This is a genomic window from Streptomyces sp. NPDC002324, assembly GCF_053593335.1.
In genome coordinates, this window is record NZ_JBSFCF010000025.1 from 2,335 (window position 1) to 117,677 (window position 115,343).

At 70.3% G+C, this 115,343-nt stretch carries 84 protein-coding genes and 1 tRNA gene (1 of these 85 running past the window's edge); 51 read left to right on the forward strand and 34 right to left on the reverse strand.

Annotation, left to right across the window (positions count from 1 at the left end; translation table 11 throughout):
- The coding region (locus tag ACWCRJ_RS28245) for a tetratricopeptide repeat protein (RefSeq protein ID WP_450941948.1) at positions 1-700 on the forward strand (700 nt) is incomplete at its 5' end.
- A 12-nt stretch (positions 701-712) separates the two neighbouring features.
- Here the strand turns inward: ACWCRJ_RS28245 and ACWCRJ_RS28250 are convergent.
- Both ACWCRJ_RS28250 and ACWCRJ_RS28255 read right to left on the reverse strand, forming a co-directional pair.
- Positions 713-1,504, reverse strand: a complete 792-nt coding sequence (locus ACWCRJ_RS28250; protein ID WP_450941949.1) for an EamA family transporter — start codon at positions 1,502-1,504, stop codon at positions 713-715.
- Entirely contained in the window at positions 1,501-2,013 is a 513-nt protein-coding gene (locus ACWCRJ_RS28255; RefSeq protein WP_450941950.1) for a YbaK/EbsC family protein, read from the reverse strand. Before ACWCRJ_RS28255 ends, ACWCRJ_RS28250 begins: the two co-directional genes overlap by 4 nt.
- Positions 2,014-2,509: 496 nt before the next feature.
- Between ACWCRJ_RS28255 and ACWCRJ_RS28260 the strand changes: the two genes are divergently transcribed.
- The gene (locus ACWCRJ_RS28260; RefSeq protein ID WP_450941951.1) at positions 2,510-3,142 is read left to right on the forward strand and encodes an RBBP9/YdeN family alpha/beta hydrolase; all 633 of its coding nucleotides are present in this window, start codon (positions 2,510-2,512) and stop codon (positions 3,140-3,142) included.
- Positions 3,143-3,158: 16 nt separating this feature from the next.
- Here the strand turns inward: ACWCRJ_RS28260 and ACWCRJ_RS28265 are convergent, their stop codons facing one another.
- The 3 genes from ACWCRJ_RS28265 to ACWCRJ_RS28275 form a co-directional block, all read right to left on the reverse strand.
- Positions 3,159-4,919, reverse strand: a complete 1,761-nt coding sequence (locus tag ACWCRJ_RS28265) for a penicillin-binding transpeptidase domain-containing protein (protein ID WP_450941952.1) — start codon at positions 4,917-4,919, stop codon at positions 3,159-3,161.
- A 165-nt stretch (positions 4,920-5,084) separates the two neighbouring features.
- A complete protein-coding gene (locus tag ACWCRJ_RS28270) occupies positions 5,085-6,722 on the reverse strand; it encodes a penicillin-binding transpeptidase domain-containing protein (protein WP_450941953.1) in 1,638 nt (545 codons plus the stop codon).
- 142 nt (positions 6,723-6,864) lie between these two features.
- A complete protein-coding gene (locus ACWCRJ_RS28275; RefSeq protein ID WP_450941954.1) occupies positions 6,865-8,604 on the reverse strand; it encodes a dolichyl-phosphate-mannose--protein mannosyltransferase in 1,740 nt (579 codons plus the stop codon).
- 114 nt (positions 8,605-8,718) lie between these two features.
- Between ACWCRJ_RS28275 and rsmI the strand changes: the two genes are divergently transcribed.
- The 12 genes from rsmI (at position 8,719) to ACWCRJ_RS28335 (ending at position 24,777) form a co-directional block, all read left to right on the forward strand.
- A complete protein-coding gene (gene rsmI, locus ACWCRJ_RS28280; protein WP_050398353.1) occupies positions 8,719-9,567 on the forward strand; it encodes a 16S rRNA (cytidine(1402)-2'-O)-methyltransferase in 849 nt (282 codons plus the stop codon).
- A gap of 402 nt (positions 9,568-9,969) precedes the next feature.
- On the forward strand, positions 9,970-10,395 hold the full coding sequence (locus tag ACWCRJ_RS28285; RefSeq protein WP_450941955.1) for a hypothetical protein: 426 nt from the start codon (positions 9,970-9,972) through the stop codon (positions 10,393-10,395).
- A gap of 68 nt (positions 10,396-10,463) precedes the next feature.
- Entirely contained in the window at positions 10,464-11,366 is a 903-nt protein-coding gene (locus ACWCRJ_RS28290) for a TatD family hydrolase (protein ID WP_450941956.1), read from the forward strand.
- A 155-nt stretch (positions 11,367-11,521) separates the two neighbouring features.
- Positions 11,522-12,967 carry a ubiquitin-like domain-containing protein gene (locus ACWCRJ_RS28295; RefSeq protein WP_450941957.1) on the forward strand — a complete coding sequence of 482 codons (1,446 nt, stop codon included), beginning with the start codon at positions 11,522-11,524 and terminating at the stop codon, positions 12,965-12,967.
- A gap of 47 nt (positions 12,968-13,014) precedes the next feature.
- A complete protein-coding gene (gene rsmA / locus ACWCRJ_RS28300) occupies positions 13,015-13,962 on the forward strand; it encodes a 16S rRNA (adenine(1518)-N(6)/adenine(1519)-N(6))-dimethyltransferase RsmA (protein WP_450941958.1) in 948 nt (315 codons plus the stop codon).
- On the forward strand, positions 13,959-14,873 hold the full coding sequence (locus ACWCRJ_RS28305) for a 4-(cytidine 5'-diphospho)-2-C-methyl-D-erythritol kinase (RefSeq protein WP_450941959.1): 915 nt from the start codon (positions 13,959-13,961) through the stop codon (positions 14,871-14,873). The genes rsmA and ACWCRJ_RS28305 overlap by 4 nt, the downstream gene beginning before the upstream one ends.
- 67 nt (positions 14,874-14,940) lie before the next feature.
- Complete coding sequence (locus ACWCRJ_RS28310; RefSeq protein WP_450941960.1) at positions 14,941-16,338, forward strand: acyltransferase family protein; 1,398 nt, start codon at positions 14,941-14,943, stop codon at positions 16,336-16,338.
- 623 nt (positions 16,339-16,961) lie between these two features.
- Positions 16,962-17,486: a DUF2269 domain-containing protein gene (locus tag ACWCRJ_RS28315; RefSeq protein WP_450941961.1), complete on the forward strand. Its 525-nt coding sequence runs from the start codon at positions 16,962-16,964 to the stop codon at positions 17,484-17,486.
- Positions 17,487-17,568: 82 nt separating this feature from the next.
- Positions 17,569-19,380 carry an ABC-F family ATP-binding cassette domain-containing protein gene (locus tag ACWCRJ_RS28320; RefSeq protein ID WP_450941962.1) on the forward strand — a complete coding sequence of 604 codons (1,812 nt, stop codon included), beginning with the start codon at positions 17,569-17,571 and terminating at the stop codon, positions 19,378-19,380.
- A gap of 363 nt (positions 19,381-19,743) precedes the next feature.
- Entirely contained in the window at positions 19,744-21,540 is a 1,797-nt protein-coding gene (locus tag ACWCRJ_RS28325) for an outer membrane protein assembly factor BamB family protein (RefSeq protein WP_450941963.1), read from the forward strand.
- A 210-nt stretch (positions 21,541-21,750) separates the two neighbouring features.
- Positions 21,751-23,814 carry an outer membrane protein assembly factor BamB family protein gene (locus tag ACWCRJ_RS28330; protein ID WP_450941964.1) on the forward strand — a complete coding sequence of 688 codons (2,064 nt, stop codon included), beginning with the start codon at positions 21,751-21,753 and terminating at the stop codon, positions 23,812-23,814.
- Positions 23,815-24,087: 273 nt separating this feature from the next.
- The gene (locus ACWCRJ_RS28335; RefSeq protein ID WP_450941965.1) at positions 24,088-24,777 is read left to right on the forward strand and encodes a helix-turn-helix transcriptional regulator; all 690 of its coding nucleotides are present in this window, start codon (positions 24,088-24,090) and stop codon (positions 24,775-24,777) included.
- A 102-nt stretch (positions 24,778-24,879) separates the two neighbouring features.
- On the opposite strand, the gene ACWCRJ_RS28340 is transcribed toward ACWCRJ_RS28335, so the two are convergent.
- From ACWCRJ_RS28340 to ACWCRJ_RS28350, 3 genes are all read right to left on the reverse strand, one after another.
- Positions 24,880-25,854 carry an SGNH/GDSL hydrolase family protein gene (locus ACWCRJ_RS28340; protein ID WP_450941966.1) on the reverse strand — a complete coding sequence of 325 codons (975 nt, stop codon included), beginning with the start codon at positions 25,852-25,854 and terminating at the stop codon, positions 24,880-24,882.
- A gap of 292 nt (positions 25,855-26,146) precedes the next feature.
- Positions 26,147-26,353 (reverse strand): DUF397 domain-containing protein, encoded by a 207-nt coding sequence (locus tag ACWCRJ_RS28345; protein ID WP_450941967.1) that lies wholly within the window; start codon positions 26,351-26,353, stop codon positions 26,147-26,149.
- 5 nt (positions 26,354-26,358) lie between these two features.
- Complete coding sequence (locus ACWCRJ_RS28350; RefSeq protein WP_450941968.1) at positions 26,359-27,210, reverse strand: helix-turn-helix domain-containing protein; 852 nt, start codon at positions 27,208-27,210, stop codon at positions 26,359-26,361.
- A 210-nt stretch (positions 27,211-27,420) separates the two neighbouring features.
- On the opposite strand from ACWCRJ_RS28350, the gene ACWCRJ_RS28355 reads away from it, so the two are divergent.
- The 9 genes from ACWCRJ_RS28355 to galK all read left to right on the forward strand — a co-directional run bounded on the left by ACWCRJ_RS28355 (position 27,421) and on the right by galK (position 38,716).
- The gene (locus ACWCRJ_RS28355; RefSeq protein WP_450941969.1) at positions 27,421-27,837 is read left to right on the forward strand and encodes an ATP-binding protein; all 417 of its coding nucleotides are present in this window, start codon (positions 27,421-27,423) and stop codon (positions 27,835-27,837) included.
- Between the two features lie 32 nt (positions 27,838-27,869).
- Entirely contained in the window at positions 27,870-28,760 is an 891-nt protein-coding gene (locus ACWCRJ_RS28360) for a hypothetical protein (protein WP_450941970.1), read from the forward strand.
- A gap of 544 nt (positions 28,761-29,304) precedes the next feature.
- Positions 29,305-29,724 carry a GntR family transcriptional regulator gene (locus ACWCRJ_RS28365; protein WP_450941971.1) on the forward strand — a complete coding sequence of 140 codons (420 nt, stop codon included), beginning with the start codon at positions 29,305-29,307 and terminating at the stop codon, positions 29,722-29,724.
- Positions 29,725-29,762: 38 nt separating this feature from the next.
- Positions 29,763-30,710: an ABC transporter ATP-binding protein gene (locus tag ACWCRJ_RS28370; RefSeq protein ID WP_450941972.1), complete on the forward strand. Its 948-nt coding sequence runs from the start codon at positions 29,763-29,765 to the stop codon at positions 30,708-30,710.
- A complete protein-coding gene (locus ACWCRJ_RS28375; protein WP_450941973.1) occupies positions 30,707-31,717 on the forward strand; it encodes an ABC transporter permease subunit in 1,011 nt (336 codons plus the stop codon). The genes ACWCRJ_RS28370 and ACWCRJ_RS28375 overlap by 4 nt, the downstream gene beginning before the upstream one ends.
- Before the next feature lie 93 nt (positions 31,718-31,810).
- Positions 31,811-35,191, forward strand: a complete 3,381-nt coding sequence (locus tag ACWCRJ_RS28380) for a S8 family peptidase (RefSeq protein ID WP_450941974.1) — start codon at positions 31,811-31,813, stop codon at positions 35,189-35,191.
- Positions 35,192-35,433: 242 nt separating this feature from the next.
- Positions 35,434-36,495, forward strand: coding sequence for a galactose-1-phosphate uridylyltransferase (galT, locus tag ACWCRJ_RS28385; protein WP_450941975.1), 1,062 nt, complete (start codon positions 35,434-35,436; stop codon positions 36,493-36,495).
- Positions 36,492-37,454 carry a UDP-glucose 4-epimerase GalE gene (galE, locus tag ACWCRJ_RS28390; protein WP_450941976.1) on the forward strand — a complete coding sequence of 321 codons (963 nt, stop codon included), beginning with the start codon at positions 36,492-36,494 and terminating at the stop codon, positions 37,452-37,454. Before galT ends, galE begins: the two co-directional genes overlap by 4 nt.
- 101 nt (positions 37,455-37,555) lie before the next feature.
- Positions 37,556-38,716: a galactokinase gene (galK, locus tag ACWCRJ_RS28395; protein ID WP_450941977.1), complete on the forward strand. Its 1,161-nt coding sequence runs from the start codon at positions 37,556-37,558 to the stop codon at positions 38,714-38,716.
- Positions 38,717-38,760: 44 nt separating this feature from the next.
- Here the strand turns inward: galK and ACWCRJ_RS28400 are convergent, their stop codons facing one another.
- Entirely contained in the window at positions 38,761-39,204 is a 444-nt protein-coding gene (locus tag ACWCRJ_RS28400) for a GNAT family N-acetyltransferase (RefSeq protein WP_450941978.1), read from the reverse strand.
- A gap of 261 nt (positions 39,205-39,465) precedes the next feature.
- On the opposite strand from ACWCRJ_RS28400, the gene ACWCRJ_RS28405 reads away from it, so the two are divergent.
- Entirely contained in the window at positions 39,466-40,248 is a 783-nt protein-coding gene (locus tag ACWCRJ_RS28405) for a LuxR C-terminal-related transcriptional regulator (RefSeq protein ID WP_450941979.1), read from the forward strand.
- On the opposite strand, the gene ACWCRJ_RS28410 is transcribed toward ACWCRJ_RS28405, so the two are convergent.
- Entirely contained in the window at positions 40,207-40,704 is a 498-nt protein-coding gene (locus tag ACWCRJ_RS28410; protein ID WP_037705601.1) for a MarR family winged helix-turn-helix transcriptional regulator, read from the reverse strand. The two genes, ACWCRJ_RS28405 and ACWCRJ_RS28410, sit on opposite strands and share 42 nt — an antisense overlap.
- 129 nt (positions 40,705-40,833) lie before the next feature.
- Here ACWCRJ_RS28410 and ACWCRJ_RS28415 point away from each other — a divergent pair, with 129 nt between their 5' ends.
- From ACWCRJ_RS28415 to ACWCRJ_RS28430, 4 genes are all read left to right on the forward strand, one after another.
- The gene (locus ACWCRJ_RS28415; RefSeq protein ID WP_450941980.1) at positions 40,834-41,667 is read left to right on the forward strand and encodes a trans-aconitate 2-methyltransferase; all 834 of its coding nucleotides are present in this window, start codon (positions 40,834-40,836) and stop codon (positions 41,665-41,667) included.
- A gap of 145 nt (positions 41,668-41,812) precedes the next feature.
- The gene (locus ACWCRJ_RS28420; RefSeq protein ID WP_450941981.1) at positions 41,813-43,183 is read left to right on the forward strand and encodes an MFS transporter; all 1,371 of its coding nucleotides are present in this window, start codon (positions 41,813-41,815) and stop codon (positions 43,181-43,183) included.
- Positions 43,184-43,300: 117 nt separating this feature from the next.
- Positions 43,301-44,164, forward strand: coding sequence for a PaaX family transcriptional regulator (locus ACWCRJ_RS28425; protein WP_450941982.1), 864 nt, complete (start codon positions 43,301-43,303; stop codon positions 44,162-44,164).
- A 521-nt stretch (positions 44,165-44,685) separates the two neighbouring features.
- Positions 44,686-46,776 carry a glycosyltransferase family 4 protein gene (locus tag ACWCRJ_RS28430; protein WP_450941983.1) on the forward strand — a complete coding sequence of 697 codons (2,091 nt, stop codon included), beginning with the start codon at positions 44,686-44,688 and terminating at the stop codon, positions 46,774-46,776.
- Positions 46,777-47,162: 386 nt separating this feature from the next.
- Here the strand turns inward: ACWCRJ_RS28430 and ACWCRJ_RS28435 are convergent, their stop codons facing one another.
- Positions 47,163-47,840 carry a TetR/AcrR family transcriptional regulator gene (locus ACWCRJ_RS28435; RefSeq protein ID WP_037724988.1) on the reverse strand — a complete coding sequence of 226 codons (678 nt, stop codon included), beginning with the start codon at positions 47,838-47,840 and terminating at the stop codon, positions 47,163-47,165.
- On the reverse strand, positions 47,837-48,871 hold the full coding sequence (locus tag ACWCRJ_RS28440; RefSeq protein ID WP_450941984.1) for an acyl-CoA desaturase: 1,035 nt from the start codon (positions 48,869-48,871) through the stop codon (positions 47,837-47,839). Before ACWCRJ_RS28440 ends, ACWCRJ_RS28435 begins: the two co-directional genes overlap by 4 nt.
- Positions 48,872-49,252: 381 nt before the next feature.
- Here ACWCRJ_RS28440 and ppc point away from each other — a divergent pair, with 381 nt between their 5' ends.
- Positions 49,253-51,994 carry a phosphoenolpyruvate carboxylase gene (gene ppc / locus ACWCRJ_RS28445; RefSeq protein WP_450941985.1) on the forward strand — a complete coding sequence of 914 codons (2,742 nt, stop codon included), beginning with the start codon at positions 49,253-49,255 and terminating at the stop codon, positions 51,992-51,994.
- A 208-nt stretch (positions 51,995-52,202) separates the two neighbouring features.
- On the opposite strand, the gene ACWCRJ_RS28450 is transcribed toward ppc, so the two are convergent.
- The 3 genes from ACWCRJ_RS28450 to ACWCRJ_RS28460 form a co-directional block, all read right to left on the reverse strand.
- The gene (locus tag ACWCRJ_RS28450; protein WP_450941986.1) at positions 52,203-52,724 is read right to left on the reverse strand and encodes a hypothetical protein; all 522 of its coding nucleotides are present in this window, start codon (positions 52,722-52,724) and stop codon (positions 52,203-52,205) included.
- Between the two features lie 100 nt (positions 52,725-52,824).
- Positions 52,825-53,499 carry a DUF4276 family protein gene (locus tag ACWCRJ_RS28455; RefSeq protein WP_450941987.1) on the reverse strand — a complete coding sequence of 225 codons (675 nt, stop codon included), beginning with the start codon at positions 53,497-53,499 and terminating at the stop codon, positions 52,825-52,827.
- Positions 53,496-54,620, reverse strand: a complete 1,125-nt coding sequence (locus ACWCRJ_RS28460) for an AAA family ATPase (protein WP_450941988.1) — start codon at positions 54,618-54,620, stop codon at positions 53,496-53,498. The genes ACWCRJ_RS28455 and ACWCRJ_RS28460 overlap by 4 nt, the downstream gene beginning before the upstream one ends.
- 245 nt (positions 54,621-54,865) lie before the next feature.
- On the opposite strand from ACWCRJ_RS28460, the gene pglW reads away from it, so the two are divergent.
- Positions 54,866-59,539, forward strand: a complete 4,674-nt coding sequence (gene pglW, locus ACWCRJ_RS28465) for a BREX system serine/threonine kinase PglW (RefSeq protein ID WP_450941989.1) — start codon at positions 54,866-54,868, stop codon at positions 59,537-59,539.
- A 43-nt stretch (positions 59,540-59,582) separates the two neighbouring features.
- Here the strand turns inward: pglW and ACWCRJ_RS28470 are convergent, their stop codons facing one another.
- Together ACWCRJ_RS28470 and ACWCRJ_RS28475 are read right to left on the reverse strand one after the other, a co-directional pair.
- Positions 59,583-59,909, reverse strand: a complete 327-nt coding sequence (locus tag ACWCRJ_RS28470) for a hypothetical protein (protein ID WP_450941990.1) — start codon at positions 59,907-59,909, stop codon at positions 59,583-59,585.
- Positions 59,906-60,145 carry a hypothetical protein gene (locus ACWCRJ_RS28475; protein ID WP_450941991.1) on the reverse strand — a complete coding sequence of 80 codons (240 nt, stop codon included), beginning with the start codon at positions 60,143-60,145 and terminating at the stop codon, positions 59,906-59,908. Before ACWCRJ_RS28475 ends, ACWCRJ_RS28470 begins: the two co-directional genes overlap by 4 nt.
- A gap of 154 nt (positions 60,146-60,299) precedes the next feature.
- Here ACWCRJ_RS28475 and ACWCRJ_RS28480 point away from each other — a divergent pair, with 154 nt between their 5' ends.
- The 4 genes from ACWCRJ_RS28480 (at position 60,300) to ACWCRJ_RS28495 (ending at position 65,813) form a co-directional block, all read left to right on the forward strand.
- Entirely contained in the window at positions 60,300-61,175 is an 876-nt protein-coding gene (locus ACWCRJ_RS28480) for a helix-turn-helix domain-containing protein (RefSeq protein ID WP_450941992.1), read from the forward strand.
- Positions 61,172-61,387, forward strand: a complete 216-nt coding sequence (locus tag ACWCRJ_RS28485; RefSeq protein WP_450941993.1) for a DUF397 domain-containing protein — start codon at positions 61,172-61,174, stop codon at positions 61,385-61,387. The genes ACWCRJ_RS28480 and ACWCRJ_RS28485 overlap by 4 nt, the downstream gene beginning before the upstream one ends.
- A gap of 134 nt (positions 61,388-61,521) precedes the next feature.
- On the forward strand, positions 61,522-65,187 hold the full coding sequence (gene pglX / locus ACWCRJ_RS28490; protein ID WP_450941994.1) for a BREX-2 system adenine-specific DNA-methyltransferase PglX: 3,666 nt from the start codon (positions 61,522-61,524) through the stop codon (positions 65,185-65,187).
- A gap of 176 nt (positions 65,188-65,363) precedes the next feature.
- Positions 65,364-65,813, forward strand: coding sequence for a hypothetical protein (locus ACWCRJ_RS28495; protein WP_450941995.1), 450 nt, complete (start codon positions 65,364-65,366; stop codon positions 65,811-65,813).
- Positions 65,814-66,816: 1,003 nt separating this feature from the next.
- Here ACWCRJ_RS28495 and ACWCRJ_RS28500 read toward each other — a convergent pair.
- The 3 genes from ACWCRJ_RS28500 to ACWCRJ_RS28510 form a co-directional block, all read right to left on the reverse strand.
- Positions 66,817-68,016 (reverse strand): hypothetical protein, encoded by a 1,200-nt coding sequence (locus ACWCRJ_RS28500; RefSeq protein ID WP_450941996.1) that lies wholly within the window; start codon positions 68,014-68,016, stop codon positions 66,817-66,819.
- Positions 68,017-68,069: 53 nt separating this feature from the next.
- Positions 68,070-68,798: an ATP-binding cassette domain-containing protein gene (locus ACWCRJ_RS28505; RefSeq protein WP_450941997.1), complete on the reverse strand. Its 729-nt coding sequence runs from the start codon at positions 68,796-68,798 to the stop codon at positions 68,070-68,072.
- Positions 68,799-68,884: 86 nt separating this feature from the next.
- A complete protein-coding gene (locus ACWCRJ_RS28510) occupies positions 68,885-69,358 on the reverse strand; it encodes a hypothetical protein (RefSeq protein WP_450941998.1) in 474 nt (157 codons plus the stop codon).
- Between the two features lie 467 nt (positions 69,359-69,825).
- Between ACWCRJ_RS28510 and ACWCRJ_RS28515 the strand changes: the two genes are divergently transcribed.
- The 4 genes from ACWCRJ_RS28515 to ACWCRJ_RS28530 are packed head-to-tail and all read left to right on the forward strand — an operon-like array spanning position 69,826 to position 80,148.
- A complete protein-coding gene (locus ACWCRJ_RS28515; RefSeq protein ID WP_450941999.1) occupies positions 69,826-73,728 on the forward strand; it encodes a DUF6079 family protein in 3,903 nt (1,300 codons plus the stop codon).
- Positions 73,725-76,682 (forward strand): BREX-2 system phosphatase PglZ, encoded by a 2,958-nt coding sequence (gene pglZ, locus ACWCRJ_RS28520; protein ID WP_450942000.1) that lies wholly within the window; start codon positions 73,725-73,727, stop codon positions 76,680-76,682. The genes ACWCRJ_RS28515 and pglZ overlap by 4 nt, the downstream gene beginning before the upstream one ends.
- A complete protein-coding gene (gene brxD, locus ACWCRJ_RS28525; protein ID WP_450942001.1) occupies positions 76,679-78,004 on the forward strand; it encodes a BREX system ATP-binding protein BrxD in 1,326 nt (441 codons plus the stop codon). The genes pglZ and brxD overlap by 4 nt, the downstream gene beginning before the upstream one ends.
- Positions 78,001-80,148, forward strand: coding sequence for a DEAD/DEAH box helicase (locus ACWCRJ_RS28530; RefSeq protein WP_450942002.1), 2,148 nt, complete (start codon positions 78,001-78,003; stop codon positions 80,146-80,148). Before brxD ends, ACWCRJ_RS28530 begins: the two co-directional genes overlap by 4 nt.
- A gap of 27 nt (positions 80,149-80,175) precedes the next feature.
- Here ACWCRJ_RS28530 and pth read toward each other — a convergent pair whose 3' ends face one another.
- The 6 genes from pth to ACWCRJ_RS28560 all read right to left on the reverse strand — a co-directional run bounded on the left by pth (position 80,176) and on the right by ACWCRJ_RS28560 (position 85,232).
- Entirely contained in the window at positions 80,176-80,778 is a 603-nt protein-coding gene (gene pth / locus ACWCRJ_RS28535) for an aminoacyl-tRNA hydrolase (RefSeq protein ID WP_450942003.1), read from the reverse strand.
- Between the two features lie 73 nt (positions 80,779-80,851).
- Complete coding sequence (locus ACWCRJ_RS28540; protein ID WP_450942004.1) at positions 80,852-81,442, reverse strand: 50S ribosomal protein L25/general stress protein Ctc; 591 nt, start codon at positions 81,440-81,442, stop codon at positions 80,852-80,854.
- A gap of 174 nt (positions 81,443-81,616) precedes the next feature.
- Positions 81,617-82,591 carry a ribose-phosphate diphosphokinase gene (locus tag ACWCRJ_RS28545; RefSeq protein ID WP_005485805.1) on the reverse strand — a complete coding sequence of 325 codons (975 nt, stop codon included), beginning with the start codon at positions 82,589-82,591 and terminating at the stop codon, positions 81,617-81,619.
- Positions 82,592-82,701: 110 nt separating this feature from the next.
- Positions 82,702-84,150, reverse strand: a complete 1,449-nt coding sequence (glmU, locus tag ACWCRJ_RS28550; RefSeq protein WP_450942005.1) for a bifunctional UDP-N-acetylglucosamine diphosphorylase/glucosamine-1-phosphate N-acetyltransferase GlmU — start codon at positions 84,148-84,150, stop codon at positions 82,702-82,704.
- 122 nt (positions 84,151-84,272) lie between these two features.
- A tRNA-Gln gene (locus ACWCRJ_RS28555) sits at positions 84,273-84,347 on the reverse strand.
- A gap of 12 nt (positions 84,348-84,359) precedes the next feature.
- Positions 84,360-85,232, reverse strand: a complete 873-nt coding sequence (locus ACWCRJ_RS28560; protein ID WP_450942006.1) for a hypothetical protein — start codon at positions 85,230-85,232, stop codon at positions 84,360-84,362.
- A gap of 167 nt (positions 85,233-85,399) precedes the next feature.
- On the opposite strand from ACWCRJ_RS28560, the gene ACWCRJ_RS28565 reads away from it, so the two are divergent.
- On the forward strand, positions 85,400-86,743 hold the full coding sequence (locus tag ACWCRJ_RS28565) for a sensor histidine kinase (RefSeq protein WP_450942007.1): 1,344 nt from the start codon (positions 85,400-85,402) through the stop codon (positions 86,741-86,743).
- Positions 86,744-87,020: 277 nt separating this feature from the next.
- Here ACWCRJ_RS28565 and ACWCRJ_RS28570 read toward each other — a convergent pair whose 3' ends face one another.
- On the reverse strand, positions 87,021-87,515 hold the full coding sequence (locus ACWCRJ_RS28570) for an SUKH-3 domain-containing protein (RefSeq protein ID WP_450942008.1): 495 nt from the start codon (positions 87,513-87,515) through the stop codon (positions 87,021-87,023).
- 214 nt (positions 87,516-87,729) lie between these two features.
- A complete protein-coding gene (locus tag ACWCRJ_RS28575) occupies positions 87,730-88,230 on the reverse strand; it encodes a YwqJ-related putative deaminase (protein WP_046917031.1) in 501 nt (166 codons plus the stop codon).
- Between the two features lie 322 nt (positions 88,231-88,552).
- On the opposite strand from ACWCRJ_RS28575, the gene ACWCRJ_RS28580 reads away from it, so the two are divergent.
- The 3 genes from ACWCRJ_RS28580 (at position 88,553) to ACWCRJ_RS28590 (ending at position 93,402) form a co-directional block, all read left to right on the forward strand.
- Complete coding sequence (locus tag ACWCRJ_RS28580) at positions 88,553-89,563, forward strand: SMI1/KNR4 family protein (protein WP_450942009.1); 1,011 nt, start codon at positions 88,553-88,555, stop codon at positions 89,561-89,563.
- A gap of 7 nt (positions 89,564-89,570) precedes the next feature.
- Complete coding sequence (locus ACWCRJ_RS28585; RefSeq protein ID WP_450942010.1) at positions 89,571-92,303, forward strand: SUKH-4 family immunity protein; 2,733 nt, start codon at positions 89,571-89,573, stop codon at positions 92,301-92,303.
- A gap of 223 nt (positions 92,304-92,526) precedes the next feature.
- On the forward strand, positions 92,527-93,402 hold the full coding sequence (locus ACWCRJ_RS28590; protein ID WP_450942011.1) for a cellulose-binding protein: 876 nt from the start codon (positions 92,527-92,529) through the stop codon (positions 93,400-93,402).
- 267 nt (positions 93,403-93,669) lie between these two features.
- On the opposite strand, the gene ACWCRJ_RS28595 is transcribed toward ACWCRJ_RS28590, so the two are convergent.
- The 3 genes from ACWCRJ_RS28595 to ACWCRJ_RS28605 all read right to left on the reverse strand — a co-directional run bounded on the left by ACWCRJ_RS28595 (position 93,670) and on the right by ACWCRJ_RS28605 (position 97,480).
- On the reverse strand, positions 93,670-95,328 hold the full coding sequence (locus ACWCRJ_RS28595; protein WP_450942012.1) for a sodium/solute symporter: 1,659 nt from the start codon (positions 95,326-95,328) through the stop codon (positions 93,670-93,672).
- On the reverse strand, positions 95,325-95,807 hold the full coding sequence (locus ACWCRJ_RS28600; protein ID WP_450942013.1) for a DUF485 domain-containing protein: 483 nt from the start codon (positions 95,805-95,807) through the stop codon (positions 95,325-95,327). Before ACWCRJ_RS28600 ends, ACWCRJ_RS28595 begins: the two co-directional genes overlap by 4 nt.
- Before the next feature lie 170 nt (positions 95,808-95,977).
- Positions 95,978-97,480, reverse strand: coding sequence for an MFS transporter (locus ACWCRJ_RS28605; RefSeq protein WP_450942037.1), 1,503 nt, complete (start codon positions 97,478-97,480; stop codon positions 95,978-95,980).
- Between the two features lie 788 nt (positions 97,481-98,268).
- On the opposite strand from ACWCRJ_RS28605, the gene ACWCRJ_RS28610 reads away from it, so the two are divergent.
- Together ACWCRJ_RS28610 and ACWCRJ_RS28615 are read left to right on the forward strand one after the other, a co-directional pair.
- Positions 98,269-99,057 (forward strand): ABC transporter ATP-binding protein, encoded by a 789-nt coding sequence (locus ACWCRJ_RS28610; protein ID WP_450942014.1) that lies wholly within the window; start codon positions 98,269-98,271, stop codon positions 99,055-99,057.
- A complete protein-coding gene (locus tag ACWCRJ_RS28615; protein WP_450942015.1) occupies positions 99,054-101,633 on the forward strand; it encodes an ABC transporter permease in 2,580 nt (859 codons plus the stop codon). Before ACWCRJ_RS28610 ends, ACWCRJ_RS28615 begins: the two co-directional genes overlap by 4 nt.
- Positions 101,634-101,757: 124 nt before the next feature.
- Here the strand turns inward: ACWCRJ_RS28615 and ACWCRJ_RS28620 are convergent, their stop codons facing one another.
- Positions 101,758-103,218 (reverse strand): DUF2079 domain-containing protein, encoded by a 1,461-nt coding sequence (locus ACWCRJ_RS28620; RefSeq protein WP_450942016.1) that lies wholly within the window; start codon positions 103,216-103,218, stop codon positions 101,758-101,760.
- Between the two features lie 317 nt (positions 103,219-103,535).
- On the opposite strand from ACWCRJ_RS28620, the gene mfd reads away from it, so the two are divergent.
- Complete coding sequence (gene mfd / locus ACWCRJ_RS28625; RefSeq protein ID WP_450942017.1) at positions 103,536-107,069, forward strand: transcription-repair coupling factor; 3,534 nt, start codon at positions 103,536-103,538, stop codon at positions 107,067-107,069.
- Between the two features lie 192 nt (positions 107,070-107,261).
- Positions 107,262-107,984 carry an HNH endonuclease family protein gene (locus tag ACWCRJ_RS28630; RefSeq protein WP_450942018.1) on the forward strand — a complete coding sequence of 241 codons (723 nt, stop codon included), beginning with the start codon at positions 107,262-107,264 and terminating at the stop codon, positions 107,982-107,984.
- A gap of 33 nt (positions 107,985-108,017) precedes the next feature.
- Here ACWCRJ_RS28630 and ACWCRJ_RS28635 read toward each other — a convergent pair whose 3' ends face one another.
- Positions 108,018-108,752, reverse strand: coding sequence for a lipoprotein (locus ACWCRJ_RS28635; RefSeq protein ID WP_005485778.1), 735 nt, complete (start codon positions 108,750-108,752; stop codon positions 108,018-108,020).
- Positions 108,753-108,847: 95 nt separating this feature from the next.
- Positions 108,848-108,994 carry a hypothetical protein gene (locus ACWCRJ_RS28640; protein WP_450942019.1) on the reverse strand — a complete coding sequence of 49 codons (147 nt, stop codon included), beginning with the start codon at positions 108,992-108,994 and terminating at the stop codon, positions 108,848-108,850.
- A 211-nt stretch (positions 108,995-109,205) separates the two neighbouring features.
- On the opposite strand from ACWCRJ_RS28640, the gene ACWCRJ_RS28645 reads away from it, so the two are divergent.
- The 5 genes from ACWCRJ_RS28645 to ACWCRJ_RS28665 form a co-directional block, all read left to right on the forward strand.
- Positions 109,206-111,233: an N-6 DNA methylase gene (locus ACWCRJ_RS28645; protein WP_450942020.1), complete on the forward strand. Its 2,028-nt coding sequence runs from the start codon at positions 109,206-109,208 to the stop codon at positions 111,231-111,233.
- A gap of 219 nt (positions 111,234-111,452) precedes the next feature.
- The gene (locus ACWCRJ_RS28650; protein ID WP_450942021.1) at positions 111,453-112,058 is read left to right on the forward strand and encodes a hypothetical protein; all 606 of its coding nucleotides are present in this window, start codon (positions 111,453-111,455) and stop codon (positions 112,056-112,058) included.
- 44 nt (positions 112,059-112,102) lie between these two features.
- On the forward strand, positions 112,103-113,596 hold the full coding sequence (locus ACWCRJ_RS28655; RefSeq protein ID WP_450942038.1) for a protein kinase domain-containing protein: 1,494 nt from the start codon (positions 112,103-112,105) through the stop codon (positions 113,594-113,596).
- Between the two features lie 142 nt (positions 113,597-113,738).
- On the forward strand, positions 113,739-114,605 hold the full coding sequence (locus ACWCRJ_RS28660; RefSeq protein ID WP_450942022.1) for a glycoside hydrolase domain-containing protein: 867 nt from the start codon (positions 113,739-113,741) through the stop codon (positions 114,603-114,605).
- Between the two features lie 193 nt (positions 114,606-114,798).
- Positions 114,799-115,343 carry the 5' portion of a SurA N-terminal domain-containing protein gene (locus ACWCRJ_RS28665; protein ID WP_450942023.1) on the forward strand. 133 nt of this gene lie beyond the right edge of the window, so 545 of the gene's 678 nt are visible here — the first part of the coding sequence; its start codon is at positions 114,799-114,801; the stop codon falls past the right edge of the window.

Below are 115,343 nucleotides of genomic sequence, written 5' to 3' on the forward strand. Positions count from 1 at the left end.
GGGCGAGGACCACCCCGACACGCTCACCTCCCGTAACAACCTCGCGTACGCCTATGGATCGGCGGGGGATCTCGGCCGGGCGATTCCGCTGTACGAACGAAACCTTGCCGACCGGGTGCGGGTCCTGGGCGAGGACCACCCCGACACGCTCACCTCCCGTAACAACCTCGCGTACGCCTATGGATCGGCGGGGGATCTCGGCCGGGCGATTCCGCTGTACGAGCAGAACCTTGCCGATTCGGTGCGGGTCCTGGGCGAGGACCACCCCGACACGCTCACCTCCCGTAACAACCTCGCGGGCGCCTTTGAGTCGGCGGGGGATCTCGGCCGGGCGATTCCGCTGTACGAGCAGACCCTTGCCGATTCGGTGCGGGTCCTGGGCGAGGACCATCCCAACACGCTCACCTCCCGTAACAACCTCGCGTACGCCTATGAGTCGGCGGGGGATCTCGGCCGGGCGATTCCGCTGTACGAACGAAACCTTGCCGACCGGGTGCGGGTCCTGGGCGAGGACCATCCCAACACGCTTGTCTCCCGTAACAACCTTGCGGGCGCCTATGGGTCGGCGGGGGATCTTGGCCGGGCAATTCCGCTGTACGAGCAGACCCTCACCGCCTGTCTACGGGTGTTGGGTGAAGACCATCCCACCACCCGCGTTGTCAGAGCCAACCTCACACACGCGAAGTCAACCAACACCTGATCCATCCCGCATCTACGAGGTGACCTCACCAAACCGCTGAAGAGCCCATTTATTGCTGCATGAATCCGACTTGACTGACGACTCCCGCAGGGCCGCTATGGGTGCCAGTTCCGCCTTCGTCTGGGCCCACAGGACCAGGCCGTAGGCCGCCACGGACAGCGCGGCGCCGAGCAGGCCCACGGCGGCGAACGGCCGGAGCAGGGCGACCGTTTCGCCGCGCCGGCGCCAGACCGCGTAGGCGGGGATCGCCAGACCCTCCAGGGCCATCAGCCAGGCGATGTAGCCCAGGGCGGACCCGGAGGCCCGTACGCCGAGGCCGTCCACGACCGTGTAGGAGGCGATCGACACGCCCGTGGCCAGCGCGGCACCGATCGCCGCCCAGTGGGGGCGGTCGCCGCGCAGGCCCCACAGCGCGACCCCGGTCAGCCCGGCGCAGCTCAGCAGGATGCCGGCCGCCGCCCAGCCGTCCGGCACCTCGTGCGCGAAGACGGCGGCGAGCACGGTGACGACGAGGGGCGCGGAGCCGCGGGCGATGGGGTAGGCCTGGCCGAAGTCGCCCAGGCGGAAGGACGTCATCAGCAGCACGTAGTACACGAGGTGCACGACCGTCGAGGCGATCAGATACGGCCACGCGCCGGCGTCCGGGAGCGGCACGAACGGCACCATCGCGAACCCGATCAGCGCCCCGCCTCCGGCTATCAGCGTGAACCCGACCAGCTTGTCCGTGATCTTGTGGGCGATCGCGTTCCAGCTGGCGTGGGTGACCGCGGCGAGCAGCACCGCCGCGGTGACGAGGGGCGTCACGCGCTGTGTTCGCGGACGTCCACCAGGGTGGCGCCCGCGTGGGTGATCAGCGTCTTGGGGGCCATGGGGAAGACGGTGTACGGGGTGCCGGCGGCCGCCCACACCGTCGCGTGGTCCAGGAGCGAGCGGTCCGCGAGGACGCGGGTCCTGGTGCGGTGCCCGAAGGGCGGGACGCCGCCGATCGCGTAGCCGGTCGTCTCCCGTACGACGTCGGCGCGGGCCCGGGTGACCTTCGTGGCGCCGAGTTCCCGCCGGACCAGCTCCAGGTCGACCCTCGACGCGCCGTCCATGAGCACCAGCACGGGGACGCCGTCCGCGGCGAAGATCAGCGACTTGCAGATCTCGCTCAACTCGCAGCCGAGGGCTGCCGCCGCCTCCGCCGCGGTCCTCGTGGCCTCCGGGAACCTGCGGATACGGGCGTGCAGTTCGCCCAGGCCCAGGGTGGTGAGTGCCTCGGCGAAACGGGGGTGGGCGGCGGAGCCGTCGGTGTCCTGCGCGGGGTTGGTCATGCGGGCACGCTAGCGGTGCGTGTACGGGCCATGCGAGGGGGTTTGTCGGGGTGGTGCGGCGGGTGCGGTGCGGTGCGTGGGGGCTGGTCGCGCAGTTCCCCGCGCCCCTGAAAACCGGGGCTGCGCCCCGCGCTTGTCGGGGCGGTTCGTCGGGTGCGGCCCGGTGGGGCTTCTCGCGCAGTTCCCCGCGCCCCTAAAAGCCCAGGCCCCCCGGGCCCGAAAGCCCCAGGCCCCCGGGCCCGAAAGCCCCAGGCCCCCGGGCCCGAAAGTCCCAGCCTCCGGGCCCGAAAGCCCCAGCCCCCGGGCCCGAAAGTCCCGCGGCTCCTGCAGCCCGGGAAGCGGCGGTCCTGCGGGCCTGAAAAGCTTGGGGCGTAGTCCCTGCTTTTCAGGGGCGCGGGGAACTGCGCGACCAGCCCCCACCGGGCCGCACCCGGCGATCCATCCAGCCACAGAGACGGCACTGGACCGCCAGGGCCGCTTCGCTGACGATCTGGGGATGACAGAGATCCCGCCCGCCGACGGCACCCGCGCCTTCCTGATCCTGCACGGGTGGCAGAACCACCGCCCGCCCGCCCACTGGCAGCACTGGCTGGCCGACCGCCTCACCGACCTCGGCCACGAGGTGGCGTACCCGCAGCTGCCGGAGCCGGACGACCCGGACCTGGAGCGGTGGCTGGCGGAACTGGACGCCCTGCTGGCGGAGTTGGCGGATCGGCGGATCACGGTGGTCTGCCATAGCCTGGCCTGTCTGCTGTGGCTGCACGCGGTCGCGCGGGACGACGTCCTGTCCGGCCCCGTCGACCGAGTCCTGCTCGTCGCCCCGCCCGCCCCCGACGTCGCCCTGGAGCACCCGGAGATAGCCGAGTTCGCCCCGCCGCGGCCGGACCCCGCACGGCTGGCCGCAGCCGCCTCGTACACCCGGTTCGTCGGCGGTGACGACGACCCGTACTGCCCCGGCGGCGCGGCCACGGTCTACGCCGACCCCCTGGGCCTGCCCGTCGACGTCCTGCCGGGCCAGGCCCACCTGGACCTGGACGCGGGCTACGGCCCCTGGCCGTCGGTCTTCGACTGGTGCCTGGCCCAGTCGCCCGAGTCGTACGAGAAGACCCCCGTCCACGGCCGTACATGACCGTCGACGCCGGGGCTCAGCCCCCGCTGCCCGCCTTCAGCAGCGCCGCCACGATCGGCCCCGCCGACTCGCTGCCGTGGCCGCCCTCCTGGACCACCCCGGCGGAGGCCAGGTCGCCCTTCCAGGCGGTGAACCAGCCGTTGGGCTCCTTCTGGCCGTCGACCTCGGCGGAGCCGGTCTTGGCACCGTAGTCCGGGCCGAGGCCCGACATCGCCTCGGCCGCCGTACCGGCCGCGGCGGTGTACCGGAGGAGTTCGCGCAGCTGTGTACGGGCCGTGGCGGACAGCGGCCGGGAGGCGGTCGCGAGGGTGCGGCCGTCGACGGACGGGGCGACCAGGTACGGCTGTTTGAAGACGCCCGTCTTGGCGGTCGACACCACCGACGCCATGTTCAACGGGTTCATCCGCACACCGCCCTGGCCGATCAGCGAGGCCGCCATCGGGGCGGCGCTCTGCACCGGCACCGCCCCGTCGAAGCTGGACACGCCGATGGCCCAGTTGTTCAGGCCGAGCCCGAAGACCTGCTGGGCCTCCTGGGTCAGGGAGTCGTCGTCCAGCTTCTTCGCCTGGGAGATGAAGGCGGTGTTGCAGGAGCGCGCGAAGCTCGCCTTGAACGTGCCGTTCTTGATCTCGAACTTGTCGTCGTTCTGGAACTTCCAGCCGCCGTACGACGAGAACTTGGGGCACGGGTGGACCTTGTCCGCCGAGGCCAGGCCCTTGTCGATGAGCAGCGCCGACGACACGATCTTCATCGTGGAGCCGGGGGCCAGGGAGCCCTGGAACGCCACGTTGAAGGCGCTGGAGTTGGCCGCCGCGAGGATCTCGCCGGTCGAGGGGCGCATCACGACCACCGACGCGCGTTTCGTGGCCGCCACCTTCGACTCGGCGACGGCCTGCAGCGCCGGGCTGAGAGTCGTTCTCAGCTCCCCGGGAGTGCCTTTGCTCAGCTCCAGCAGCGTCTTGTCGGCGGCCTTCTCCTTCGTGGACTTCGTGGACTCGGTGGACTTGGTGGACTTGGTGGAGTTGGCGGACTTGGTGGAGGACGTGCCGTCCGGCCCGCCCTTCTCCGGGTCCGCGCGGACGATCCGCAGCTCGACTCCCGCCTTGCCGCCCGCCTTCTTGCCGTACTTCTCCCGCAGACCGTCCAGCACCGAGCCCAGCGACGGGTACTTCTTCGTCGTCAGCTCACCGCCGTCCCGGTCGAGGGCCTTCACCGGAGGTGTGCCCGCCTCACCGGTCACCAGCCGGTCACCCTCGTCGAGGTCGGGGTGGACGACGGACGGCTGCCACTCGACGACGGGTTCGCCGTCCTTCTTCGCCCGTACGACGGTGAGGGCGGACTCGTAGGTGAGCGGCTTGGCCGTGCCCTTGTAGGAGACCGTGCCCTTCACCGTGAACGGCACCTTGTCGCCCGCGCGTTTGCCGCGGGTGAGGGTGACGTCCTTGACGTGGGCGTCCTTGGTGAAGCCGGTCAGCGCGGTCTTCGCGGCCGCCGAGTCGTCCGTGGCGGCGGCGGCCTTGGTGACGGTGCCCTTCTGCCAGGCCGTCAGGAACGCGGTCGCGGCGGAGCGGACCTCGACGGCGGACAGGGGCCCGCTCTTCACGGCCTTGGCGTCGGCCGAACGGTCGTCGGCCGACGCGCCGGCGCCGAACACCGTGTACACGGCGACCGCGCCACCACCGAGGGCCGCGACGGCCACTCCGCCCAGGACGAGGTGCCGCCGCGACCTCCCCGACTTCGCGGCCTTCCGCTCGTCGACACGCCTTCTCTTACCCACGCTCCGACCTTCCGCTGCCCCCGGCTGCCTCTCGTCCCACAACGAGAACCACCACCCTAGAGTCCCGCGGGTCACTCCGTGGGTGGGGCCGCGTTTGTCCTCAGGGGCGCGGGGAACTGCGCGAGAAGCCCCACCGGGCTCGCACCCCGCGACGAGCCGTATCCCCTACGGAGAGGCCCGCAGCACATCCACCACGATCGGACCGGCCGCCTCGCCGCCCCGGCCACCACCCTCCGACATCGCCGCCGCGGCCACGTCCCCGCGGAACCCGGTGAACCAACTGTCCGCCACCGCCTGCCCGTCGATCTCCGCGGACCCGGTCTTCGCGCCGATGTCGCCGCTGAGCCCGGACATGACGGTCGCGGCCGTCCCCTGGGTCGCGGTCAGCCTCATCATCTGCTTCAACTGCGAGGACGTACTGGCCGGCAGCCCCTTCGCCGTCGCCAGCTCCCGGCCGTCCAGCTTCGGTGACACCAGATACGGCTGCCGGAACGTCCCCGTGATCGCCGTGGACGTCACCGACGCCATGTTGAGCGGGTTCATCAGGACGTCACCCTGACCGATGGCGTTGGCGGCCCGGTTCGGCCCGCCGGAGGGCGGCACCTTGCCGTCCATGGAGACGATGCCCGTCTTCCAGTCGTCCCGGCCGATCCCGAACCGTTCCTGCGCCTCCTCGGTCAACGACTCGTCGGACAGCGGCTTCTCGTCGATCAGCTTGATGAAGGCCGTGTTGCAGGACCGCTCGAAGCTGTTGGCGAGCGTCGCGTTCGGCGTCTCGTCCGGCTTCAGACCGGGCAGGTTCTTGAAGGTCTGGCTCATCCAGGTGGCCGTGGCGGGGCAGGGCGCGGGGCCGTTCATGGAGGTCACGCCGTTGTCGATGAGCATCGCGGCGGTGACGATCTTCATCGTGGAGCCGGGCGGGAGTTCACCCTGGAAGGCCGCGTTGAAGTTGTCGTCGCGGTGGTTGGCGACGGCCAGCACCTGCCCGGTGCTGGGCTGCACGGCGACCACGGACGACTCGGGGTGCTTGGTGACGGCCTGCTCGGCCGCCGCCTGCGTCCGTGCGCCGATCGTGGTCCGCAGCTTGCCCGCCCTGCCCTTGGTGAGGGTCAGCAGGGTGGTGTCGCCGGCCTCGGCGGCGGCGTGGTGGATGCCCAGCTCGATGCCGGGGGTGCCGCCCGCGTCGGCGCCGTACCGCTCGCGCAGGGTGTCGAGGATCGGCCCCAGGGAGGGGTACTTCTCCTTCGTCAGCACCTTGCCGTCGCGGTCCACGGCCTCGATGGGAGGCGCCGCCGCCTCCCCGGTGAACAGCGTGTCCCCCTTCTTCAGCTCGGGGTGCACGACGGAGGGCCGCCAGTCGACCAGGGCCCGCCCGGTCGTCTTCCCGCGCACGACGGTCAGCCGGCTCTTGTACGCGAGTTCCTTGCTCTTGCCCTTGTACGACACGGTCGCCCTGACGGAGAACGGGACGGTCCGGTCGCCGCTCCCGGTGGGCTTGGCCGGCTCGATCCTCACGTCGTCGATCCGCGCGACGCCGGTGAAGCTGCCGAAGACCTTCCCCGCGTCCACCGCGTCGTTCGTGTACGACGACGCCGTGGCCGAGTCGCCCTTCTCCCAGGCGGCGAAGAACTTCTCCGTCGTCTCCCGGACCTCGTCCCCGCTCGGCGGCCCGGTCCGCTGCTGCGACGAACCCCCGCCGTCCCCGTTGAGCGCCGTCACGAAGTTGTACCCGCCGTACCCGGCACCGCCCACCATCGCCGCGAACACCCCGCCGACTATGGCGACCTTGACCCCCTTGCGCATGACGCGACTCCCCCTTTGAACGCGTTCAGAAACCGCTTGCCGAGGCTCACTGTAAGCACGCCGGGGTAACGCGTGGGGAAAATGACTCCTGTGCGTGCCCTGATTGTTAGCCCGGCAGAGCCCGGCGAACGGGGTTCGGCCATCACACCCAGGTATCCAGCCACATCCGCGACCGCCACGAGTCGATCGGGATGGGCTGCCCGGTGTACAGGGGCCAGAAGTAGATGAAGTTCCAGGCGATCAGGAGGACCAGGACGCCCGCGCCCGCCGCGCCGGCCACGCGGCGGCGTTCCGGGGCGCCGGGGGGACCGAGGATGGCGCCGATCATCATCGTCACGGCGAGGCAGAGGAACGGCAGGAAGACGACGGCGTAGAAGAAGAAGATCGTGCGCTCCTGGTACAGGAACCAGGGGAGATAACCGGCGGCGATGCCGCAGGCGATCGCGCCGGCGCGCCAGTCGCGGCGGAAGAACCAGCGCCACAGGACGTAGAGGACCGCGAAGGCGGCCGCCCACCACAGCAGTGGCGTGCCGATGGCGAGGACCTCGCGGGCGCACTTGTCGGCGGTGTCGACCGCGCAGCCGTCGTTGCCGGGGGACGGGGACTCGTAGAAGTACGAGACCGGGCGGCCCAGGACGATCCAGCTCCACGGGTTCGACTGGTACGTGTGCGGGGACGACAGCCCGATGTGGAACTCGTACACCGCGTGCTCGTAGTGCCACAGGCTGCGCAGCCAGTCCGGGAGCCAGGCGAACCAGCCGCCCTTGCCCTCGGTCGCGGCCCAGTTGCGGTAGTAGCCGCCGGTGCCGTCGTCGGGGGAGAGGATCCAGCCCGTCCAGGAGACCAGATACGTGGCGATCATGACCGGGACCGTGGACAGGAACGCGAGGCCGAGGTCGCGCTGGAGCGTCGCGATCAGCGGCTGACGGGCGCCGGCGACCTTGCGGGCCGCGTAGTCCCAGAGCACCGTCATGATCCCGAAGAACACCAGGAAGTACAGGGCGTTCCACTTGGTGCCGAGGGCCAGGCCCAGGCAGATACCGGCCAGCCAGCGGTACGGGCGCCATCCCAGGCGGGTCGTCTCGGCGATGAGGACGTCGGGGCGTACGACCCCGTCGCCGTCCCGGGGGAGGGCGGCGGCCAGGCGTTGCCGAGCCTTGTCGCGGTCGACGACCAGGCAGCCGAACGCGGCCAGCACGAAGAACATCAGCACCTGGTCCAGCAGCGCGGTGCGGCTCATCACGAAGTGCAGGCCGTCCACCGCCATCAGCGCGCCGGCGAGGCAGCCGAGGAACGTCGAGCGGAAGATCCGGCGGCCGATCCGGCACAGCATCAGCACGGAGAGCGTGCCGAGCAGGGCCGTCATGAACCGCCAGCCGAACGGGTCGAACCCGAACATCAGCTCGCCCAGACCGATCACGTACTTGCCGACCGGGGGGTGGACCACATAGGCCGCCTCCGTCGGGATGGGTACGTTCCCGTTGTTCTGGAGGATCAGCTCGTTGGCGTTCTTCGCCCAGTTGACCTCGTACCCGCGATGGACGAGCGCCCACGCGTCCTTCGCGTAGTACGTCTCGTCGAATATCACCGCCTTGGGGCTGCCCAGGTTGTGGAACCGCAGCAGCCCCGCGAGCAGCGTCACCAGCAGCGGACCGCCCCACGCCGACCACCGGACCAGGCGCGCGGCGCCACTCTCGCGCAGCCCGAGCGCGGCCCACACCCGTGGGCCCGGCCGGGTGTACGGGGGCACCAGCCGGGTGCGGACGTCGCCTCTCGGGGGCGCCGCGTAGCCGAATCGGCGCAGGCGGTGCTGCCACGACGGCCGCTGCGCTTCGGTGGCCTGGTCCTGCCGGGTGTCCGTGGAGGACGGGGTACTGGTCACCGCGCCATCGTAGGGAACACGGCTGTGGGAGTCCCGTGGGACGGGAATGTGGGCCGGGGCGTCCGAGGCGGTCCCGCGCCCTGCCGACGGCGTTCCCCCTGGGAGGATGGGGGTGTGACAGGAATCCTTGTGTTGGCAGGTACCCCCATCGGTGATGTCGCGGACGCGCCGCCCCGGCTCGCCCAGGAGCTGGCCGGTGCGGACGTGGTCGCCGCCGAGGACACCCGGCGGCTGCGGCGGCTCACCCAGGCGCTCGGCGTGCAGCCGGGCGGGCGGATCGTCTCGTACTTCGAGGGCAACGAGGCCGCGCGTACGCCGGAACTCGTCGAGGCGCTGGTGGGCGGGGCGCGGGTGCTGCTGGTCACCGACGCGGGGATGCCGTCGGTCTCCGACCCCGGGTACCGGCTCGTCGCCGCGGCCGTGGAGAAGGACATCCGGGTCACCGCCGTACCGGGGCCGTCCGCCGTGCTCACCGCGCTCGCGCTGTCGGGGCTGCCCGTCGACCGGTTCTGCTTCGAGGGGTTCCTGCCGCGCAAGGCCGGGGAGCGGCTGGGGCGGCTGCGCGAGGTCGCCGAGGAGCGCCGCACGCTCGTGTACTTCGAGGCCCCCCACCGCCTGGACGCGACGCTCGCGGCGATGGCCGAGGCCTTCGGCGCGCAGCGGCGGGCCGCCGTGTGCCGCGAGCTGACCAAGACGTACGAGGAGGTCAAGCGGGGCCCTCTCGGGGAGCTGGCCGAGTGGGCGGCGGCCGGGGTGCGCGGCGAGATCACCGTCGTGGTCGAGGGGGCACCGGAAAAGGGGCCGGAGGAGCTGGACGCGGCGGAGCTGGTGCGCCGGGTCCGGGTGCGGGAGGAGGCGGGGGAGCGCCGCAAGGAGGCGATCGCCGCGGTGGCCGTGGAGGCGGGGCTGCCCAAGCGGGAGGTCTTCGACGCGGTGGTCGCGGCGAAGAGGGCTGCGCCGTAGGGGGACGCGGGGTGGGGTGGCGTGGGGTGCGTTGTCGGGTGTGGGTGTGGGTGCGGGTGAGTGGGGGCGGGCCGCGCAGTTCCCCGCGCCCCTGAAAGACCAGGCCCTGCGGGCCGGAAAAGCTCGGGGCGCGGCCCCGGCTTTTCAGGGGCGCGGGGAACTGCGCGAGAAGCCCCACCGGCGTGCGCCTGCCGACGTACCTGACCCCACATTCCCGACCGCGCCCCATGCCTCGGCAAAGCCGAGCAAAGCACAGCCCTCGTGCGGACGGCCTTCCCACAAGGGCGGGCCAAAACGGCTTCAACAGTCGGCAGGTGGGGTGCACTTCGGGTCTGCGGAGGAGTCCTATGGGTGGTGAGGACTTACCCGTCCTCAGCGTCCAGCGGACCAGAGGAGCTGGCAATGACCGAGATCGCAGAGCGGGCCGTCCTGCGGGACACCGCCACCGCCGTCGTTCACGAGTCGTATTCGTTCGCCTGCATGCGCTGCGGGCACGGCTGGGAGCAGTCGTACGAGATCGAGCACCACAATGACGCCCAGGGGCGCGACTTCGTGATGTACGTGGCCGACGGCGAGGTCGTGCCGTCCCCGCTCTCCCGGCCGGCGTGCCAGAACTGCGACGGTCATGTCGTACGGATCATGCGAGCGGGCCAGGTGTCGTCGGTCCGGGACGCCGAGCACCGGCGCCACGTGCCGAAGCCGCGCCCGGCGGCGGTCGACGCGACGGACACGGCGGACGCGGCGGCGACCGACGCGGCGGAGCACGGGGAGCACCACCACTGGCACCTCTCCGACCTGCTGCACCCGTTCCACCGCAAGGCGAGCTGATCCTCCCCTTCAGTGAGCCTGTGAGGCATGCCCCGATCGTGCGGTTCCGCGATTCGTAGGATCGGGGCATGCCTTCGAACGACTCCGGCGACGCGTCCGGCAAGAACGACAGGAACGCCGCGCCCTCGCTCCCCGCACCCCTCCGGGTGCCGGTCGCGGATTCGCACACACATCTGGACATGCAGTCCGGCACGGTCGAGGAGGGCCTCGCGAAGGCCGCCGCCGTGGGGGTGACCACGGTCGTCCAGGTCGGCTGCGACCTCAAGGGCTCCCGCTGGGCCGCCGAGACGGCCGCACGGTACGAGGCCGTGCACGCGACGGTCGCCCTGCACCCCAACGAGGCGCCTCGGATCGTGCACGGCGACCCCGACGGCTGGTCCCGCCAGGGCGCGCGGACCCCCGGCGGTGACACGGCACTCGACGACGCGCTCGCCGAGATCGACCGGCTCGCGGCGCTGCCGCAGGTCAAGGGGGTCGGGGAGACGGGGCTCGACTACTTCCGGACCGGGCCGGAGGGCAAGGCCGCCCAGGAACGGTCCTTCCGCGCGCACATCGAGATCGCCAAGCGGCACGGCAAGGCCCTGGTCATCCACGACCGCGACGCCCACGACGACGTGTTGCGGGTCCTGAAGGAGGAGGGCGCGCCCGAGCGGACCGTCTTCCACTGCTACTCCGGCGACGCCGCCATGGCCGCCGAGTGCGCGGAGCACGGCTACTTCATGTCCTTCGCCGGGAACATGACCTTCAAGAACGCCCAGCCACTGCGCGACGCGCTCGCCGTCGCCCCCCTCGAACTCGTCCTCGTCGAGACCGACGCGCCCTTCCTGACGCCCGCCCCGTACCGCGGACGGCCCAACGCGCCGTATCTCGTTCCGGTCACGGTCCGGGCGATGGCCGCGGTGCGGGGCATCGGCGAGGACGCGCTGGCGACGGCGATCGCGGCGAACACGGCGAGGGCGTTCGATTACTGACGGATCACGCTCCCTGGGCCGTCCGGGGGACCCGAAAAGATGATCAGTGGCCCGTGTCGCGACACTGCGTGACCACGTTGCTTTGGAGGGTGACCGAAGTCCGCTAGGTTCACGTCGCCCGACCCGGACCCGGATCCCCTCTGGAGCGTGTCGTCGTGAGCAACGTGCAGTCGTCGTCGTACGAGACCTACGAGAGCCATGGCCCGGACGGTACGAGCCGGCCGCCGACGGTGCGTGACGCCGCGACGTCGGCGTACGGGGCCGGGACGCTGCCTTACGGGGCCGAGGTCCCGCCGCCGTACGGCGCCGCTGCGGGGACGCCGCCGTACGAGGCCGAGACGCTGCCGTACGGGGTCTACGTGGACACGTATCGCCCCGCCTACGCGGACCGGAGCCGCCGTGACGTGCCCCCGGAGCCGGAGGGGCCGGTTCCCGGGGCCGGCGCACCCGTCGAGGGCGGCCGGGGCGCATCCCGGCGGGCGCCCCGGCGCAGACGGGCCGCCGACCGGCCCGGTTCGCTGCGCAGGCTGGTCCCGCAGGCGCTGGTGGTGGCGTTCCTCGCGGGCGGGACCTCCGCGTTCGTGGCGAAGGACAAGGCGATCGAGCTGACCGTCGACGGGCGGCCGCGCACGCTGCACACCTTCGCCGACGACGTCTCCGAACTGCTCGCCGACGAGGGGGTCCCCGTCGGCCCCCACGATGTCATCGCGCCCGCTGCCGGTACCGCGCTGAGCAGCGGCGACGAGGTGGCCGTGCACTACGGGCGGCCCGTCGCCCTCACCCTGGACGGCCATCGGCGCAAGGTCTGGACGACCGCCCACACGGTGGACGGGGCGCTCCGGCAGCTCGGGGTGCGTGCGGAGGGGGCGTACGTCTCGACCTCGCGCTCCCAGCGCATCGGGCGGCAGGGGCTGGAACTGGACGTCCGGACCGAGCGCACCGTCACGATCATGGCGGACGGGCGGACGCGGACGATCCGCACGAACGCGGCGACCGTGGGGGAGGCCGTGGAGCAGGCCGGGGTCACCCTGCGCGGTGAGGACACCACCTCGGTCGAGGCGTCCAGCTTCCCCCGGGACGGACAGACGGTGACCGTGCTGCGGGTGACCGGGTCCACGGAGGTGCGGGAGGTGCCCATCCCGTTCCGGGTGCGCCGTGCCGAGGACCCGTCCCTGTTCCGGGGCACGGAGGTCGTCGAGCGGGCCGGGTACCCGGGCACCCGCCGGGTCACGTACGCGCTCCGGTCGGTCAACGGGGTGCGGCAGCGGCCGCGGCTGCTCCGTACGGAGGTCGTGCGGGAGCCCAGGGACCAGATCGTGAAGGTCGGGACGAAGGCGATGCCGACGTCCGTGGCGGGGGCGGAGGGGTTGAACTGGTCGGGGCTGGCGGCGTGTGAGTCCGGGGGACGGCCGAACGCGGTCGATCCTTCCGGGACGTACGGGGGCCTGTACCAGTTCGACACGCGGACCTGGCAGAGCCTCGGGGGCAGTGGCCGCCCCCAGGACGCGCCCGCGGGCGAACAGACCCTCCGCGCGAAGAAGCTGTATGCGCAGCGGGGGGCGAGTCCTTGGCCCCACTGCGGGGCGCGGCTGCGGGGGTGAGGGGGCGGCAACCCCCCACCCCACCCCCCGCCCCGTACCCTGGTGCCGTGAGCAGCCCCTCCAGCCCCCCCGACGCCCTTCTGGGCCCCGCCGACGTCCGTGAGCTCGCGGCAGCGCTCGGCGTGCGCCCCACCAAACAGCGCGGCCAGAACTTCGTGATCGACGCCAACACGGTCCGCAGGATCGTGCGGACCGCGGACGTCCGCCCGCAGGACACGGTCGTCGAGGTGGGCCCGGGTCTCGGCTCGCTCACCCTCGCCCTGCTGGAGGTGGCGGACCGGGTCACGGCCGTCGAGATCGACGACGTCCTCGCCGCCGCGCTGCCCGCCACCATCACCGCCCGCATGCCCGCCCGCGCCGACCGCTTCGCCCTCGTCCACTCGGACGCGATGCAGGTGACCGAGCTGCCCGGCCCCGCACCCACCGCCCTCGTCGCGAACCTCCCGTACAACGTCGCCGTCCCCGTGCTGCTGCACATGCTGGAGACCTTCCCCACCATCGAGCGCACCCTCGTGATGGTCCAGGCGGAGGTGGCCGACCGCCTCGCCGCCGGGCCGGGCTCGAAGGTGTACGGCGTGCCGTCGGTGAAGGCGAACTGGTACGCGGAGGTCAAGCGCGCCGGGTCGATCGGGCGGAACGTCTTCTGGCCGGCGCCGAACGTCGACAGCGGCCTCGTCTCGCTCGTCCGCCGGACCGAGCCGGTCAGGACCACCGCCGCCAGACGGGAGGTGTTCGCGGTCGTCGACGCGGCGTTCGCCCAGCGGCGCAAGACGCTGCGGGCCGCCCTCGCCGGATGGGCCGGCAGCGCGCCCGCCGCCGAGGCCGCCCTCGTCGCCGCCGGAGTCTCCCCGCAGGCCCGCGGCGAGTCCCTGACCGTCGAGGAGTTCGCCGCCATCGCCGAGCACCGCGTCACCGAGGACACCACCGCCACCGCAACCTCCGCAGCCACCGCCGCCGCCGACCAGTCACCCACCGAGGAGCCCCGCCAGTCGTGAGCGTCACCGTTCGCGTCCCCGCCAAGGTCAACGTGCAGCTCGCGGTCGGCGGCCCCCGGCCCGACGGCTTCCACGACCTGGCCAACGTCTTCCTCGCCGTCGGGCTGTACGACGAGGTCACCGCGACCCCCGCCGACGAGCTGACCGTCACCTGCGAGGGCCCCGGCGCCGACCAGGTCCCCCTGGACCGTACGAACCTCGCCGCACGGGCCGCGCTCGCGCTGGCCGAACGCCACGGCGTCGAGCCGGCCGTCCATCTGCACATCGCCAAGGACATCCCGGTCGCCGGAGGTATGGCCGGCGGCAGCGCGGACGCGGCCGGCGCGCTCCTCGCCTGCGACACGCTGTGGGGGACCGCCGCCTCGCGCGAGGAACTCCTCGCCATCTGCGCGGAGTTGGGCAGCGACGTCCCGTTCAGCCTGGTGGGCGGGGCGGCACTCGGCACCGGGCGGGGCGAGCGGCTCCGGCCCCTCGACGTCGGCGGCACGTTCCACTGGGTGTTCGCCGTCGCCGACGGCGGGCTCTCCACGCCCGCCGTCTACCGCGAGTTCGACCGGCTCCACGCGCACGACGCCGTCCCCGAGCCCGTCGCCTCCCAGGTGCTGCTGGACGCCCTCGCCAAGGGGGACGCCGACGCGCTCGCGGCCTTCCTGCCGGGCTCCAACGGCCTCCAGCCCGCGGCGCTCTCGCTCTTTCCGAAGCTGGCCGACACCCTCACGGAGGGCCGCGCCGCCGGCGCGCTCGCCGCGCTCGTCTCCGGCTCGGGCCCGACCACGGCCTTCCTCGCCCGGGACGCCGACGCGGCCCGCACCGTCGCCGAAGGCCTCCTCGCGTCCGGCACGTGCGCGGCGGCGAGGGTGGCCGTCTCCCCCGCGCCGGGGGCGACCGTCGTCCGGAGCGCCCAGGCCTAGGTACTCAGACGGGAGTTGAGTACGGGAGCGCTGACGCCCGACCCGGCGCCGGCGCGACCGTACTCCCATGAGTGCAACCGTGAGCGTGCGTGCCGGAGCGAGTGCGAGCGAACTCGCCGCCGCCACCCCCTCCACCCGTGACCGGTACGTCGATCTCCTCCGCGTCGCCTCCCTCGGCACGGTCGTCCTCGGCCACTGGCTGATGGCGGCGGTCACGAACGGCGGCGGGGCGGACGGCGATGTCGAGGTGGGGAACCTCCTCGCCGTCGAGCCGGGGCTCCAGATCCTGACCTGGGCCCTGCAGATCATGCCGGTGTTCTTCTTCGTCGGTGGCTTCTCGCACGCCCTCTCCTACCGCTCGCTCAGCAGGCGGCACCCGGACGGCGACTCCGTATACCCCGCGTTCCTCCGCGCCCGCCTCCAGCGGCTCCTGCGGCCCACCATGGTGTTCATCGGGGTGTGGGGCGCCGCCGCCGTCCTGCTCCAACTCGCGGGCCAGGGCGGCGGACTGCTCGACGTGGCGCTGCGGCTGGTCGCGCAGCCGCTGTGGTTCATCGGCATCTACCTCGCGATGGTCGCCTTCACCCCGCCGCTGCTGAAGATGCACGAGCGGTTCGGGTGGGGCGCGTTCGGGGCGCTGGTCGCGGCGGCGGGCGCCGTCGACGTGCTGCGCTTCGCCTTCGACGTGCCGTTCGTCGAGTTCCTCAACTTCGCCTTCGTGTGGCTCGCGATCCACCAGCTCGGGTTCCTGCGCGCCGACGGGCGGTTGACCCGGCCGTATCTGCTCGCCGGGGCCGGGCTCGCGGCGGCGGTGCTGCTGGTCGCGTACGGGCCGTATCCGTTGTCGATGGTCGGGATGCCGGGCGAGAAGGTGTCCAACATGGCGCCGCCGACCTTCGCGCTGCTGTGCCACGGGCTGTGGCTGGTCGGCGCGGTGGAGTGGCTGCGCGGGCCGGCCGGACGGTGGCTGGAGCGGCCGAAGGTGTGGCGGGCGGTCGTGGCGGCCAACGGCGTCTCGATGACCGCGTTCCTGTGGCACCTGTCGGCCATGCTCGGGGTCTACGGCGTGCTGCTCGCGCTGGATGTGCCGCTGCCCGCGCCCGCGACGGGTGCCTGGTGGGCCCAGCTGCCCCCGCGCATTGCTGCCGCCGCCGTTCTGACGGCGGTGCTGGTCGCGGCCTTCCGGAGCTTCGAGCGGCCCGCGGCCCGGTCCACCGTCCCGCGCCCGCGCCCGCGAGGGAGTGCACGCGGCTCCACGGCGTACTCCGGGCCCGCCGCCGCCCTCGGCGTCGTGCTCTGCCTCTTCGGGGTGCTGGGGCTGTCCATGGTCGGCTTCGGCGGGCTGTTCGAGGGGCGTACGGCCCTGCTGATCGCCGTGCCGGTGAGCGCGCCTGCGGCGGTGGCGATGACCCTCGTGGGCCGTCTGCTGGTGGAGCGGGCGGGGCGTGGGGCCCAGGTCGAGTGATCGGCACGTGTGAGCCGGCGCGGAGGAATCGCGCCGGCCGGCCGACGCGGGCGCCGTCCCGGCCGTCTTCATCGCCGAGACCGCGACCCGCGACGACATGACGCCCTGCCCGAGCACGTCGGCGCCGCCCCGGGTCTCGCGCGAACGCCGTGCGCCCCGGGTGGAGACGCCCCCGAGGCGCACGGCCTCCTCCTCGCGCCCCTGAAACCCAGCCCCTGAGGGGCGACGGCGGTCGTGCGGCCCGAAAGCACGGGGCGCGGCCCCTGCTTTTCAGGGGCGCGGGGAACTGCGCGAGAAGCCCCACCGGCCCTGCGGCCTCGCGGGACCGGTCTTCGTCGGCCCTGTGGTTTCGCGGGACCGGTCTTCGTCGGCCCTGTGGTTTCGCGGGACCGGTCTTCGTCGGCCCTGTGGTTTCGCGGGACTGGCCTTCGTCGGCCCTGTGGTTTCGCGGGACCGGTCTTCGTCGGCCCTGTGGTTTCGCGGGACTGGTCTTCGTCGGCCCCGAGGCCTCGCGCGACCGCCCGCACCGGCCCAGCGGCCTCCCTCCGTACGCCCAGCCCAGTACCCCCGGATACTCCCGCGAGGGGACGACCCCGGCGCCCCGGCCCGGCACCGTGGCGGACATGAAGACAAGCCGTCCCGTACGCCGCACCCTCCTCGTCGTCCACGTGGCCGCCTCCGCCGCCTGGCTCGGGCTCACGCTCGGGCTGCTGGCGCTCGGGGTCACCGCCGGCACCACCGGGTCGGCGGTGACGGTGGAGGCGTCCGTGCGGGCCATGAAGCTGTTCGCGGACTGGCTCCTGGTCCCCGTCGCCCTCCTCACCTTCGGCAGCGGCCTGGCCCTGTCCCTCGGCACCCCGTGGGGGCTGGCCCGCCACCACTGGGTCCAGGTGAAGTTCTGGCTGACCCTGGCCACGCTCACCGCCACGGTCCTCGCCCTGCGCCCCGGCGTGAACGCGGCGGTCACCGCCGTCGCCGCGGGCGGGCCGCTGCCGGACGCGGGGGACGTCCTCTTCGGCCCGGCCGTCTCGCTGTCCGCGTACGTCTTCATGACCGTGATCTCGGTCCTGAAGCCCTGGGGGCTCACCCGGCGAGGCCGCCGCCGGCGCACCGCCACCCGCCGCGAGGGCGTCGCCCTGTCCCGCTGAGGCCCCCGCCCGGGCGCCCGTCACGCCCCCTCCACCCCGCCGACTACCCTGGAGGGTCGATCGTCCCCGTGGCAGGAGAGTAATGGCCGTCAATCTGGTCAATGTCGAGAACGTCAGCAAGGTGTACGGCACCCGCGCCCTGCTCGACGGGGTCTCGCTCGGCGTCTCCGAAGGGGACCGGATCGGCGTCGTGGGGCGGAACGGGGACGGCAAGACGACCCTGATCCGGATGCTCGCCAAGCTGGAGGAGGCCGACACGGGCCGGATCACCCACTCCGGTGGCCTGCACGCCGGCGTCCTCACCCAGCACGACTCCCTCGACCCCGCCGCCACCGTCCGGCACGAGGTCATCCGGGACATGGCCGACCACGAGTGGGCGGGCAACGCCAAGATCCGGGACGTCCTCACCGGACTGTTCGGCGGGCTCGACCTGCCCGGCTTCCCGCAGGGTCTCGACACCGTCATCGGCCCCCTCTCCGGCGGTGAGCGGCGGCGCATCGCGCTCGCCAAGCTGCTCATCGAGGAGCAGGACCTGATCGTCCTCGACGAGCCCACCAACCACCTGGACGTCGAGGGCATCTCCTGGCTCGCGGGCCACCTGCGGGAGCGCCGGTCCGCGCTCGTCTGCGTCACCCACGACCGGTGGTTCCTGGACCAGGTCTGCACCCGCATGTGGGACGTGCAGAAGGGCTCGGTCTACGAGTACGAGGGCGGCTACTCCGACTACGTCTTCGCCCGCGCCGAGCGCGAGCGGATCGCCGCCACCGAGGAGACCAAGCGGCAGAACCTGGTCCGCAAGGAGCTGGCGTGGCTGCGGCGCGGGGCCCCGGCCCGTACGTCGAAGCCCCGGTTCCGGGTCGAGGCGGCGAACGAGCTGATCGCGGACGTGCCGCCGCCGCGTGACACGAGCGAGCTGATGAAGTTCGCCTCGTCCCGGCTCGGCAAGACCGTCTTCGACCTGGAGAACGTCACCGTGCAGGCCGGCCCGAAGGTGCTGCTGAAGCACCTGACGTGGCAGCTCGGGCCGGGCGACCGCATCGGCCTCGTCGGCGTCAACGGCGCCGGCAAGACCTCCCTGCTGCGGGCCATGGCCGAGGCCGCGCGGAGCGAGGGGGAGAAGCAGCCGGCCGCCGGCCGGGTCGTCACCGGCAAGACGGTCAAGCTCGCCTACCTCTCCCAGGAGGTCGCCGAGCTGGACCCGAACCTGCGGGTGCTCCAGGCCGTGCAGCAGGTCCGCGACCGCGTCGACCTCGGCAAGGGGCGCGAGATGACCGCGGGGCAGCTCTGCGAGACCTTCGGGTTCAACAAGGAGAAGCAGTGGACGCCGGTGGGCGACCTCAGCGGTGGTGAGCGGCGGCGGCTGCAGATTCTGCGGCTGCTGATGGACGAGCCCAACGTCCTCTTCCTCGACGAGCCGACGAACGACCTCGACATCGAGACCCTGACACAGCTGGAGGACCTGCTCGACGGGTGGCCCGGCTCGATGATCGTCATCTCCCACGACCGGTTCTTCGTCGAGCGCACGACCGACCGGGTGTTCGCGCTGCTCGGCGACGCGGCGCTGCGGATGCTGCCGCGCGGGATCGACGAGTACATCGAGCGACGGCACGCGATGGAGGAGGCCGCCGCGGCCTCCGCCGGGATCGCGGCGAAGCCCGCCGCCGAGGCCGCGCAGCGCAACGCCGCCGACGCGCGCGCCGCGAAGAAGGAACTGCAGAAGATCGAGCGCCAGTTGGACAAGGTCTCCGAGAAGGAGGCGAAGTTGCACACGCGGATCGCCGAGAACGCGACGGACTTCGCGAAGGTGGGGGAGCTGGACGCCGAGTTGCGGGCGTTGGGCGCGGAGAAGGAGGAGCTGGAGATGCGGTGGCTTGAACTGGCCGACGACGCGTAGCGCTCCGCGAGTTGCGGGGGAGCGCCGTCAGGGGCGATGTTCGATACCGGGTGCGGGTGCTTCGTGGTTGCTCGCGCCGTTCCCCGCGCCCCTTCGGGGCGCCGGTCTCGGCCGGCGCTCAGTGGTGACCCCTTCGGGAGGCTTGCGGCGTAGGGGGCGGGCGTCCCGTGAAGGGGGCGTGAAGGAGCGTAACGGAGGCATTACGGGCCGGTTCTCCCTTGGGAACAGGGGAGCGACCGGCCCCGTACGGGGGAGCGTCGCAGTGATAGAAAGAGCCGTCTGAGAAGAGTCTTGGCAGTCTGAGAAGCGACACCACGCGTGACCACGGGTGGCTCGAAAGCAGCGAACAGGGGGAAAGCGCTGATGGTTCAGCCACCCGATCAGCCGCCGCAGGGCGGCTACGGAGCACCACAGGGCCCGCCGCCGCCGTCACAACCGCAACCGCCGCAACAGCCGTACGGCTACCCGCAGACGCCCCCGCCGCAGGGCCCGCCCGCCCCGGCCCCCGGCTACGGCTACCCCCAGCAGCAGCCGCCCGCGCAACCCGGCCCGTACGCCCAGCCCGGCCCGTACGGACAGCCGCAGCAGCCCGGCCCCTACGCGCAGCCCGGCCCGTACAACCCGGCGTCGCAGGCCGGTTACGGCTACCCGCAGTCGCAGTACCCGGGCGCGCCCACCCCGCCCCCGGGCGGTGGCGGCGGTTCCAAGAGCCCCTTCAAGGGCAGGCCCGCGATGATCATCGGCGCCGCCGTGGCCGCGCTGCTCGTGGTCGGCGGCACGGTGTTCGCGGTGACGAGCCTCGGGGACGACGGCGAGAAGAAGCCGGTCGCCAAGGAGAGCACGAGCCCGAGCGAGGACGACAAGCCCTCGGACGCGCCCTCCGCGCCAGTCAACGAGGGCGACGGCAGCGGCGACGGCGGCGAGGACCTCGACATCGCCGACCTCAACGCGGACGTCAAGGCCGGTGAGGCGAAGGTGCTCTGGTACAAGAGCGCCCCCGACGCCCCCGGTTCCGGCGCGAGCGCCCCCGGCCTGTGGGTCACCGACAAGGTCGCGGTGAAGCCCGCGTACAAGCAGCTCTTCGCCTACAACGTGTCCGACGGGAACCCCGCCTGGGACCCGATCGAGTTTCCCGGCAAGATCTGCGCGGTCACCCCGAGGGCGACCTCCGGCGACCGGGTCGTGGTCTCGTACCAGAAGAACACCTCGAAGAACGCCGAGTGCGACCAGCTCCAGCAGATCGACCTCAACACCGGTGACAAGGGCTGGTCGACGGAGGTGGAGGAGGGCGAGCTGTTCGACAGCACCATCAGCGTCGGGCTCTCCGTCACCGGGGACACGCTCATGGTGGGCCGCTCGCAGTCCGGGACGGCGTACGACGTCAACACCGGCAAGAAGCTGTTCGACAAGAAGAGTTACGGCCAGTCCTGCTACCCCGCCGGGTTCGCGGGCGGCACGCGGCTGATCGCCGTCTCCTCCTGCGCGGTGACCACCGACAAGGAGCACGACGAGGTCCAGGAGCTGGACCCGAGGACCGGCAAGGCCAAGTGGACGCGGAAGATCCCCAAGGGCTGGAAGGTCGAACACGCCTACTCGGTGGACCCGGTCGTCCTCTACCTCACCAACGAGGAAGAGAACACCTGGAACATCTCCACCCTCAAGGCCGACGGCTCGACCCGCTCGCAGGTCGACTCCGACGCCTCGTTCGCGCCCGACTGCGACGGCGGCATCCTCACCCGCGACCTGGCGGGCTGCACGGGCGTCGCGGCCGACGCGAACACCCTCTACCTGCCGACCGAGGAGAAGGACGGCACGAACGAGGTCGTCGCCCTGAACCTCGCGACCGGCAAGGAGAGGTGGCGCATGAAGTCGCCCTCCGCCGACGCCGAGATCGTCCCGCTCAAGGTGGAGGGGGCGAAGCTCCTCGCGTACGTGGAGCCCACGCGTGACGCGGGCGGCCAGGTCGTGTCCGTCCCGGCCACCGGCAGCGGCCCCAAGGCGACCAAGCTCCTCCAGATGCCGGCGAGCGCCGCGGAGATCGAGGGCTCCTTCTACTCGAAGGCCGTCGACTACGTGGGCGGCCGCTTCTACATCTCCACCACCCTGCTGACCGGAGTCGACGACGCGAAGGAGAAGTTGATGCTGGCCTACGGCAAGTGACGCGCGCGACCGACGGCCCGCCCGTGCCACCGGCCCCGTCCGGACCGTGCGCCGGACCCGGTCGGTCCCGCGGGCCCGGCCCGCGTCACCGGCGCGGGCCGTGGACCCCGGCCGCCCGACGCCACCGCCGCCCGGCCCCGCCGTGACCCGGTCGACCTCCCCCTCCGTCCCTCTTCCGTCCTCCGCTCTCCGCTTCGAGGTATTCACGTCATGACGCAGCCGCCGCCCCCGCCGAACCAGCCCCCGGGCCCGCCCCCGAACCAGCCGCCCGCCGAGCCGCCGTCGCTGGACAAGGGGCAGCCGCCCGCGCAGCCCCCGGCCCAGGGACAGCCGCCCGCGCAGCCCCCGCAGGACGCCCCGCCGCAGGGCGGTTTCGGCGCGCCCACGCCCCCGCCGCCCGGCGGTTTCGGCGCCCCGACACCCCCGCCGCAGGGCCCGCCCGCGCCGGGTCCGGGCTACGGCTACCCGCAGGCGCCCCCGGCCCAGCAGACCCCGCCCCCGGCCCAGCCCCCGCAGGGGCCCCCGCCCGCGCAGGGTCCCGGCTACGGCTACCCGCAGACGCCCCCGCCGCAGCCCGGCTACGGCTACCCGGGCCAGCCCGGTCACCCCGGCCAGCCCGGTCACCCCGGCCGGCCGGGCCCGTACGGTCAGCCGCAGCCGGGCCCGTACGGCCAGCAGCCGCAGCCCGGTCCCTACGGTCAGCAGCCGCCGCCCGGCCCCTACGGGTACCAGCCGCCGACCATGGCGATGCACCCGCAGACGGGGCAGGCCCCGGGCGGCAAGAAGAAGGTCAACTCCACGGCGATCATCATCACGGCGGCGGTCGCGGCCATCGCGCTGATCGTCGGCGGCGGTGTCTTCTACGCATCCACCAGCGGGGACGACGACAGCGGCAAGAAGGACACCGCCAGTTCGCAGGGCACGACCGGCGGCAAGGACGACACCAAGGGTGACGACGGCGGTTCGTCCTCGTCCGGCGGTTCCTCGTCCGGCGGCGTGGAGGTGCCGACCGAGGCGCAGGAGAAGGCGCCCAGCAGCCCGAACGCGAAGATCCTCTTCCAGGTGCCCGCGCACGAGGTCAAGGAAAAGCTGACCATCGACAGCGTCAAGGGCTCCTGGCTGACGAAGACCACGTACGCCAAGTCGGCCCTGAACAAGATCGTCGGCTACGAGCCGGACAGCGGCAAGACCAAGTGGACGCTGGACCTGGCCGGGCAGACCTGCGCGGGCTCCCGTGAGATCACCACCGAGGGCATCGCCGTCGTGGTGACCGAGTCGGCCAAGCGCAAGAACAACGACGACCGCCAGCCCTGCACCGAGGTCACCGCGTTCAACGTCGAGACCGGCAAGGAGGTGTGGACCAAGAGCGCCGACACGAGCGGCGAGAAGGTGCCGTTCGGCGAGGTCACCATCTCCGGTACGACGGTCGCGGCGGCCGGCGGCTACGGCGGCGGCGCGGCGTTCGACGTCAACTCCGGCAAGGTGCTGTGGTCGCCCAAGGTCGGCGAGTGCACCGACGAGGGCTACGCGGGCGGCGCCCAGCTGATCGCGGTCCGCAAGTGCGGCGACTACGGCAGCGAGACCTTCCAGATCCAGCTGCTGGACCCGAAGTCGGGCAGCGTCAAGTGGACCTACAAGGTGCCCTCCGGTATCTCGCGGGCCAAGATCATCTCCACCAAGCCGGTGGTCTTCGGTGTCGTCACCGGCAGCGACGTCCCGCTGACCGGCACGAGCGACATCTTCTCGCTCGACGACAGCGGCAAGCTGCGCGCCAAGATCTCCATCCCGGACGACAAGTACGACTACGAGTGCCCCGTCCGCGGTGTCTGGGCCTGCCGGGGCATCTACGTCGGCAACGACAAGGTGTACATGCCGACCAAGAACCACGACGGCACCGGCTCCTACAGCTCCACCAACGAGATCGTCTCCTTCTCGCTGGCCACCGGTAAGTCCACCGGCGACCGCGTCGACGCGGGCGACGACTACGAGCTGTACCCGATCCGGATGGACGGGCCGAACATCATCGCCTTCAAGGACGGCCCGTACGACAAGGGCGCCCAGATCGTCTCCATCGACGGCAAGTCGCTGAAGCAGACCAAGCTCCTGGAGACCCCGTCCTCCGAGTCGGTGCTCCGTGCGATCAGCGGGATGACGCCGACGCTGAGCGAGATGCTCTACACCGACGGACGGTGGTTCATCGGCTCGGAACTCGTCAGCAAGCCGTATTCGAAGGACGAGAAGGAGTACACGGCGCTCGGCTTCGGGGTGAAGTAACCCCACGCGCCCCCTCGATCTTCCTCGCCGGCCCCGCCCCAGCTCAGGGGCGGGGCCGTGCACGTATCCCTCATCCCGCTCGAATCGGAGGGAATTTCGGTAATCCGGGCACTTCTCTCCGATAGGGGGAGCGCAACGTCGAACAAGCGTGTAGCTTCCGGGGGCATGAACAGCGGGGAGCCGACGGGGAAGTCGGGGGGCTTCTGTCCGTGAGGACCAGTGGGCAGCCATAGTTGGCAACCATCTGGGGGGACTGGGGGGTGGGGTGGCTCGATGGGAGTCCGGCTCATGGTGGTCGACGATCACCGACTGCTGGCCGAGGCGCTGGCCTCGGCGTTGAAGCTGCGCGGGCACCGGGTGCTCGCGGCGGCGGCGCCGGCCGCGGGCGCGGCGGAACTGGTGATCACGAGGGCACCCGAGGTGTGCCTGCTCGGTACGGCGGCACCCGCCGAGCCGGGAATCTTCGACCCGGTGGTCAAGATCAAGCGTGAACGTCCGCAGGTGGCGGTGCTGGTCCTCGGCCCGGTGCCCAACCCGCGCGGCATCGCGGCCGCGTTCGCCGCGGGGGCCTCCGGCTATGTGCGGCACGACGAGCGCATCGAGGGCGTCGAGCGGGCCATCATGAAGGCCCGCGCGGGCGAGGCGGCGGTGGCGCCGCAGCTGTTGCAGAGCGCGTTCGGCGAACTGCTGAACCCCGCCGCCCAGCCGGACGACGAGGGCCAGCGCCTGCTCCAGATGCTGACTCCGCGCGAGGTCGAGGTCCTGGTGCGGGTGGCGGAGGGCGAGGACACCCGCCTCATCGCGGCGGGCATGGGCATCGCCCCGTCGACGGCCCGCACCCACGTCCAACGCGTCCTGATGAAGCTGGGGGTCGGCTCCCGCCTGGAGGCGGCGGCCCTGGCGGCCCGCACGGGCCTGCTGGACCGGGCGGGCCCGGTCCCGCCCCCGTCGGCGGGGACGTAGAGCGGCGGCGCCCGGCCGGCCGGGTTCGGGCGCCGCGACGGCATGAGGGAGCCGCATCAGGCTGTCGGCCCGATGCGGCTCCCCGGGGATGCCGGATGCGGATCAGTTCACGCCCAGGGCGTCCAGGATCGCCGCGGAGACCTGGTCGGCGGCGTTCGCGTGGCCCTTGGCGTTGGGGTGGACGAAGGCCACCTGGAACGGCTCCAGGCTGGTGAAGAGGCCCTCGACCCACCTGCCCGCGTCACAGACGCTGTGGTTCCGGGTGGAGTCGGAGAGGCCGACGAAGGTGTCCTCGTGCTCACCGGCGGACTTCTCGATGGCCGCGTTGAGCGGTCCCAGGACGTCGTCGCGCAGCCAGTCGAGGTCGCCCGGGGTGATCGAGGCGAACTGCTCCCAGTCGTTGTACCGGCACTTGGACGTGTCCTCGGGGATGACGGTGGGGTAGCCGACGGTCACGACCTTGGCGTGCGGGGCGCGCTCGTGGAGCGTGGCGAGCATGTCGTCGTAGTCCTGGCCCACCTTGGTCAGCCGGCCGGGGATGTCGTCGGCCAGGCTGTCCCGGCACGGCGTGCCCACGCCGCCGCTGCCGTCGCCCAGTTGCAGACAGGTGAAGAGGATCTGGGCGAACCCGAGGGTGTTGCCGCCCGCGCCCACGGTGATCACGTCGGTGCCGGGCCCAACCGCCTCGGACTGGGGAGGCACCGGCGGGAACGGGTAGTCCGGGTCCTCGGAGAGCGGCGGCAGGTGGCGGCCGATCGGCTGCTGGGCGTTGAAGGTGACGTCCTCGATGGTGGCGGCTCCGCAGCTGACGTTGGTCAGTTCGATCAGTGAGCCGAGGTCGCGGTCGATGACCTGGGGGTACGACAGGTCGGTGCGCTCGCAGCCGTCACGCGGGACTTCGAAGACCTCGCCCGCCGCCGGGATGACCCCGGCGGTGTAGGAGTCGCCCAGGGCGACCCACTCGTAGGCCGCCGCGGCCGCCGGGGTGGCGCCGGCGAGTTGCGCGGGGACGAGCGCGCCTGCGGCGAGAGCCACGGCGGAGCCCAGCACGGCCAGTCGAGTGCGCAAGTTTGCCACTAATCCTCCAGAGATACGGTTTTGGTGACGCAATGACCGTACGAGGAGTGTTACTTAACGCACTAGATCCAATACGGACAGTCACTTAGCGTCGGGTCTCTGGTGGTCCCTCCGGGTGCGGTTGGCGTGTTCTGCACGGGTGAGGTCGATGTAGTGACCATGCGTGCCCCTCTGTCGCCGAATCCGGTGCGGCGCTTGATCGCTGCGGAGCGATTATCCGGACGGCGCGCCGGCTCCCGTTCCACTGAACGAACCCCGTCCGCTGTCCTGTTCGCGCCTGTGCGGCGGTGGATCAGCCGCGGGGCGGGGTCAACCTGCCGGCGGTTATGGCGTGGAGGAGGTGGGCGAGGGGGGTGCGGGTGGTGGCGATGACGGTGGTGGGGGTGTCGGATTCGCGGAGGCCGAGCATGTGGGTTGCTATGGAGGTCAGTTCGAGGCAGGTGTTTCCTTCACCGCCGCCGGAAAACGTGGACCTCTGCCAGTGCGGCCCATGATTCATGCGGCTCACAGCTCCTTCAACAGGCGGTGGATGAAGTCCCGTGACGCGACGGGATTCAGTGACGCCTCACCCACCTTACGGAAGAGTGTTCGGAGCTGCTTCAGCTGCGCTTCGGCATCGATGAACAGGGTGCCGGTGGGCGTGTCGCGCAGCACTGTGTCCAGCTGGGGCACCGGACCGCCCAGATGCATCATCGAGGCGGCGGCACCCGCGAAGCCATCCTGATCGATCGGGATGACGCGCACCGTTACGTGCCCCTGCTCGATCTCGTCCAGGATGCGGCGGAGTTGAGCAGCTGAGGTCTGCCGGTCGGCCACGCGGACGCGCAGGGCGAATTCGTGGACGATCGTCTCGTACGACAACGGGTGCTCGCCCTCGATGACCGCGCGTCGCCGCATCCGATGCTCCACCCGAGGTGTCAGCTCGCTCTCGGGCAGTTCCGGCCGGGTGTAACTGAAGACCGCTCGCGCGTAGTCGGACGTCTGGAGCAGGCCGGGCACGTAGGTGATCGAGACCTCGTGCAGGAATCTCGCATGGTGCTCCGCCTCTGCGACGTCCAGGTTCACGTGGGGCAGGACTCCCCGATAGTCGTCCCACCAGCCGCGCGTCCGGTCGGCGGCGATCGCGACCAGGGCCTCGATCAGTTCCTCGTCCGTGCAGGCGCAGTGGGTCGCCAGTCTGCGCAGCCGCTCCTCGCTGATCGCGGAACTCCCGGCCTCGATCTGACTCATGTGAGCCGAACTCATCCCGAGGAGCCCGGCCACCTCTTTGGCGGGCTTGGCCGCCGCCTCCCGCAGTTTGCGCAGCTCGGAGCCCAGGCGCACCTGTCGTGCCGTGGGTTGGTTCCGCATGGTCATCCGAGTAACTGCCTCTCCGTGACTCCTCGTTCGGGTGTCAGATTACGGCAGCCTGTTGCGAGGGTATGAATTTCTACCCTACTGTCGGTGACGCATCGCACACACTGCGAGATGTCCGGCGCCCGGAAGCGCACCGCTCCGTCACGCCCCGACGGCTGCGGCAATGCCACCGGAGGCCCCACAAGCCCCCACCCCGAACGGAGTTCACCCATGCCCGAAAGTGCGCCCGTACCCGAACCCTGGGAGTACGTCCTCCACATCCCCCACGACCCCCGAGCCGTCACCGTCTCCCGCCGCACCCTCCGCCTCATCCTGACCATGCACGGCCTGACCGCTCTCCTGGACCCCGCCGAACTCCTCGCCACCGAGCTGATCGCCAACGCCGTACTCCACACCAAGGGCCCGGCCGCCCTCCGCGTGCGCTGGTCGGGGAACACCCTGTGGATCGGGGCCTGGGACGCCGACCCCGAACCGCCGGAGCCACCGGGCAGCTCGGCGAAGCCCGGCATGGAGACCGGCCGGGGCCTCGCCCTCGTCCGCGCCTGCACGGACGTCTGGGGCTGGCAGCCGTCGTCCCGGTTCGGCCACTCGGGCAAATACGTGTGGTGCGAACTGATGGCCGCGTAGCTCGTTGAGCATCCCGACAGAAGGGAGATCCGATGGTCAGCTCGCCCCATGAGGCGCTGCATCAGATCTGTCAGAAGGACACCGAGGGCATGATCCGCAGCTTCCGGAGGCTGTTCCATGTGCCGTTCCCGGAGCCTCGCTCGATCTCCGTCGTCAACACGGACCTGACGGAGATCGCTCCGGTGGAGCGCCGGGTGGACAGCCTGGTGCGGGTGGACACCGACGAGGGCGCGTTTCTGCTGGTTCTGGAATCACAGGGGAGGAAGGACGAGCGGAAGCGGGGCAGCTGGCCGTACTACCTCGCCTATCTCCACGAGAAGTACCGCGTCGAGCCGGTGCTGATCGTCATGACACAGAACCGCTCCACCGCCAAGTGGGCCGCTCAGCCCATCCGGTTCGGTCTGCCGGACTGGGCCTCGCTGGTCGTACGGCCACTCGTCCTCGGGCCGGACAACGTGCCGGTGATCGTGGACGAGGTCGAGGTGGCGCGGGATGTCACCCTCGCGGTGTTTTCGGCGATCACGCATGGTAAAGGCCAGGATGCCGCTGCGATACTGGAACCCCTCGCGGCGGTTCTGCAGACCCTGAACCCGGACACCGCGGCGGTGTTCGCCGAACTGGTCGAGTCGGGCTTGGTGGATGACCAGGCGAAGAAGATGTGGAAGGAACTCATGGTGCCGGTGAACTACTTCTTCAAGAACCCGGTCGCGGTGAAGCTGCGGGAGGAAGGCCGGGTCGAGGAACGCATCGCGGAGCGGATCGCCAGCGTGCTGCGCACGCTCGACCGGCGCCACATCGAGGTTCCCGAGTCAGTCCGCCAGAGGGTACGCAACTGCACCGACCCCGACCGCCTCCAGATCTGGGTGGACCGCGCCTACGACGTCACCGACGCCGCCGAGCTGTTCGACGACGACCAGGGCTGATCCGAAGCCACCTGCGACAACCGCTCAAGATCCCCATGGTCGTGGTCGGTGAACAGTCACATCGTCAGCGTGCGGGGAAAGTGATGGCTGCCGCTGGTACGTCCCGGTCGTCGGCGCACCGGCGACAGTGAGGGACACAAGAGGTTCGGCTGCCTTCGTCCGGCTTCGCGAAGACCTATGAGCCCCCGGCCGAGGACGGGGCGGCGGCGCTGATGGTGTACACGGCCTCCAGGGTCGGCGTCGCGACGTCATCCGCCGCCGCGATTCTCGAGGCAGCGGTGCTCTCCTCGACCGCGTGAGGTCTTCGGCGACCTCAGGCTCGCGAGGTGTCGTCACAGACCCGTCGGCGACACCCACCAGGCACATGGCAGCGGATGCGTAAGACGGGTCCGTCGTCCCCCACGTACCGGACGTCAGGTCTTTCAGGCGGTGACCCCGCCGCACGCAACGGCTTCCCTCACCTCCTCGCCCGGCGCCCCGACCTGTGGGCTTTGACAGGTCCGCGTTCGGTGTCCCATCATCATTTCACTAGTCGACTAGTGAAATGGTGGTGAAGGGGTTGGAGTTCCGCATCGACAGGCGGAGCGGGGTCGCCGCCTATCAGCAGATCGTTCAGCAGACCAAGCAGGCGCTCCGGCTCGGCGTACTCGGGCCCGGCGACCAGTTGCCCACGGCCAAGGCGGTCGCCCAGACCTCCGCGGTCAACCCCAACACCACGCTCAAGGCGTACCGCGAGCTGGAGCGGGAGGGGCTGGTCGAAGCGCGGCCGGGACTGGGGACGTTCGTGCGTCAGTCGCTGGCTCGTCCGCAGGCGGCGGCGGATTCGCCGTTGCGCGGCGAGCTGGAGAGCTGGATGGACCGGGCCCGCGAGGCGGGCCTGGAGAAGGACGACGTGACCGCTCTGGTCACGTCGGTGATGGAGCAGCGGTACGCCGGGACCGGGCCTGCCGCCGAGCACGCGTGAACAGCGACAACAGCAACAACGGGACCAAGGGGACACGCATGACGAGCTATGAGACGGGCTACGGGGGGCCGGCGGACTCGTCCGCGATAGAAGCCCGCGGGGTGGGCCGGAAGTACCGCCGGGGCTGGGCGCTGCGGGACTGCTCCTTCAGGCTGCCGGCCGGGCGGATCTGCGGTCTGGTCGGTCCCAACGGGGCCGGCAAGACCACGCTGATGGCCATCGCCGCCAACCTGCTGAAGCCGACCACCGGCACCGTGCGTGTGTTCGGCGCGGCCCCGGAGTCGGCGGAGGCCACTCGGCGTACCGCGTTCCTCGCCCAGGAGAAGCCCCTGTTCCGGCGCTTCACCGTCGCCGAGACCCTGCGGATGGGGCGAGAGTTGAACCCCGGCTGGGACCAGCGGGCCGCCGAGGACATCGTCCGCGCGGGCAATGTGCCCCTCGACGCGAAGATCGGCACCCTCTCCGGCGGCCAGCGCACCCGGGTGGCCTTCGCCGTCTCCTTCGGCAAGCGTCCCGACCTGCTGCTCCTCGACGAGCCGATGTCCGACCTCGACCCGCTGGTCCGCCACGAGCTGATGGGCACCCTGCTGGCCGAGGCCGCCGAGCGCGGCACCACCGTGCTGATGTCCACCCACATGCTCGCCGAGCTGGAGAACACCTGCGACTACCTGCTGGTCATCGCGGGCGGCGGGCTGCGCCTGGCCGGTGAGGTCGACGAACTGCGCACCTCCCACGCCGTGCTGACCGGGGTCCACTCCGACGGGCGGACGCCCCCGGAGCTGGAGTACCACACCGTGGTCGAGACCCGCACCAGCGGGCGGCAGTTCACCTCACTGATACGCCCCGACGGACCGGTCACCGGCGGCCCGTGGGAGGCGAGCACCCCGAACCTGGAGGAGCTCCTGCTCGCGTATCTGCGCTCGCCCGACGCCCCGCCGCTGATCAGTCCCAGTTCCTACGTCGCCCCGCAGGCGGTGGCGGCATGAGCACGATGACCAGCACCGGCGGCACCTCCTACGACTCCGCCGCCGCAGAAGCCGGACGTGGCCGCGGGCTCCGGCTCAGCGGCATGAACTGGCTCGTCTGGCGTCAGCACCGCGCCGCCTACTGGACGCTGCTGGCCGCCGCCGCGATCACCGTCGCGGTGATCGTCTACCAACGCCAGCAAATGATCACGTACCTCGACGGGTACGGCTACCCCGACCTCAAGTCCGGCTGGGAAACCAAATACGACCAGGATCCGCTCAACGCGGCCGCCACGACGCTCGGGTTCCTGCCCGTCCTGATCGGTGTCTTCTTCGGTGCGCCCCTGCTCGCCGGCGACCTGGAGACCGGCACCGCCAAGCTGGTCACCGCGCAGTCCGTCAGCCGCGTTCGCTGGATCGCCACCAAGCTCGGGGTGACCGCGCTCGTGGTCGTGGTGTGCACCATGGCGCTCTCCGCCGCGTTCACCTGGTGGTGGTCGCCCATCAAGTCGTCGCCGTACGTCATGAGTTGGATCGACGGTCCCGCCTTCGACAACACCGGACCCGTGCCCGTGGCGCTCACCCTGCTCACTGTCGTCGGTGGCGTGGCGATCGGCATGCTGCTGCGCCGGACCCTGCTGTCCATGGTCGTCACCCTGGGCTTCGCCGTCGCGCTGCAGGTGGTCTGGTCGTACTTCCGGACGTCCCTCGGGAACGTCATCACGGTCACCACCCACAACGGTGTCGGGAACGACTCCACGCCGAACTTGCCCGAGGGCGCCCACCAGCTGGACGAGTCCTACCTCACCGCCTCCGGTGACCTCATCGGCTGGGGCAGCTGCGCCGAGGCGACGGAGAAGGCCCGCGACGCCTGTCTGGACAAGGCACAGGTCGTGGGCTGGTCGGTCGACTACATCCCGATCTCCCAGATGTCCGCCATGCAGTGGCTCGGTGCCTCGATCCTGCTGGCCCTGACCGCCGGCATCGCGGTGTTCGTCATCCTCTGGGGTCGCAAGCGCCTCGTCTGACATCTGTCCGAGCGCCTCGTCCGACCCGATCCTCCTCGCAGTTCTCGCTCCGTACGCGGCCGAGCGGCCACAGCGTCGCTCCGCCGCGCCCCGATGCTGCCCCGATTCGGCGAGCGAATCGCCATGAACCATGTCGAAAGGCTTGAGTTGAAGTCGCACAAGCGCAGGAAACGCGTGGTCACCACCGTCCCGCTGGCGGCCGCCCTGGCGGCGGCGCTCGGCGCCGGGCTGCTGGTGAGCACGCCCGACAGCGCCCAGGCCGCGCCCTCCACCGGCACCGGCGCCCCCGCCAGGACCGTCACCCTCGTCACCGGCGACCGGGTGACCCTCGACGCCGAGGGCAAGGTGACCGGCGTGACGGCCGCCGAGGGCCGCGAGGGGATGGCCTTCCGCGTCCAGCAGGCCGCGGGCCACGCGTACGTCCTGCCGCGCGACGCCGAACCGCTGATCGCGAACGGGACCGCCGACCGGCGGCTGTTCGACGTGACGCGACTGGTGAGTTCGCGCTACGACGACGCCCGCCGCTCCGACTTGCCGCTGATCGTCACCTACGACAAGGGCGCATCCCTCTCGGCGAGTACGTTCCGCGGCGCGGGCGCGACCGTCCGGCGGGATCTGCCGAGCATCAACGGCGACGCCGTACGCGCCCGTAAGTCCGAGGGCTCGGACCTGTGGGAGACCCTCACCAGCGGCACCGGCTCCGCGAAGGTCAGGAAGATCTGGCTGGACGGGAAGGTGAAGGCGACCCTGGACAGGAGCGTGCCGCAGATCGGCGCGCCCGCGGCACACGCGGCGGGATTCGACGGCAAGGGCGTCAGGGTCGCCGTCCTCGACACCGGCATCGACGCCACGCACCCGGACCTCAAGGGCAGGGTCGACGAGGCGAAGAACTTCTCCGCCGCCTCGGACACCGTCGACCGAGCGGGGCACGGCACGCACGTGGCCTCGACGATCGCGGGTTCCGGGGCAGCCTCTCCCTCAGGCGCGAAGTACGAGGGCGTCGCGCCCGGCGCCCGGCTCCTGGTCGGCAAGGTGCTCGACGATTCCGGCGAGGGCGACGACTCCGGTGTCATCGCCGGTATGCAGTGGGCCGTCGCACAGGGTGCCAAGGTCGTCAACATGAGCCTGGGCGGCACCGACACCCTCGGCATCGACCCCATCGAGCAGGCGGTCGACGACCTGTCGGCCGGTTCCGGCGCCCTGTTCGTCATAGCCGCCGGCAACGAGGGCCCGGGCGAAGGCACCATCGGCACCCCCGGCAGCGCGGCCTCCGCGCTCACCGTCGGCGCGGTCGACCGCCGGGACGCCATCGCCGACTTCTCCAGCCGAGGCCCCACGGCCGACGGCTTCCTCAAGCCCGACGTCACCGCGCCGGGCGTGGACATCGTCGCCGCCAAGGCCGCCGAGGGCTTCATGGGCGACCCCGCCGCCGACGGCTATGTCTCCATGAGCGGTACGTCGATGGCGACCCCGCACGTGGCGGGCGCCGCGGCGATCCTGGCGCAGGAACACCCGGACTGGACGGGCGCGCAGATCAAGGCCGCCCTCACCGCCTCCGCGAAGCCGACCGCCGCCACCTCCGCGTACACGCAGGGCACCGGCCGGGTGGACGTCGCCAGGGCGATCGACCAGCGGCTCACCAGCAGTCCGACCGCGCTGGGCTTCGGGACACAGGAGTACCCCCACACCGACGACCAGCCGGTCAGCAAGGACGTCACCTACGGCAACGCGGGCACCGAGCCGGTCACCCTCGACCTGGCCACCGAGGCCTACGGCAACGACGGAAAGCCCGCCGCCGAGGGCCTGTTCACCGTCTCGCCGCAGCGGCTCACCGTCCCGGCGGGCGGCGAGGCGACCGCCACCGTGACCACCGACACCCGCGTGGGAACGGCCGAAGGCAGCTTCGGCGGCTCGCTGACCGCCACCACCGCCGACGGCACGACGACCGCGCGCACCTCCCTGGGCGTGGTCCGCGAGGTCGAGTCGTACGACCTGACCCTCAAGCACCTCGACCTCAAGGGCAAGGCGCTCGGCGACGCCTTGACGAGTATCTACGGCCTGGACAACGACATCTGGACGGAGGCCTCCGACGAGAAGGACGGCGAGGTCACCATCCGTCTGCCGAAGGGGCGTTACGCCCTGGAAGGCGTGCTCCGCACCGGCAGCGCCGGAGGGTCCGTGCTGCTGCACCCGAAGTTCGCGCTGACCAAGGACACGACCCTGGTCATGGACGCCCGGAAGACGAAGCCCGTCAAGATCACCGTGCCGGACGGCGCGGCCAGGCCCGCGGGCGCCATGTTCTTCTTCCACGTCGACGTCAACAACAAGCCGTACACATCTGTGTACGACGTCCCCTCCTTCGGCAGCATCCGCGTCGGACAGCTGGGCGCCCCGGCACCGGCCGCCGAGGTGTCCGCGATGTACCACGGCATCTGGACCCACAAGGCCGACAACTACCGGCTGGCCTGGAACCGTACGGGTGACCTGTCCGGCTTCACCAAGAACGTCAAGCGCTCGCAGCTCACCAAGGTCAAGGTCGTCTTCGGTACGCCCGTCAAGGGCAAGACCATGACCATCACCGCCGCACCGCTGATGAACGGCGGCTTCTACAACCAGCACTCGACCGCGGGCCGTCTGCCGCTGACCGGCACCGACTACGTGCTGCCCAACGGAATCAAGTGGTTCTACCAGGCCAGCCAGTACGGCGCCCCCGACGCCGAGGGCGAGCCGACATGGGAGAGCACGCAGGCCGGCCGCCCCAGGGCGTACGCGGCGGGCAAAAACCACACCCAGCGCTTCAACATCGGCGTCTTCGGCCCGTCCCTCCCCTCGGGCCCCCTCGCGTCCGTCCTCGACAGGCCCGAAGCCGTACGCGTCGGCGACACCTTCACGGCGTACGTCCCGCTGTTCTCCGACGGCGTCGGCAACCTGGGCTCCTCCGACCACACCAAGGCCAGAAGCTCGCTCCATGCCGACGGCCGGAAGATCTTCGCCGTGAACGACGCGCTCAACGGCGACGCGTACACGGTTCCCGCGGGCAAGCGCACCTACAAGCTCGCCGTGGACGTCTCCCGCGCTCCGGCGCAGTCCGCGGTCAGCACGCGGACGACCGCCACCTGGACCTTCACCTCGGCCCACGTCCCCGGTGACACCGCCGAGCGGCTCCCGCTGACCGTCGTCCGCTACACGCCCAAGCTGTCGACGGCCAGTACCGCCAAGGCCGGTACGACCCTCACCGTGCCCTTCGCCCTCCAGGGCGCGGCCACCGAGGTCGGCACGCTGCGCAAGCTGGCCTTCACCGTCTCCTACGACGACGGCAGGACCTGGAAGAAGACCACCGCCGTGAACGGCAAGCTGCTCAAGCTGCGCAGCCCCGCCAAGCCCGGCCCCGTCTCCCTGCGCGTCGCCCTCACCGACGCCGACGGCAACACCCTGACCCAGACCATCCACCGCGCCTACCGCACCACCAAGTAGGACGACGGACGACGCAGTCGGCCCCCGCCGGTCACCCGGCGGGGGCCGACTGCGTCGCGCCAGGATCGGCGGCCAGGTCGGCGACAGAGCCATCCCCGTGACGCTCGTCCTCACCGACCGCCGGACGGCGAAGCCGACAGTTGACATCTGGTGATCTTTGTTTGTTTGTGATGGTGACGAACGTCGGAACTTGTGCTTTGATGTGTTTGGTTCTGTTTGATGGGTGGGATGGGGAGTCCGGCGTGAAGAAGACCTCGACCCGGCTGGCCGACGGTCGTGAGCTGATCTACTACGACCTGCGCGACGACACGGTGCGCGACGCGGTGGACAAGCGACCCCTGGAACGCACCGTCACCACTTCCGAGGTACGCCGGGACCCGCTGCTCGGCGACTCCGTCGCGATCGCCTCGCACCGGCAGGGCCGCATCTACCACCCCCCGGCGAACGAATGTCCGCTCTGCCCCTCCCAGGGCGACCGGCTCAGTGAGATCCCCGACTCGTCGTACGACGTCGTGGTGTTCGAGAACCGCTTCCCGTCGCTGGCCGGTGACTCCGGCCGCTGCGAGGTCGTCTGCTTCACCTCGGACCACAACGCCTCGTTCGCCGACCTGACCGACGAGCAGGCCCGCCTCGTCCTGGACGCGTGGACCGACCGCACGGCGGAGCTGTCGCACCTGCCCTCGGTCGAGCAGGTGTTCTGCTTCGAGAACCGGGGCGCCGAGATAGGCGTGACGCTGGGGCACCCGCACGGGCAGATCTACGGATACCCCTTCACCACCCCCCGCACCGCGCTGATGCTGCGCTCGCTCGCGGCCCACAAGGACGCCACCGGCGGCGAGAACCTCTTCGACACCGTCCTGCGCAACGAGCTGGCCGGCGAGCGGGTGGTCCTGGAGACCGAGCACTGGGCCGCGTTCGTGCCCTTCGCGGCGCACTGGCCGTACGAGGTCCACCTCTACCCCAAGCGCCGCGTGCCCGACCTGCTCGCGCTCGACGAGGACGCCCGCACAGAATTCCCCCAGGTCTATCTGGAACTCTTGAGGCGCTTCGACCGGATCTTCGGCGAGGGTGAGCCTCCGACGCCGTACATCGCGGCCTGGCACCAGGCCCCGTTCGGCACGCTGGATGAGTTCGACGGCGTCAACCGTGACGACTTCGCGCTCCACCTCGAGCTTTTCACCATCCGCCGCACCTCCGGCAAGCTGAAGTTTCTCGCGGGTTCCGAATCCGGCATGAACGTGTTCATCAACGACGTGCCGCCGGAGCGCGCGGCCGAGCGACTGCGAGAGGTAGCGAGTTCATGAGCGGCAAGTACCTGGTCACCGGTGGCGCGGGCTATGTCGGCAGCGTGGTCGCCCAGCATCTGCTGGAGGCGGGCCACGAGGTCGTCGTCCTCGACAACCTCTCCACGGGCTTCCGCGAGGGCGTGCCCGTCGGCGCGTCCTTCATCGAGGGCGACATCCGCGACGCCGCCAAATGGCTGGACTCCTCCTTCGACGCCGTCCTGCACTTCGCCGCGTTCTCGCAGGTCGGCGAGTCCGTCGTGAAGCCCGAGAAGTACTGGGACAACAACGTCGGCGGCACCATGGCCCTGCTCGCCGCCATGCGCGAGGCGGGCGTGCGCAAGCTGGTCTTCTCCTCCACGGCCGCCACCTACGGCGAGCCGGAGACCACTCCGATCGTCGAGTCCGCGCCCACGAAGCCGACCAACCCCTACGGCGCCTCCAAGCTCGCCGTCGACCACATGATCACCGGCGAGGCCGCCGCCCACGGCCTGGGCGCCGTCTCACTGCGCTACTTCAACGTCGCCGGCGCCTACGGCACCTGCGGCGAGCGCCACGACCCCGAGTCGCACCTCATCCCGCTGGTGCTCCAGGTCGCACAGGGCCGACGGGACGCGATCTCCGTCTTCGGCGACGACTACCCGACCGCCGACGGCACCTGCATCCGCGACTACATCCACGTCGCCGACCTCGCCGACGCCCACCTGCTGGCGCTGGACGCCGCGCGCCCCGGCGAGCACCTCATCTGCAACCTCGGCAACGGCAACGGCTTCTCGGTGCGCGAAGTGATCGAGACCGTCCGCCAGGTCACCGGCCACCCCATCCCCGAGGTCGTCGCCCCGCGCCGCGCCGGCGACCCGGCGACCCTGGTCGCCTCCGCCGCCACGGCCCGCGAGCGCCTCGGCTGGAACCCGTCCCGCGCGGACCTCGCGGAGATCGTCGCGGACGCGTGGCAGTTCGCGCAGGCGCACGCCGAGTAGCGCGGGCCCGCCCGCACGGGCGCCAAGTAGTGTGCCGGCGCGGCCTGTTCGCACGGTCGCGCCAGAACGTCGGTTGAGTACGGAAAGGTCAGGGTCAGGGGATGAGCGAGGCTGTCGTCGTCGCCGAGCGGTTCGAGGAGCTGTACGGGGCGGAGCCGGAGGGAGTGTGGGCGGCGCCGGGCCGGGTGAACCTCATCGGCGAGCACACCGACTACAACGACGGCTTCGTCATGCCCTTCGCCCTCCCGCACACCACGATCGCGGCGGTGTCCCGGCGCACGGACGGGCTCCTGCGCCTGCACTCCGACGACGTCGAGGGCGGCGTGGTCGAGCTGCCCCTGGACGGGCTCACCCCCGAGGCCGACCGCGGCTGGACCGCGTACCCCTCCGGTGTCGTCTGGGCCCTGCGCGAGGCCGGGCACACGGCCGTCACCGGCGCCGACATCCACCTCACCTCGACGGTGCCGACGGGCGCGGGCCTGTCCTCCTCCGCCGCCCTGGAAGTGGTCGTCGCCCTCGCCCTCAACGACCTCTACGACCTCGGCCTCAAGGGCTGGCAGCTGGCCCGCCTGTGCCAGCGCGCGGAGAACGTCTACGTCGGCGCCCCGACCGGGATCATGGACCAGACGGCCTCCGCCTGCTGCGAGAGCGGCCACGCCCTGTTCCTCGACACCCGCGACCTCTCCCAGCGGCAGATCCCCTTCGACCTGGCCGCCGAGGGCATGCAGCTCCTCGTCGTCGACACCCAGGTCAAGCACTCCCACAGCGAGGGCGAGTACGGCAAGCGCCGCGCCGGCTGCGAGAAGGGCGCGGCCCTGCTCGGCGTCGACGCGCTGCGGGACGTCGCCTACGACGAGCTGGACGCGGCCCTGAGCCGCCTCGGGGACGAGGAGGAGGTCCGCCGCCTGGTCCGCCACGTGGTCACCGAGGACCAGCGCGTCGAACGCGTGGTCTCCCTGCTGGAGTCGGGCGAGACCCGGGCGATCGGCCCCGTCCTCGTCGAGGGCCACGCCTCGCTGCGCGACGACTTCCGCATCTCCTGCCCCGAACTGGACCTCGTCGTCGACACCGCCCTGTCCTCCGGCGCCCTCGGCGCCCGCATGACCGGCGGCGGCTTCGGCGGCTCCGCGATCGTCCTCGTCGACGAGACCGACGCGGCCGCGGTCACCAAGGCCGTCGAGGAGGCCTTCGCCGCGGCCGGTTTCACGGCCCCCCGGGTCTTCGTGGCGGTGCCTTCGGCGGGCGCGCGCCGGGTCTCCTGACCCGCGCACCCCGGCGGACCTCGGCCCCGGGCCCGTCCCGCCCGTCAGCCGATCCTCTTCGTCAGCGTGTACTCGGTGATCCCCGGCGGATAGTCGGGGATCACGCACACCACCTCGTAGCCGAGCCGCTTGTAGAAATCCGGCGCCTGGAAGTCCCAGGTCTCCAGGCGGGCGGAGCGGCAGGCGCGGTCGCGGGAGGCCATGCGTTCGGCCGTCGCCATCAGGCGCGAGCCGAGTCCCTCGCCCCGGTGGCGTTCGTCGACCCAGAGATAGGTGACGTGCAGCCAGGTCGCCCAGGTGTGGCCGACCAGCCCGCCGGCGACCTCGCCCGAGTCGTCCAGGGCCCACACCTGGAGCGGGGACTCGCGCTCACCGGGGGTGCCGCGCAGGCCGCGGAGGATCGGCGAGGCGGCGGTGTTACTGGCGCGCAGCCGGGAAAGTAGTAATTGGCTTCGTTCCTTGTCGACTTCTGTCTCCATACGAAACATGTGGCACACCATAAACGTGCCGGACAAACAGTTCTGCAAATAACCTTCCGCTCCTGCCCCCCGGCCTTACCCTGATGGACAGTGCCGGTGGGGGCCGGCGCTGATCAGGGGGCGAGACAGTCGGGTACGACGCCCAAAGTGGGGGTAGCGGTTCAGCACGGCGGCGGCCGTGCGGCTGCGACGCCCCGTCCCAGGTGTAAACCGGGGCACGCTTCGGGCGCCGTACTCGCGCCGGTCGTCCCCCGACCAGTGGGGGTTTCAGTGGTTCGCATCCGAGTACTGGTCGTCGACGACCACCGTATCTTCGCCGAGTCGCTCGCCGCGGCCCTGGCCGCCGAGCCGGACGTCGACGTGTCCGCGGCGGGCAGCGGCCCCGCCGCGCTGCGCTGCCTGGACCGCGCGGCGGCGGAGGGGCGCAGGTTCGACGTGCTCCTGGTCGACGCCGACCTGGGGGCCCACGTCCACGTCCCCGGCGCGCGTCCGGCCGCCGTGCCCGTGGCCGTCTCGGACGGTGGCGAGGACGGGCTCGTGGACGGCATATCGCTCGTCGCGGGCGTGCGGTCGGGCCAGCCGAGCGTACGGACCGTCGTCCTCGCCGAGAAGGACGATCCGCGCCGGGCCGCGCTGGCCCTCCAGGCGGGCGCGTCCGGGTGGGTCGCCAAGGACTGCTCGCTCTCCCGGCTGCTCACGGTCATCCGGGGCGTGCTGCGCGACGAGACACATCTGCCGCCCGCGCTGCTCACGGGCGTCCTGCGGGAGTTGACGGCCGCCCGCAAACACCGCACGGAGAGTGAGCGGCTCGTCGAATCCCTCACCCCGCGTGAGCGCGAAGTGCTTCGGTGCATGGTGGCGGGACTGGGGCGCAAGGCCGTCGCCGAGCGCCTCTTCCTCTCCCCGCACACCGTGCGCACCCATATGCAGAACGTCCTCGGCAAGCTGGGCGTCCACTCCACCCTCGCCGCCGTCGCACTCGCGCGCCGGGCGGGTGTCGGACCGGTCGACCTAGCCGGGGATGTTGTCGAACGGGGCGGTCAACTGGCGTAGCAGGCCCGCCAGGTCGCCCCGCTGGGCGCGGGACAGCTCGGCCAGGATCGCCCGTTCCTGGTCGAGGAGTCCGGCGAGCGCCTGGTCCGCCCGGTCCCGGCCCTCGTCCGTCAGCCGGACGAGCACGCCCCGACGGTCACTGGGGTCGGGCAGCCGCTCGACCAGGCCCTTCTTCGTGAGCCGGTCGATGCGGTTCGTCATCGTGCCCGAGGTCACCAGTGTCTGCGTCAGCAGCTGGCCGGGCGAGAGCTGATACGGGTTCCCCGCACGCCTCAGCGCGGTCAGCACGTCGAACTCCCACGGCTCCAGCTGGTGCTCGGCGAACGCCAGCCGGCGCGCGCGATCCAGGTGCCGGGCGAGTCTGCTCACCCGGCTGAGTACTTCCAGCGGCTCCACGTCGAGGTCGGGGCGCTCCCGGCGCCACGCTGCGACCAGCCGATCGACCTCGTCCTCCATGACGATCAGTGTAGTGGTTGTGTCGACGTGAAGTCTCTTGAGATCAAGAAAGTTAGTGTCAAGTCTCTTGACTTCGAGATAATAGCCCATGAAAGTGAAGGCGACCTGGATCCACGAGGAGGTACCCCCATGCCCGCCACCAGCCCCACCTGGGACCCCCAGCAGTACCTGCGGCACGCCGGCCACCGCGCCCGCGCCTTCGTCGACCTGCTCGCCCACGTCCCGGACCCGCCCGCCGCACACCCCCGTATCGCCGACCTCGGCTGCGGCCCCGGCAACGTCACCCGCCTCCTCGCCGACCGCTGGCCCACCGCGCACATCACCGGGTACGACAACTCGCCCGAGATGCTCGACCGGGCCCACGTCGACCACGAGGGGCCCACGCCGGGCGGCGGCCGCATCGACTTCACCGCCGCGGACCTCCGCACCTGGGAGCCCCCGGAGCCGTACGACCTGATCGTCGGCAACGCCGCCTTCCAGTGGGTGCCCGGCCACCTCGACCGCTTCCCCGCCTGGGTCGACGCCCTCGCCCCCGGCGGCACCTTCGCCTTCCAGGTCCCCGGCAACTTCGACTCGCCCAGCCATCGCCTCATGCGCGAACTCGCCCACTCCGCCCGCTGGAAGGACCGGCTCGGCGAGACCCTCCGGCACGACGACGCGGTCCGCACCCCGGCCGGCTACCTCGCCGCGCTCGCCGACCTCGGCTGCGAGGCCGACGCCTGGGAGACGACGTACGTCCATCTCCTCCAGGGCGAGGACCCGGTGCTCGACTGGGTGCGGGGGACGGGGCTGCGGCCGGTCCTCACCGAACTGGGCGCGGACGCCGGACCGTTCGTCGCCGAGTACCGGGCCGCCCTGCGTGAGGCCTACCCGCCCACCGCCCACGGCACCCCGTTCCCGTTCCGCCGCATCTTCACCGTCGCCCGCAAGCCGGAGGCGAACCGGTTCCCGAAAGCGGCCTGAGGCGGCGGGGAGTGAGGGGGTGCGGGGGCGTCCCGGGATGCCGACGTCCATGTCGATGTTGTGCAGAATATTGACGGCAGGAAGATACGCGCCTACCTTCGCGGTGTTCCCTCCCTCGTTCCCCCATCGCTCCAGGGAGACCCGCATGCCCCCGTCCCCTCTCCCCACCCCCGCCGAACAGGCCGAACAGGCCGAACAGGCCGTGCGGACCAAGCAGTTGCGCCGCGTCGCACTCTCCGGGCTGCTCGGTACGGCCGTCGAGTTCTACGACTTCCTCGTCTACGGGACGGTCGCCGCGCTCGTCTTCGGCGAACTGTTCTTCCCGGGCGCCGACCCGGCCGTCGGCACCATCGCCGCGTTCGGCACGTTCGCCGCCGGATACGTCGCCCGTCCCCTCGGCGGCATCGTCTTCGGGCACTTCGGCGACCGGCTCGGCCGCAAGTCCATGCTCCTGCTGACCATGGGCCTGATGGGCGGCGCCAGCTTCCTCATCGGCCTGCTGCCCACCTACGACACCATCGGCGTCTGGGCGCCCGTCCTCCTGATCACCCTGCGGGTGCTCCAGGGCATCGCCATCGGCGGCGAATGGGGCGGGGCCACGCTCATGGTCGTCGAGCACGCCGGTGCGAAGCGACGCGGACTGTGGTCCAGCTTCACGCAGATGGGAGCCCCGCTCGGCTCCCTGCTCTCCTCGGTCGTCGTGACCTTCGTCGTCGCCATGCCCCGCGACGAGTTCGCCGCGTGGGGCTGGCGCGTGCCGTTCCTGCTCAGCGTCGTCCTGCTCGGCGTCGGCCTCTTCGTCCGGCTGAAGGTCGTCGAGAGCCCGCTCTTCGCCCAGGTGAAGAAGGACCGGACCGAGGCACGGCTGCCGATCGTGGACGTGCTGCGCCGGCCGCGGGCGCTGGTACTGGCCGCGTGTGTCGGCATCGGCGCGTTCACGGCCCAGTCGCTGCTGACCAGCTACCTGATCGCGTACGCCACCGGAATCGGCTATCCCCGGCCGCAGGTGCTCACCGCGCTCACCGTCTCGGCGGCCGTCGCGCTGGTCGTCCTGCCGTGCGCCTCGGCCCTCTCCGACCGTGTCGGCCGCCGCCCGGTCGTCCTCGCCGGAGCGATCGCCTCCGTCGCACTCGCCTTCCCCGTGCTCGCGCTGGTGGACTCCAAGTCACCGGGCCTGCTGATCCTCGCGGTCGTCCTCGGCCACGGCTTCGCCCAGTCCGTGATGTACGGGCCGCTGGGGGCGCTGCTCACCGAGATGTTCGGCACGAAGGTGCGCTACACCGGGGCGTCCCTCGGATACCAGCTCGCCACCCTGATCGGTGCCGGGTTCTCGCCGATGATCGCGGGGAGCCTGGTGGCCGCCAACGGGGGTTCCAGCACGCCGATCTCACTGCTGATCTGCGGGGGCGCGGCGATCACCGCCGTGACGGTGTGGTTCGTCCGCGAGACGCACCGGGACTCTCTCGGCGACGTGTCCGTCCGGGAGAGGGCCGCGAAGGAGGGGGTGGCCTCGTAGGGGGCGGTCCCGCGCGGGGCCCGGTCGCGAGAGCCGATCGCACCGGGCCCGGCCCTCGACGGGGCCCGAGCGGCACACACCTGACCGGGCCCGCGCAGCCCCCGTACCCTTGCCGCTGTGGAGGACGAGATCCTGGATGTCGATGTCGTCGGCGCGCAGTTGCGGCCGCAGTCGTTGGTGCTCTCCTTTTTCGGTAATCACGTGCTGGACCTGGGTGAAGGCGACCTCGGGGTGTACTCGGGGAGCATCATCGACGTGCTCGGGCGGGTCGGCACGGGGGAACAGGCCGTGCGGTCGACGCTGACGCGGATGGTGAACCGCGGGCTGCTGCGGCGCCAGCGCGAGGGCCGGCGGATGTTCTTCGGGCTCACCCCGCACGCCGGGGACATCCTGCGGGACGGCGGACAGCGTATCTGGCGCGACGGCGCGGTGAACGAGGACTGGGACGGCACCTGGACCCTCCTCGGCTTCTCCCTCCCCGAGTCCTGGCAGCGCCAGCGGCACGATCTGCGCTCCCGGCTCACCTGGTCCGGCTTCGGCGCCCTCTACAGCGGACTGTGGATCGCGCCGGGCCGGGTGGACGTGCGCGAGATCGTCTCCGGGCTGGGCCTGGACGCGCACGTGAAGGTGTTCCACGCGCAGGCCGACCCGTTCACCGACGAGGGGCTGATGATCCGCGAGAGCTGGGACCTGGAGACCCTGGCCGCGCGCTATGTCGCCTTCGACAAACGCTGGACCACCGCCGACCTCGCCGCCGCCGATCCGATCGCCACCCGGCTGCGGCTCGTCGCCGAATGGCTGCGCATCATCCGTACCGACCCGCGCCTGCCCGTGCGGCATCTGCCCGCCGAATGGCCCGCGCGACAGGCCCAGGACACGTTCCGGCGCATCGCCGCACAGACGGCGGGCCCGGCCGCACGGATGGCGGCGGACGTGCTGGAAACGACTCCGCTGCGCCCCGCTCCGATCGAAAGTCCGTAATAAAGACGGAGTCAGGAATTCCGCACTCGATGCCCCCGGTGCGAGAGTGGCCGAGATTGTTCTTGGGCTTTCCATTCTGATGGATATATTCTCGGTTCACTTTTTGTTGCCTCCCGCGTGTTTGACCGGCACTGCGGGGGCTGGGGCCGTGACCAGGGGGGATCTGGGGCCAGTGAGGATCTGTTGAGCCATCCGGCGCGTTTGACGGGGTTCGTGACGCGCGCCGCATAGGCTTTTCGCCGTCCGACGGGACTTCATCGCGTGATGCGCTTCCGGGCCGTGTGCCCGCGTGCGCGTCCTTTCGCGGATTTCCCGATCGGTCGATTTCCGCTGCGCCTATTCGTACATTCATTCACTGTTCAGTCGTTCATTTACTCGTTCCTTCATTTCGTCATTCGATCTCTCATTCATCGATCGCCGACCATGTGACAGCCGTGCCCGCGCGCACTTCCTGACCTGACCGCCAGGGGGCGCGGGCGCGATGCCGCCCGCGCCCGGGCGGTTTCCAGGGGGAAACACCTATGAAGATCGCTTTTCTGATCAACAACGCCTTCGGTATCGGCGGCACCATCCGCTCGACGACCAACCTGTCGGCCGCGTTCGCCGACCGCCACGACGTCGAGGTCGTCAGCGTCCACCGATCCCGCGCCGAACCGGCACTCCCGTTCGACCCGCGCGTCCGCCTGACCTCGCTGATCGACCTGCGGGAAGGAACCCCCGGCTTCGAGGGCGACCACCCGCTCACCGCCCGGCCCGGCACGATGTTCCCGTACAGCGGGGCCACCGGGAACCTGCCCTACACCGCACTGCAGGACGAACGCATCGGCGGCTTCCTCGCCCGCACCGACGCCGACGTGGTCATCGCCACCCGCCCGGACCTCAACGGCTACCTCGCCCGCGACGGCCGCCGCCGCCACCTCCGTGTCGGGCAGGAGCACCTGAGCCTCGACCAGTACCGCGATCCGCTGCGGACCGACCAGATGAAGGCCATCGGCGGGCTCGACGCCTACGTCACCGTCTCCGAGGCCGACGCCGCCCAGTACCGCGCCGCCCTGCCCCACGTCGACACCACCATCGTGTGCGTACCCAACGGCGTCCGGGCCTCCGCCGTCGCACGCTCCACCCTCGACTCCCAGGTCATCGTCGCCGCCGGCCGGCTCATCCCCATCAAGCGGTACGACCGGCTGGTGGACGCCTTCGCCAAGGTGGCCGCCGAACACCCCGGCTGGACCCTGCGGATCTACGGGCGCGGTCCGCAGAAGGAGAACCTGCGGGAGCAGATCGACCGGCTCGGGCTGCACGACCGTGCCTTCCTCATGGGCGCGGTCTCACCGATCGAGACCGAGTGGGCCAAGGGCGCCGTCGCCGCCGTCTCCTCCGACATGGAGTCCTTCGGCATGACCATCGTCGAGGCCATGCACTGCGGGGTGCCCGTCGTCGCCACCGACTGCCCGCACGGTCCCGGCGAGATCATCACCGACGGGCAGGACGGCCTCCTCGTCCCGCTCGACGGGGACGTCGACGCCTACGCCGACGCCCTGAAACGCGTCGTCACCGACGAGGCCCTGCGCGAACGGCTCGGCAAGAAGGCGCTCGACAAGGCCGACGTGTACGCGCCGGCCGCCATCGCCCGCCGCTACGAGAACCTCTTCGAGGAACTGGCCGGGTCCCGGCGCCGCCGCTGGGCCGGCGCGGCCCGGTGGGCGCAACGCGCCGCCCGGGCCGTCCGGCCGCGCCCCGCGCAGACCCACCCCGTCGCCGAGGCGGAGGGGAGCGCTCCCACGCCCGCCGCGCACGCCCGCGCAACCGCCGACGGCGGTTTCGTCGTCCGCCTCGACCCGGCCGAACTGCCCGCCGGGCCCCTCGACTTCGTCGCCCGGCTGCGCCGCGACCCCGGCAAGCGGCAGATCGGCGTGCCGGTCCTGCCGGTCCTGCCGAGCGCCGACGCACCGGACACCGCGGTGCAGGCGGTTCTCCGCCCCGCGGAGCACACCCTCGCCGAGGGCCGCTGGGACTGCTATGTCGTGCCGCGCGGCACGGACAAGCGGCTGCGGCTGACCGCGCGGATGGTCGAGCAGGCCGCGCTCGTCGGGCGTCCGCCCCGCGTCGACCGGCGGGGCGTGGGGGCGTGGATCCCGTACCCGACCGCCGACGGGTTCCTCGCGCTGCGGACGTGGCTGCGGCCGGCCCACGCGGAGATCGACACCGTCGAGGTGGGCGAGGAATCGGTGACGGTGGCCGCCACGCTGTACGGGGCCGCCGATCAGGTGCGGGTGCCGGAGGGGGCCGAGGTCCGCATCGTCTCCCGGACCGACCCCGCGTACGACTTCGCCGTGGCCGCGCGGGCCGTGGGGGAGCGGGGGGTGCGGTTCACCGTCCCGTACGGCGAGATCATGACCCGGCGCGCGGTCGAGCACGATCTGTGGGATCTGCGGGTGGAGGGTGTGCCGGTGGGGCGGATCGGCGGGGACGTGGTGGAGCGGCGGAAGACCGATCTGGCGCCCGGGCGGGTGTTCGAGCACGGTGAGCGGGGGCGGACTCGGGTGCGGCCGTACTTCACGGTGAACAACGAGCTGGCGCTCAGTGCGAAGGATGTGGGCGAGGACGACTGAGGCGCCCCTCCGTCGCGGGGGCTCGGGGGTCGGGGGTCGCTGTCGGCTGCGGGCGCGTGGGGGCCGGTCGCGCAGTTCCCCGCGCCCCTGAAAAGCAGGGGCTGCGCCCCGCGCTTTTCAACCCCCTGCGGGCCTGGCCTTTCAGGCCCGCAGGGGCCTGGTCCTTCAGGGGCGCGGGGGCCTGGTCGTTCAGGGGCGCGGGGAACTGCGCGAGAAGCCCCACCGGACGTGCGCCCGCCGGCGGACCCGGGCCCGTGGGTCTGTGGGCGATGGGCGCAGCCCGTGTTTTTCTCAGGCCCGTAGGGGCCTGGTCTGTTAGGGGCGCGGGGAACTGCGCGACCGGCCCCCACTCACCCGCACCCGAGAACGCACCCACCCCGCCCCGCTCAACTCTTGCGGTGTCCGATCAGCCGCGGCTTCTGGTTGAGGCCGTCCAGGCCGTGCCACGCGAGGTTCACCAGATGCGCGGCCACCTCCGCCTTCTTCGGGCGCCGGACGTCCAGCCACCACTGCCCCGTCAGGGCGACCATGCCGACCAGCGCCTGCGCGTACAGCGGCGCGAGTTTCGGGTCGAAGCCGCGGCTCTTGAACTCGCGGCCGAGAATGTCCTCCACCTGCGTGGCGATGTCGGAGATCAGGGACGCGAAGGAACCCGTGGACTGGGGGATGGGCGAGTCACGGACCAGGATGCGGAAACCGTCCGTGTACTCCTCGATGAAGTCCAGGAGCGCGAACGCGGCCTGCTCCAGCAGCTCCCGGGGGTGGCCCGCCGTCAGGGAACTGGTCACCATGTCCAGCAGACGGCTCATCTCACGGTCCACCACCACCGCGTACAGGCCCTCCTTGCCGCCGAAGTGCTCGTACACCACCGGCTTGGACACCCCGGCCTTCGCCGCGATCTCCTCCACCGACGTCGCCTCGAAGCCCTTCGCGGCGAACAGGGCCCGGCCGACCTCCAGCAACTGCGCCCGGCGCTCGGCGCCCGTCATCCGGGTGCGGCGCACGCGCCGCGGCTTCTCGTTGCTCGGGGTGCTGCTGGAGTCGGTCGCCACGGCGTCAATCATGCCGCCTCGGCGGACGCCTTCCGGTGCTCGGAGCCGTCCTCACCCGTCTTGCGCCTGGAATCGATACGCGAGCGTGACGGCCAGCGGACGTCGTACGCCCAGCCGAACACCTCGAACCAGCGGATCAGCCGCGCGGAGGAGTCCAGCTGCCCGCGCTCCACACCGTGCCGCGCGGAGGTGGGATCGGCGTGGTGGAGGTTGTGCCAGGACTCGCCGCAGGAGAGGACCGCCAGCCACCACACGTTGCCCGAGCGGTCGCGGGACTTGAAGGGGCGCTTGCCGACCGCGTGGCAGATCGAGTTGATCGACCAGGTCACGTGGTGCAGCAGCGCCACCCGGACGAGCGAGCCCCAGAAGAACGCCGTGAACGCGCCCCACCAGGACATCGTCACCAGACCGCCGATCAGGGGCGGCAGGGCGAGGGAGAGCATCGTCCAGTAGATGAACTGGCGGGAGATCGCGCGGAGCGCCGGGTCCTTGATCAGGTCGGGGGCGTACTTCTCCTGCGGCGTCTGCTCCTCGTCGAACATCCAGCCGATGTGGGCCCACCACAGGCCCTTCAGCAGCGCGGGCAGCGTCTCACCGAAGCGCCACGGCGAGTGGGGGTCGCCCTCGGCGTCGGAGAACTTGTGATGCTTGCGGTGATCGGCCACCCAGCGCACCAGCGGGCCCTCGACGGCCATCGAGCCGGCGATGGCCAGCGCGATCTTCAGCGGGCGTCTGGCCTTGAACGCACCGTGGGTGAAGTGCCGGTGGAAGCCGATCGTGATGCCGTGGCACCCCAGGTAGTAGAAGAACACCAGCAGGCCGAGGTCCAGCCAGCTCACGCCCCCGAAGTTCCAGGCCAGCGGCACCGCCGCGAGCACCGCGAGGAACGGGACGATGATGAAGAGGAGCAGCGTGATCTGCTCGATCGAACGCTTCTGTTCGCCGCCCAGCGTGGCCGACGGCGCGGGCGATCCGGCCGCCGGGGAACCTGGCGCACCGTCTGCGTTCGGGGCGTCGTCGATCACATCGGACCTTGTGCTCATGGGCGTCCCCTGGGGGGTCGAGGGTGGAGAGAGGGGGGAAGTACCTGCGGCAACAGCGTGCGAGGGCCACCTGACGGCTTTCCCTACGGTTCCGTAACCTACGGCATCGTAAGTATGGCAGCGCGGTGCCGGGCGGCAAGAGCCCACCTCTCTGCGCGTCCAGGTGTAACGGACGGACTCACTGGACAGGTGGCACTCAGTGCCGCAAAAGTGGCACCTGTCGCCGGGGGCGCCCAGGTGGACGCCTATCCTGGACTCGGTCGGACAGCGCGGTCCGCTCCGATTCCCGCCCGGACGCCAGGCCCGCAAACGCCGCCGGCCACCGGGCCCCCGCCCGGGTTCCCCTCCGGACGAGCTTCAACACTGCAAGGAGCCGCACCTGTGAGCAGTGCCGACGACCATGGCCACACCGTCACGACGGTCAACGCCGAGCTGCGCGCCGACATCCGGCGCCTGGGCGATCTGCTGGGCGAGACCCTCGTACGACAGGAGGGCCCCGAACTCCTGGAGCTGGTCGAGCGCGTCCGCCGCCTGACCCGCGAGGACGGCGAAGCCGCCGCCGACCTGCTGCGCGGCACCGAGCTGGAGACCGCCGCCAAGCTCGTCCGCGCCTTCTCCACCTACTTCCACCTGGCCAACGTCACCGAACAGGTGCACCGCGGCCGCGAACTCAGGGCACGCCGTGCCGCCGAGGGCGGACTGCTCGCCCGTACGGCCGATCGCCTGAAGGACGCCGACCCCGAACACCTGCGCGAGACGGTCGGGAACCTCAACGTCCGCCCCGTCTTCACCGCCCACCCCACCGAGGCCGCCCGCCGGTCCGTGCTCAACAAGCTCCGGCGCATCGCCGCGCTGCTCGAAACCCCCGTCATCGACTCCGACCGCCGCCGCCACGACACCCGACTGGCCGAGAACATCGACCTCGTCTGGCAGACGGACGAGCTGCGCGTCGTACGCCCCGAGCCCGCCGACGAGGCCCGCAACGCCATCTACTACCTGGACGAACTGCACGCCGGCGCCGTCGGCGACGTCCTGGAGGACCTCACGGCCGAGCTGGAGCGCGTCGGCGTGACCATCCCCGACGCCACCCGCCCCCTCACCTTCGGCACCTGGATCGGCGGCGACCGCGACGGCAACCCCAACGTCACCCCCCAGGTGACCTGGGACGTCCTCATCCTCCAGCACGAGCACGGCATCAACGACGCCCTCGAACTCATCGACGAACTGCGCGGCTTCCTCTCCAACTCCATCCGCTACACCGGCGCCACCGAGGAACTGCTGACGTCGCTGCGGGCCGACCTCGAAGCCCTCCCCGAGATCAGCCCCCGCTACAAGCGCCTCAACGCCGAGGAGCCCTACCGCCTCAAGGCCACCTGCATCCGGCAGAAGCTGGAGAACACCAAGCAGCGCCTCGCCAAGGGCATCCCGCACGAGGACGGCCGCGACTACCTCGGCACCGCCGAACTCCTGCGCGACCTCACCCTCATCCAGACCTCCCTGCGCGAACACCGCGGCGGCCTCTTCGCCGACGGCCGGATGAACCGCACCATCCGCACCCTGGCCGCCTTCGGCCTCCAGCTCGCCACCATGGACGTCCGCGAGCACGCCGACGCCCACCACCACGCCCTCGGCCAGCTCTTCGACCGGCTCGGCGAGGAGTCCTGGCGTTACGAGGACATGCCCCGCGAGTACCGCCACAAGCTCCTCGCCCGTGAACTCAGGTCGAGGCGGCCCCTGGCCCCCACCCCCGCACCGCTGGACGCCGCCGGCGTCAAGACCCTCGGCGTGTTCGAGACCGTCAAGAAGGCACTCGCCGTCTTCGGCCCCGAGGTCATCGAGTCGTACATCATCTCGATGTGCCAGGGCGCCGACGACGTCTTCGCCGCCACCGTCCTCGCCCGCGAGGCCGGCCTCATCGACCTCCACGCCGGCTGGGCCAGGATCGGCATCGTCCCGCTGCTGGAGACCACCGACGAACTCAAGGCCGCCGACACCATCCTCGAAGAGATGCTCGCCGATCCGTCGTACCGACGGCTCGTCGCCCTGCGCGGCGACGTCCAGGAGGTCATGCTCGGCTACTCCGACTCCTCCAAGTTCGGCGGCATCACGACGTCCCAGTGGGAGATCCACCGCGCCCAGCGCCGCCTGCGCGACGTCGCCCACCGCTACGGCGTACGCCTGCGCCTCTTCCACGGCCGCGGCGGCACCGTCGGCCGCGGCGGCGGCCCCTCGCACGACGCGATCCTCGCCCAGCCCTGGGGCACCCTGGAGGGCGAGATCAAGGTGACCGAACAGGGCGAGGTCATCTCCGACAAGTACCTCGTCCCCTCCCTGGCCCGCGAGAACCTGGAACTGACGGTCGCCGCCACCCTCCAGGCCTCCGCCCTGCACACCGCTCCCCGCCAGTCCGAGGACGCCCTGGCCCGCTGGGACGCGGCCATGGACCTGGTCAGCGACGCCGCCCACGCCGCCTACCGCAAGCTCGTCGAAGACCCCGACCTGCCGACGTACTTCCTCGCCTCCACGCCGGTCGACCAGCTCGCCGACCTGCACCTGGGCTCACGGCCCTCCCGCCGCCCCGGCTCGGGCGTCTCGCTCGACGGACTGCGCGCCATCCCCTGGGTCTTCGGCTGGACCCAGTCACGGCAGATCGTGCCCGGCTGGTTCGGCGTCGGCTCCGGCCTGAAGGCGCTGCGCGAAGCGGGCCTGGACACCGTGCTCGACGAGATGCACGAACAGTGGCACTTCTTCCGCAACTTCCTGTCCAACGTCGAGATGACGCTGGCCAAGACGGACCTGCGGATCGCCCAGCACTACGTCGACACCCTCGTCCCCGACCACCTCCAGCACGTCTTCGCCACCATCCGCACCGAACACGAACTGACCGTCCGCGAGGTGCTCCGCATCACCGGCGAGGACAAGCTGCTCGACGCCAACCCCGTCCTGCAGCAGACCTTCTCCATCCGTGACGCCTACCTCGACCCGATCTCCTACCTCCAGGTCGCCCTGCTGAAGCGCCAGCGGGACGCCGCCGCCGCGGGGGAGGAGGCCGATCCGCTGCTCGCGCGGGCGTTGCTGCTCACGGTCAACGGCGTCGCCGCGGGGTTGCGCAACACGGGCTGACGTCGACGGTTCGTTCGCGGCGGGCGGCCCGGTGGGGGCTCGTCGCGCAGTTCCCCGCGCCCCCAAAAGCGTCAGGCCCCTGCGGGTCTGAAAAGCGACGGCCCTCCGGGCCTGAAGAACACGGGGCGCAGCCCTGCTGTTCAGGGGCGCGGGGAACTGCGCGAGAAGCCCCACCGGGCCGTCAGCCGCACCTCCGCCGCAACCTGCGTCACAGCGCCACCCACGCCGCGGTGATCAGCGCGAGGCCCAGCCCGCCCAGCACCCACGCCGACCGCACCATCCGCAACCCGCCCGCCACGACCACCGCCGCGAGCAACAGGGCCCCGCCGAGCGGCGCCCAGGCATGCAACAGACCCGCCGGCCCCGTCCGTACGACATCGCTGCTGCCCGGCTTCACGACGACGGTGTACGTCTCACCCGTCACCACCGCCACCGACCGCTCGATGTCGACCCGGTCCCGCGCCCGCGACCCCGTCGACACCGGCTCGTACGGCCCCCAGCAGGTCTCACCGGCACACCGGGACACCGTCATCGTGCCCTGCTCGCGCCCCTTGCTCAGCATCACGTGCTGAGCGCAGCCCCAGGACCCCCACACCCCCGCGATCAGGAGCACCACCGCGATCGCGCCCATCGTCGCCAGCCGCCCGTACCGCAGCGCGACCGACGCACCACCGCCGCCCGGGCGCGGTCGGCGCCGCGAGCGGTGAGCGGGTGCTTTGGTGGCAGGCATGGCGGGGATCATTGGCCATGCCCCTGCGGTCGGTCAACCCTCGCAGGTCGGCGCCAGGCCGCGAGGAGCTGTCCGTCAGCAGAGGGGACTCGCTCACTGCTTAGTCCGCGTTGGTGAGGCCCAGCAGTTTGTCGATCCAACCATTGAAATGAGGACATGCCTGGCGTAAGCCTTCCAGACCGAGGTACGCCACGGCTTCGGGCCCGTCCTGGGTCTTGTTGTACTCGGGATGGAGCCGGAGCAGACGTTTCGAAGGCGCCGTGTCTGGACTGTCGTTGACGCCCTCCGGCCCGCCCTTCGAATCGGCCAGACGTTTCAGTTCGCCGGCCAAGCCCTTCTCCTCAAGCAGGTCACCCAATTGCTCGGCCGCCGCGAAGACCCATGTCTCGGTCTCGTGCAGGACGAGGTAGGGAAGGAAGCGCGGGTGGTCGAGGCATTCGGCCATGCGCTGCTCGACGTGCTCCACGCGCTGTCGGGGCGGCAGGTTCATCGGGCGGTTCGCCATGCCGGGGGCACCCTGAGGAAGCCCGTAGTAGTCGAGAAGGGTGGTCACGGCAGCCCAGTGCGGCGTACTGGCCAGGAGGTTCTGGAGATCCTTCTCGATCTTCGACCACTTGCTGACACCACCCCGACCGGATGGGCCACCGGCCGAGGTCTTGGTCTGAAGGATGGTGGGAACCAGACTGATGCCGTAGGCGCGCAGCTCAGGATCGAGAAACTCCCTGACCATGTTCTCCTCGGTCTGCCCCTCGCACAGCACCCCCACGATGATCATCCCAGGCGGTCCTGCAGCGGATGCTCGGGCGTCGGTCGCCCTCCCAGCACGTTCTTCTCCCAGAGCTCGCCCAGTGAGTAGTCCTCAAGCCAACCGCGGAGCGCCTCGGGGTCCGGGCGCTTGAGTACGGTCGAGCCGTCCTCCCGCTCCACCACCACGATCTCATCGAGCGAGAACTGGTTGAGAAGCGTCACGGACTGGGTCGCGATGACGACCTGACTCCGTACCGCGACCGAGCGCAGCATGTCCGCCAACTGGACGATCGCGTAGGGATGGAGACCGAGTTCTGGCTCGTCCAGAGTGAGCAGAGCCGGAGGATCCGGCTGGAGCAGCAGCACGCACAGGCAGATGTACCGCAGAGTGCCGTCGGAGAGCGCCTCCGCGGGGAAGACCGCGTCCACGCCCTCCTGCGTCCACCGGAGCCTGACCTTGCCGCCCGGCTCCTCGGCCAGCAGGAAGTCACGGAAGAAAGGGGCGACAGACTTCACGGCCCGCACGATGCGGCGGTAGGAGTTGGATCTGCTGTCTCGCAGCCGGAGCAGGAAGGCCGCGAGGTTCCCCGCGTCCGGCCGCAGTGCCTCGTTGTCCGCGGCATACCCCAGTTGCTTGACGGGTGCCTCTCTGCTGGTGTCCTGGAAGTGGAAGACGCGGCAGCCCGCGAGGATCCCCCGCACGGGCCCTGCCAGGCGCGATAGCTGCTCCTCCTCCTTCTCACGCAGGAGTGACTCGCGGTGTCCACGCCCGAAGTTCTCCTCCAGCGGGCGGCCGTTGCCCCACTCGTGGAAGTGCCCCTTTTCCTCGGCGAAGACGAAGGTGTCGCTGGACGCCGGAAGGAGATGGGCCTCGTAGCGGTAGGGGGCCGCGCTGACTCGTAGCCGGACACCCTTCTCGGCCCTGGGCCCGGCGTACTGGAGGGCCTGGGCGCCCCCGCGCAGTCCCACCTCCAGCGCCAGATCACCGTCCGCCATCCGCCCCAGCAGTTCCAGTGCCCCGACGACATTGCTCTTGCCCGCCCCATTGGCGCCGACCAGGACGGTCACGCCGTCACCCAACGCCAGAGTGCCGGAGCGGATGGAGGCATAACCTTCGACGGTCACCTCGGAGACCTTGTACGGCGGCATGGCGCCAACCCTAGGCCAGCGACCGCACGACGGGGCTGCGCAGGGCCAACAGATCAGTTGCTGGGAAGCGGCCAGGCTGAGGGGGCACAGGCCGGGCAGGTGCTGTCCTACCCGGCCGATACGCTGGGACGACGGCTGAAACGCAGCCACGACGCCGAGTCGAGATGCCGAGACATCGAGACAGAGGCGAGATGCAGACAGCCGAGATACGTAAAGACGAGATGCAGAAAGGGGCGATCGCGGTCATGCGAGACAGCCGGTGGACCACGATCACCGAGTCACAGTTCCAGCACGAGCGCAGCGGACTGCTGTATCTCAAGGAGCTGCTGCCCGACAGCGAGCCCTTCCGCGCCTGGTCGAACTTCACCTTCACCGCGCACAGCGGCCATGTCCGCGAGGTCGACCTCCTGGTGGCCGCGCCCGCCGGTCTCTTCCTCGTCGAGCTGAAGAACTGGCAGGGCACGCTCACCTCCTCAGGCGCGAGCTGGGTGCAGACGCTGCCCGGTGATCGGACGCGCGTGCACCGCAACCCCCGGCACCTCGCCAACCAGAAAGCGAAGGAGCTCAAGGGGCTCCTGAAGGACGCCATGGAGAAGGCGGGGATCCGCCGCCCCGCGCCCTATGTCCAGGAACTCGTCTTCTTCACCAACCCCGCCCTGCGTATCCGCCTCGCGCAGAACGACCTCGCGGCCGTCGTCGGAAAGGCCGGCCACAGTGGGCTGCCCGATGTGCTGGGCGAGATCCAGCGCCCGGTCCGTGACTTCCACTCCGGCATCGACCCCCAGCTCTCCAAAAACCTGGGCAAACTGCTGAAGAGTGTCGGAATCGGCAGATCCGACGCCGAGTTCCATGTCGGCACGTACCGCCTGGACCGCGCCCCCTTCGACACCGGCCCCAACTGGGCGGACTACCTCGGTCACCACGACTCGATGCGCAAGACCCGACGGGTACGCATCTATCTGCGGGAACGCGGAGCGGACCGTCAGACCCGGGAGTCCATCAGTCACACCGCCGAGCGCGAGGCGCTGGCCCTGGAGGGCCTGGAACACCCGGGCCTGGTCGCCTTGGAGAACTTCGACGAGAACGGCCACAGCGCCGGCCCCGCCTTGCTGTACGAGTACGACCCACGCACACTCCGCCTCGACGACTACCTCCTCCAATACGGCGACAGGCTCGACGCCCAGGCACGCGCCTGGCTGCTGAGGCAGCTCGCCGAAACGGTCCAGTACGCCCACCGCCATCGTCTCTACCACCGGGCTCTGCACGCCCGCGCCGTCCACGTGCTGCCGGGTCCGCGCGTGCGCGGCGGCGGCGAGGACGACCGGTGGCTGCGCCCGGTCCTGCAGATCGCAGAGTGGCAGACAGCGGTGCGCCGCTCCCAGACAAGGGGAGCGGCGGGCGGCTCGGGCGGCACGCTGACCAGCGGGCAGGAGATCGTCCCGTCCAACAATCTCGCGGCGTACGTCGCCGAGGTCGCCGACCCGTACCTCGCGCCCGAGGTCACCGCAAAGTCCCCGGACCCGACCGCCCTCGACGTCTTCGGTCTCGGTGTCCTCGGCTACCTGATCTTCACGGGCAAGCCACCGGCGCACAGCCAGGCGGAGCTCGGCGCCCGCCTCGACCAGGGCGGCGGACTCGTCCCCTCGGCCGTCACCGACGGCCTGACCAAGGACGTCGACCAGATCATCCAGGACGCCACGGCCTACCGGCCCGAAGCCCGTACACGTACGGCGGCCGAGTTCCTGGAGTGGCTCGACGTGGTGGAGCGAGGACTGCGGCCCCAGCCGGAACCCGACCTCCAGCCCGAGGCACATGTCGAGGAGGGCGACCCGCTGGACGCCGCTCCGGACGACGTCGTCGGCGGCCGCTACCTCGTCAGGCGCAGCCTGGGCCAGGGCTCCACCGCGCGCGCTCTGCTCGCCGAGGACCAGAAGCGCGACAACGCGCAGGTGGTTCTCAAGATCGCCCGCGCGGACAAGTACGCCGCGGCCCTGCGCCGCGAGGCCGACGTACTGTCCAAGCTGCGCAACGACTCCAAAGTCATCCACCTGGCCGTGCCCGAGCCCGTCCGTATCGGTCCACGCACGGTGCTCGTCCTCGACCACGCGGGCGACCGCACGGTCGCACGCCAGCTCCGCGAGGGCGGCCCCCTCCTCACCGACCAGCTGGAGACCTACGCCACCTACCTCTTCGCCGCGGTCGACTTCCTCGACGGCGAAGGCGTCTGGCACCGCGACCTCAAGCCGGACAACATCGCCATCCGGGTCCGGCCCAACGGCACCCGCCAGCTCGTCCTCTTCGACTTCTCCCTGGCCGGACTCGACGTCGACCTGGTCAAGGCCGGCACGGAGGGCTACCTCGACCCCTTCGTCGAGACCATCACCCGGGGGCGCTACGACGCGCAGGCCGAGTGGTACGCACTGGCCGCCACCCTGCACGAGATGGCCTCGGGCGAACTGCCGCAGTGGGGCGACGGCTCCGTCCTCGCCCGCCAGACGGACCCCAAGGAATGGCCCTACCCCAAGATCGCCGCCGAGGCATTCGACTCGGCACTGCGCGACGGCCTCGTCGACTTCTTCCAGCGAGCCCTCCACCGCGACCACCGCAAGCGGTTCGCCGACCTGAAGGAGATGCAGCGGGCCTGGCAGCGCGTCTTCGCCCTGGCCGATCAGCCTGTCCAGGCACGCTCCACCGGCCACCCCGAGGACGAGGGAACCCCGGCCACCGCTCTGCCCCCGGGCGAGTTGCCCCCCGTCGACCCCGTGGCCGACGAGGCGCGCCGCAACGACGACGCGGCGAAGGCCACCCGCGACACGCTCCTCCTCTTCGCCGGTCTGTCCGTGCGGGCCGTCTCGTTCCTCAACGGCCTCCAGCTCAACACGGTCGGCGACCTGCTCGACTACTCCACGCGTCGTCTGGTCAACCGCCCCGGCCTCGGCGCCCGCACCCGCGACGAGATCAACCGCCGCATCAAGCAGTGGCGACTCGCCCTGGACGTGCGCCAGCCCTCACCGCTCTCGCCCACCGAGCGCGGCGACTCCGCGGCCGAGATCGCCGAGGCCAAGGCCGAGCAGACCGAGACCGGCAACGACCGCCCGCTGCGCCGGATCTCCCTGGACGCCCTCGTCTCCCTCCTAGTGCCGAAGCCGTCCCCCCGAGGGCGCAACGCCACCGAGGTCGAGACGGTCCGCCTGCTGCTCGGCCTGCCGGACGAGTCCGGCAACCTGCCCCCCGAGCTGCCGAGCTGGCCGCTGAACAAGTCCGTCGCACCCCTCACCAGCGAGCAGGTCACCGAAGGGCGCATCGCCCAGATCGTCGGTGCCCAACGCAAGAAGTGGGCGGGCGAGGAGGCACTGCGCGCGCTGCGCGACGAGGTCGTCGACATACTGACGGCCATGGGCCGGGTGGCCTCCGCCACCGAACTCGCCGAGGCCCTCGTCGCCCGCCGAGGCACCGTGCAGGCCGACCCACCGCTGCGCCGCGCCCTCGGCATGGCCGCCGTACGAGCGGCGTACGAGGTGGACTGGGCGCAGACGCCACGCCGTATCCGGGGCCGCCGCCACGGAGACACCGGCGACAACCGCATGCTGCTCGCCCTGGAGGTCGACGAGGACACCGACGCCCCCGACACCCCGTCCGCGCCCGCCCTCCTCGACTACGCGGACCGTCTCGGCAAGGCCGCCGACGCTCTGGCCGGCCGGGACACCCTCGCAGGCCCCGGCACCGTCCTCGAACAGATCGTCGCCGCGGACGCCGCCTTCCACGCCCGCCAGCCCGAGGCACGCGTGTCCATGGACGAGGCCCGCATGGTCACCCTGGCCGCAGCGGCCGCCCAGGACGCCGCCGCCAACGCCCGCCTGGAGATCTACTCCCGCTCACTCCAGCCCGTACGAGCGCTGCGGCTGACCCAGGCCGGACTGATCCTGCCGATCGTCGGACAGCCCGACAAGGATCAGGAAGGGCTGACGGTCGAGCAGATCCGCGACCGGGTCCACGCCCGCTTCCCCGACCTGTCCACCCGCATCCCCGAGGATCACACCTCGCTCAGCAGGCTGCTGCGACAGGCGGGCTTCGAGCTCAGATGGCACAAGAGCAAGAAGTATCCGCGTGGCCGCTTCATCCCCAAGCGGGACGCGGGCGGCGCCGACCCCACCTCGGCCGTCACCCAGCGCCACGCCAGCCTCACCAGGGTCTCCCGCGTCGACCACTGGACCGCCGAGACCGCCGAGCAGCGGGGCCGCCTTCGTGCCCGCGCCCAGCTCAAGGAAGCCGCCGGGCAGCCGGGGTTCCGGCTCCTCACCGTCCGCCACGACGACCAGGGCCGCGCGCTACGGACCCTGACCGAATCGCGCTACGAATGGCAGGCGGAGCCCGTCGACGTCAGTGCCCTGTTCCTCACCTCCCTCCGCCGTCTGGTCGAGGCCCGGCCCCGGCCCACCTGGGAAACCATCCTGGAGGCGGACAACGCGGAGCCCGGCTCCCGGGACGCGCTGAAGTTCGGGGAGTACACGGCTGCTGCCTGGGGGGACGTAGAGAAGAGGATCAGAGGGGTGCTGGAGGGGCAGGATCGAGCGGACGGGGGCGGCCCCGCCGGTTCGGCTGGTGCGGCTGGTGCTGCGTACGGTCCGACCGGGGGCGCCGAGCCCGCCGTACCGTCTGCCCGGCAGCGCCCCGTACTCCTGCACGACGCGTTCGTCATGGCCCGGTACGGAGGCGTGGGTGTCCTCCAGCGCCTGGCCGAGGCCGCCCGCCGCGGTGGTCCCCACGGGCGCGGCCTCTGGCTCCTCAGCCCACTCCGGGACGAGACCGCGGCACCGCGCCTCGACGGGGTCACGGTGCCGTTGCAGGACCGGGAGGAGTGGATCCCGCTCAACCACGCCTGGGTCATCAACGACCCCGGGAAGCCACGGGCGGCGTAGGCCGGGTCTTACTCTTGTTGCTCGTACGGTGCCCCGGTGCGGCTCAGCCGGGGCCTGCGAGGCCGCCGGGAGCCCGTCGGCTCCGGGCATTGGCCGCGGCGACCCCCGCGCGCAGCCGCTCCTCGGCGGAGGCGGGCCGCACCCGCGCCGGATCCGCGTTCCACTCCTGCCCGCCGCCGAGGGGACGCAACTGGACGTAAGGGCCTTCGCAGCTCATGACCTCGCCGACCCGGGCGGTGCGCTCGTCGACGACGACGGTGCGGGGCGCGATGGTGAGGGCGGGGACGAGATCCGGGGTGGAGTGGGCCCGAGTCGCGCTCGGAGTGCCGTTCATGGTGCTGGTCGGGCCGCCGGGAAGCGGCCCGGTCACTCCTCCTCCGCGCCGCGCAGCACGGCCAGCAGTCGGCGGGCCGTGTCCAGGTTCACCCTGCCCAGCTCGATGAGCGGGCGGGCCGCGGTGGTCACGGCGCAGGAGGCCAGGTCCAGGGTGAGCGACGGGAAGGTGATCCCGTGGTGGCGCAGTGCCTCGGCCAGTTCGTGGGTGAGGGCGAGCGTGGTGGTGAGGGGGTCGGTGGGGGAGGTTGTGCGGCGAGTGTCACGGTTCATGCTCACAGCGTGACGGTGCGGCGCTACGCTCAGTAGAGGGTGCACGCAAACAACGGGATTGCGGGCGGGAACGACCCCGACCGGCTCTGCTCAAGGGCCGGATCGGGTGACGGAGTTTCCCAAGGCACGACGCGTACGGACAGCATGAGGGGGCGTGACCGCCGTGACCACGCAGGACCACAGGAACAGGCAGCAGAGCCGGTTCGAGGGCGAAGGCCCCGACCCGTACGCATCACCAAGGGCCTTCTACGGCTACGAACTCCGCTGCGAGCGGGAAGCGGCCGGCTACTCCCAGGAGCAGCTGGGCGAGAAGGTCTTCTGCTCCGGCACGTATGTCGGCCAGTTCGAGTCCGCGACGCGTCGGCCACAGCCGGACATGTCCCGCCTCTTCGACGAGGTCTTCGGCACAGGTCAGCACTTCCAACGGCTCTGCACCCTGGCCCGCAAGTCCAAGCACGCGGACTACTTCGCGGACGCGGCGGAGCTGGAGCAACTGGCGAAGACGATCAGCGAGTACGCGCCGATGCTGGTACCGGGGTTGTTGCAGACGGAGGGGTATGCGCGGGCGTTGACGCGAGCGACCCTCCCCTACGCCTCGGACGAGGAAGTTGAGGGCTACGTCCGGGCCCGGATGGAGCGGCAGAAGATCCTTGATGACCCAACAGGGCCAAAGCTCTGGGAGATTGTCCACGAGGCTGCGCTGCGGGTGCCGGTTGGGGGCCCTGACGTGATGCGGGAGCAGCTTGCCAGGATCGCGCAGATTGCGCAGACGCGGCGAGTGGTTGTGCAGGTGCATCCGTTTGCTGCGGGGCCGCACACCTTCATGATGGGAGTGGTTTCCATCATGCACTTTGACGACGCACCACCCGCCGCCTACGTAGAAGGACCGCATAGCGGCCAACTCATCGATGAACCGGCATTGGTGGACCGCTACCACGCGTCATACGATCTGGCCAGGGCCGCCGCACTGCCGCCGGAGGCGTCCCTCGCCTTGATCGAGTCGGTGGCGGAGGACTTCGTGAAGCTATGAGCAGCGCACTGGATCTGAGCAATGCGGTGTGGCGCAAGTCGTCATACACCAACGGCGAGGGAGGGAACTGCGTCGAGATCGCCGAGGGCTTCCCCGGCGTCATGCCTGTGCGCGACAGCAAGCGCCCCGAAGGTCCGGCGATCGTCTTCGCCGTCGGAGGATGGTCGTCCTTCGTGTCGGCAGTCAAAGACGGTTCGATCATCGTGTCCTGAGCCGGACCCTTCGATCACGCTCCGCAGTAGCCCCGTCACTTTTCTGAGAGGCGGGGCTGCTGCGTGGTCCAATGGATGCCTGTGCGCCGCCGGGCGCCTTCCGTGACCAAGCAACTCAACTGTTGGTGGGCTCAGTGATTGACAGCACGCGTCTGCTCAAGGACCTGCAGAAGCAGGTGACCGAGGTGACAGAGGACCTGTTTCTGCAGGTCGACAGGCTTCCAGATGTGAGGCAGCGCCTTCAGTCTGAGCACAGTAACGCCTTCAAGGTAGGCCGCACCTCGATTGCCGCTCCTCAGTGGGTTGAGGAGCGCGTCACACAGGCGGCGGTGGCTTGGGTCCTGGGTACGGTGTTCGTTCGTTTCTGCGAGGACAATTTTCTTTTGCAGGGCCCGTACATCGCAGGGCCGGCCGCAGCGCAGGAGACGCATGCGCAGGAACGGCACAGCGATTTCATGAATAAGGACGCTTCGCGCACCCATCGCCATTGGCTCTGGGAGGCATTTCGCGAGATTAGTTCCTCGCCGGCGGGTCGGCTGCTCTTCGACGAACATAACCCGCTGTACCAGATCCCCCTCTCTAACGAGGGGGCCAAGAAGCTGATCGAATTCTGGCGCCGTCACGAGGAAGCGGGAGACGCAGGAACTAGTATTATTCACAATTTCAGCGATTCAGAGTGGGGGACGAGATTCCTGGGGGACTTGTATCAAGACCTCTCTCAAGAGGCGAAGGATAAGTATGCGCTGCTGCAGACGCCTAAATTCGTTGAGAAGTTCATTCTTCAGCGGACGCTGGATAAGGCGATCGATCAATTCGGCTACGATGTCGTTAAGATGATCGATCCGACCTGCGGGTCAGGGCACTTTCTTCTAGGAGCGTTTCAGCGCATCTTGGAGGTGTGGGAGAAGAAGGCTCCGAGTAGCAGCGTGCATGATCGAGTTGTAGGGGCACTGGATGCAGTTCATGGTGTAGATATTAATCCTTTCGCTGTGGCGATTGCTCGTTTCAGGCTTGTTATTGCGGCATTGCGAGCGGCAGATGTGAAAAACTTTAGAGAGGCGGAAAGGTACAGTTGGCCTCTTCATGTTGCTGCTGGTGATGCGCTCCTGAAGGGGCAACAGGAGAGGATTTTCGATGTTAACGGTGTAGAGTATCTTGATGGGGAAGTGGGGTCTGAATTCTCCTTTGCAACTGAAGATGTGGCGGAACATCTGGATATTCTTGAATCTGGCCGCTATCATGTTGTGGTAGGAAATCCTCCCTACATTGCTGTGCAGGATCCTGCGCTACGTGATGTGTACCGCGACCTCTATAGTGATGTATGTCATGGGAAGTATGTTCTCTCGGTTCCGTTTATGCGTCGATTCTTCGATTTGGCGATCCGTGAAACGGGTGCCTCTGATGGGGCGGGGGCCGGATATGTGGGCCAAATTACGGCCAACTCTTTCATGAAGCGTGAGTTTGGCGAGAAGCTGGTGGAAGGGTATCTGAAAAGTGCAGTAGATATGACCGAAGTGATCGATACCTCTGGGGCGCATATCACTGGTCACGGAACGCCGACCATCATTGTGATCGGACGTAATCGCAAATCCAGTTTGGGCGCTAAGACGATTCGTGCAGTTCGAGGTATTAGAGGAGAGCCGAAAACTCCGAAGGGTGATTTGCAGGGCTTGGTGTGGCAGGATATTGTACGGAGGATTGACGAACCAGGGAGGAGTGTCGGGAGCTGGGTTTCGGCGGATAATCTAGACCGGGAAGAGTATTTCGGCTCCCATCCCTGGATCCTCACGGACGGCGGTTTGGAGGCTTCTAGGGCTGTGACTGGGGAAGGGCGTTTGCGGCTTCGCTCTCGACTATCGAGGGATATCGGGTTTGCAAGTTTTCCCGGCAGTGATGATGCCTTCATTGGTTCAGGCCCAGCCTTGCGTCGGCGCAGCATCGAGTTGGTCAAGTCTCTTGTTGTGGGTGGAGTTATTCGGGATTGGCGTAGCGTTCCGGAATTTTCCGCTATCGTTCCATACGGTGAAGATTTGAATCCCGTTCCATTTGACTCAACTGCAGGGTGGGGGAGGTTTCTCTGGCCTTCTCGGCAAATCTTGAGAGCTACTGATAACTTCAGATCGGAGCAAGTTTCTGAAGATAATTCGCCGTGGTGGGGTTGGTATCGATGGGTTGCAGATCGATATCGGACTGATCTTTCGATCACCTTTTCCTCGGACGCTGTGAGCCATAACCATTTTGTTCTTGACCGTGGTGGTAGGGTTTTCAAGCAAAGTGCGCCCGTTATTAAACTTCGAACGGATGTGGGCGAGGAGGAATATCTTGAAATTCTTGCAGTATTGAACTCCTCTGTTGCCTGTTTCTGGCTAAAGCAGGTATGTCACAAGAAGGGGGGAAACGTAGGCGCCGGAGGTGGGAAATCGGATCAGCCTTGGTCCTGGAGTTACCAGTTCAACGCCACCAACGTCCAAGAATTTCCCCTCCCCTCCACCTACCCCCTGACCCGAGCCACCGAACTGGACACCCTCGCCCAGCAACTGACCGCCAACAGCCCCACCGCCCTCACCGCCGACCCCGAAAAGCCCCCCACGGCAAGCACCCTCCTCGAAGCCAAAAAGGAATGGCACCGCATCCGTGCCCGGATGATCGCCGTTCAGGAGGAGCTCGACTGGGAGGTCTACGGGATCTACGGGCTGTACGACGACCTCACCGCGCCCGACGATTCCCTCCCCCCGAACGGCCTGGCCCTCGGCCAGCGTGCCTTCGAAATCGACCTCGGGGAACGGGTGGAGAAGGGCGAAGCCAAGACCGAATGGTTCCGTCGCCACGAATCCAAGATGATCAGCGAAATCCCCACCGACGCCGACTGGCCCGAGGAATACAAGGACACCGTCCGCCGTCGCCTCGACGCCATGCGCAGCTCCGCCGTGATCGGGCTCATCGAGCGGCCGGAGTACAAGCGGCGCTGGCTGACCGACGGGTGGGACAAGCAGCAGGAGGCTGCGCTCAGGGAGTGGCTGCTCGCGCGGATGGAGCGGCGTGAGCTCTGGTACGAGACCGACTCCCGGGGGGTGGAGCGGCCCAGGACTCGCTCCATCCGTGAGCTCGTCGACGATCTTGCCGCTGACTCCGCCTTCATGGACGTGGCCGCGCTGTACGCGCCCGGCAAAGAGCTGACCGAGATCGTCCCGGAGCTGGTGGAGGACCAGCACGTGCCGTTCCTCGCGGCGCTCCGCTACCAGGAGCCCGCGCTCACGAACAAGCGGTATGTGTGGGAGGACATCTGGCGTCAGCAGCGCGCGGAGGACGAGGCGATGGCCGCCAAGGACTTCGAGAAGGCGCTGGAGATCCGTAAGCAGACCCCCGTACCGCCCAAGTACGTGACGAAGGACTTCCGCCAGGCCTCCTACGCCGCCCAGCGCGGCGGGCTCGACGTGCCCAAGGAGAGGTTCATCTCCTACAGCCGTACCCTCAGCCCGGCGATCGAGGTCCTCGGCTGGGGCGGCTGGGACCACGAGGAGCAGGCGGTCGCACTGACCGAGACCATCGCGGCGCGCGAGGAGTCCGGTAACTGGGAGCGGGAGGACTTCATCCCGTACCTGGCCGGTCTCCAGGAGCTGCTGTTCTGGGTCGAGCAGTGGCACCCGGACGAGGCCGGCGTCTACCAGGAGGCGCTGGCGGACTGGCAGCACGAGGACATGTTCGCCGTGACCACGGAGGAGCTGCGGGCCTGGCGCCCGGCCAAGAAGGCCACCAAGCGGGCGGCCAGGAGCGCGGCGGGCAAGACGGCCAGGACGTGAGCGGTGAAGCCTGCGTAGCGGTATCGAGGTCTAACTCTGCTGCAGAGGATATGAGTTGAGTGCCGGGCGCGCTCCGGCGGAAGCTGGAGCGCGCCCGCAGGGAAACGCGCTCGTTTCTTCCACCGACATCGGACTGGGCAACAGCGCCTTCCCCGGCACCGTAGCGAGGTACTGACATGCGCCGCACTCTTCTCACACCCCTTCTGGCGGTGGTCCTGACCGGATGCTCGTCCCTCGGCCAGGACGCGCTGTGCACCGAGGCCGACGCGGACTCACAGGTCTCCGCCGTGTGGAGGCCGGCCGACTTCGGCGGCCAGGATGCGGCGAGGATACGGCTGTGCGTGGACGGTACCTGCGAGGAGCGGACATCGGGCAACCCCGACGACCCGGTCGCCACGCTGGCGGTCCAACTCCCCGACGACATCGGTGCGTCCACCGTGCCGGTACGGCTCTCTGCCACCTCAGCGAAGAGCGGTGACACGGTCGTCGCGAACACCACGCGGGCCAAGCTGACGGAGCTGCACCCCAACGGCACGTCCTGCTCGCCCACGGTCTGGACAGCGACGTTTCGCGTTCACCCCGAAAAGGGCCTCACCTCCCCCAAGGGTATGAAGCTCCAGGACTGAGCACGCTACGCAAGAGCCCGTCTCCCCGGGGACGGGCGCTTCGCGTTGTTCTCCTTCGGCAGTGCAACGCCAAGCCTGGCCATGCGCGACCAGGGCTGCGTGAGGCAGAGGTTCCCGCACTTCTTGTTGCACGGTAAGTGCAGACGGCGTGGCGAAGAGTAAGCGTCTGATCAGCCTCTGCGTCGAGAGTTCCATCTCATCACGGCCTTGAAGCACAGACTTGCGGCGAATCCGGCGAGGCTCAAGAGAACGAAAGCCCCAACAATGGACAGTATCGTTTCCATCGCATTCCTCCTGGCCTTGGCGTGTGGCATCAAATACTTGTCAGGTCGAGCCTAGGGTACCGGCCGCTCTTCCCGAACTACTTAGAGTGAAGAGCTCGAATTTGAGTGCTTCCCGACGTGTGGATGAATGAGGGGGGAGAGCGCGTAAAGTAGCGTGCTTGCGGAAAAGGTAGCTATGACGAAAATCCACTGGTTGAGAGTGGCTTCCTTTTCCATGATCGCAGCCCACCAATAGAATCCGGGCTCGGATGGAGGGTACCCAAATAGCATGCACGCCAGGGTCAGCAATACAGGCAGCAGCCAGGACATGGAGGCATATCCGATGGTAGCCGTCAGAACGGCTAGAGACGTGTGAAGTAGTGTGTTCCTCACGCCGGCCTGCCAGGAGAGTGCGGACCCGACCACTTGCCCCATGCTCGCTGTCGCGATTGCCAGCAGAGCCAATCCGACGAGCCAGACTACGCGGGCGCCGAAAAGTCGTATGGGTGCCGGAAGTGGTAGTTGTGTCTCGTTATCACTACCTACGGCTACGGCTATTCCGGCTATGGTGGGCACCAAGAGGAGCAAGGAAATCGGGGTCTCGAACAGCGTGAAGCCCAGGCCCTCAATCGTGGTCCGAGCTCCGAATAGAGATATTGACCCACCGATTGCGAGAAGCATCAGGGATGGTTTGAGGGAATGCACCCCGGCCCACGCGTGTACAATGCGCAGGGTAGGGTTCATTCGCCCTCCAGGTTGCACGTTGCGTAGTCCTGGAGAATGGAGTCCACTTGGCCGGGCGTGAGGATGTCCACCTTCCATGGATATTCCTCCACACTGGGTTTCAGGCCGGCGAGGCTCAATAGCGTGGCAAAGAGTTCGCTCTCGCGCTCCCAGTATTTTTCACCGGGGGGCTCTTCCGTGTAGAGTTGCTCACAATGCAACGGGCGCACCATCTCGATGGCGACATCATTGATATCGATGATTCCCGTACGGTAGGAATGCGATTGAATATCGAGTCCTGTCACGCCTTGGTTCTGTACACGGTACGTGCGGCTCAGTTCCTCCACGCGGCGCGGGACCAGCATGGGGTAGCCATTTTCCTTGGCGGCCTGGGAGAGCTTTTGGACGTGATCCACAATCTGGCTCTCGAATCGCGTGTGCTCAGGAAAAATACATACTTCCGGCTGACTTCCCGTGCACTGGGTCGGTGGCTGGGGATTTGCTTCGATCCGCTTCTCGGGAAGAGCGTACTGGCCGACGACAATCACGGCGAGAGTGAGCGCGAGCATCGACGCGCCGAGAAGTGTGGGGGCTCGGAAGCCGGAGCGTACCCGGAAGGGCGCGAAGAGCAGCGCAACTCCCGTAGCCGTGAACGTGAGCAGTTGGGCGATCAAGTAGCCAGGGGCATAGACGAGACCAAGTCGCGAGACGGTCGCGCCACCAAGAGCCAGAAGTTCAAAAGCCGTCTCACCGTCTTCTCCCAGGAGATAGACCAGGGTGAATGAACCCACAGCGGCCACGGCTCCGGCGGCCAGTGGGCTTGTGAATCGGCCGACAGCAGAACCGATCGCGGCGAACCAGCAGAAGGCGAGGATCTGGACGACTATGGCCACCAGAACCCAGAGCCACGATGTGGCCTCAGGGAAACCGCCGACGGCAAGTCCGGCGCCGATAGCCACCAGGTGCACGGCAGCAACTGGTCCGACGCACCAGGCGAACGCGCGCAGGTAGGGGCGGTAGAATCCCCTCACGGCGAGAACCAGGTGCAAGTTACCGGGGCGCGTCAGATTCGCAGCGTCGACGGCGGCGGCGCCCGCGACGAGAGGGCCGAGAATGAACAAGGAGATCGCAAACCAGTCGATGGTCCAGAGCGACTCCCCGCGCCAAGGCATTCCTCGCTGGAAGAAATTGAGGGTCTCCAGCACAAGGGCGGGCAAGACCATCCATGGTCCAACCAGAGTCCTGGTGGCGTATCTGACGGCGTTTCTTCTCACTCCGCGTCTCCCATCAACGTGGCGATGGCGCGCTCAAGCTCTGTATCGCCGGGAGCATCGGGTTCCGCCCGCTCTTCCAGCGTGGGAATGTCGCCGTCGAATACGACGCTGCCGGAGTTGAGTACGATGACCCTTTCGGCGAGGCCTCGTATATCCTCCACCAGGTGCGTTGAAACGATGACCACACGCCCTGCTGCGATCCTGCAGATCGTTTCGCGCAGAGCAATCCGCTGGCGGGGATCCAAGCCGACAGTCGGCTCGTCCAGAAGAATCATCCCGGGATCGTGAATGAGGGCTTGAGCGATGCCGAGTCGCCTTGCCATTCCTCCCGAGAGCGCTCGTGTTCGAACAGTCCGCCGTTCCGTGAGGTTGGTGAGTTCGAGTGCCTTTGCGACCGCTGCGGCCCTCTCCTTGGCAGGGACGCGATGCACCCATGCCACGTAGTGCAGAAAGTCCTCGCACGTAGCACTGCGGGGAAGTTCCGGTTCCTGCGGAAGATAACCCAATGATCCTGCGGCGGAAGCTCCCTGACTCTGCAGAGTCAGTTTGCCGGAGGTCGGTTTCTCCAACCCTGCAGCCAGCCTGAAGAAGGTGGACTTACCTGCCCCGTTGGGGCCGACGAGGCAGGTGACACCGCTACCGATCTCCAGGGAGAGCGGCCCCAGGTGAAAATCGCCCCCGTGGTCCTTCGTAACCTCATCACACCTGAGGATGTGGTGACTCACTGGTGTCGCTCTCTCTGGTGAGGACGGCTGGGCCGCGTCGTCGCTGGTGACGACGCGGCCCTTTGTTCGGCTCTGCTTGGCAGAGATCAGTAGCTGTCGCCGCCCTCGGAGTACGACCAGTCCGTTTCCGGGTCGAAGCGCAGCGGGATGTCCAAGTACGCCTTCACCCGCCCCCGTGCGTAGTCCGCGTCGCCCGCGACCCCCGTTGAAGCAGGGTTGTAGACGTACGAACTGCTGGCGTGGTGCTTGGACTCGTCACTGGCGTGGGACCAGTACTTCTGCGTGCATGTGAGGTACTTGCTGATCGTGGTGCAGTACCCGGCGTTGACCTGGGTGTTCAGCTCGATGTACACCTCGTGGTCGTCGGCGTTCTTGAGCTTGCTGTACGCGCTGGCATGGGACCGGGTGCCGTTGGAACCGTTGTAGATCTTCCAGGTTCCGTAGGCCTTGCCGGTGCTGCCGTAGTCGCTCACGATCAGAGGGGTGCTCTGCGAATTCCAGGTGCGCACCTTGTTCATCGCATGTGCTGCGCCGGGGACGGCGCCTACGGCTGCGAGCACGATGGCAACGGTTGCGACGACACGTCTGGCCTTGATGGATCGAGTCTTGCCGTTCAAGCTTCCCCCAAATGCGTCAGGCGGTAGCAATCAACCACGATGGTCGAACGTGTGGTCGAATCGCCGCTGATGGTTGGAGACTAGCGAGGTTGGCGATCTCTTTACTAGGGATGTTGAAGTTTCACTGAGCAACATTTGAGCTTCGCGTGGCGAGGTGATCAAATTTGCGGCGGTTCTTGAGGTATTGGGCGGGATGTCGGTGTCATGCGGTCGTGGTCCCTTGTCCCATCGGACCCGCCCGCCCCCGACAAACCCCGCCGTCCCCTACCGCGCGCACGTTACGCTGGGGCGTTCGGGTGACCCGTGCCGGGCGGGGACCCGTACCGGCGGGCGATCCGGGGCGCGCCGGGTGCAAGCAGGGCGACGAGTCGGTCGAAGAGCAGGACAACGGGACACACGAGGAGTACGCGATGGCACAGCCCACCCAGCAGACCCTGCTGCGTGAGGTCATCGACATCCCGACAACGATCACGCACGAGAGCTTCGTCCTGAAGCTCACGGAGGCGCTCGGCAGCGATGTCGAACTGGGCAAGGCCCTCGACGCGTACGTGCTCACGGACAAGCTGGCCGAACGGTTCGGTGACGCGCTCTCGCTCATCCAGTCCGCGCTGGCCGGCGGCAGCTCCAAGGCCGCCTACCTCCACGGTTCGTTCGGTTCCGGCAAGTCGCACTTCATGGCCGTACTGGCGGCGCTCCTCGGCATCCAAGAGCAGGCGGCGCTCCGGGTACGCAACCACGACGGCTTCGCCGCGGCGATGCGGGAGCACGCGTGGGTCCAGAACACCAAGTTCCTGCTGCTCCCCTTCCATATGCTCGACGGCAAGTCCCTGGAGCAGAAGGTGCTCGGCGGATACGTGGAGCATGTACGCCGTCTCCACCCGAAGGCGCCGATCCCGCAGGTCTACCGGACGGACGCTTTGTTCACGAGTATCCGCGGGCACCGTGCGCAGATGGGCGACGAGGCGTTCATCGACGGACTGCCGGGCGAGGACGCCGAGGACAAATGGGGCGACTCGGTGTTCTGGACCACCGAGAAACTGGACGCCGCGCTCGACGCCGAGCAGGTCGACGAGGACAGGCTCAACGACGAGGACCCCGACTGGATCCGTGAGCCCGTCACGCCGGGCGGCCTGCGCGCCAAACTGGTCTCGGATGCGCTCACCACCTGGTTCGAGGGACTCTTCCAGGACGCCGCCGAGGACCGGCAGGCATTCGTCTCCCTCGACCGGGGGCTCGGCATCATCGCCGCGCACGCCAAGTCGCTCGGCTACGACGCGCTCGTCCTCTTCCTCGACGAGCTGATCCTCTGGCTCGCCAACCACATCCGTGACCAGCAGTTCGTCTCCGAGCAGGCCGCGAAGATCACCAACTTCGTGGAGGGCAGCGACGCCACCCGGGCCATCCCCGTGATCTCCTTCATCGCCCGCCAGCGCGACCTGCGGGACCTGGTCGGGGACGAGGCCGTCCTCGGGTCCGCTGAGGTGTCCATCCAGGACACGCTCTCCCTCGCCGACGACCGGTTCCGCACGATCCCGCTGCCCGACAGCGACCTGCCGATGATCGCCCACAAGCGGCTCCTGAAGGCCCGCGACGACGTGCCGGACGCCCAGGCGCGGATCGATGAGGCCTTCTCGAACATCAAGCGCGTCAAGCCCGACGTGTGGGACGCGCTGCTGGGTTCCAGCACGAAGATCACCTCCGCCGACGAGCAGGCGTTCCGGTTGGCCTTCCCGTTCTCGCCGGCGTTCATGGACACCCTGGTGCGGGTGGCCGAAGCGCTCTCCCGGTCCCGTACCGGTCTGAAGCTGATGGGTCAGATGCTGTACGACCAGCGGGAGACGCTGCCGCTGGGGCAGCTCATCCCGCTCGGTGACCTGTACGAAGTCCTGCACCGCGGTGGCAGCGCGCCCTTCACCCAGACGCTCAGGGAACAGTTCCAGGCGGCCCAGGAGCTGTACAAGAAGAAGTTCCAGCCGTACCTGCTAAGCCAGTACGAGATCAGTGAGGACGACACCGAGGCCTACCACGACGACCCCGACGCGCTCGACTCCGGCGTACGAGACAGGGTCGAGTCGTACATCACGGACAACCGGCTCATCGGCACGCTCCTGCTGTCCGCTCTCGTGCCCTCCGTGCCCGCCTTCCAGAACCTCACGATCAAGGGGCTCACGGCGCTCAACCACGGCGTGGTCACCTCCCGGGTCCGCGGATTCGAGGCGAAGGAGGTCGCCAAGAAGGCCAAGGAGTGGGCCGCCGTCTTTCCGGAGATCGTGTACGGCGAGGGGCCTGACGCGGGAATCTCGCTGAAACTGGTCGGTGTCGACTACGAGTCGGTCATCAGCCGTGCCCAGACCAACAACAACCCGCACAACCGCCGGGCCCTCCTCAAGCGGCTGCTGTGGGAAGAACTCGCGGTGAGCGAGGGGCAGTTCGTCGACCAGCTCAACCTGGTGTGGCGCGGCTCCAAGCGCTCCATGGAGGTCCTCTTCGGAAACCTCGCCGACGCCAACACGCTCACCGACGACCAGATCAAGCCGCAGGAGCCGGGCAAATGGCGGCTCGTCATCGATGTGCCCTTCGACGACGTGTACGGAGAAGCCGAGGACTTTGGCCGCATCATGCGGCTGAGGGAGCGGTCGAACCGCGAGGACATCCGCACGATCGCTTGGATCCCCGCGCACTTCACGCACGACATGTACCTGAAGTTCCAGCGGCTCGTCACCATCGACTACGTACTCAACGGGCAGCGCTTCGAGTCCTACGCCGGACACCTCAGCCCCAACGACCGCGAGCGCGCCAAGGACGCCCTGCGCAACCACCACCGCTCGCTGACCGAGCGGGTGCGCACCGCGCTCAAGCAGGCCTATGGCCTCGCTCCCAAGGACTCGGCGCTCGTGGGCGTGTACGACGAGCACATCCTGGCCGTGCCCGACATGCCCCAGATCACGCTGGAGTACAACAAGCCGCTGTACGACGCCGTACGCCGTATCGCCTCCTGCGCCCTCGCCCACCAGTTCCCGGCCCACCCCGACTTCGACCCGCACAACGACGGACTCTCGGTGAAGGCCGCCGACGTGAAGACCGTGTTCGCCTACCTGCGCGCCGCCTCCGACGAGGGCACCGAGGTCGTCGAGATCAAGCCGAAGGACCGCCCGCTGATGGCCCGCGTCGCCGGCCAGCGCGGGCTCAGGCTCGGCACCATGCACGAGGCCCGCTTCCAGCTCGGCCGTCACTGGGAAGAGCACTTCGGCCAGAAGGCCGGGACGAAGTACGACGACACCGACATCCCCGTACACGAGCTCCTCGGCTGGATCGACAAGCCGCTGCACTACGGCCTCGACCCGCTCCTCGCGAACCTCGTGCTGTGCGCCTACGCCGAGCGCACCGACCGCGTGTGGACCCAGCACGGCGGACCCGTCGAGGTCGCGGACCCGGCCGCCCTGCGGTCCACGTACAGCCTGCGCGCCCAGGAACGGCCGACCCAGGAGGCATGGGACGCGGCCCTGGACAGCGCGGCACGCATCTTCGGCGAACCCCCGATGTCGCGGATGCGCCGCGCCCGCATCATCGCCGAGTTCAGCAACAAGGTCCGGGAGACGGCGGACCGGTACCGCACCGCGGCGGCCCAGCTCGTCGACATGCTGCAGGACCGCGCTGACGAGCTCGGCCTCGACACGGAGACGGACGACGGACGGCTCGGCACCGCCCGCCGGGCCATGACCCTCGTCGAGGACCTCGTCGCAGCGGACCGCCACGACCCGCTCGCCGTCGTCCACGTACTGGCCGCTCCCGACCTCGCCGACCGAGCCGTCCAGGAACGCCTCGGCAAGTCCCTCACCAGTGCCAAGAAGGTCAAGGACGCGTTGATCGCGGCACCATGGAACAGCGTGTTCACCATGGCACGCGACGTACGAGAGCCCTACGGCACCGACGCCCGAGCCGTCCTCGACTCGCTGCACGGCACGGCGCAGGCCGACGAACTCGCCGCACGCCTCGAACCCGCGCTGACGAAGGCGGAGAGCGAACTCACCAGGATCCTGCGGCGGGCCAACGCGGCCCAGGCACCCGCCCCCGGTCCGACGGCGACCCCGCAGCCGTCCGGGCCCGCTCCCGTACCCACCCCCGCGCGTTTCCCGCTGGGCGCGGGCAGCGGACAGACCGGTGCGAACACGGGTGTGCCGACCGCCGGCGGGCAGTACGAAGCCACCGCCGCCGAAGCCGTCGAGCGGTTGCGCGCCGAGCTCGAAACGCTCGCAGCGGCCGACCCGCAGACCCGTATCCACGTCACCTGGCAGGCAGTTGACCAGCCGTGAGTACGCACAGCAGCACAGCAGCACCGCAGGACCCCGAAAGCGGGCGGGCCCGGCCGAGGCCCGCCCACCCCGCCGCCGTCGCCCAGGTCCTTGAGGCCCGGTCCTTCACCGAGGGTGAACCCCGCACCGTACTCATCCGGGCGGAACCCCACTGGACCGGCCCCGGGCAGGTGACGCTCAGCCGCGGTCGCACGGCCCGGATCACCGCGGCCGTGTCCCCGCTGGCCGTCCTGGACGCCATCAGCACCCTGGGCCAGGACATCGAGAACACGGACAGCCAGGACGTCCTCGCCATCCTCACCGACGCGGAAGAGGCCGACCTCGGCCCGGGACTGCTCGCCCGCGTGTACCGCAACCGCATCTACCCGATAGAGCCGTGGGCCGTCGTCCGCCGCCTCTTCAGCGCCCGCGACCTGGACCCACGGCTCACCACCGAAACCTGGGCCGCGGAATCCCTCATCGACGCCGCAGGCCAGGAGAACTGGCCGAAGAAACCCGGCGCCGTGCTCTCCCGGGACACCGCACTGTCCCGCCTCGCCGCCACCCGGCTCTCCACCTCCGCGCACCGCCTCGACGCCACCGACATCGACCTGCCCGCCCTGCTCGGCTGGTCACTGGCCCCGGGCGCCGCCGAGCGCCTGGCGTCGTTGCGCGCGCAGGAACGCCGCGGACTGACCGAATGGATCGCCGACCCGGACCGAGTCGGCCGGCGGGCCCATCAGGCGCTGACCGCCTTGTTCGCGCTCTTCGAAGCCGGCAACGGCGCGGACGCCGTTCCCATGGGACTGGTGTGTGCCGCCCTGTGGGGGCCGGGCGCCCCGGCGAGCGCGGACCGTGCCAGGGGCCGCGCCGAGCTGAAGTTCGGAGGCCGCCTCTTCGACGACGCCACCCTCGCAGCCTTCGGCGCCGAGACCGAGGACTTCACCCGCGTCCTGTTCGCGGGCCGCTCCGCCGGAGCCGCCGAAGACAGTTCCGACCCGCACGGCGCTGATCCCCGCATGGTCATGGCCCGCGCCGACGCCCTGATCCGCGAGCTCGGCGCGGAGGACGCCGCCGCCTCCAGCAACCTGCTCGAAGCAGGACAGCACGCACGGTACGGCGTCGTCGCCCGCACACTCCTCAGGTGCGTCCCCACCGCCTCGCAGAACAGCCCGGCACCCCGGCGCGTCCAGGAGCTCAGGGATGCCGTCGACCGGCTGACCGGTCACGAACTGTCGTCCCTCCAAAGCCACCGCGACTCGCTGACCCGCGTACGCATGGCGCAGCGCCTGATCCAGTGGCTGGGGCAGCCGCACGCCGCCGACTTCACGACCGCGGCCGAAGCCGTCCACCGGCACATCGCCGACTACGCGTGGGTCGACCTCGCCCTCGGATGGATCACGGACGGCGGACGCGCGCACAGCGAACTCCCTTCGGCATTCGCCGCGCTGAGTACAGCCGTACACGCGCGCAGGCACGGCATCGACGAACGGTTCGCGGCTCGCCTCGCCGAAGAGACCCGGGCAGGATCAGCCCCCCGTGACGCCCTCGTCGTGGAGGACTTCGCCCGCCGGGTCCTGGCACCGGTCGTCAAACAGACCCGCACCGCCCGAACCACATCTCCCGCACTGCTCTTCGTGGTCCTCGACGGTGCGAGCGCCGCGGTCGCCGCAGGCCTGGCCGAACAACTGCGGACCCGCTCCTGGGCCGAGTACGACCCGGTCACCGACACGGACGAACCCCAGCACCGGCGCGGAATGCTCGCCGCGCTGCCCACGATCACGAGGGTTTCCCGAGGCTCGCTGTTCGCCGGCGAACTCACCGCGATCGACCAGCACGAAGAACGCACCAGGTTCGGCGCACACCGCTTCTGGAACGGCGCCGCGGTCAGGCTCTTCCACAAGGCAGACCTGCGGGGAGAGGCGGGCCACCCCCTCGGAAGCGATCTCACCGAGGCACTGGCCGACCAGAGCACCCACGTCGCCGTCGTCGTCAACACCGTGGACGACCGCCTCGGCGAGGACCGGTCCATGTCGCACTGGCAGCTGAACGAACTGCTCGGTATGGAAGAACTGCTCTCCCTGGCACGCATCGGCGGACGTGCCGTGATCATCACCTCCGACCACGGACACGTACTCGACCGGGGAACCGACAAGGAGAACGTCCCCGACGCACTCTCTGCCCGTCACCGCGCAGGCACGACACCCGCGGGCCGAGGCGAGGTCATCCTGACCGGCCGCCGCGTCGTCGCACCCCAACAGCGCATCACCGCCCTATGGGACACCACCCTGCGTTACGGCAACCGCCAGGCGGGCTACCACGGAGGCGCCGCCCTGGCCGAAGCGGGCATTCCCGTTCTGGCCTTCGCCCCTTACGGCGCCCCCGTACCGAAGGGCTGGCGTGAACTCGGACCGCAGCGGCCTTCCTGGTGGGCACTGGACGGAGAGCTGCGCGCGGCCGAACAGCCACGTGGCGTTACATCGAAGCCCAAGCGGGCACCGTCTGCCGACGCTCTGCGTGAAAAGGCCAGGCAGCAGAAAACCGCCGAGCTGGAAACCGGGCAGGGCGCGCTGCTTTCCTTCGACGCCATCGCTACACCGGCATCCGCAGAAGCCGCAACGACGCACACCGCCTCACCCGCCGATCTCCTCCTGGAAGCACTGCGCGCCTCCGAGATCATGGAGGCCCAGCTCGCCTCACTGCCCCGCAGCGAACCCTTCGAAGGCATCGCATCCGCTGTACGCGCCCTGGCCGAAGCCCATGGCATTCTCCCGGCCACGGTGGTCGCCGAACGCGCGGGGAAACGGGCTGCCCGAGCCTCCGGCTTCGCCGCCACCCTCCAGCGCGTGCTGAACTACGACCAGGCAGAAGTCCTCACCCTCACCGACAACGGACGCTCACTCCGACTCGACCTGTCACTGCTGCAACGGCAGTTCGGCCTGGACGAGACACAAGGCGCCCGGAGGAAGCGATGAAGGACACCCACGACTCCCTCAGCCCGGAGCGGCGGCGACGGCTGACCGACGCGCTACGCCGAGGAGCCGTACCGGAGATCGGCCTCGGAGCGCTCGCCGTCGGTCTCGGCCGGTTCGAAGCAGCAGTCGACGCCGAACTCGACTCTGTGGCCACGGGATCGGCGGTCTTCAAGGCCGTCCGAGGCGAATACGGCTCTGGAAAGACATTCTTCACTCGCTGGCTCGCAGAGCGTGCCAAGCAACGCAATTTCGCGGTCGCCGAAGTCCAGGTCTCAGAGAACGAGACGCCGCTGCACCGACTGGAGACCATCTACCGCCGGCTCACCGAACGCCTCGCCACCACCAGCTTCCCGCCCAGTGCCTTCCGCCCTGTGATCGACGCCTGGTTCTACGCACTGGAGGAGGACGCCCTCGCAGCCGGGGCAACCGACGACGGGCTGGGCGACGCCGCCGAAGCCCTCCTCGCCACCCGCCTGGCCGAGGTGTCACGCACCGCCCCGATGTTCGCCGCAGCCCTGCGCAGCTACCGGCGCGCCCAAGAGGCCGACGACGAAGCGACCGCCGAAGCACTCATCGCATGGCTCGGTGGCCAGCCCCACGTCGCCGCATCCGCCCGCCGCAGCGCCGGAGTACGCGGAGACCTGGACCATTTCGGCGCCCTCGGATTCCTCCAAGGGCTGCTCACTGTCCTCAGGGACTCCGGTCACCCAGGCCTGCTGCTCGTCCTCGACGAAGTCGAAACACTCCAGCGGGTGCGCTCCGACGCACGCGACAAGGCACTCAACGCCCTGCGCCAGCTGATCGACGAAGTCCACGCCGGGCGCTTCCCCGGCCTATATCTCCTCATCACTGGAACACCGGCCTTCTACGACGGAGCACAAGGCGCGCAGCGGCTCCCCCCGCTCGCCCAACGCCTGGCCACGGACTTCACGACCGACGCCCGCTTCGACAACCCACGCGCCGTACAGCTACGGCTTCCCGGATTCACCGTCGAATCCCTCACCGAACTCGGCGGCCGGGTACGGGACATCTACGCCCGGGACAGCACCGCGGCCGACCGCATCCACACCGCTGTCGACGACACGTACATCGCGGAACTGGCATGTGCTGTGGCAGGGGGCCTCGGCGGCAAGGTGGGCATCGCACCCCGCCTGTTCCTGAAGAAACTGGTCTCGGACGTGCTGGACCGCGTCGACCAATTCACGGACTTCGACCCGCACCAGCACTACACCCTGACCCTCAAGACGGCAGAACTCACAGAAGTGGAACGGAACGCAGCGACCCCGAGCAACCGCGCCGACGAAGTTCCCCTGGACCTGTGAAGGAGTCCACAGCACAGGACCCGACCGACCGGCTCCATCCGGTCGTTCTCCACCACATCGTCAACTCACTGGGCTGGCCCGGTCTCCGCGCCCTGCAACAAGCCGCCATCACACCGCTGATGGACGGCGCGGACGCGTTGCTCCTCGCCCCGACCGCAGGAGGGAAGACGGAAGCAGCGCTCTTCCCCCTCCTGTCCAAGATGGGGGAGAACCGCTGGCCGGGAACATCGGTTCTCTACGTTTGCCCCCTCAAGGCGCTTCTCAACAACCTCCTGCCCCGCCTTGAGGCATACACATCCTGGCTAGGCCGCACAGCCGCCCTGTGGCACGGTGACGTATCCCAGACCCGGCGACGCACCATCCTGCGAAACCGACCCGACATTCTTCTCACGACCCCCGAGTCCCTGGAATCGATGCTCGTCAGCGCGCACGTGGACCACCATGCCTTCTTCTCCGGGCTCCGTGCGATCGTCGTCGACGAGATCCACGCCTTCGCCGGTGACGACCGCGGCTGGCACCTGCTGGCCGTACTCGAACGCCTGGAGCGCGTCGCAGGGCGCCCAGTGCAACGCATCGGGCTGTCGGCCACGGTGGGCAATCCCGAAGAGCTGCTGAAGTGGCTCCAAGGGGCCCACGCCGACACCCGCACAGCCCAGGTCGTCGACCCGCGCGCGCCACTGCCGAACAGAACAGCCGGGCATCGCGCCGAAGATATCCAACTCGACTATGTCGGATCCCTGGACAACGCCGCAAAGGTCATCGCCTCCCTGCACCAGGGAGAAAAGCGCCTCGTGTTCTGTGAATCCCGTCGCCAGGTGGAGCACCTGGGTGAAAAGCTACGGGCGAAGGGTGTGACCACCTTCCTCTCCCATGCTTCCCTTTCCGCGGACGAACGCCGACGTGCCGAAGAGGCCTTCGCCGAGGCACGGGACTGCGTCATCATCGCCACCAGCACCCTCGAACTCGGTATCGACGTAGGCGACCTGGACCGGGTCATCCAGATCGATGCTCCCTCGACCGTCGCCGCTTTTCTCCAACGCGTCGGCCGGACCGGCAGACGGCCGGGCTCCACCCGGAACTGCCTCTTCCTCACCCTCGACGAACAAGGCCTGCTCGCCGCAGCGGGACTCCTGCTCCAATGGTCACGAGGCTGGGTCGAGCCTGTCGAACCACCACCTGAACCACGCCACATCGTCGCCCAACAGGTACTCGCCCTGTGCCTGCAGGAACGGCAGGTCGGTGAGAAGCTCTGGCAGGAATGGTGGGGCGGCTTCGGGCCGTTCGGACCGCAGGCCGAACCCCTCGTCCGGCATCTGCTGAACCAAGGGTTCCTGGACCGGGACAACGGCATGCTGTTCATCGGTAAGGAAGCAGAACAGCGCTTCGGTTTCCGGCACTTCATGGACCTCACCGCCGTATTCACCGCGGCCCCTGAATTCACCGTTCTGTACGGACGGCACGAGATCGGCACCACCGACCCCGCTCTCCTCACCGAAAGAGTGCACGGCCCCAGGCTCCTCCTGCTCGCCGGTCGAAGCTGGAAGGTGACCTACATCGACTGGTCGCGTCGCCGATGCTTCGTGGAACCGGTGGACGGCGGAGGGAAGGCGCGGTGGGGAGGGATCGGGTTCCTCCGAGGGTCCTCGTTCGAGCTCACTCGCGCTGTGCGCGAGGTTCTCCTGGACGCCGACCCGGCCGTCACGATGACACAGCGAGCCACGGAAGCGCTGAGCAAAGCTCGCGAAGCGTACGAGGAACGGATTCATCCCGGTGGCACCGTCGTACTCCGTGGCGGGCGGGACACGAACGTCCGCTGGTGGACCTGGGCCGGACGGCGCGCGAATGCCACCTTGGCAGCAACCTTCGACACGGTCGCAGACCCATTGCAGCGTCCTACGGACGCCTATATCCGGCTTCGTGAAGACGTCACGGCGCCGGAGCTGAGGAAGGCCAGGGAAGAAGCAGCCGGGCATCTGGCTTCACCTGCGGTGGACCCCCGAGCCCTGCGCGGACTCAAGTTCGCCGTCGCGCTGCCCGAGGAGTTGGCCGCGGCCACACTCGCGGCACGGCTGGCAGATCCCGAAGGCGCCGCAGCCGTTCTGGCGCAACCTGTTCGCTGGACCGCCGGGTTCACCGAGCGCTGAACCCCGGTTTCGGCGCCCCGGATCAGCTCAGGAGTTGTACGTCCCCTGTGCCCGCTCCAACCCGTCGATCACCAGGCACTCCACCGCATCCGCCGCCCGGTCCACGAAATAGTCCAACTCCTTGCGCTCAGCGGCGGAAAAGTCCTTCAGCACGAAGTCCGCGACCTGCATCCGGCCCGGCGGACGGCCGATCCCGAACCGCACCCGGTGGTAGTCCGGGCCCATCGCCTTCGTCATCGACTTCAGCCCGTTGTGACCGTTGTCACCACCGCCGAACTTCAACCGCAGTGTGCCGTAGTCGATGTCCAACTCGTCATGAATCGCCACGATGTTCGCCACCGGCACCTTGTAGAAGTCCCGCAGAGCCGTCACCGGACCGCCCGAGAGATTCATGAACGACATCGGCTTGGCCAGGATCACCCGACGGTTCGCCGGCCCCGGCGGACCGATCCGCCCCTCCACGACCTGCGCCTGCGCCTTCCCGGCCCGCTTGAACCTCCCCCCGATCCGCTCGGCCAGCAGATCGGCCACCATGAACCCCACGTTGTGCCGGTTCGCCGCGTACTCGGGCCCGGGATTACCGAGGCCCGCCACGAGCCAGGGAGCACTGGGATCGGTCGTCACGTGCATCTCTCCTTGATACGCGCCAGCCGCTGCCCCCCGAAGGGAACAGCGGCTGACGAACCGATGACAGAGCTGAGGATCAGGCCTCGGCGGCCTCGTCGCCCTCGGCGGCGTCCTCCGACGGCTCCTCCGCCTGCGCGGCCAGGACCTGAAGGACGACCGCGTCCTCGTCGATCGCCAGCGTGGTGCCCTTCGGCAGGGGGATGTCCTTGGCGAGGATGGAGGCACCGGCCTCCAGGCCCTCGATGGAGACGGTGACCGACTCGGGGATGTGAGTCGCCTCGGCCTCGACCGTCAGCGTGCTCAGCACGTGCTCGAGCAGGTAGGCACCCGGCGCCAGGTCGCCCTCGGTGTGGACGTAGACCTCGACGTTGACCTTCTCGCCACGCTTCACGAGGAGCAGGTCGACGTGGTCCAGGAAGCCCTTGATCGCGTCGCGCTGCACGGCCTTCGGGATCGCCAGCTGGGTCTTGCCCTCGATCTCCAGGCTGAGCAGGACGTTCGGGGTGCGCAGCGCGAGCTGGAGCGCGTGGCCCGGCAGCGTGATGTGCACGGGGTCCGCACCGTGGCCGTAGACCACGGCGGGAACCTTGCTGGCACGACGGATACGGCGGGCGGCGCCCTTGCCGAACTCGGTACGGGTCTCGGCTTCGAGCTTGACCTCGGCCATGTTCACTCCTCGTAGAACGGGGGAAAGGTGGTCACCCGGCCAAACAATCGGCCTGCTACGAAGAGCGCGTCGATAACGGACCGCCGTACACACGGGTACGGCCTCCCTCGCCGAGCAACTGTGACAGCTTACGCAACGGGAAGGCCGTACAAGAAATCGATCTAGAGACGACTGTCAGTGCTCGTCGAACAGGCTCGTCACCGAACCGTCCTCGAACACCTCACGCACCGCACTCGCGATCGTCGGCGCGATCGACAGCACCGTGATCTTGTCCAGCTCCAGCTCACCCGGCGTCGGCAGCGAGTCCGTGAACACGAACTCGCTCACCTTCGAGTTCTTCAGCCGGTCCGCCGCCGGACCCGACAGCACACCGTGCGTCGCCGTCACGATGACGTCCTCCGCACCGTGCGCGAACAGCGCGTCCGCCGCGGCACAGATCGTCCCACCGGTGTCGATCATGTCGTCCACCAGGACACACACCCGGCCCTTGACCTCACCCACGACCTCGTGGACGGTCACCTGGTTCGCCACGTCCTTGTCACGCCGCTTGTGCACGATCGCCAGCGGCGCACCGAGACGGTCGCACCAACGGTCCGCCACCCGCACCCGGCCCGCGTCCGGCGAGACCACCGTCAGCTTGTTCCGGTCCACCTTCGCACCCACGTAGTCCGCCAGCAGCGGCAGCGCGAACAGGTGATCGACGGGCCCGTCGAAGAAGCCCTGGATCTGGTCCGTGTGCAGGTCGACCGCGAGAATCCGGTCCGCACCCGCCGTCTTCATCAGATCCGCGATCAGGCGCGCCGAGATCGGTTCACGCCCACGGTGCTTCTTGTCCTGGCGCGCGTAACCGTAGAACGGCACGATCACGGTGATCGAGCGGGCCGACGCACGCTTCAACGCGTCGATCATGATCAACTGCTCCATGACCCACTTGTTGATCGGAGCCGTGTGGCTCTGGATCAGGAAGCAGTCCGCACCACGCGCCGACTCCTCGTAGCGGACATAGATCTCGCCGTTCGCGAAGTCGAATGCCTTCGTCGGGACGACGTCGACACCCAGCTGCTGGGCGATCTCCTCGGCAAGCTCGGGGTGGGCGCGGCCGGAGAAGAACATCATCTTCTTCTCGCCGGTCGTCTTGATCCCGGTCACAGCACTGTCTCCTCAGAGGTTCTCAGCCAGGCGCGCGGAAGCCGCTCACTCAGCTGGGGTGCGGGTGTGCACCTATCACGGTACGACGTCCTTGGCGCACCTGTTTCCGGTCAGCTCGCGCTTTCGTCCTCCCGGGCAGCGGCCTCGGCGGCCTTGGCCGCCGCGCTCCCCGGACGCTTACGGGCCACCCAACCCTCGATGTTCCGTTGCTGGCCACGGGCCACGGCCAGCGAACCGGGCGGCACATCCTTGGTGATCACGGACCCCGCGGCGGTGTACGCACCGTCCCCGACCGTGACGGGAGCCACAAACATGTTGTCCGAACCCGTCTTGCAGTGCGACCCGACGGTCGTGTGGTGCTTGCTCTCCCCGTCGTAGTTCACGAACACACTCGCCGCACCGATGTTCGAGTACTCGCCGATCGTGGCGTCACCGACGTACGACAGATGCGGGATCTTCGTGCCCTCGCCGATGGTCGCGTTCTTGGTCTCGACATACGTGCCGAGCTTCGACTTCAGCCCCAGACGCGTACCGGGACGCATGTACGCGAACGGCCCCACACTCGCCTGCGGCCCGACCTCCGCACCGTCCGCCACCGTGTTGTCGACCCGCGCGCCGGCCCCCACCCGCGTGTCCTTCAGCCGCGTGTTCGGCCCCACCTCCGCACCCTCGGCCAGGTGCGTGGCGCCCAGCAGCTGGGTGCCCGGGTGGATCAGCGCGTCCTGCTCGAACGTGACGGTGACGTCGACCCAGGTGGTGGCGGGGTCGATCACGGTCACACCCGCGAGCATGGCCTCCGTGAGCAGCCGGTCGTTCAGGATGCGCCGGGCCTCGGACAGCTGCACCCGGTTGTTGATCCCCGCGATCTCACGGTGGTCCCCCGCGACCGAGGCCCCCACCCGGTGACCGGCCTCACGCAGGATCCCGAGGACGTCCGTGAGGTACTCCTCGCCCTGGCTGTTGTCCGTCCTGACCTTCCCCAGGGCGTCCGCGAGAAGCTGGCCGTCGAACGCGAACACCCCCGAGTTGATCTCCCGGATCGCGCGCTGCGACTCGGTCGCGTCCTTGTGCTCCACGATGGCCGTCACCGCGCCGGAGGCGCCGTCGCGCACGATCCGGCCGTAGCCGGTGGCGTCCGGGACCTCGGCGGTCAGCACGGTCACCGCGTTGCCGTCGGCCGAGTGGGTGGCGGCCAGCGCCCGCAGGGTCGCCCCGGTCAGCAACGGGGTGTCGCCGCAGACGACGACCACGGTCCCGTCCACGACCCCGCCCAGCTCCTCCAGCCCCATCCGCACGGCGTGCCCCGTGCCGTTCTGCTCCGCCTGCACCGCCGTCCGTACGCCCGGGTCGGCCTCGGCGAGGTGCGCGGTGACCTTCTCGCGGGCGTGCCCGACGACGACGACCAGGTGGTCCGGCTCCAACTCACGCGCGGCGGCGAGGACATGGCCGACCAGCGAGCGGCCGCAGATGCTGTGCAGAACCTTCGGTGTGGCCGACTTCATACGGGTGCCCTCACCCGCTGCGAGTACGACGACGGCTGCCGGGCGGGTTGCGCTCACGGGGATGCCCTTCGGCTGTGGATGAGGAGGGGGTTGTCATCCGCAGGATACCGGGGCGTCAGGAGGGGGAAATGTGAGCGGGTCCTGACCCCTTTGCTGGGGTCAGGACCCGACGCTGAGCTTGGCTCCCCCGCCAGGACTCGAACCTGAAATACATTATCCAAAGTAATGTGTGTTGCCGATTACACCACGGGGGACCGCAAGCCGAGCTAATCGGACATTTCGCCGATCAGCTTGGTGGCTCCCAACACTATGCCGCACCAAGAGCCTTCGATGCGACGGTACAGGTCCGCTCCCTTCAGGACTTTGATCACCAAGCAGCCTCGGTAGGTGTCGCCGACGTTCTTGCGAACCGTCTTGGGGTTGTGCTTCTTCAAGGTCGTCTTGCTGAACGTCGAGCGGTCGGCGCCGACGAGGTCGGCCCAGTACTGTTCGGCGCCTGCGACGTCCGCGTTCTCGTGGATCATGACGTGGAACCGGAGGCGCTCGCGCTCAATGCCGAGGAGGCCGAGCCAGGCGAGGTAGAGCTGGATCATGCCCGGGTCGCTGTTGACGAAGGCCACGCTCTCGCGCCGGGCGTACGGCTTGTCCTTGGTGCCCTCGGCCCAGTAGAGGCCCACACCTACCAGGAACAGCTCGCGAGGTGAAAGGTCGCCGATCAGCTGCTTGGCGTCTTCCTTGGTCTTCTGGCGGCCTTCGTCCCGGATCGCCAGCTCGTGCTCCCACCTCTTCCGGGCTGCCAGCTTCGCCTGCTCTGCCGGTTCGCGTCGCTCCGGCTTCGGTAGATCCCGTACCCAAAGCGAGATCGAGCTCTTCGAGCAGCCCAGCTCGACCTGGATCTGATCGTACGTCCAGCCCTGCAGGCGTAGCTCTCGGGCCCTGTGCCTCAGGTCGTCCTTCGCGTTCGGGCGCTTCGTCCATTTCGGCGGCGGCTCGCCCTCCAGGAGGCGGTTGAGGATGTCGTTGTTGTGGACGAGGAGGCGGTCGCGGATCTGGCGGCGGCTCAGGCCCTCGCGGCGCAGGGTCAGCGCCTGGTCCCGTAGGGCCTCGAAGTCGGAGTACTGGCCGTTGGTGTGTGCCATGGGCATATCGTCCGGGCGGAATGAGGGGTTCCGTGGTCGAACGGTGGGCGATTCAGCAGTTCGAGGGATACCGGGCGGTTTCGCTTCTGTTCGAATGTGTGGCGTGGTGTAGGCCAGTACGGGAAACTCGCCGGAAAAGCGGGGGCGCTCGAACGTAGGCTTGGGTCATGACCACGACGGGGGAAGACCAGACCGCGGCCGGGGCGGGGGATGGAGCCGGGCCGTGGTGGTGGGAGCGGCGGCGGGGGATGCTGCTGGACGGTGGGCTGGCGCTGGTGTCGGCGGTCGAGTGCGCGGTGGAGGGTGTCGCGTTCGCGCGGAACGCCGCGTTGCCGGAGGCCGTGGGGGTCGCGTTCGGGGCGCTCGCCGGGTCGGTGCTGTTGGTGCGGCGGATGTGGCCCGTCGCGGTCGTGCTGGTCTTCATCGCTGTCGCGCCCGCTCAGATGGGTTATCTGATGGGGCTCGTGGGGCTGTACACGCTGGCGGCGTCGGAGGCGCCGCGGCGGATCATCGGGGCGCTGTCGGGGATGGCGTTCGCCGGTGTGTTCATCGTGTGGTTCGTGCAGGCCACGCAGAGTGATCTGCAGGGGGACGGGGCGGTCGGTGGCGGGGACGCGTTCGGGCTGTTCCTGGCGTCGACGATGGCGATCGGGCTGACCGCGCCGCCGGTGTTGCTGGGGTTGTACGTCGGGGCGCGTCGGCGGTTGATGGAGAGTCTGCGGGAGCGGGCGGATTCGCTGGAGCGGGAGCTGCAGTTGCTCGCGGAGCGGGCGGAGGAGCGGGCGGAGTGGGCTCGGGGGGAGGAGCGGACCCGGATCGCTCGGGAGATGCATGACGTGGTGGCGCACCGGGTGTCGTTGATGGTGGTGCACGCGGCGGCGTTGCAGGCCGTGGCGCGGAAGGATCCGGAGAAGGCCGTGCGGAACGCCGCGCTCGTGGGGGACATGGGGCGGCAGGCGTTGACCGAGTTGCGGGAGATGCTCGGGGTGCTGCGGTCGGGTGAGGGGTTCTCGTCGATGGCGCGGGTGGAGCCGGCGCCGGTGCCCGTGCCGCTGGCGGCGGTGGGGGCCGCTGCCGCGGCGGCGGCTTCGCGGGCCGAGGACGAGGCCGGTGAGGGGCCGTGTCTGGCCGAGCTGGAGGCGTTGGTGGGGCAGTCGGCCGCGGCGGGGATGGTGGTCGAGCTGTCGGTGGAGGGGGAGGTGCGGGTGTATGCGGCGGAGGTGGAGCAGACGGCGTACCGGGTGGTGCAGGAGGCGTTGACGAACGTGCACAAGCATGCGGCGGGGGCGAAGACGCAGGTGCGGCTCGCACATCGGGCGGCGGAGATAGCGATGCAGGTGGAGAACGGGGCGCCGCCGGTGCCGGGTGCGGCGGGGGCGGCGCGGTTGCCGAGCGGGGGGAACGGGTTGCTCGGGATGAAGGAGCGGGTGGCCGAGCTGGGGGGCGTTTTCGTGTCCGGGCCCACGGATGCCGGGGGGTTCCGGGTGTCGGCGGTGATTCCGGCGTCGTAGGGCTTCTGCGCGGGGTGGCCGGTGGGGGCGTGTGCTGCGCGCGCCGGCGCTTGCGGGCTTGCGCTCGCGGGCTTGCGCGCTTGTGGGGTGCCGCCGAGCCCGTCCGTGCCGTGTCGGCGGATCGTTTCCGGCCCCGGCGGTGGATCTTCCGCGAGCGCCGTCTCGGCATGGTGGCGTTGCCCGCTGCCCGTTGCCCGCTGCCCGCTGCCCGCTGCCCCACCGGCGGTCTGTTCGCGGGCGTCGGGTGGGCGTGGGTCGTGCGGTTTCGTCCGTGTGTTCAGGTGGCGGTGAGGCGGGTGGGGTCGGTGCCGGTCAGGAGTGTGGTGAGCGCGGAGTCGATGGTGGGGCCGAGGTACCAGTCGCCGGTGTGGTCGAGGGCGTAGGCGCGGCCCTCGGCGTCGATGGCGATGAGGGCGCGGGTGGCGGTCTCGTGGCCGAGGGGGCAGACCTCGGTGTCGAGGGCGCGGCCGAGGTCGCCGAGGGTGCGGGCCATGTGGAGGCCGTGCAGCGGGTCGAGGTGGAGGTCGGCGGGGGCGAGCCGGCGGCCGGGGCCCTGGGCGGTGAGGTGGAGGCCGCCGAATTCGGCCCAGGCCTCGACCGCGGCCGGGAAGACCGCGTGGCGGTGGCCGGCGGGGGAGGCGTGCTCGCGCAGGGTGTCGGCCCAGATCTCGGCCTGCTTTATGTCCCAGCGTCCCGGCTGCCACCCGGCGGCTCGCAGGGCGGCGTCGACGGGGACGGAGAAGCGGGTGGTGGAGGTGCGGTCGGTGTGCATCTGCCCTTTGTTCGTCGGGGGTTCGTCGGCGGCTCTGCGGGGGTTCGTCAGGGGTTTGGCGGTGGTTCGAACTCGGGTCGGGGAGCGGCCGGGGTTCTGGCGTGTCGGGTGGTCCTGGGGTTCCGGAGCGGTTCGTGTGTTGTGACGCGATCTCCGGGAGAGGGGTTCCTGGCGGGGACGGGTTCCCGGTGGCCCGCCGGCTCCGTGGCCGGGCTCAGTTGTCCCGTGCCGGGTCCACGACGCGGACGCCGAAGTGGGCGCTGAGCGCCGCGCAGGAGCGGCAGGGGGTGGCGAAGGCGCCGTGGAGGGGGTCGCCGTCCTCGCGGATGTGGCGGGTGGTGAGTTTGGCCTGCTTGAGGGCTTTGCGGGCCTCGCCGTTGGACATGGGTCTGCGGGCGGCGCGCCTGCTGCGGGCCGCGTCGGCGGTGGTGATGTGGCGGGAGATGAGGATGGCCTCGGCGCAGCGGCCGGTGAAGCGGTCGCGCTGTGCGGTGGCGAGGGAGTCGAGGAACTCCTGGACCAGGGGGTGCAGGGGTGGGGCGTGGTCGCCGCGGGCGGCGGTGCCGGTGAGGGTCTCGCCGCGTACGGAGAGGGCGGCGGCCACGGTGGGCAGGATGCCGTCGCGGCGGTGGAGGAGGGCGGGGGCGTGCGGCTGTTCCGCCGTGCTCCAGCCGATGCGGGGGTCGCCCGAAGGTCCCGCCTGCGTCGCGCTCATGAACGTGATCCCCTCCTGTTACCTACCCCGCCAGGGGACACAGAGTGCCAAACGGCGTGGCCCGTGCGGAAGCTGGGGCAGTTCGACACGCCCGGGCTTCGGCGTTCCGTGAGGGTGGCGTGACGGCTGGTCACGGAAGCAGAGGCCCGGTGACCGGTGTCGCCGTACCGCATAGGCTGTCGACAACCGCGATCCATTCGGTCTTGCGATCGAGGGCGGGCGGAAGGGGCCGTATCGGGGTCTTTTCCGCTGCCGGGGAGCGGTTCGACAGAGATATCGCAGCCAGAGCAGGTCACACAGAACGCCGCAGGGGGCTACCGCCATGACGACAGGTCGGCTCGGGCAGCAAGCCGCGCCGCCGAACGCGGCCTACGCCGGGCAGGTCGTGCAGTTTCCGGACCCCGTCCGGGCCGCGCGTCATCCGAGGGGTGTCCGTGTTGACGCGCACGGCTATCCGGACTTCTCGCCCTACGCGCGCGCCGCGGCGGAGATCGCCGATCCTCCGGAGGGTTTCGGGGTGGACGAGCTGCGGTTGACGGACTACGTGTCCGCGAACGCGGCGCTGGCGGCGACGGGGCACGAGCTGTGGGACACGATCCCGCCGGTGGCGACGCCGCACGGCTGGACGTGGCATCACGCGCCGGGCGGCCGGCGTCTTGAGCTGGTGCCGGTCGAGGTGAAGGCGTTGCTGCGGCACCACGGTGGCATCGCGACGGCGCGCGTGGACCAGCACAAGCGGGGCACGAGGCCGTTGCAGGAGACCCGGCCGGCGCACTTCGGGCTGCCGAAGTCGTCGGCGGTGGCGGTGACCGAGGCGCAGGTGCAGGGGGTCGAGGAGGATCTCGGGTACCGGCTGCCGGGTGCGTACCGGTCGTTCCTGAAGGCGGCGGGCGGTTGCGCCCCGGTCGGGGCGGCGCTGGACGCGGAGCTGGGGCTGCTGGTCGACCAGCCGTTCTTCACGGTGCGGGACGAGGCCGCGGTCAACGACCTGGTGTACGTCAACAAGTGTCTGCGGGACCATCTCACCAAGGACTATCTGGCGGTCGCGTTCGCGCAGGGCGGGATTCTCGCGGTGAAGGTGAAGGGCGACCGGATCGGGTCGGTCTGGTTCTGCGCGTACGACGACGCCCGTGACGTCGATCCGTCGTGGCCGCCGGCCGAGCGGGTGGAGCGGTTGCTGCTCCCCGCGGGTGCGGACTTCGACACGTTCCTGTCCCGGCTGGCGGGCAATCCGCCGGAGTTGGAGACGGTGGCGAACCTGATGGTGGACGGTGGCTTCGCACATGTCGTGCCGGTCGCCGCGGGCGCTGCCGTGTCTTCGGTGGGGGAGTGAGTTTTCGATGGTGACGTTCGCTCAGGCGCAGCAGCGCGCCGAGGAGTGGATCAACGGGGATCTGCCGGCCTATCAGCACCGTGAGGTGCGGGTGCGGGAGTTCGAGCTCGGGTTCGTGGTGTGGGCCGAGGACCGGGCGGACGGTCCGCGTTCGGACGGCGGCGCGCAGCGGCTGGTGATCGCCCGGGACAGCGGGGACGCCACGCTGTGGCCGTCGCTGCCGGTGGGTGAGGTGATCCGCCGGTTCGAGGAGGAGTACGGCCGGGCCGACGAGCTTCCGGCCGCCGCGCCGGCGCCCGCGGCCCGGGTGGATCTGAACCAGACGTCGTTCCTGCTGACTCCGCCGGAGTGGTTGCAGCCCGCGGCGGACAGGCTGGGGATTCCGGATCACCGTGCGGGCGCGGGCGCGTCCGACGGCGCCGGGTCCCGTGCGGCGGCCGCCGCGGCCGACGGTACGGGCGGGGGCGGCTCTGTGGGCGCCAACGGGGCGTCCGGCGCCGGCTTCGTGGGCGCCGATGGGGCGTCCGGGGGCGGTGGTTCGCTGCCCGAGACGATGGCGGGGCCGGTGGGGCAGGCGCCCTCGGCCGGCCGTGGGGTGCCCGCCGCGCCGGCCGACGCCACGCCGTGGCCGGCCGCCGCGTCGCCGGAGGACGAGGTGCGGGACGCGGTGCCGCCGCCGAGGGTGACCGAGCCGCACGACGCGGTGCCGGGGGTGCCCGACGGGGCGACCCCGTGGGCCGGTACGGACACCAACGCCGATGCAGAGGACGACCGTTCGGTGCCGCTGCCGGAGACGGTGTTCGCGCGGCAGCTGACCGAGGTGAGCGACGAGGACGACGCTCCGGCGCCCAACGCGCTGCCGGACGCGCAGACCGCGCTGATCTCCGGCGGCAGTCAGCTTCCCCGGACGGCCGTGTCGCCGGTCCTGGGCGGCGGCCCCGGCTCCGCGCCGCGCGCCCCTTCGCAGCAACAGCAGCAACAGCAGCAGCAACCGCCGTCTGGTCCGGGGACGCCGCCGCCGGGTGCGCAGTCGTACGGGTATCCGCAGGGGCCGGGGGGCCCGCAGGGTCCCGGTACTCCGCCGCCGGGTCGTCCGCTGCCGCCCCATGCCGGTGACATCGCCGACGCCGCCACGAGCAAGGCGGCGCCGCCGCCGCGCCGGGGCGGTGGGGCCGGTGCGCCGCCGCCCCCGGCTCCGCCCGGTGCCCCGGGGACTCCGGGTGCCCGTCCGGGCGGTACGCCTCCGCCGCCGTCCGGGCCCGGTGCGCCGGGCACCCCGGCGGGCGGGTACGTGCCGACCCAGCTGGTCTCCGCGCTCGGCCCGAACGGGCCCGAGAGTCTTCCCGGTGCTCCGGGGCAGCCCGGTGGGCCGGGCGCGCCCGGTGCCCCCGGGGTGCCGAATCCGCCCGGGGGTACGCCCGCCGGCGGTATGCACCACGCGGCGACGATGCTCGCCGGGCCCGCCGTGGGCGGTCCGGGCGCGCCGCAGCCGCCGGGTCCGCCCGGGGCTCCGGGTCAGCCGGGGGCCCCTGGTGCTCCTGGTGCTCCCGGTCACCCCGGTGCTCCCGGTCAGCCGGGTGGTCCTGGTGCTCGTGGTCCGGTGCACCACGCCGAGACGATGCTGGCCGGGCCGGCGGTCGGCGGTCCGGGGGCGCCCGGGATGCCGCCGGGCGCCCACCCCGGGATGCCGGGGCAGCCGGGCCCGGTGCCCGGTCCGCCGATGGGCGCGCCGCCGGCGTACGGCTATCCGCAGCCGCCCGCCGGTCAGCCGACCGTCGGCCCCGGCTACCAGGCCGTGCTGCGGTTCCGGGCGCCGGACGGCTCCGAGCAGCAGGTGATCCGGCGTTCGGCGCCGGGCACGCCGCACCCGGAGTGGCAGATCTTCCATGAGCTGCGCGGCATGAACATCCCGCCGGAGGCGGTGCTGGAGCTGCACACGGAGCTGGAGTCCTGCGAGCTGCCGGGTGCGTACTGCGCGCGGATGATCCGTGAGCAGTGGCCGAACGCCCGCATCACGTCCATCGCCCCTTACGGCAAGGACCACGCGAGCCGGCAGCAGGGCATGGCGCAGCTCATCGCGCACCAGGGTGAGTTGCACCAGGTGGCGGACGGTCCGGCCCGGCTCGCGCCGGTGCGGGCGCCGTTGCATCCGGTGCAGCCGGCGCCGCCGATCCCGCCGGAGGCCATCGGGCAGGAGCTGGCGGCGGCGTTCGGGCCGGGGGTGTTCCGGTTCGACCAGCAGGCGGTGTCGCGGCAGGGCGTCCCGCCGATCGTGGCGCACACACTGGTCGTGGCCGGACTGCCGGTCGACATGGGCCCGTTCTTCTGGGCGCAGGCCCAGCCGGGCCGTCCGGTGCCGACGCTGGCGGAGCTGGCGCAGGAGCGGGGGGTGCAGCCGGCGGCCGACGCGGGCTCGTACCTGGTGATGGGCAGCGACTTCGGCAAGGCGCTGTGTGTGCAGTACGGCACGGCGAACATCGTGGCCGTGCCGGTGGAGGCGGGGCCGGGCGGGGCGCCCGTGCCGCCGCAGTTCGTGAACACCGGTCTGCCGGAGTTCGCGCGCTGCCTGGCCCTGCTCGGCCGTATGTGGCGGCTGCGGTTCGGGCTCAACCAGGAGCAGGCGGGCCGCTGGACCGTCGACTTCCAGGCGCAGCTCGCCGCCCTCGACCCGGCGGCTCTCGCCTCGCCGGAGAGCTGGTGGTCGGTGCTGCTGGAGCAGATGTGGGACGGACTGCTGTGATCCGTCGCGGCTGACCTCCGTTGCGCCGTACGCACCTACGTCGCAAGGGCCCGGCCCGGTCTCGTACGAGACCGGGCCGGGCCCTTGTGTGTGCCCGCTCGCCGGACTCGCCGTCCCTCCCGTGACCCTCGTACGGAGTGTCGCGTTATGAACACTTCTGCCCGATACATCAAGATGTGCGCGAAATCATCATTTCGTGTGCGTCCGGCGGAGAGGGCCCAGCATGAGCAGCGCACCGACGGCATCCCATGACTTCGAGTTCGACGTCGTACGGCGTGGCTACCGCACCGACCAGGTCGACGTCCACGCGACGGCCCTCTCCCAGGACCGGGACGCCGCGTGGGAGCGGGCCGCCCGGCTGACCGTGCTGGCCCGGGAGATGGGCATCGAACTCGACCGGCTGCGCGAGACGGTCGCCGGGTTGACCCCGCAGACGTACGAGGCGCTCGGTGAGGGCGCGCGGCAGTTGTTCGCCCTCGGTGTCGAGGAGGCCGCGGCCGTGCGCGAGGGCGGCCGTGAGGGCGCCCGGCGGATCGTCGCCGAGGCGGAGGAGGCCGGGCTGCGGCTGCGGGAGGCCGCGCAAGCGTACGCCGACGAGGTGCGGGGCGAGGCCGAGGAGCGGGCCCGGCAGGTGTTGCTGGCCGCGCGGACCGAGGCCGACGAACTGCGGATCGAGGCCCGGCGCGGGGTGAAGGAGGGGCGGGGTGAGGCGCTGGCCGCGCTGCGGGAGGTGCGGGAGCGGACCGAGGGGATGCTCGCCGAACTGGCCAAGGAGTACGACGAGCGGGTGGCCGGGATCGAGCGGGAGGAGGCCGAGCGGGAGGCCGCGTTCGATGCGGGGCAGGCCGCACGGCTCGCCCGGGCGGAGGCCGCCCTCGCCCAGGCCGAGCAGGATTTCGCGGACGCGGAGGCCGAGGCGGCGCGGATGCAGGACGACGCGGAGGAGCGGGCCGCGGAGGCGCTGGCGGAGGCGCGGCGGCGGGAGGAGTGGGTGGCTCGGGAGACGGAGAGGGTGCTGCGGGAGCACGGGGAGAGGTGGGATCAGGTGCGGGCGCAGATGGACGGTATCCGGGACAGTCTGTCGGCGCTCACGGATTAGGGCGCGGGGTTTTCGGGGTGCGTCGTCGGGTGCGGGTGAGTGGGGCTTCTCGCGCAGTTCCCCGCGCCCCTAAAGGCTTCAGGCCCCTGCGGGCCTGAAAGACCACGGCCCCGCAGGCCTGAAGGCGACGGGGCTGCGGGTCTGAAAGCGACGGGGCCGTGGGATGGAAAAGCAGGGGCGCAGCCCCGCTTTTTCAGGGGCGCGGGGAACTGCGCGAGAAGCCCCCACCGGAGCCGCAGTCGCCCACGAACCCGCACCCCCGAGTCATCAGGCGCCCCCGTCCCCCCGGGTCGCGCCCGCCAGGATCAGGCCCTCCACCGCCTCGTACCGCCGGCGCTGCTCCGCGGCCCGGGTTCGGCCGGAGGCGAGTGTGCCCAGCCAGCCCGCCAGGAAGCCCAAGGGGATGGAGACGAGGCCGGTGGTGGTGAAGGGGAACCAGTTGAAGTCCGCGCGGGGGAAGGCGGCGTAGGGGGAGCCGGAGACGAGGTTGGTGCCGGTCATGAGGACCAGGACGGAGAGGCTGCCGCCGACGAGGGTGCACATCAGGCCCGTACGGGTGTAGCGGCGCCAGAAGAGGCCGTAGACGAGGGCGGGGGCGATGGCGGAGGCGCCCAGGCAGAAGGAGAGGGTGACCAGGGGCTGGAGGTTGCGGTGCTGGACCATCGTGGCCAGGACGATCGCGGCGGTGCCGACCGCGCAGGCCGAGAGCCGGGCGATGGTCATCTCGCGGCGCTGGCTGAGGGGCCCGGTGGCGCGGGCCGCGAAGACGTCGTGGGCGAGGGAGTTGGCGCAGGCGAGGATCATGCCGGCCACGGAGGCGAGGAGGGTCAGGAAGACCGCCGTGGTGACCGTGGTGAAGAGCAGGGTCTCCGCCGTGGACACCTCGGCGCCGAAGGCCGCCATCGAGCCCAGCAGATAGGCCGTGTTGCCCTGCGGGTCGGCCGCCGCGATCACCTCGCGGCCGATCAGGGCCGTCGCGCCGAAGCCGATCACCGAGATGATCAGGACGAAGAGGGCGACGGAGGGGACCGCCCAGGACAGCGAGCGGCGGACCTGACGGGCGCTGTTCGCCGTGTACATGCGCATGGTGACGTGGGGGAGGCAGGCGCCGCCGAGGACGACCGTCAACTGGGCGCTGATCATGTCGAGTTCGGGGTGCGGGCCGCTCGTGAACTGCAGCCCCGAGTGGAGGTAGCCGGTGCCGATGCCGCTGCGTTCGGCCGCCGTGCCGAGCAGCAGGCCGGGGTCCCAGTCGAACTTGTTCAGGATCAGTACGGCGACCAGCGCGCCGGAGCCGAGCAGCATCACGATCTTGATGATCTGGATGAGGGCGGTGCCCTTCATGCCCCCGATCGCCGCGTAGCCGATCATCAGCGCGCCGACGATCACCACGACGCCGGTCTTGAGGCTCTCGCTGGAGAAGCCGAGGACGAAGGCCAGCAGGTCCCCGGTGCCGGCCAGCTGGACCAGCATCATCGGCATCAGCGCGGCGATGGTGACGACGCAGGCGACGATGCGTACGGACCGGCCGGGCATCCGCCGGGCCAGCGCGTCGCCCATGGTGAACCGGCCCGCGTTGCGCAGGGGTTCGGCCAGCAGGAACATCAGCAGCATCAGGGACAGGGCCGTGCTGAGGGCGAGGACGACTCCGTCGTAGCCGAAGAGGGCGATGACTCCGCCGGTGCCCAGCACCGTCGCCGCCGAGATGTAGTCGCCCGCGATGGCGAGGCCGTTGCGCATGGGGGAGAGGGAGCTGTAGCCGGTGTAGAACTCGTCGAGGTCGTCCCGGTCCGGGCCCGTCATCACGCACAGCAGCAGGGTGATCGTGGCGACCGCCGTGAATCCGACGAGCGACATCGCCCGGGCCGACCCGCTGAACTCGGCGAGGCCGCCCGCGGCGGTGGTCAGGGGGGTGAGGGAGGTCATCGGGTGGCCCCCCGCCGTGCGTCCACCGCAGCGAGGTCGCGGATGCGGTCGGCCAGCGGATCGACCCGGTGGCGCGCGGTGTGCTCGTACAGCCAGATGGCCAGGCAGGTCACCGGGACCTGGAGCAGGCCGAGCAGCAGGCCCGTGGACAGTCCGCCGCTGACCTCGCTGGTCATGAACGACGGGGCGAACGCCGACAGGACGAGGAACAGCACGAAGTAGCCCAGCGCGGCCAGGGTCGCCACCCGCCGCTGCCAGCGGTACGCGCTGCGCAGCACCCGCAGGTCGCTGTGGTGACCGAGGGATGAGGGTGTGCGGGCGGACCGGGGGGCCGGCACCGTGACCGGTTCCTGGGGGGCCCAGGGATAGGTCTGGTAGGAGGGGGACGAGGTGTGCTGCGGGTACGGCGGTGGGTACGGCGATCGATTCGGCGATCGGTGCGGCGGCTGGTGCGGGGGTGACGGGAAGGCGTCGGTCATCCCTTTGTCTCCTTGCGCGGCTCGGGTCCGGTGCGGACCGCAGGGAGCGGGGGGCGGGCGTGAACGCTACTCGTGGGTGCGGCGGTGTGCGAGCTTTTCTACAAACTGATCGGTCGGTATGCGCTTACTTGACGTATCTCACGCTGACCTGGGGTGTTACCCGGATTAACTCAGATTTTTGAACGAGGGTCAGGAGTGCTGGGGGTGAGTACCGGGAACCTGCGCGGTGCCACGACCAGCAGCACCAGGAACGCCACCGTCGCCGCGCACGCCGCGCCGAGGTAGACGGCGTGGACCGCGTCCGCCACCGCGCGGCGGACCGGCTCCGCGGCTGTGCCGGCGTCGAGGGACCGGGTGACGGTGTCGAGGTCGCCCGCGCCGCCGAGCCGGGAGGCCAGCACCCCGTTCGCCACCGCGCCGAAGGCCGCCGCGCCCAGGGTCTGGCCGGTCTGGCGGCAGAAGAGGATCGACGCGGTGGCCGTGCCGCGCTCCTCCCAGGCCACCGTCGACTGGACGCCGATGATCAGGGGGAGCTGGAAGAGCCCCAGCGCGGCGCCCAGGAGCAGCATCAGCAGCATCGGCTGCCAGGCCTCGCCCGGGTAGGGGAGGAACGGGAAGGCGAAGAGGAGGGCCGCGGCCGCGGCGATACCGAGCATCGCGGTGTTCCGGAAGCCGATCCGGCGGTAGACGTGCTGGCTGAGGGCCGCGGACACGGGCCAGCTCAGCGTCCAGACGGAGACCACGAACCCGGCGGCCACCGGTGCCAGGCCCAGCACCGACTGCGCGTAGGTCGCGAGGAACACCGTCGGCGCGACCATCAGCAGACCGAGCGCGCCCAGGGCCAGGTTCACCGCCGCGATCGTGCGGCGGCGCCACACCCAGCCGGGGATGATCGGTTCGGCCGCCCGGCGCTCGATCAGCACCAGCAGGGCGATCAGGGCGACTCCCGTGCCCAGCAGGGTGATCGAGGGCGGCGAGAGCCAGTCCCAGGCCACCCCGCCCTGCACCAGGGCCAGCAGCAGGGCCCCGCCGCCCGCGAAGACGGTCAGGGCGCCGGCCCAGTCCACCCGGGGCCGGCCCGTCGGCTCCCGCCGGGGTTCGTGCAGATGACGGACGAGCAGCCACAACGCCGCCGCACCGAGCGGGAGGTTGATGAGGAAGATCCAGCGCCAGTCCGCGTACGCGGCCAGGACACCGCCCACTCCGGGGCCCGCCACCGCCGACACCGCCCACACCGTGGACAGCTTGGCCTGGATCCTCGGCCGCTCCTTCAGGGGGTACAGGTCGGCCGCCAGCGTCTGGACCGTGCCCTGAAGGGCCCCGCCGCCCAGGCCCTGCACGATACGGAAGGCGATCAGGGCGCCCATGTTCCAGGCCAGCGCGCAGAGCAGGGAGCCCAGCAGGAACAGGGCCGCGCCCACGACGAGCACCGGTTTGCGGCCGAAGGTGTCGGAGAGCTTGCCGTAGACGGGGAGGGTGACGGTGACGGCGAGCAGATAGCCGGAGAACAGCCAGGAGAAGACGGAGAAGCCGCCGAGGTCGGCGACGATCTGCGGGACGGCGGTCGAGACGATCGTGGAGTCCAGCGCCGCCAGGCCCATGGACAGCATCAGGGCGGCGGTGACGGCTCTTCGTCTGCCGGATCCGGTGTGCCGCCCGGACGGGTCGGGTATCGCGGGTCGAGGGGCGTCGAGTTCCGCGGCGTCCGGTCGTACGGCGTCTGTTCGTACGGCGTCTGTTCGTACGGCGTCCGGTCGTACGGCGTCCACGGGATCGCGGCCCACGGGATCGCGGCCCACGGGATCGCGGCCCAAGGGGTTGCCGCCCAAGGGGGCGCCGCCAGGGGGAACGTCGTCCGTTGTCGGGTCGTCCCCCACTGGATCCGGATCGCCGTCCGTCAGGTGGTCCCCCGCCGGACCGCCGTCCAGCCGGTCGCCGCCCGACGGCTTCCCGCCCGCCGGACCGCCGCCCGGAAAGTCGCCGCCCGCCGGATTCCCGCCCACCGGATTCTCGTCCACCAAATGCCTTCCCCTTGCACCTATCTGCCGCCGACCACCATGCCATTGACCCTCACGCCACGGCAGGGTGCAGCCTGGTCGCACCCCCGGGGAGGAGGCCGACCCCGAGGCCGTCTCCTCCCGGCGGGCGACATCCCTTAGGGGTATCTCCGCACTACGGCCGGGGGCGGGGTCGTACCGACGGAGGACGAGACGGGGGGCCTGCCGTATTTAACCTGGCTTTACGCCGCTGGGGGGCGGTGTACCGGACCGGCGGAGGTGGGGTTTTCCCCAGCAGAAGACTGCGCTGGGCACCAGCGCGCCGGGCCCCCTCCGGGGACCAGACTCAGCAACACAGCGCCACAGCACAGCAGCACCGCACCGCGTACGGCTCGGCACCTCGCTTCGTACGGCTCGTCCACTGAGCAACGGAACCATCCGCTGCCCGACTTAGGAGACATACCGTGACATCGGCTGTGACCATCACCAGGCACGGGGGTACTGGAGGGACTACGGCCGTTGCCGCGCGGGCGCGGCAGGTCGTGAAGGCGTACGGGTCCGGTGAGACCCGTGTCGTCGCCCTCGACCATGTGGACGTGGACATCGCGCGGGGGCAGTACACCGCGATCATGGGCCCCTCGGGGTCCGGCAAGTCCACCCTCATGCACTGCCTCGCCGGGCTCGACACCGTGACGTCGGGTCAGATCCACCTCGACGACACCGAGATCACCGGCCTCAAGGACAAGAAGCTCACCCAGCTGCGCCGGGACCGGATCGGGTTCATCTTCCAGGCGTTCAACCTGCTGCCCACGCTGAACGCGATAGAGAACATCACGCTCCCGATGGACATCGCGGGGCGCAAGCCGAACAAGGAGTGGCTGGCGCGGGTCGTCGACACCGTCGGCCTGGGCGACCGGCTCAAGCACCGGCCCAGCCAGCTCTCCGGCGGCCAGCAGCAGCGCGTCGCCGTGGCCCGGGCGCTGGCCGCCCGGCCGGAGATCATCTTCGGTGACGAGCCGACCGGCAACCTGGACTCGCGGGCCGGCGCCGAGGTCCTCAGCTTCCTGCGCACGTCGGTCGACGAGCTGGGCCAGACCATCGTCATGGTCACGCACGACCCGGTGGCCGCCTCCTACGCGGACCGGGTGCTGTACCTGGCGGACGGCCGCATCGTCGACGAGATGTTCAAGCCGACCGCCGACACCGTGCTGGACCGCATGAAGGACTTCGACGCCCGGGGGCGTACGTCGTGACTGTCATGAAGACCTCGATGCGCAACTTCTTCGCGCACAAGGGGAGGATGGCGCTCTCCGCCATCGCGGTCATGCTGTCGGTGGCGTTCGTGACGGGGACCCTGGTCTTCACCGACACGATGGGCACCACGTTCGACAAGCTGTTCGCGGCCACCTCCTCCGACGTCACGGTCAGCGCCAAGGGCGCCTCGGACAGCGGTGAGACACAGTCCGACACCGGCAAGCCACCGGTCATGCCCGCCTCCGTCGTCGACAAGGTGGGCGGCGCGGACGGCGTGAAGTCGGCCGAGGGGACCGTGTTCTCGACCTCGGTGACGGTCGTCGACGCCGACAAGGACAGCCTCTCGCCCACCAGCGGCGCCCCGACCATCGTCGGCAACTGGAACGCCAACGACGCCCGCACCATGAAGATCTCGTCCGGCAACGCACCGCGCGGCCCCGACCAGATCATGGTCGACGCGGACACCGCCGACAAGCACGACCTGAAGCTGGGCGACGAGATCGGCGTGATCAGCGCCGTCGGCACGCACGAGGCGAAGGTCTCCGGCATCGCCGACTTCCAGGTCACCAACCCGGGCGCCGCGATCTTCTACCTCGACACCGCCACCGCCCAGAAGACCCTCGTCGGTGAGACGGGCGTGTACACCAACGTCAACGTCACCGCCGCCGCCGGGTTCACGGACGCGCAGGTGAAGAAGAACGTCTCCGCCGAACTGGGCGGCGCCTACAAGGTGCAGACCGCCAAGGAGATCGCGGACGCCAACGCCAAGGACGTCGGCGAGTTCATGGGCGTCATGAAGTACGCGATGCTCGGCTTCGCCGGGATCGCCTTCCTCGTCGGCATCTTCCTGATCATCAACACCTTCTCGATGCTGGTCGCCCAGCGGACCCGCGAGATCGGCCTGATGCGGGCCATCGGCTCCAGCCGCGGCCAGGTCAACCGGTCGGTCCTCGTCGAGGCGCTGCTCCTGGGTGTCTTCGGCTCGATCCTCGGTGTCGCCGGCGGAGTCGGCCTCGCCATCGGCCTGATGAAGCTGATGAGCGCCACCGGGATGAACCTGTCCACCGACGACCTCACCATCGCCTGGACCACCCCGGCGGTCGGTCTGCTCCTGGGCATCGTCGTCACCGTCCTCGCCGCCTACGTGCCCGCCCGGCGCGCCGGCAAGGTCTCCCCGATGGCCGCCCTGCGCGACGCCGGAGCCCCGCTGGACGCCAAGGCCGGCATCGTCCGGGCCGTGATCGGCCTCCTGCTGACCGGCGCCGGCGGCTACTGCCTGTACCTGGCGTCCACCGCCGCCAAGGCGAGCGAGGGGTCCATGTGGCTGGGCGGCGGGGTCGTCCTGTCCCTCATCGGTTTCGTCGTCATCGGCCCGCTGCTCGCCGGCGCCGTGGTGCGGGTGCTGGGCGCGGTCGTCCTGCGGGCCTTCGGCCCGGTCGGCCGGATGGCCGAGCGCAACGCGCTGCGCAACCCGCGCCGCACGGGGGCCACCGGTGCCGCCCTGATGATCGGCCTCGCCCTGGTCGCCTGTCTGTCCGTCGTCGGCTCCTCCATGGTCGCCTCGGCCACCGAGCAGCTCGACAAGACGGTCGGTACGGACTTCATCATCCAGTCCGACCGCGGCCAGCTGATCACCCCGCAGGCCGTCGAGGCCGCGCGCTCCGCGAAGGGCATCAAGAGCCTCACCGAGTACAAGTGGACCCAGGCCGACTTCACCACCCCCGACGGCAAGACGCTCAAGGACACGGCGATCACCGCCGCCGACCCGAGCTACGCCACCGACCTCGCCACCGAGGTCGTCGCGGGCAAACTGCCGGACGCCTACAAGCCCGACTCGATGTCCGTCCACGAGAAGTTCGCCAAGGAGCACGACGTCCAGCTCGGCTCCAAGATCGCCGTCGCCTTCAAGGACGGCCGCACGGCCGACCTGACCGTCCGCGCGATCACCAGCAGTGACGTCGTCATCGACGCCGGGGCCATGTACACCTCCATCGACACGATGGCGAAGTACGTCCCGGCCGACAAGATGCCCCTCGACCAGCTGCTCTTCGCCTCGGCGAAGGAGGGCCAGGACGCGGCCGCGTACACGTCCCTCAAGGACGCGCTGCACGACTACCCGCAGTACAAGGTCCGCGACCAGACCGACTACAAGGAGGCCCTGAAGGGCCAGATCGACCAGCTCCTCAACATGATCTACGGCCTGCTCGCCCTGGCGATCATCGTCGCGATCCTGGGAGTCGTGAACACGCTGGCCCTGTCGGTGGTCGAACGGACGCGCGAGATCGGTCTGATGCGCGCCATCGGCCTCTCCCGCCGCCAGCTGCGCCGCATGATCCGCCTGGAGTCGGTCGTCATCGCCCTCTTCGGCGCGCTCCTCGGCCTGGGGCTGGGCATGGGCTGGGGCGCCACCGCCCAGCAGCTCCTCGCCCTGGAGGGCATGAAGGTCCTCGACATCCCGTGGCCGACGATCATCGGGGTCTTCATCGGCTCGGCCTTCGTGGGCCTCTTCGCCGCGCTGGTGCCGGCGTTCCGCGCGGGCCGCATGAACGTCCTGAACGCGATCGCCACCGATTAGCCACCGGGCACGGGGAACGGGGGACGACGGGGGGAACGGGGACACGGGGGAAACCGGGGGAGAGCCCGGCGCCCGGAGGCGGAGGCCTCCGGGCGCCGGGCTTCACGCGTTGCCGGGGGCGCCGTCAGGAGGACGCCCGCTCGGGGGACGTGCGTTTCAGCAGGACGTACCCCTGGATGACGCCCCGCAGCACGTACGTGTCGCGCGGATGGAGCTGACGGGCGTACGCGGGGACGTCCTTCACCCAGTGCGAGTTGTTGTTGAAGGCGATGTAGTCGGGCGCGAGGCCCCCGGTCCGGCCGATCCAGAAGACGCGGCAGCGGGAGGTCAGCCGGCTGATGGGGCCGATGTTGGACTCGACGGTGGATCCGTCCGGGATGCTGCCCAGCAGCTTCTCCACCGCCCCGACCTCGGGCGGGACCCGGTAGGCGGAGGCCTCGGTCAGGGTGCCCACGGGCAGCGAGGCCGTCAGCGCGACGGAGGCCGCGAGGACGGCGGCGGGCAGATGGAGCGTGTACGAGCGCAGCCACGGGCGCGGGCTCTGGCGGGCGCCGGGGATCGCGTCGACGAGCGCGAGGAAGACCATCGGCATCAGGACGGCGCTGTAGTGCCAGGCCGTCCCCCAGTAGTTGTGGTCGGAGGAGACGAACCGCCAGCCGAGGGTGGGGAGGGCGGCGAGGACGATCGGCGAGCGCAGGGCGAGCAGTCCGCTGGTCGGGATCACCAGCCACAGGACGGTACGGATCTTGACGTCCAGACCGTCGAGGGGGCCGCCGCCGCCGACCTTGGCCAGGTAGTCGGAGGCTCCGGCGGTGTTGAAGGCCGGGATGAGCACGGTGAAGGCGAGCAGCGTGGCGAGCGCGCCGAACGCCGAGACCGCGAGGGCGTACGGCACCACGCGGGACGCGCCGTGCCGCCGGGCCCGCAGCGCGACGACGGCCGCGAGCACCGCCAGGGTCAGCCCCTGGTCCTCCTTGACCAGGACCAGCGGGAGTCCCCAGAGCAGCGCGGCACGCCATCGCCGCGCGAGCAGCGCCTCCAGGGAGAACGCGATCAGCGGAACCGCGAAACAGATCTCGTGGAAGTCGAAGTCCACGGCGTTCTGCAGCCCCCACGACAGTCCGTACGCCACCCCCAGGGCGAGCCCCCGCGCCCGCCCCAGCATCCGCGTGGCCGCGCGCGTCACCGGCACCGCCGACAGCGCGAACAGCGCCGCCTGCACCACCAGCAGCGTCATGGACGAGGGAAACGCCCGGTAGAACGGCGCGAGCAGCATCGTGACCGGGCTGAAGTGATCCCCGAGGACGTTGTACCCCGGCCCCTTCAGCTCGACGATCGGCGCCTGGAGGTGCGCGTAGGCCCGCACGGTCTGTTCGTATATGCCCAGGTCGTACGACCGGGTCCCCAGCCGCCGGTACCGCCCCACCGACACCATCGCGTACGCCACGAACAACACGCCCGCGAGCACGTACGGCTCCCGGCCCACGAGGGAGAAACGCCGGTCACGGGCCGGGGCGGCCACCGCGACCGGCCCCGGTATGAGCGAGGGACCCGACGACTTCGTGGACGGGGCGCTCGATGCCATGGGGGCTCACGTTCGACAGGGGACAGGGGCGCCCATAGAGATTAGGCGCCCCTGGAAAGCGGTGGGCGCGGCCCCTGCTTTCCAGGGGCGCGGGGAACTGCGCGACCAGCCCCCACCGAACCCGCGGCCGGCGGTCGAAGGGGCGCAGCCCCTGGGACGGGACGGGCGGGGGCGGCGGGGCGAGGAAAAGTCGTCCGCGGCCCCCACACCACCCGTCGTACCCTGGACACCCCCGGCCCGTCACACGAGTCCGGGCGTTCGTGTTGCCCCACCCCCGAACTTCACCCCCTTGCCCACCCGGACGGGAAACACCCCGAATGAGCCTCCACGGCCTGCTAGACGCCGTAGTCAAGGACGCCCCTCTCGCGGAAGCGATCAGGGCGGCATCAGACGGCCACCGCACCCACATCGACCTGGTGGGCCCCCCGGCGGCCCGCCCCTTCGCCGTGGCCGCCCTCGCCCGGGACGCCGGCCGCCCCGTACTCGCCGTGACGGCGACGGGCCGCGAGGCCGAGGACCTGGCGGCGGCCCTGCGCTCGCTGCTTCCCCCGGACGGCGTCGTGGAGTACCCGGCCTGGGAGACACTGCCGCACGAGCGCCTCAGCCCGCGCAGCGACACCGTCGGCCGCCGCCTCGCCGTACTGCGCCGCCTGACGCATCCGCGCCCCGACGACCCGGAGACCGGCCCGGTCTCGGTCGTCGTCGCGCCCGTCCGCTCGGTCCTCCAGCCACAGGTCAAGGGCCTGGGCGACCTGGAGCCGGTCGCCCTGCGCTCGGGCGGGACGGCCGACCTGAACCGTACGGTCGAGGCGCTCGCGGCAGCCGCGTACTCCCGCGTGGAGCTGGTCGAGAAGCGCGGCGAGTTCGCCGTACGCGGCGGCATCCTGGACGTCTTCCCGCCGACCGAGGAGCACCCCCTGCGGGTGGAGTTCTGGGGCGACGACGTCGAGGAGATCCGGTACTTCAAGGTCGCCGACCAGCGCTCCCTGGAGGTCGCCGAGCACGGTCTGTGGGCGCCGCCGTGCCGTGAGCTGCTGCTGACGGACGAGGTCCGGGAGCGGGCGCGGATCCTGGCCGAGCGCCACCCGGAGCTGGGCGAACTCCTCGACAAGATTGCCGAGGGCATCGCGGTCGAGGGCATGGAATCCCTCGCTCCGGTCCTCGTCGACGACATGGAACTGCTGATCGACGTCCTGCCGAAGGGCGCGATGGCCATCGTGTGCGACCCGGAGCGGGTGCGCACGCGGGCGGCCGACCTGGTGGCCACCTCGCAGGAGTTCCTCCAGGCGTCCTGGGCGGCGACCGCTGGTGGCGGCGAGGCGCCGATCGACGTCGGCGCGGCCTCCCTGCGGTCCATCGCGGACGTCCGCGACCGGGCCCGTGAGCTGGACATGATGTGGTGGTCGGTGTCGCCGTTCGCGGCCGACGAGGAGCTGGACGCGGACACCCTCAAGCTCGGCATGCACGCCCCCGAGACCTACCGCGGCGACACCGCCAAGGCGCTCGCCGACACCAAGGGCTGGCTCGCCGACGGCTGGCGCACCGTGTTCGTGACCGAGGCCCACGGCCCGGCCGCCCGCACGGTCGAGGTGCTCGGCGGTGAGGGCATCCCGGCCCGGCTGGAGGCCGAGCTGGGGGACATCGCCCCGTCCGTCGTGCATGTGGCCTGCGGCTCGATCGACTACGGCTTCGTCGACCCCGCCCTGAAGCTCGCGGTCCTCACCGAGACCGACCTCTCCGGCCAGAAGGCGGCCGGCAAGGACGGCGCCCGGATGCCCGCCCGCCGCCGCAAGACCATCGACCCGCTCACCCTGGAGGCGGGCGACTACATCGTCCACGAGCAGCACGGCGTCGGCCGCTACATCGAGATGGTCCAGCGGACCGTGCAGGGCGCGACCCGCGAGTACCTGGTCGTCGAGTACGCCCCCGCCAAGCGCGGCCAGCCCGGCGACCGCCTCTACATCCCCACCGACCAGCTCGAACAGATCACCAAGTACGTCGGCGGTGAGGCCCCGACCCTGCACCGCCTCGGCGGCGCCGACTGGACGAAGACGAAGGCGCGCGCGAAGAAGGCGGTCAAGGAGATCGCCGCCGACCTCATCAAGCTCTACAGCGCCCGGATGGCGGCGCCCGGCCACGCGTTCGGCGCGGACACCCCGTGGCAGCGTGAGCTGGAGGACGCCTTCCCGTACGCGGAGACGCCCGACCAGTTGACGACGATCGCCGAGGTCAAGGAGGACATGGAGAAGACGGTCCCCATGGACCGCCTGATCTGTGGCGACGTCGGCTACGGCAAGACGGAGATCGCGGTCCGGGCCGCCTTCAAGGCCGTCCAGGACGGCAAGCAGGTGGCCGTGCTCGTCCCGACCACCCTTCTGGTCCAGCAGCACTTCGGCACGTTCAGCGAGCGGTACTCGCAGTTCCCGGTGAACGTCCGGGCCCTGTCCCGCTTCCAGACGGACACCGAGGCCAAGGGCACGCTGGAGGGCCTGCGCGAGGGCGCGGTCGACATCGTCATCGGCACCCACCGCCTCTTCTCCTCCGAGACCAAGTTCAAGGACCTCGGTCTGGTCATCGTCGACGAGGAGCAGCGGTTCGGCGTCGAGCACAAGGAGCAGCTGAAGAAGCTGCGCGCGAACGTGGACGTGCTGACGATGTCGGCGACCCCGATCCCGCGCACCCTGGAGATGGCGGTCACCGGCATCCGCGAGATGTCGACGATCACCACACCGCCGGAGGAGCGCCACCCGGTGCTCACCTTCGTCGGCCCGTACGAGGAGAAGCAGATCGGTGCGGCCGTCCGCCGCGAACTGCTGCGCGAGGGCCAGGTCTTCTACATCCACAACCGGGTGGAGTCCATCGACCGCGCGGCGGCCCGGCTGCGCGAGATCGTCCCCGAGGCGCGGATCGCGACGGCCCACGGACAGATGTCGGAACAGGCCCTGGAGCAGGTCGTCGTCGACTTCTGGGAGAAGAAGTTCGACGTCCTCGTCTCCACGACGATCGTGGAGTCGGGCATCGACATCTCCAACGCGAACACGCTGATCGTGGAGCGGGGGGACACCTTCGGCCTGTCGCAGCTGCACCAGCTCAGGGGCCGGGTCGGCCGAGGCCGGGAACGCGGCTACGCGTACTTCCTGTACCCGCCCGAGAAGCCGCTGACGGAGACCGCCCACGAGCGCCTCGCCACCATCGCCCAGCACACGGAGATGGGCGCGGGCATGTACGTGGCGATGAAGGACCTGGAGATCCGGGGCGCGGGCAACCTGCTGGGCGGCGAACAGTCCGGCCACATCGCGGGCGTCGGCTTCGACCTGTACGTGCGGATGGTCGGCGAGGCCGTCGCGGACTACCGGCGTCAGCTGGAGAGCGGCGGGATCGAGGAGGAGCCGCCGCTCGAGGTCAAGGTCGAGCTGCCGGTCGACGCGCACGTCCCGCACGACTACGCGCCGGGTGAGCGGCTGCGCCTGCAGGCGTACCGGGCGATCGCCTCGGTCAACACCGAGGCCGACATCGCGGCCGTGCGCGAGGAACTCGTCGACCGCTACGGCAAGTTGCCGGAGCCGGTGGAGAACCTGCTGCTCGTCGCCGGGCTGCGCATGCTCGCCCGGGCGTGCGGGGTGGGCGAGATCGTGCTGCAGGGCACCAACATCCGCTTCGCGCCGGTGGAACTGCGGGAGTCCCAGGAGCTCCGCCTCAAGCGCCTGTACCCGGGCACGGTCATCAAGCCGGCCGCCCACCAGGTGCTGGTGCCCCGCCCGAAGACGGCGAAGGTGGGCGGGAAGCCGTTGGTCGGGCGGGATCTGCTGGGGTGGACCGGGGAGTTCCTGGCTTCGATCCTCGGGTCGTAGAGGCGTAGAGGCGTAGAGGCGTAGAGGCGTAGAGGCGTAGAGGCGTAGAGGCGTAGTGGCCCGGCGCGGCAGAGGGTGCCGTCCGGGCCACTGTCGTCGTGTTCCCGGTGGCCGCTACGGTGTCGAGCAGGCAGGACGGGGAACCCCGAGCGGGACCGCCGAACGGCTGCAGACGAAGGAGAGGGGTGTCGCGTGGTGCGTCTGAGGGGTGGGGTCGCCGCCGTCGCTCTGGTGCTGGTCGCCGCGACCGGCTGCGAACCGGACAGCACGGGTGGCTCGGCCGGACCGCAGGAGAACCCGGCAGGCGGCGGGGGCGCGGCTTACGCCGCCGCGGAGGCGCTGACCGTCAAGGGGCGGGCGCCCAAGAACAACTACGACCGCGGCGAGTTCGGCAGCGCGTGGGCCGACACGGACTCCAACAGCTGCGACACCCGCGACGACATACTCAAACGCGACCTGGACGAGGTGAAGTTCCGGGACGGGGACTGCACGGTGGTCTCCGGTGTGCTCGACCCGGACCCGTACACCGGCAAGGACGTGCCGTACGTACGGGGCCGCAGCAAGATCGACGTGGACCACATGGTGGCCCTCTCCGACGCCTGGCAGAAGGGCGCCCAGCAGTGGGACGACAGCAAGCGCATAGCCCTGGCCAACGACCCGCTCAACCTGCTCGCGGTGGACTCCGGCACCAACCGCGGCAAGGGCGACGGTGACACGGCCACCTGGCTCCCCCCGAACAAGGCCTACCGCTGCACCTATGTGGCGGCCCAGGTCGCCGTGAAGACGAAGTACGGCCTCTGGGTCACCTCCGCCGAACAGGACGCCATGAAGCGTGTCCTGATCACCTGTCCGCAGCAGAAGCTCCCCACCGGCGGCAACCCGACGAAGGCCCCGGCCCGCTTTCACGCGGACTGAGGCCGTCGGGGTACCGCCGGGCGGCGCGGCGCGTCAGCCGAAGTCCTTGTCCATGTCGATGACCTTGCCCTTGGGGGCCTTGGCCGGGACCGGCTTGTCGTAGTCGGTGAAGACCAGGTCGCCGGGCTCCTTCGCGGACTTGCTGACGACCCGCAGGAGGTACGGCTCACCCTCGGTGGCGACGTACAGGGTGTAGCGGTCCTTGCCGTCCTTCTCGTCGAGGACGATGGCGGGGGTGCCTTCGACCTCGGAGGTCTTGCCGCGCGTGGCGTTGGAGTCGACGTCCTCGAAGTCGGCGAGGACGGTGTCGAGGTCGCAGAAGCTCGCCATGTCCTTGGAGTCCTCGCCGGCCGCGGACGTCTTGGTCCACTTGTCGGCGAGCATGTCGACGACCATGTCGGCCTCCTCCTTGGAGGAGTCCTTCGACTGGGCGCGCAGGAAGGCCTCGTCGTACTTCATGTAGAGGGTGTCGCCGACCTTGATCAGTTCGGCCTGGCCCTCGCCGCCCATGCTCATGGTGCCGGCGCAGTCGCCCTTCTTGTTCATCGCCATGTCCATCTGGACCGTGCCGCCGGCGGACTCGTCCTCGATCTCGCCCTTCATCCGGAGCGATTCGGCGCCGGAGGTGGCCTTCACGGCCTTGTCGGCGATCTCGCCGCCGGACAGCCCGGCGAAGGGGCCGTCGGCCTTGTCCTCGGACATGCAGCCGGTGAGCGAGAAGGTGGCCGCGGCGGCGATGCAGACGGCGGCGAGTGCGGTGCGACGCATGGGAGTTCCCCCCTGGGAATCGATGGGTGGTGCGTGGAACGAGCGGTGTGTGGCGCTTGGTCCGGGAGCGGTGTGATGAGCGCTGAGCGGTGGCGTCAGCGCGCGCGGGTGTCGAGTACGTCGTCCGCGGATTCGTAAACCGTGACGCGGCCTCGCTCGTCGGGCTTCCGGCCGGCGTGGGCCGGGGAGTCGAGGCGGGCGGGGCCGTCGCCGTTCACGGTGAGGTCACCGTTTCCGTCCATGGCGTGCTTCTCCCCCGGTGTACGACAGTGCGGCCGACGTGTGACCATCCGGATCGGGTGGCCCGTCGTTCGATGGGTCAATCACAGCAGAGCTTGTGAACCGAGTCAACACGGTTCACGGGATTGGGTGTGTACACGCCGTGAAGGGGTAGATCTTGCGTGCGTCGGTATGCTCGACGTCACACCACCAGGTACGAGGGGAGCCGGGCGCGTGCAGGGGAACGGGACAGAGGTCACCGCCGCGGACATCGCGCGGCTAGCCGGCGTGGGTCGTGCCGCCGTCAGCAACTGGCGCCGACGGCATGCCGACTTCCCCAAACCGGTCGGCGGCACCGAGACCAGTCCGGCCTTCGCGCTCGGGGAGGTCGAGGCGTGGCTGCGCCACCAGGGCAAGCTGGCCGAGGTCCCCCTGAAGGAGCGCGTCTGGCAGCAGGTCACCGGGCATCCGGAGGGCCCTGTCACCGCGCTGGTGCACGTGGGCTGCGCCCTGCTGTATCTCCACGAACGGCCCCTGGCCTGGCTGGAGTCGAGCGCCCGCCCCGACGACGCGCGGCTGGCCCGGGAGCTGCCCGAGCCGCTGTGGCAGGTCATCGCCCCCCGCCTCGGTGCCGCCCGCGAGAGCGCCGTACTCCGGCCGACGCCCGCCGGGTTGCTGCCCTCGATCCCCCTGCTGCGCGGCGCCACCGAACTGGCGGCCGATCTGGGAGCGCGGCAGACCTTCGAGTTCCTGCTCGCCCGGCACCTCGACGCCAACCCGCGCCAGTACACGCTCACTCCGGGCGACCTCGCCGAGCTGATGGCCGAACTCGTCGGGCCCGCCCGCTCGGTGCTCGACCCGGCCTGCGGCACCGGCGCGCTCCTGCACGCCGTCCCCACCCGCCCCGGCCAGGAGCTGTACGGCCAGGACAGCTCCCGCGAACTGGCCGCTCTCACGGCGCTGCGCCTCGCCCTGAACACCGGGAGCACGGTCCGCACCGCCCCGGGCGACAGCCTCCGCGCGGACGCCCACGAGCGGCTCAGGGCCGAGGCCGTCCTGTGCCACCCGCCGTTCAACGAGCGCAACTGGGGCCATGACGAACTGGCCTACGACCCCCGCTGGGAGTACGGCTTCCCGGCCCGTACGGAATCCGAACTGGCCTGGGTGCAGCACGCCCTGGCCCGCCTGGAGGACGGCGGAACCGCCGTGCTGCTGATGCCGCCGGCCGTCGCGAGCCGCCGCTCCGGGCGCCGTATCCGCGCCGACCTGTTGCGCCGGGGCGCCCTGCGCGCCGTCATCGCCCTGCCGGTCGGCGCGGCACCCCCGTACAACATCCCGCTGCATCTGTGGGTGCTGCGCAGGCCCGGAAGGGCGTCCGTGCCGCCCGAGTTGCTGCTCGTCGACACCGGGCGGCTCGTCCACGAGGGGCGGAGCGGATTCGACTGGGCGGGGGTCCGTGCCGCCGTGCTCGACGCCTGGCGGCCCTTCGACCGGGCAGGCGAGGTGACGGAACGGCCGGGGCTGAGCCGCTCGCTGCCGGTCATCGAACTGCTCGACGACGACGTGGACCTGGCCCCCGCCCGGCACCTGCCGCCCCCGGCCGCGGGCGGCGGCGCCGAGCAGCTGACCGCCGTACGCGACCGCCTCGGCGAGACCCTCCGTCTGACCGCCGACCTCACGCCCCCGCCCGCCGGGCAGGCGGGGCCGGCGCGCTGGCCGCTCACCACGGTCGGTGAACTCGCGCGCGGGGGAGCCCTGGTGCTGCGTACCGGCGGAAGCGGTCCGCACGCGCGCGTGCTCACCGACCACGACGTCCTGGCCGGCACGGCACCCTCGGGCACCCTGCCCGAGTCGGGCGAGGACCCCGTGCTCGTGGAGCCCGGCGACATCGTCGTCCCCGTCCTCGGCGGCGGCGGGGTCGCGCGGGTGATCGACGAGAAGACCGCGGGCGCCGCCCTCGGCCGCAACCTCACACTGCTGCGCCCCGACCGGGCCGCGCTCGACGCGTGGTTCGTCGCCGGTTTCCTGCGCGGCACCGCCAACAGCCGCCAGGCCAGCAGCTATGCCTCCACCGCCACCCGTCTCGACGTGCGCCGCCTCCAGCTGCCCCGGCTCCCGCTGGACCAGCAGCGCCGCTACGGCGAACGCTTCCGCGCCCTCGCCGCCTTCGAGGACGCCCTCCGCCAGGCCGGCCGCCTCGGCGAACGCCTGGTGCGCGGCATGTACGACGGACTGACGGACGGCTCCGTCGCCCCGGACTGAATCCGCGCCGCGGGCCCGCGGACCGACGGGCGCCCGGCCCGGCCCGGTCAACTCCCTCTACGATCAGCCTTACCGGACGGAACCGCTCCGCCCATGGCGGCGTGACCAGCACTGCGGTACTACAACGGTTGTCCACAACCCTGGACCTCTTGTCGTCAACGACCGATACCCTCGGGACGACATCGCACGTCAACTCTCACCAGGCCCTCAGGAGCAGCCATGCAAGGCCACGGCTATGCGCCGACACCGCCCCCCGGCCCCGACCAGGGGGGCCAGGTCACACTCCGTGTGATCTTCGTGGTGGTCGCGGTCATGAGCTGTGGCCTGCTCGCCTGGGCGTGCCTGCTGCGGCTCGCCTCGGTGACCCGCAGGCCCCGCGACTGGTGGCTGTTCGCCCTGGCGCTCGTCCACATCATCGCGACGCTGTACATCATCGGCACCGACCCGGGCGAGGAAGAGTTCACCACCTGGCGCGGTGACGTCGGCATGAGCATGCTTTTCGGCGGCCTCGCGGCGATCGTCGCGTACTACCTGTACGCGGACATAACCCACTTCAACCGCGCTCGGACGGCCCTCTCGTCGCCGTACGCCCAGACCACGGCGTACTCGCAGCAGAGCGGGTACAGCTATCCGCCGGTCCAGGTCCCGCAGCCCTACATCCCCGCACCGCCGGTCGCGCAGCCGCCCGTCCAGCATCAGCCTCCGCAACCGCCGCGGCAGCCCGCGCCGGAGCCGCAGCGCCCGGGCCCCGCCCGCATCGACCAGGTGCGCGCCGAGCTGGACGAGCTCAGTGACTATCTCCGCAATCACGAAGGAGACCGGTGACCCCGGCCAAGGGCACCGGACGCCTGATCACCGGCCGCTACGAACTGTCCACGCTCATCGGCCAGGGCGGCATGGGCCAGGTGTGGACGGCGTACGACCAGCGCCTCGACCGGCGCGTGGCGGTCAAGCTGCTGCGCCCGGACAAGGTCGCGGGCCAGGAGGCCGACGAGCTGCGCCGCCGCTTCGTGCGCGAGTGCCGGGTGACGGCCCAGGTCGACCACCCCGGCCTGGTGACCGTGCACGACGCGGGCAGCGAGGACGAGGAGCTGTTCCTCGTCATGCAGTACGTCGACGGGGCCGACCTCGCCGACCACCTCGCCGAGCACGACCCGTACCCGTGGCAGTGGACCGTCTCGGTCGCCGCCCAGCTGTGCGCCGTGCTCTCCGCCGTGCACGCGGTGCCGATCATCCACCGCGACCTCAAGCCGCGGAACGTCATGGTCAAGCAGGACGGCACCGTCACCGTCCTCGACCTCGGCGTCGCCTCCGTGATGGACACCGACACCACCCGCCTGACCCACACCGGCTCGCCCATCGGCAGCCCCGCGTACATGGCCCCCGAACAGGCCATGGGCGGCGCGGTCGGCCCCTACACCGACCTGTACGCCCTCGGTGTGCTGATACACGAACTGCTCAGCGGGAACGTCCCGTTCACCGGCTCCACGGCTCTCGGAGTCCTGCACCGCCACCTCTACGAGCCGCCGGTGCCCGTCCGCCGACTGCGCCCCGAGGTTCCCGAGACCCTGGAGGCCCTGGTCCTGCGGCTGCTCTCCAAGGACCCGCAGCACCGACCGTCCTCCGCGCAGGAGACGTACGAACAGCTCCTCCCGCTGCTCCCCGCGCGCGGTATGCCCACCGGCTCCCCGCTCGACCCCACGCGCCCCTTCCTGCGCCCGCACGCCCCCTGGCCGGACCGCGCCCGTATCCCCGCGCCACAGCCGTCCGCCGCGCCCGACCCCGCGCCCGCGGCCGACAAGCCCGACGTGGCGGGGGCCGTCGACGAGGTCAAGCGGCTGCTCGGCGAGGGCCGCATCACCCAGGCCGTCGACATCCTCGGAGCGATCCTCCCGGCCGCCGCCGCCCAGCACGGCGAGCACTCACCCGTCGTCCGCACCCTGCGCAAGCAGTACGCGGCCACCCTCATGGACGACGGGCAGTACCGCCGCGCCCTGCCCGAGCTGCGCCGCCTCGCCGACGAGCGGGCCACCGAGGCCGGCCAGGCCGACCCCCAGGCACTGCGCTGGCGCTACGACTCCGCCCAGTGCCTCGAACAGCTCGGCGAACCGGCCGCGGCCCTCGCCGAGTACCGCTCCCTGCTGCCGTACTACGAGAACCAGTACGTCGGCGGCGACCCCGAACTCGCCCTCGACGTCCGCCGCCGCATAGGCCACCTGCTCCTCGCCCTCGGTGACCGGGGCGCAGCCCACGAGACCCTGGGCCGCCTGCTGGTCGACGTCGAACGGCTGCGCGGGCCCGCCCATCCGCTCGCGGGCGAGGTCCGGCGCACGCTGCAGTGGCTGGGGCAGGTACGCGGCTGACGCGGGCGACGGCCCCGATGTTTTGCGGCACCTTGGCCGAAGTTTGCCAGGGTCGAGAGCCAGGGTTTCCCGTACACGGAGACACTCCCGCTTAGCTGTTCGGGCACACAGCGAATCGGCGAATCCAGGGACGGGACCACGCATGTCCGACGACACCAGCAGCGACCGGCCGTCCGGAAGGGCCGGCCACCGGCGGTCCAGAAGGCGCAGACACCTCGCCTGGGCGGTGGCCGGCACCGCCGTCCTCGCCGGAGCCGGACTCGCCGCGCAGAACTCCCTGGCCACGACCACCGCCTGGCCCACCGCCAAGATCTACACCGGCCGCGCCTTCGACACCTGCACAGCCCCCTCCCTGTCCGCGATGAAGGCCTGGAACACCGGCTTCTACGGGGCGGCGGCGGTCTACGTCGGCGGCAAGAACCGCGGCTGCTCCCAGCCCAACCTCACCGCCTCCTGGGTGAAGTCCGTCAACACCCTCGGCTGGAAACTGGTACCGCTCTACGTCGGTGCCCAGCCGCCCTGCCAGAGCGGCTCCAGTCCCGAGGTGATCACGGCCTCGACCGCCGCCTCCCAGGGCGCCGCCGACGGCACGGACGCCGTGACCAGGGCCGCCGCCCTCGGCATGAAGCCCGGCAGCGCGCTCTACCTCGACATGGAGGCGTACGACACGACGGACACGGCCTGCGACAACGCCGTCCTGACCTACATCAGGGCCTGGCACAAGGCGCTCGGCGCCAAGCAGTACCGCTCCGGGTTCTACGGCTTCAGCAGCTCCAGCGCCAAGGCCGTCGCCACCGCCACCGACCGCACGAACCTGCCGGGCAACCTCTGGTACGCCAAGTGGGACAAGGTCAACACGACGACCACCGACTGGCCGTTCGACCCGAAGCTGTACACCGGGCACCACCGGGCCCACCAGTACATGGTCAACAGCAAGGAGAGCCGCGGCGGCCACACGATCACCGTGGACCGCAGCGCGTGGGACGCCCCGGTGGCGATCGTGGGGTGAAACGGGCGACGGCCCCGCCCCGGCGCGGCCAGGGACGCCGGGGCGGGGCCGGTGGCGGCGCGGTCCGGGAGCGACGGTGCCCGAAGTCGGCGTGAATCGTTGGTCGAATGGCTGGCCGAGAGCAGGGCCACTGCCTACCATCGATCACCGCAAGACCTTGTGCACCGCCGCACAATCTCCTCGGGAGGCTCACTTGCACCGCCGCCGTCGCTCCGCGCTCCTCCTCTCCGCAGCGATCGTCGCCGCGGCCCCGCTCCTCACCGCCTGCGGAAGCGACGCGCATCCCGGCGCGGCGGCCGTCGTCGGCCAGGACCGGATCACGGTCGCGCAACTGGAGAACCGGGTGAACGAGGTGCGCACCGCCCAGCGCGCCGTCAGCACGGACGAGAGCCAGTACCAGCAGGCCGTCGCCCAGAGCAGCGCCCTCACCCGCAACACCCTGAACGGCATGGTCCTGGAGAAGGTCCTCGACCAGGCCCTGAAGGAGGCCGGTGTGACCGTCACCCGCAAGGAGGTCCAGAAGTACCGGACCGACCTGGAGGCGGAGGCCGGCGGGGCCGAGGCCCTGGAGACGGCCTACCTGCAGCGCTACAGCGTCGCCCCGGAACAGCTGGAGGAAAGCCTCCGCAGCGACGTCGAGGTCCAGAAACTCGCCGCCTCCCTCGGCGCCGACCTCAACACCCAGGAGGGCGGTGCCGTCTTCTGGAAGGCCCTCTCCGCGGCCTCGAAGAAACTCGA

Excerpts from the sequence above, each read along its gene's own strand:
- ACWCRJ_RS28255 (WP_450941950.1), bottom strand. The coding sequence starts at position 2,013 with ATGACCAACCCCGCGCAGGACACCGACGGCTCCGCCGCCCACCCCCGT.
- ACWCRJ_RS28260 (WP_450941951.1), top strand. The coding sequence starts at position 2,510 with ATGACAGAGATCCCGCCCGCCGACGGCACCCGCGCCTTCCTGATCCTG.
- ACWCRJ_RS28270 (WP_450941953.1), bottom strand. The coding sequence starts at position 6,722 with ATGCGCAAGGGGGTCAAGGTCGCCATAGTCGGCGGGGTGTTCGCGGCG.
- ACWCRJ_RS28285 (WP_450941955.1), top strand. The coding sequence starts at position 9,970 with ATGACCGAGATCGCAGAGCGGGCCGTCCTGCGGGACACCGCCACCGCC.
- ACWCRJ_RS28290 (WP_450941956.1), top strand. The coding sequence starts at position 10,464 with ATGCCTTCGAACGACTCCGGCGACGCGTCCGGCAAGAACGACAGGAAC.
- ACWCRJ_RS28310 (WP_450941960.1), top strand. The coding sequence starts at position 14,941 with ATGAGTGCAACCGTGAGCGTGCGTGCCGGAGCGAGTGCGAGCGAACTC.
- ACWCRJ_RS28315 (WP_450941961.1), top strand. The coding sequence starts at position 16,962 with ATGAAGACAAGCCGTCCCGTACGCCGCACCCTCCTCGTCGTCCACGTG.
- ACWCRJ_RS28320 (WP_450941962.1), top strand. The coding sequence starts at position 17,569 with ATGGCCGTCAATCTGGTCAATGTCGAGAACGTCAGCAAGGTGTACGGC.
- ACWCRJ_RS28325 (WP_450941963.1), top strand. The coding sequence starts at position 19,744 with ATGGTTCAGCCACCCGATCAGCCGCCGCAGGGCGGCTACGGAGCACCA.
- ACWCRJ_RS28330 (WP_450941964.1), top strand. The coding sequence starts at position 21,751 with ATGACGCAGCCGCCGCCCCCGCCGAACCAGCCCCCGGGCCCGCCCCCG.
- ACWCRJ_RS28335 (WP_450941965.1), top strand. The coding sequence starts at position 24,088 with ATGGGAGTCCGGCTCATGGTGGTCGACGATCACCGACTGCTGGCCGAG.
- ACWCRJ_RS28345 (WP_450941967.1), bottom strand. The coding sequence starts at position 26,353 with ATGAATCATGGGCCGCACTGGCAGAGGTCCACGTTTTCCGGCGGCGGT.
- ACWCRJ_RS28350 (WP_450941968.1), bottom strand. The coding sequence starts at position 27,210 with ATGACCATGCGGAACCAACCCACGGCACGACAGGTGCGCCTGGGCTCC.
- ACWCRJ_RS28355 (WP_450941969.1), top strand. The coding sequence starts at position 27,421 with ATGCCCGAAAGTGCGCCCGTACCCGAACCCTGGGAGTACGTCCTCCAC.
- ACWCRJ_RS28360 (WP_450941970.1), top strand. The coding sequence starts at position 27,870 with ATGGTCAGCTCGCCCCATGAGGCGCTGCATCAGATCTGTCAGAAGGAC.
- ACWCRJ_RS28365 (WP_450941971.1), top strand. The coding sequence starts at position 29,305 with ATGGTGGTGAAGGGGTTGGAGTTCCGCATCGACAGGCGGAGCGGGGTC.
- ACWCRJ_RS28370 (WP_450941972.1), top strand. The coding sequence starts at position 29,763 with ATGACGAGCTATGAGACGGGCTACGGGGGGCCGGCGGACTCGTCCGCG.
- ACWCRJ_RS28375 (WP_450941973.1), top strand. The coding sequence starts at position 30,707 with ATGAGCACGATGACCAGCACCGGCGGCACCTCCTACGACTCCGCCGCC.
- ACWCRJ_RS28380 (WP_450941974.1), top strand. The coding sequence starts at position 31,811 with ATGCTGCCCCGATTCGGCGAGCGAATCGCCATGAACCATGTCGAAAGG.
- galE (WP_450941976.1), top strand. The coding sequence starts at position 36,492 with ATGAGCGGCAAGTACCTGGTCACCGGTGGCGCGGGCTATGTCGGCAGC.
- galK (WP_450941977.1), top strand. The coding sequence starts at position 37,556 with ATGAGCGAGGCTGTCGTCGTCGCCGAGCGGTTCGAGGAGCTGTACGGG.
- ACWCRJ_RS28400 (WP_450941978.1), bottom strand. The coding sequence starts at position 39,204 with ATGTTTCGTATGGAGACAGAAGTCGACAAGGAACGAAGCCAATTACTA.
- ACWCRJ_RS28410 (WP_037705601.1), bottom strand. The coding sequence starts at position 40,704 with ATGGAGGACGAGGTCGATCGGCTGGTCGCAGCGTGGCGCCGGGAGCGC.
- ACWCRJ_RS28415 (WP_450941980.1), top strand. The coding sequence starts at position 40,834 with ATGCCCGCCACCAGCCCCACCTGGGACCCCCAGCAGTACCTGCGGCAC.
- ACWCRJ_RS28420 (WP_450941981.1), top strand. The coding sequence starts at position 41,813 with ATGCCCCCGTCCCCTCTCCCCACCCCCGCCGAACAGGCCGAACAGGCC.
- ACWCRJ_RS28430 (WP_450941983.1), top strand. The coding sequence starts at position 44,686 with ATGAAGATCGCTTTTCTGATCAACAACGCCTTCGGTATCGGCGGCACC.
- ACWCRJ_RS28435 (WP_037724988.1), bottom strand. The coding sequence starts at position 47,840 with ATGATTGACGCCGTGGCGACCGACTCCAGCAGCACCCCGAGCAACGAG.
- ACWCRJ_RS28440 (WP_450941984.1), bottom strand. The coding sequence starts at position 48,871 with ATGAGCACAAGGTCCGATGTGATCGACGACGCCCCGAACGCAGACGGT.
- ACWCRJ_RS28450 (WP_450941986.1), bottom strand. The coding sequence starts at position 52,724 with ATGCCTGCCACCAAAGCACCCGCTCACCGCTCGCGGCGCCGACCGCGC.
- ACWCRJ_RS28455 (WP_450941987.1), bottom strand. The coding sequence starts at position 53,499 with ATGATCATCGTGGGGGTGCTGTGCGAGGGGCAGACCGAGGAGAACATG.
- ACWCRJ_RS28460 (WP_450941988.1), bottom strand. The coding sequence starts at position 54,620 with ATGCCGCCGTACAAGGTCTCCGAGGTGACCGTCGAAGGTTATGCCTCC.
- pglW (WP_450941989.1), top strand. The coding sequence starts at position 54,866 with ATGCGAGACAGCCGGTGGACCACGATCACCGAGTCACAGTTCCAGCAC.
- ACWCRJ_RS28475 (WP_450941991.1), bottom strand. The coding sequence starts at position 60,145 with ATGAACCGTGACACTCGCCGCACAACCTCCCCCACCGACCCCCTCACC.
- ACWCRJ_RS28485 (WP_450941993.1), top strand. The coding sequence starts at position 61,172 with ATGAGCAGCGCACTGGATCTGAGCAATGCGGTGTGGCGCAAGTCGTCA.
- ACWCRJ_RS28495 (WP_450941995.1), top strand. The coding sequence starts at position 65,364 with ATGCGCCGCACTCTTCTCACACCCCTTCTGGCGGTGGTCCTGACCGGA.
- ACWCRJ_RS28515 (WP_450941999.1), top strand. The coding sequence starts at position 69,826 with ATGGCACAGCCCACCCAGCAGACCCTGCTGCGTGAGGTCATCGACATC.
- brxD (WP_450942001.1), top strand. The coding sequence starts at position 76,679 with ATGAAGGACACCCACGACTCCCTCAGCCCGGAGCGGCGGCGACGGCTG.
- pth (WP_450942003.1), bottom strand. The coding sequence starts at position 80,778 with ATGCACGTGACGACCGATCCCAGTGCTCCCTGGCTCGTGGCGGGCCTC.
- ACWCRJ_RS28540 (WP_450942004.1), bottom strand. The coding sequence starts at position 81,442 with ATGGCCGAGGTCAAGCTCGAAGCCGAGACCCGTACCGAGTTCGGCAAG.
- ACWCRJ_RS28560 (WP_450942006.1), bottom strand. The coding sequence starts at position 85,232 with ATGGCACACACCAACGGCCAGTACTCCGACTTCGAGGCCCTACGGGAC.
- ACWCRJ_RS28565 (WP_450942007.1), top strand. The coding sequence starts at position 85,400 with ATGACCACGACGGGGGAAGACCAGACCGCGGCCGGGGCGGGGGATGGA.
- ACWCRJ_RS28570 (WP_450942008.1), bottom strand. The coding sequence starts at position 87,515 with ATGCACACCGACCGCACCTCCACCACCCGCTTCTCCGTCCCCGTCGAC.
- ACWCRJ_RS28575 (WP_046917031.1), bottom strand. The coding sequence starts at position 88,230 with ATGAGCGCGACGCAGGCGGGACCTTCGGGCGACCCCCGCATCGGCTGG.
- ACWCRJ_RS28580 (WP_450942009.1), top strand. The coding sequence starts at position 88,553 with ATGACGACAGGTCGGCTCGGGCAGCAAGCCGCGCCGCCGAACGCGGCC.
- ACWCRJ_RS28585 (WP_450942010.1), top strand. The coding sequence starts at position 89,571 with ATGGTGACGTTCGCTCAGGCGCAGCAGCGCGCCGAGGAGTGGATCAAC.
- ACWCRJ_RS28590 (WP_450942011.1), top strand. The coding sequence starts at position 92,527 with ATGAGCAGCGCACCGACGGCATCCCATGACTTCGAGTTCGACGTCGTA.
- ACWCRJ_RS28595 (WP_450942012.1), bottom strand. The coding sequence starts at position 95,328 with ATGACCTCCCTCACCCCCCTGACCACCGCCGCGGGCGGCCTCGCCGAG.
- ACWCRJ_RS28600 (WP_450942013.1), bottom strand. The coding sequence starts at position 95,807 with ATGACCGACGCCTTCCCGTCACCCCCGCACCAGCCGCCGCACCGATCG.
- ACWCRJ_RS28620 (WP_450942016.1), bottom strand. The coding sequence starts at position 103,218 with ATGGCATCGAGCGCCCCGTCCACGAAGTCGTCGGGTCCCTCGCTCATA.
- mfd (WP_450942017.1), top strand. The coding sequence starts at position 103,536 with ATGAGCCTCCACGGCCTGCTAGACGCCGTAGTCAAGGACGCCCCTCTC.
- ACWCRJ_RS28635 (WP_005485778.1), bottom strand. The coding sequence starts at position 108,752 with ATGCGTCGCACCGCACTCGCCGCCGTCTGCATCGCCGCCGCGGCCACC.
- ACWCRJ_RS28640 (WP_450942019.1), bottom strand. The coding sequence starts at position 108,994 with ATGGACGGAAACGGTGACCTCACCGTGAACGGCGACGGCCCCGCCCGC.
- ACWCRJ_RS28650 (WP_450942021.1), top strand. The coding sequence starts at position 111,453 with ATGCAAGGCCACGGCTATGCGCCGACACCGCCCCCCGGCCCCGACCAG.
- ACWCRJ_RS28660 (WP_450942022.1), top strand. The coding sequence starts at position 113,739 with ATGTCCGACGACACCAGCAGCGACCGGCCGTCCGGAAGGGCCGGCCAC.